Annotated in this window: 112 protein-coding genes and 2 pseudogenes (2 of these 114 running past the window's edge); 58 read left to right on the top strand and 56 right to left on the bottom strand. The window is 62.8% G+C overall.

What is annotated here, in order from left to right; all coding sequences use genetic code 11:
- Together CIT31_RS21740 and CIT31_RS21735 are read right to left on the bottom strand one after the other, a co-directional pair.
- Positions 1-216 carry the start of an ABC transporter permease gene (locus CIT31_RS21740; protein WP_095520310.1) on the bottom strand. The gene continues 771 nt to the left of window position 1, outside the view, so 216 of the gene's 987 nt are visible here — the first part of the coding sequence; the start codon lies at positions 214-216; its stop codon lies beyond the left edge, outside the window.
- 159 nt (positions 217-375) lie between these two features.
- Entirely contained in the window at positions 376-1,986 is a 1,611-nt protein-coding gene (locus CIT31_RS21735) for an ABC transporter substrate-binding protein (protein ID WP_095520309.1), read from the bottom strand.
- Between the two features lie 363 nt (positions 1,987-2,349).
- On the opposite strand from CIT31_RS21735, the gene CIT31_RS21730 reads away from it, so the two are divergent.
- Positions 2,350-3,537: a M24 family metallopeptidase gene (locus CIT31_RS21730; protein ID WP_095520308.1), complete on the top strand. Its 1,188-nt coding sequence runs from the start codon at positions 2,350-2,352 to the stop codon at positions 3,535-3,537.
- A gap of 196 nt (positions 3,538-3,733) precedes the next feature.
- On the opposite strand, the gene CIT31_RS21725 is transcribed toward CIT31_RS21730, so the two are convergent.
- From CIT31_RS21725 to CIT31_RS21715, 3 genes are read right to left on the bottom strand one after another with little or no spacing between them, the layout of a single operon-like run.
- On the bottom strand, positions 3,734-4,153 hold the full coding sequence (locus CIT31_RS21725) for a cupin domain-containing protein (RefSeq protein WP_095520307.1): 420 nt from the start codon (positions 4,151-4,153) through the stop codon (positions 3,734-3,736).
- A 4-nt stretch (positions 4,154-4,157) separates the two neighbouring features.
- Complete coding sequence (locus CIT31_RS21720; RefSeq protein WP_095520306.1) at positions 4,158-5,021, bottom strand: phosphoenolpyruvate hydrolase family protein; 864 nt, start codon at positions 5,019-5,021, stop codon at positions 4,158-4,160.
- A gap of 11 nt (positions 5,022-5,032) precedes the next feature.
- Complete coding sequence (locus tag CIT31_RS21715) at positions 5,033-6,229, bottom strand: Tm-1-like ATP-binding domain-containing protein (RefSeq protein ID WP_095520305.1); 1,197 nt, start codon at positions 6,227-6,229, stop codon at positions 5,033-5,035.
- 111 nt (positions 6,230-6,340) lie between these two features.
- On the opposite strand from CIT31_RS21715, the gene CIT31_RS21710 reads away from it, so the two are divergent.
- The 7 genes from CIT31_RS21710 (at position 6,341) to CIT31_RS21680 (ending at position 13,028) form a co-directional block, all read left to right on the top strand.
- Positions 6,341-7,024, top strand: a complete 684-nt coding sequence (locus CIT31_RS21710) for a TetR/AcrR family transcriptional regulator (RefSeq protein WP_065009766.1) — start codon at positions 6,341-6,343, stop codon at positions 7,022-7,024.
- 356 nt (positions 7,025-7,380) lie between these two features.
- Positions 7,381-8,697 (top strand): ABC transporter substrate-binding protein, encoded by a 1,317-nt coding sequence (locus tag CIT31_RS21705; RefSeq protein ID WP_095520346.1) that lies wholly within the window; start codon positions 7,381-7,383, stop codon positions 8,695-8,697.
- Between the two features lie 67 nt (positions 8,698-8,764).
- On the top strand, positions 8,765-9,670 hold the full coding sequence (locus tag CIT31_RS21700; RefSeq protein WP_095520304.1) for a carbohydrate ABC transporter permease: 906 nt from the start codon (positions 8,765-8,767) through the stop codon (positions 9,668-9,670).
- Between the two features lies 1 nt (position 9,671).
- Positions 9,672-10,631, top strand: coding sequence for a carbohydrate ABC transporter permease (locus CIT31_RS21695; RefSeq protein ID WP_095520303.1), 960 nt, complete (start codon positions 9,672-9,674; stop codon positions 10,629-10,631).
- Positions 10,628-10,837, top strand: a complete 210-nt coding sequence (locus CIT31_RS21690; RefSeq protein ID WP_095520302.1) for a hypothetical protein — start codon at positions 10,628-10,630, stop codon at positions 10,835-10,837. Before CIT31_RS21695 ends, CIT31_RS21690 begins: the two co-directional genes overlap by 4 nt.
- Entirely contained in the window at positions 10,834-11,943 is a 1,110-nt protein-coding gene (locus tag CIT31_RS21685) for an ABC transporter ATP-binding protein (protein WP_095520301.1), read from the top strand. The genes CIT31_RS21690 and CIT31_RS21685 overlap by 4 nt, the downstream gene beginning before the upstream one ends.
- On the top strand, positions 11,943-13,028 hold the full coding sequence (locus tag CIT31_RS21680; protein ID WP_095520300.1) for an ABC transporter ATP-binding protein: 1,086 nt from the start codon (positions 11,943-11,945) through the stop codon (positions 13,026-13,028). The genes CIT31_RS21685 and CIT31_RS21680 overlap by 1 nt, the downstream gene beginning before the upstream one ends.
- Before the next feature lie 54 nt (positions 13,029-13,082).
- On the opposite strand, the gene CIT31_RS21675 is transcribed toward CIT31_RS21680, so the two are convergent.
- Positions 13,083-14,054 (bottom strand): AraC family transcriptional regulator, encoded by a 972-nt coding sequence (locus CIT31_RS21675; protein WP_095520345.1) that lies wholly within the window; start codon positions 14,052-14,054, stop codon positions 13,083-13,085.
- A 92-nt stretch (positions 14,055-14,146) separates the two neighbouring features.
- Between CIT31_RS21675 and CIT31_RS21670 the strand changes: the two genes are divergently transcribed.
- Complete coding sequence (locus CIT31_RS21670; RefSeq protein WP_095520299.1) at positions 14,147-15,358, top strand: MFS transporter; 1,212 nt, start codon at positions 14,147-14,149, stop codon at positions 15,356-15,358.
- Between the two features lie 56 nt (positions 15,359-15,414).
- Here CIT31_RS21670 and CIT31_RS21665 read toward each other — a convergent pair.
- A pseudogene (locus tag CIT31_RS21665) lies at positions 15,415-15,986 on the bottom strand (TetR/AcrR family transcriptional regulator).
- A gap of 102 nt (positions 15,987-16,088) precedes the next feature.
- Here CIT31_RS21665 and CIT31_RS21660 point away from each other — a divergent pair.
- Positions 16,089-16,997, top strand: coding sequence for an SDR family oxidoreductase (locus CIT31_RS21660; RefSeq protein ID WP_095520298.1), 909 nt, complete (start codon positions 16,089-16,091; stop codon positions 16,995-16,997).
- Positions 16,998-17,055: 58 nt separating this feature from the next.
- Positions 17,056-18,258 (top strand): annotated as a pseudogene (locus tag CIT31_RS21655) (amidase).
- 114 nt (positions 18,259-18,372) lie between these two features.
- Here CIT31_RS21655 and CIT31_RS21650 read toward each other — a convergent pair.
- Genes CIT31_RS21650 through CIT31_RS21635 form a run of 4 tightly spaced genes read right to left on the bottom strand, consistent with a single transcriptional unit; the run spans position 18,373 to position 22,187 of the window.
- Positions 18,373-19,353, bottom strand: a complete 981-nt coding sequence (locus tag CIT31_RS21650) for a hydroxyacid dehydrogenase (protein WP_095520297.1) — start codon at positions 19,351-19,353, stop codon at positions 18,373-18,375.
- Position 19,354: 1 nt separating this feature from the next.
- Positions 19,355-20,071, bottom strand: coding sequence for a FadR/GntR family transcriptional regulator (locus tag CIT31_RS21645; RefSeq protein ID WP_029348296.1), 717 nt, complete (start codon positions 20,069-20,071; stop codon positions 19,355-19,357).
- A 2-nt stretch (positions 20,072-20,073) separates the two neighbouring features.
- Positions 20,074-21,243: a mandelate racemase/muconate lactonizing enzyme family protein gene (locus CIT31_RS21640; RefSeq protein WP_095520344.1), complete on the bottom strand. Its 1,170-nt coding sequence runs from the start codon at positions 21,241-21,243 to the stop codon at positions 20,074-20,076.
- Between the two features lie 56 nt (positions 21,244-21,299).
- Positions 21,300-22,187 carry a sugar phosphate isomerase/epimerase family protein gene (locus CIT31_RS21635; RefSeq protein ID WP_095520296.1) on the bottom strand — a complete coding sequence of 296 codons (888 nt, stop codon included), beginning with the start codon at positions 22,185-22,187 and terminating at the stop codon, positions 21,300-21,302.
- 66 nt (positions 22,188-22,253) lie between these two features.
- Between CIT31_RS21635 and CIT31_RS33900 the strand changes: the two genes are divergently transcribed.
- The 4 genes from CIT31_RS33900 to CIT31_RS21620 all read left to right on the top strand — a co-directional run bounded on the left by CIT31_RS33900 (position 22,254) and on the right by CIT31_RS21620 (position 26,015).
- Positions 22,254-22,457, top strand: coding sequence for a hypothetical protein (locus CIT31_RS33900; protein ID WP_133116198.1), 204 nt, complete (start codon positions 22,254-22,256; stop codon positions 22,455-22,457).
- A 128-nt stretch (positions 22,458-22,585) separates the two neighbouring features.
- Positions 22,586-23,641 (top strand): sugar phosphate isomerase/epimerase family protein, encoded by a 1,056-nt coding sequence (locus CIT31_RS21630; protein ID WP_029348292.1) that lies wholly within the window; start codon positions 22,586-22,588, stop codon positions 23,639-23,641.
- 158 nt (positions 23,642-23,799) lie between these two features.
- Positions 23,800-24,987 (top strand): Gfo/Idh/MocA family protein, encoded by a 1,188-nt coding sequence (locus CIT31_RS21625; protein ID WP_036267011.1) that lies wholly within the window; start codon positions 23,800-23,802, stop codon positions 24,985-24,987.
- A gap of 173 nt (positions 24,988-25,160) precedes the next feature.
- Positions 25,161-26,015 (top strand): sugar phosphate isomerase/epimerase family protein, encoded by an 855-nt coding sequence (locus CIT31_RS21620; RefSeq protein WP_095520295.1) that lies wholly within the window; start codon positions 25,161-25,163, stop codon positions 26,013-26,015.
- Between the two features lie 19 nt (positions 26,016-26,034).
- Here the strand turns inward: CIT31_RS21620 and phnE (CIT31_RS21615) are convergent, their stop codons facing one another.
- The 11 genes from phnE (CIT31_RS21615) to phnG form a co-directional block, all read right to left on the bottom strand.
- Positions 26,035-27,594: a phosphonate ABC transporter, permease protein PhnE gene (phnE, locus tag CIT31_RS21615; RefSeq protein WP_095520294.1), complete on the bottom strand. Its 1,560-nt coding sequence runs from the start codon at positions 27,592-27,594 to the stop codon at positions 26,035-26,037.
- 4 nt (positions 27,595-27,598) lie between these two features.
- Positions 27,599-28,570 (bottom strand): phosphonate ABC transporter, permease protein PhnE, encoded by a 972-nt coding sequence (gene phnE / locus CIT31_RS21610; protein WP_095520293.1) that lies wholly within the window; start codon positions 28,568-28,570, stop codon positions 27,599-27,601.
- 73 nt (positions 28,571-28,643) lie between these two features.
- Positions 28,644-29,552, bottom strand: a complete 909-nt coding sequence (gene phnD / locus CIT31_RS21605; RefSeq protein WP_095520292.1) for a phosphonate ABC transporter substrate-binding protein — start codon at positions 29,550-29,552, stop codon at positions 28,644-28,646.
- Positions 29,553-29,694: 142 nt separating this feature from the next.
- Positions 29,695-30,552, bottom strand: a complete 858-nt coding sequence (gene phnC / locus CIT31_RS21600) for a phosphonate ABC transporter ATP-binding protein (protein WP_095520291.1) — start codon at positions 30,550-30,552, stop codon at positions 29,695-29,697.
- 193 nt (positions 30,553-30,745) lie between these two features.
- Positions 30,746-31,363, bottom strand: a complete 618-nt coding sequence (locus CIT31_RS21595; RefSeq protein WP_095520290.1) for a DapH/DapD/GlmU-related protein — start codon at positions 31,361-31,363, stop codon at positions 30,746-30,748.
- Positions 31,360-32,067, bottom strand: coding sequence for a phosphonate C-P lyase system protein PhnL (phnL, locus tag CIT31_RS21590; protein ID WP_095520289.1), 708 nt, complete (start codon positions 32,065-32,067; stop codon positions 31,360-31,362). Before phnL ends, CIT31_RS21595 begins: the two co-directional genes overlap by 4 nt.
- A 2-nt stretch (positions 32,068-32,069) precedes the next feature.
- Positions 32,070-32,846, bottom strand: a complete 777-nt coding sequence (gene phnK, locus CIT31_RS21585) for a phosphonate C-P lyase system protein PhnK (protein WP_095520288.1) — start codon at positions 32,844-32,846, stop codon at positions 32,070-32,072.
- The gene (locus CIT31_RS21580; RefSeq protein WP_095520287.1) at positions 32,843-33,742 is read right to left on the bottom strand and encodes an alpha-D-ribose 1-methylphosphonate 5-phosphate C-P-lyase PhnJ; all 900 of its coding nucleotides are present in this window, start codon (positions 33,740-33,742) and stop codon (positions 32,843-32,845) included. Before CIT31_RS21580 ends, phnK begins: the two co-directional genes overlap by 4 nt.
- 268 nt (positions 33,743-34,010) lie before the next feature.
- A complete protein-coding gene (locus tag CIT31_RS21575; RefSeq protein WP_065009747.1) occupies positions 34,011-35,123 on the bottom strand; it encodes a carbon-phosphorus lyase complex subunit in 1,113 nt (370 codons plus the stop codon).
- Position 35,124: 1 nt separating this feature from the next.
- Positions 35,125-35,736, bottom strand: coding sequence for a phosphonate C-P lyase system protein PhnH (gene phnH, locus CIT31_RS21570; protein WP_095520286.1), 612 nt, complete (start codon positions 35,734-35,736; stop codon positions 35,125-35,127).
- Positions 35,736-36,197 (bottom strand): phosphonate C-P lyase system protein PhnG, encoded by a 462-nt coding sequence (phnG, locus tag CIT31_RS21565; protein ID WP_065009787.1) that lies wholly within the window; start codon positions 36,195-36,197, stop codon positions 35,736-35,738. Before phnG ends, phnH begins: the two co-directional genes overlap by 1 nt.
- A gap of 122 nt (positions 36,198-36,319) precedes the next feature.
- Here phnG and phnF point away from each other — a divergent pair, with 122 nt between their 5' ends.
- Positions 36,320-37,069 carry a phosphonate metabolism transcriptional regulator PhnF gene (gene phnF / locus CIT31_RS21560; RefSeq protein ID WP_095520343.1) on the top strand — a complete coding sequence of 250 codons (750 nt, stop codon included), beginning with the start codon at positions 36,320-36,322 and terminating at the stop codon, positions 37,067-37,069.
- A 23-nt stretch (positions 37,070-37,092) separates the two neighbouring features.
- Here phnF and CIT31_RS21555 read toward each other — a convergent pair whose 3' ends face one another.
- From CIT31_RS21555 to CIT31_RS21530, 6 genes are all read right to left on the bottom strand, one after another.
- The gene (locus tag CIT31_RS21555) at positions 37,093-38,109 is read right to left on the bottom strand and encodes a zinc-binding alcohol dehydrogenase family protein (RefSeq protein WP_095520285.1); all 1,017 of its coding nucleotides are present in this window, start codon (positions 38,107-38,109) and stop codon (positions 37,093-37,095) included.
- 68 nt (positions 38,110-38,177) lie between these two features.
- Positions 38,178-39,143 (bottom strand): ABC transporter permease, encoded by a 966-nt coding sequence (locus CIT31_RS21550; protein WP_095520284.1) that lies wholly within the window; start codon positions 39,141-39,143, stop codon positions 38,178-38,180.
- The gene (locus CIT31_RS21545; RefSeq protein ID WP_095520283.1) at positions 39,140-40,693 is read right to left on the bottom strand and encodes a sugar ABC transporter ATP-binding protein; all 1,554 of its coding nucleotides are present in this window, start codon (positions 40,691-40,693) and stop codon (positions 39,140-39,142) included. Before CIT31_RS21545 ends, CIT31_RS21550 begins: the two co-directional genes overlap by 4 nt.
- A gap of 148 nt (positions 40,694-40,841) precedes the next feature.
- Entirely contained in the window at positions 40,842-41,837 is a 996-nt protein-coding gene (locus tag CIT31_RS21540) for an ABC transporter substrate-binding protein (RefSeq protein WP_065009741.1), read from the bottom strand.
- A 314-nt stretch (positions 41,838-42,151) separates the two neighbouring features.
- Positions 42,152-43,150, bottom strand: a complete 999-nt coding sequence (locus tag CIT31_RS21535; protein WP_095520282.1) for an aldo/keto reductase — start codon at positions 43,148-43,150, stop codon at positions 42,152-42,154.
- A gap of 61 nt (positions 43,151-43,211) precedes the next feature.
- Positions 43,212-44,717 carry a UxaA family hydrolase gene (locus CIT31_RS21530; RefSeq protein ID WP_095520281.1) on the bottom strand — a complete coding sequence of 502 codons (1,506 nt, stop codon included), beginning with the start codon at positions 44,715-44,717 and terminating at the stop codon, positions 43,212-43,214.
- 271 nt (positions 44,718-44,988) lie between these two features.
- On the opposite strand from CIT31_RS21530, the gene CIT31_RS21525 reads away from it, so the two are divergent.
- The 6 genes from CIT31_RS21525 (at position 44,989) to gndA (ending at position 51,110) form a co-directional block, all read left to right on the top strand.
- Positions 44,989-45,882, top strand: coding sequence for a GntR family transcriptional regulator (locus tag CIT31_RS21525; RefSeq protein WP_095520280.1), 894 nt, complete (start codon positions 44,989-44,991; stop codon positions 45,880-45,882).
- A gap of 257 nt (positions 45,883-46,139) precedes the next feature.
- Entirely contained in the window at positions 46,140-46,496 is a 357-nt protein-coding gene (locus CIT31_RS21520; protein ID WP_095520279.1) for a DUF2946 family protein, read from the top strand.
- Positions 46,497-46,600: 104 nt separating this feature from the next.
- Positions 46,601-47,140, top strand: a complete 540-nt coding sequence (locus tag CIT31_RS21515; protein ID WP_095520278.1) for a copper chaperone PCu(A)C — start codon at positions 46,601-46,603, stop codon at positions 47,138-47,140.
- 39 nt (positions 47,141-47,179) lie between these two features.
- Complete coding sequence (locus tag CIT31_RS21510; RefSeq protein ID WP_095520277.1) at positions 47,180-47,698, top strand: YcnI family copper-binding membrane protein; 519 nt, start codon at positions 47,180-47,182, stop codon at positions 47,696-47,698.
- A 56-nt stretch (positions 47,699-47,754) separates the two neighbouring features.
- Positions 47,755-49,380, top strand: coding sequence for a copper resistance CopC/CopD family protein (locus CIT31_RS21505; RefSeq protein WP_095520342.1), 1,626 nt, complete (start codon positions 47,755-47,757; stop codon positions 49,378-49,380).
- A gap of 281 nt (positions 49,381-49,661) precedes the next feature.
- On the top strand, positions 49,662-51,110 hold the full coding sequence (gndA, locus tag CIT31_RS21500) for an NADP-dependent phosphogluconate dehydrogenase (RefSeq protein WP_280950351.1): 1,449 nt from the start codon (positions 49,662-49,664) through the stop codon (positions 51,108-51,110).
- Here the strand turns inward: gndA and CIT31_RS21495 are convergent.
- Positions 51,107-52,153 carry a LacI family transcriptional regulator gene (locus tag CIT31_RS21495; RefSeq protein WP_095520275.1) on the bottom strand — a complete coding sequence of 349 codons (1,047 nt, stop codon included), beginning with the start codon at positions 52,151-52,153 and terminating at the stop codon, positions 51,107-51,109. The genes gndA and CIT31_RS21495 overlap by 4 nt on opposite strands.
- 405 nt (positions 52,154-52,558) lie before the next feature.
- On the opposite strand from CIT31_RS21495, the gene CIT31_RS21490 reads away from it, so the two are divergent.
- From CIT31_RS21490 to CIT31_RS21455, 8 genes are all read left to right on the top strand, one after another.
- Positions 52,559-53,797, top strand: a complete 1,239-nt coding sequence (locus tag CIT31_RS21490; protein WP_095520274.1) for an ABC transporter substrate-binding protein — start codon at positions 52,559-52,561, stop codon at positions 53,795-53,797.
- An 88-nt stretch (positions 53,798-53,885) separates the two neighbouring features.
- On the top strand, positions 53,886-54,779 hold the full coding sequence (locus CIT31_RS21485; RefSeq protein WP_095520273.1) for a carbohydrate ABC transporter permease: 894 nt from the start codon (positions 53,886-53,888) through the stop codon (positions 54,777-54,779).
- Entirely contained in the window at positions 54,772-55,707 is a 936-nt protein-coding gene (locus CIT31_RS21480; RefSeq protein ID WP_095520272.1) for a carbohydrate ABC transporter permease, read from the top strand. The genes CIT31_RS21485 and CIT31_RS21480 overlap by 8 nt, the downstream gene beginning before the upstream one ends.
- Positions 55,708-55,709: 2 nt before the next feature.
- Positions 55,710-56,807 (top strand): ABC transporter ATP-binding protein, encoded by a 1,098-nt coding sequence (locus tag CIT31_RS21475; RefSeq protein ID WP_095520341.1) that lies wholly within the window; start codon positions 55,710-55,712, stop codon positions 56,805-56,807.
- 54 nt (positions 56,808-56,861) lie between these two features.
- Positions 56,862-57,608, top strand: a complete 747-nt coding sequence (locus CIT31_RS21470) for a sugar phosphate isomerase/epimerase family protein (protein WP_095520271.1) — start codon at positions 56,862-56,864, stop codon at positions 57,606-57,608.
- Positions 57,609-57,620: 12 nt separating this feature from the next.
- Positions 57,621-58,763 (top strand): Gfo/Idh/MocA family protein, encoded by a 1,143-nt coding sequence (locus CIT31_RS21465; protein ID WP_095520270.1) that lies wholly within the window; start codon positions 57,621-57,623, stop codon positions 58,761-58,763.
- Positions 58,764-58,893: 130 nt separating this feature from the next.
- Entirely contained in the window at positions 58,894-59,940 is a 1,047-nt protein-coding gene (gene mgrA, locus CIT31_RS21460) for an L-glyceraldehyde 3-phosphate reductase (protein WP_095520269.1), read from the top strand.
- Positions 59,941-60,256: 316 nt separating this feature from the next.
- Positions 60,257-60,661 carry a Fur family transcriptional regulator gene (locus tag CIT31_RS21455; RefSeq protein ID WP_095520340.1) on the top strand — a complete coding sequence of 135 codons (405 nt, stop codon included), beginning with the start codon at positions 60,257-60,259 and terminating at the stop codon, positions 60,659-60,661.
- A 261-nt stretch (positions 60,662-60,922) separates the two neighbouring features.
- Here the strand turns inward: CIT31_RS21455 and polA are convergent, their stop codons facing one another.
- Complete coding sequence (polA, locus tag CIT31_RS21450) at positions 60,923-63,865, bottom strand: DNA polymerase I (protein WP_095520268.1); 2,943 nt, start codon at positions 63,863-63,865, stop codon at positions 60,923-60,925.
- A 402-nt stretch (positions 63,866-64,267) separates the two neighbouring features.
- On the opposite strand from polA, the gene CIT31_RS21445 reads away from it, so the two are divergent.
- The 8 genes from CIT31_RS21445 to CIT31_RS21410 all read left to right on the top strand — a co-directional run bounded on the left by CIT31_RS21445 (position 64,268) and on the right by CIT31_RS21410 (position 71,293).
- Positions 64,268-65,653 (top strand): M20/M25/M40 family metallo-hydrolase, encoded by a 1,386-nt coding sequence (locus tag CIT31_RS21445; protein ID WP_095520267.1) that lies wholly within the window; start codon positions 64,268-64,270, stop codon positions 65,651-65,653.
- A 93-nt stretch (positions 65,654-65,746) separates the two neighbouring features.
- Complete coding sequence (locus tag CIT31_RS21440; protein WP_029348220.1) at positions 65,747-66,367, top strand: ribonuclease D; 621 nt, start codon at positions 65,747-65,749, stop codon at positions 66,365-66,367.
- 51 nt (positions 66,368-66,418) lie between these two features.
- Complete coding sequence (locus CIT31_RS21435) at positions 66,419-66,667, top strand: hypothetical protein (protein ID WP_095520266.1); 249 nt, start codon at positions 66,419-66,421, stop codon at positions 66,665-66,667.
- Positions 66,668-66,772: 105 nt separating this feature from the next.
- Positions 66,773-67,027: a GlsB/YeaQ/YmgE family stress response membrane protein gene (locus CIT31_RS21430; protein WP_095520265.1), complete on the top strand. Its 255-nt coding sequence runs from the start codon at positions 66,773-66,775 to the stop codon at positions 67,025-67,027.
- Between the two features lie 26 nt (positions 67,028-67,053).
- Positions 67,054-67,200 (top strand): hypothetical protein, encoded by a 147-nt coding sequence (locus CIT31_RS21425; RefSeq protein ID WP_029348215.1) that lies wholly within the window; start codon positions 67,054-67,056, stop codon positions 67,198-67,200.
- A gap of 206 nt (positions 67,201-67,406) precedes the next feature.
- Positions 67,407-67,796 (top strand): hypothetical protein, encoded by a 390-nt coding sequence (locus CIT31_RS21420; protein WP_065010152.1) that lies wholly within the window; start codon positions 67,407-67,409, stop codon positions 67,794-67,796.
- 385 nt (positions 67,797-68,181) lie between these two features.
- Positions 68,182-70,437 carry a transglycosylase domain-containing protein gene (locus tag CIT31_RS21415; protein ID WP_095520264.1) on the top strand — a complete coding sequence of 752 codons (2,256 nt, stop codon included), beginning with the start codon at positions 68,182-68,184 and terminating at the stop codon, positions 70,435-70,437.
- 103 nt (positions 70,438-70,540) lie between these two features.
- A complete protein-coding gene (locus CIT31_RS21410; RefSeq protein WP_027153080.1) occupies positions 70,541-71,293 on the top strand; it encodes an SDR family NAD(P)-dependent oxidoreductase in 753 nt (250 codons plus the stop codon).
- Positions 71,294-71,314: 21 nt separating this feature from the next.
- Here the strand turns inward: CIT31_RS21410 and ybaL are convergent, their stop codons facing one another.
- The gene (ybaL, locus tag CIT31_RS21405) at positions 71,315-73,102 is read right to left on the bottom strand and encodes a YbaL family putative K(+) efflux transporter (RefSeq protein WP_095520263.1); all 1,788 of its coding nucleotides are present in this window, start codon (positions 73,100-73,102) and stop codon (positions 71,315-71,317) included.
- Between the two features lie 223 nt (positions 73,103-73,325).
- Positions 73,326-73,775: a baeRF12 domain-containing protein gene (locus CIT31_RS21400; RefSeq protein ID WP_029348209.1), complete on the bottom strand. Its 450-nt coding sequence runs from the start codon at positions 73,773-73,775 to the stop codon at positions 73,326-73,328.
- A gap of 390 nt (positions 73,776-74,165) precedes the next feature.
- On the opposite strand from CIT31_RS21400, the gene cysG reads away from it, so the two are divergent.
- The 6 genes from cysG (at position 74,166) to CIT31_RS21365 (ending at position 79,831) form a co-directional block, all read left to right on the top strand.
- Positions 74,166-75,617, top strand: coding sequence for a siroheme synthase CysG (gene cysG / locus CIT31_RS21390; protein ID WP_095520261.1), 1,452 nt, complete (start codon positions 74,166-74,168; stop codon positions 75,615-75,617).
- Positions 75,614-75,919: a DUF2849 domain-containing protein gene (locus CIT31_RS21385; RefSeq protein WP_095496873.1), complete on the top strand. Its 306-nt coding sequence runs from the start codon at positions 75,614-75,616 to the stop codon at positions 75,917-75,919. The genes cysG and CIT31_RS21385 overlap by 4 nt, the downstream gene beginning before the upstream one ends.
- Positions 75,920-75,963: 44 nt before the next feature.
- Positions 75,964-77,634, top strand: a complete 1,671-nt coding sequence (locus CIT31_RS21380) for a nitrite/sulfite reductase (protein WP_095520260.1) — start codon at positions 75,964-75,966, stop codon at positions 77,632-77,634.
- Positions 77,609-78,373 carry a phosphoadenylyl-sulfate reductase gene (locus tag CIT31_RS21375; protein ID WP_095520259.1) on the top strand — a complete coding sequence of 255 codons (765 nt, stop codon included), beginning with the start codon at positions 77,609-77,611 and terminating at the stop codon, positions 78,371-78,373. Before CIT31_RS21380 ends, CIT31_RS21375 begins: the two co-directional genes overlap by 26 nt.
- Positions 78,374-78,541: 168 nt before the next feature.
- Entirely contained in the window at positions 78,542-79,075 is a 534-nt protein-coding gene (locus CIT31_RS21370; RefSeq protein ID WP_095520258.1) for a DUF934 domain-containing protein, read from the top strand.
- A 135-nt stretch (positions 79,076-79,210) separates the two neighbouring features.
- On the top strand, positions 79,211-79,831 hold the full coding sequence (locus CIT31_RS21365; RefSeq protein ID WP_029348200.1) for a DJ-1/PfpI family protein: 621 nt from the start codon (positions 79,211-79,213) through the stop codon (positions 79,829-79,831).
- Between the two features lie 142 nt (positions 79,832-79,973).
- Here CIT31_RS21365 and CIT31_RS21360 read toward each other — a convergent pair whose 3' ends face one another.
- Positions 79,974-80,996: a fatty acid desaturase gene (locus CIT31_RS21360; protein ID WP_065010144.1), complete on the bottom strand. Its 1,023-nt coding sequence runs from the start codon at positions 80,994-80,996 to the stop codon at positions 79,974-79,976.
- Between the two features lie 144 nt (positions 80,997-81,140).
- Positions 81,141-81,377, bottom strand: coding sequence for a hypothetical protein (locus tag CIT31_RS21355; RefSeq protein ID WP_095520257.1), 237 nt, complete (start codon positions 81,375-81,377; stop codon positions 81,141-81,143).
- A gap of 238 nt (positions 81,378-81,615) precedes the next feature.
- On the opposite strand from CIT31_RS21355, the gene grpE reads away from it, so the two are divergent.
- Together grpE and CIT31_RS21345 are read left to right on the top strand one after the other, a co-directional pair.
- Positions 81,616-82,251, top strand: coding sequence for a nucleotide exchange factor GrpE (gene grpE, locus CIT31_RS21350; RefSeq protein WP_029348194.1), 636 nt, complete (start codon positions 81,616-81,618; stop codon positions 82,249-82,251).
- Between the two features lie 109 nt (positions 82,252-82,360).
- Positions 82,361-82,993 (top strand): trimeric intracellular cation channel family protein, encoded by a 633-nt coding sequence (locus CIT31_RS21345; RefSeq protein WP_095520339.1) that lies wholly within the window; start codon positions 82,361-82,363, stop codon positions 82,991-82,993.
- Positions 82,994-83,065: 72 nt separating this feature from the next.
- Here CIT31_RS21345 and olsB read toward each other — a convergent pair whose 3' ends face one another.
- The 11 genes from olsB to sppA form a co-directional block, all read right to left on the bottom strand.
- The gene (olsB, locus tag CIT31_RS21340) at positions 83,066-83,941 is read right to left on the bottom strand and encodes a l-ornithine N(alpha)-acyltransferase (protein WP_164784066.1); all 876 of its coding nucleotides are present in this window, start codon (positions 83,939-83,941) and stop codon (positions 83,066-83,068) included.
- A 177-nt stretch (positions 83,942-84,118) separates the two neighbouring features.
- Positions 84,119-86,407 (bottom strand): PAS domain-containing hybrid sensor histidine kinase/response regulator, encoded by a 2,289-nt coding sequence (locus CIT31_RS21335; protein WP_095520255.1) that lies wholly within the window; start codon positions 86,405-86,407, stop codon positions 84,119-84,121.
- A 111-nt stretch (positions 86,408-86,518) separates the two neighbouring features.
- Complete coding sequence (gene acuI / locus CIT31_RS21330) at positions 86,519-87,508, bottom strand: acrylyl-CoA reductase (NADPH) (RefSeq protein ID WP_095520254.1); 990 nt, start codon at positions 87,506-87,508, stop codon at positions 86,519-86,521.
- 52 nt (positions 87,509-87,560) lie between these two features.
- Complete coding sequence (gene lspA / locus CIT31_RS21325; protein ID WP_095520253.1) at positions 87,561-88,061, bottom strand: signal peptidase II; 501 nt, start codon at positions 88,059-88,061, stop codon at positions 87,561-87,563.
- 8 nt (positions 88,062-88,069) lie between these two features.
- Complete coding sequence (locus CIT31_RS21320; RefSeq protein ID WP_095520252.1) at positions 88,070-88,927, bottom strand: TrmH family RNA methyltransferase; 858 nt, start codon at positions 88,925-88,927, stop codon at positions 88,070-88,072.
- The gene (locus tag CIT31_RS21315) at positions 88,927-89,961 is read right to left on the bottom strand and encodes an RsmD family RNA methyltransferase (RefSeq protein WP_095520338.1); all 1,035 of its coding nucleotides are present in this window, start codon (positions 89,959-89,961) and stop codon (positions 88,927-88,929) included. Before CIT31_RS21315 ends, CIT31_RS21320 begins: the two co-directional genes overlap by 1 nt.
- Before the next feature lie 122 nt (positions 89,962-90,083).
- Positions 90,084-90,515 carry a DUF1772 domain-containing protein gene (locus CIT31_RS21310; protein WP_245316424.1) on the bottom strand — a complete coding sequence of 144 codons (432 nt, stop codon included), beginning with the start codon at positions 90,513-90,515 and terminating at the stop codon, positions 90,084-90,086.
- 339 nt (positions 90,516-90,854) lie between these two features.
- The gene (lhpI, locus tag CIT31_RS21300) at positions 90,855-91,835 is read right to left on the bottom strand and encodes a bifunctional Delta(1)-pyrroline-2-carboxylate/Delta(1)-piperideine-2-carboxylate reductase (protein ID WP_095520337.1); all 981 of its coding nucleotides are present in this window, start codon (positions 91,833-91,835) and stop codon (positions 90,855-90,857) included.
- A gap of 94 nt (positions 91,836-91,929) precedes the next feature.
- Positions 91,930-92,262, bottom strand: a complete 333-nt coding sequence (locus tag CIT31_RS21295) for a LapA family protein (RefSeq protein WP_029348180.1) — start codon at positions 92,260-92,262, stop codon at positions 91,930-91,932.
- Between the two features lie 76 nt (positions 92,263-92,338).
- Complete coding sequence (locus CIT31_RS21290) at positions 92,339-92,623, bottom strand: integration host factor subunit beta (RefSeq protein ID WP_006200394.1); 285 nt, start codon at positions 92,621-92,623, stop codon at positions 92,339-92,341.
- Between the two features lie 70 nt (positions 92,624-92,693).
- Positions 92,694-93,647 (bottom strand): signal peptide peptidase SppA, encoded by a 954-nt coding sequence (sppA, locus tag CIT31_RS21285; RefSeq protein WP_095520336.1) that lies wholly within the window; start codon positions 93,645-93,647, stop codon positions 92,694-92,696.
- Positions 93,648-93,965: 318 nt separating this feature from the next.
- On the opposite strand from sppA, the gene lptC reads away from it, so the two are divergent.
- From lptC to ptsN, 6 genes are all read left to right on the top strand, one after another.
- Positions 93,966-94,679 (top strand): LPS export ABC transporter periplasmic protein LptC, encoded by a 714-nt coding sequence (lptC, locus tag CIT31_RS21280; protein ID WP_095520250.1) that lies wholly within the window; start codon positions 93,966-93,968, stop codon positions 94,677-94,679.
- Positions 94,666-95,283 carry an LptA/OstA family protein gene (locus CIT31_RS21275; RefSeq protein ID WP_095520249.1) on the top strand — a complete coding sequence of 206 codons (618 nt, stop codon included), beginning with the start codon at positions 94,666-94,668 and terminating at the stop codon, positions 95,281-95,283. Before lptC ends, CIT31_RS21275 begins: the two co-directional genes overlap by 14 nt.
- On the top strand, positions 95,283-96,101 hold the full coding sequence (gene lptB, locus CIT31_RS21270; RefSeq protein ID WP_095520248.1) for an LPS export ABC transporter ATP-binding protein: 819 nt from the start codon (positions 95,283-95,285) through the stop codon (positions 96,099-96,101). The genes CIT31_RS21275 and lptB overlap by 1 nt, the downstream gene beginning before the upstream one ends.
- Before the next feature lie 191 nt (positions 96,102-96,292).
- Positions 96,293-97,819, top strand: coding sequence for an RNA polymerase factor sigma-54 (gene rpoN, locus CIT31_RS21265; RefSeq protein WP_095520247.1), 1,527 nt, complete (start codon positions 96,293-96,295; stop codon positions 97,817-97,819).
- Positions 97,820-98,087: 268 nt separating this feature from the next.
- Positions 98,088-98,672 (top strand): ribosome hibernation-promoting factor, HPF/YfiA family, encoded by a 585-nt coding sequence (gene hpf / locus CIT31_RS21260; RefSeq protein WP_065010135.1) that lies wholly within the window; start codon positions 98,088-98,090, stop codon positions 98,670-98,672.
- Between the two features lie 84 nt (positions 98,673-98,756).
- On the top strand, positions 98,757-99,221 hold the full coding sequence (gene ptsN, locus CIT31_RS21255; RefSeq protein WP_023797448.1) for a PTS IIA-like nitrogen regulatory protein PtsN: 465 nt from the start codon (positions 98,757-98,759) through the stop codon (positions 99,219-99,221).
- A 77-nt stretch (positions 99,222-99,298) separates the two neighbouring features.
- On the opposite strand, the gene CIT31_RS21250 is transcribed toward ptsN, so the two are convergent.
- Together CIT31_RS21250 and CIT31_RS21245 are read right to left on the bottom strand one after the other, a co-directional pair.
- On the bottom strand, positions 99,299-99,556 hold the full coding sequence (locus tag CIT31_RS21250; RefSeq protein ID WP_029348168.1) for a BQ00720 family protein: 258 nt from the start codon (positions 99,554-99,556) through the stop codon (positions 99,299-99,301).
- Between the two features lie 167 nt (positions 99,557-99,723).
- Positions 99,724-100,149 (bottom strand): Hsp20 family protein, encoded by a 426-nt coding sequence (locus tag CIT31_RS21245; RefSeq protein ID WP_065010134.1) that lies wholly within the window; start codon positions 100,147-100,149, stop codon positions 99,724-99,726.
- A 143-nt stretch (positions 100,150-100,292) separates the two neighbouring features.
- On the opposite strand from CIT31_RS21245, the gene CIT31_RS21240 reads away from it, so the two are divergent.
- The gene (locus tag CIT31_RS21240) at positions 100,293-101,234 is read left to right on the top strand and encodes a nucleoside hydrolase (RefSeq protein ID WP_065010133.1); all 942 of its coding nucleotides are present in this window, start codon (positions 100,293-100,295) and stop codon (positions 101,232-101,234) included.
- 10 nt (positions 101,235-101,244) lie between these two features.
- On the opposite strand, the gene CIT31_RS21235 is transcribed toward CIT31_RS21240, so the two are convergent.
- The 7 genes from CIT31_RS21235 to CIT31_RS21205 all read right to left on the bottom strand — a co-directional run bounded on the left by CIT31_RS21235 (position 101,245) and on the right by CIT31_RS21205 (position 106,955).
- Complete coding sequence (locus tag CIT31_RS21235; protein WP_095520246.1) at positions 101,245-101,613, bottom strand: hypothetical protein; 369 nt, start codon at positions 101,611-101,613, stop codon at positions 101,245-101,247.
- Between the two features lie 5 nt (positions 101,614-101,618).
- Positions 101,619-101,909 carry a hypothetical protein gene (locus tag CIT31_RS21230; protein ID WP_245316423.1) on the bottom strand — a complete coding sequence of 97 codons (291 nt, stop codon included), beginning with the start codon at positions 101,907-101,909 and terminating at the stop codon, positions 101,619-101,621.
- A gap of 127 nt (positions 101,910-102,036) precedes the next feature.
- Positions 102,037-102,651 carry a LysE family translocator gene (locus CIT31_RS21225; protein WP_095520335.1) on the bottom strand — a complete coding sequence of 205 codons (615 nt, stop codon included), beginning with the start codon at positions 102,649-102,651 and terminating at the stop codon, positions 102,037-102,039.
- Positions 102,652-102,761: 110 nt separating this feature from the next.
- A complete protein-coding gene (locus CIT31_RS21220) occupies positions 102,762-104,210 on the bottom strand; it encodes an amidase (protein ID WP_095520334.1) in 1,449 nt (482 codons plus the stop codon).
- Positions 104,211-104,215: 5 nt separating this feature from the next.
- A complete protein-coding gene (locus tag CIT31_RS21215; protein ID WP_095520244.1) occupies positions 104,216-105,127 on the bottom strand; it encodes a ribokinase in 912 nt (303 codons plus the stop codon).
- A 204-nt stretch (positions 105,128-105,331) separates the two neighbouring features.
- The gene (locus CIT31_RS21210; protein WP_095520333.1) at positions 105,332-106,225 is read right to left on the bottom strand and encodes a methylated-DNA--[protein]-cysteine S-methyltransferase; all 894 of its coding nucleotides are present in this window, start codon (positions 106,223-106,225) and stop codon (positions 105,332-105,334) included.
- A gap of 235 nt (positions 106,226-106,460) precedes the next feature.
- Entirely contained in the window at positions 106,461-106,955 is a 495-nt protein-coding gene (locus CIT31_RS21205) for a DUF2244 domain-containing protein (RefSeq protein WP_095520243.1), read from the bottom strand.
- A gap of 22 nt (positions 106,956-106,977) precedes the next feature.
- Here CIT31_RS21205 and nth point away from each other — a divergent pair, with 22 nt between their 5' ends.
- Positions 106,978-107,775 (top strand): endonuclease III, encoded by a 798-nt coding sequence (gene nth / locus CIT31_RS21200; protein WP_095520242.1) that lies wholly within the window; start codon positions 106,978-106,980, stop codon positions 107,773-107,775.
- Here the strand turns inward: nth and CIT31_RS21195 are convergent.
- The gene (locus tag CIT31_RS21195; protein WP_095520241.1) at positions 107,769-108,224 is read right to left on the bottom strand and encodes a DUF2214 family protein; all 456 of its coding nucleotides are present in this window, start codon (positions 108,222-108,224) and stop codon (positions 107,769-107,771) included. The two genes, nth and CIT31_RS21195, sit on opposite strands and share 7 nt — an antisense overlap.
- A 254-nt stretch (positions 108,225-108,478) precedes the next feature.
- On the opposite strand from CIT31_RS21195, the gene CIT31_RS21190 reads away from it, so the two are divergent.
- Complete coding sequence (locus CIT31_RS21190; protein ID WP_095520240.1) at positions 108,479-109,018, top strand: GNAT family N-acetyltransferase; 540 nt, start codon at positions 108,479-108,481, stop codon at positions 109,016-109,018.
- A 29-nt stretch (positions 109,019-109,047) separates the two neighbouring features.
- On the opposite strand, the gene CIT31_RS21185 is transcribed toward CIT31_RS21190, so the two are convergent.
- Positions 109,048-109,839 (bottom strand): IclR family transcriptional regulator, encoded by a 792-nt coding sequence (locus tag CIT31_RS21185; RefSeq protein ID WP_084831605.1) that lies wholly within the window; start codon positions 109,837-109,839, stop codon positions 109,048-109,050.
- Between the two features lie 192 nt (positions 109,840-110,031).
- Here CIT31_RS21185 and CIT31_RS21180 point away from each other — a divergent pair, with 192 nt between their 5' ends.
- From CIT31_RS21180 to CIT31_RS21170, 3 genes are all read left to right on the top strand, one after another.
- Positions 110,032-111,009, top strand: a complete 978-nt coding sequence (locus CIT31_RS21180; RefSeq protein WP_095520239.1) for a Bug family tripartite tricarboxylate transporter substrate binding protein — start codon at positions 110,032-110,034, stop codon at positions 111,007-111,009.
- Positions 111,010-111,139: 130 nt separating this feature from the next.
- The gene (locus CIT31_RS21175) at positions 111,140-111,676 is read left to right on the top strand and encodes a tripartite tricarboxylate transporter TctB family protein (RefSeq protein ID WP_095520238.1); all 537 of its coding nucleotides are present in this window, start codon (positions 111,140-111,142) and stop codon (positions 111,674-111,676) included.
- 4 nt (positions 111,677-111,680) lie between these two features.
- Positions 111,681-112,153: the beginning of a tripartite tricarboxylate transporter permease gene (locus tag CIT31_RS21170; RefSeq protein WP_095520237.1), read on the top strand. Its footprint extends 1,051 nt past the window's final position; the window shows 473 of its 1,524 coding nt (coding positions 1-473); it begins with the start codon at positions 111,681-111,683; the stop codon falls past the right edge of the window.

The following is a 112,153-nucleotide window of genomic DNA, read 5'->3' as shown; positions in this document are numbered from 1 at the left end:
ATAGTTGGCCAGCCGCGTCAGCGCCGACTGGTCAAGGCCCCAACGATGGCGCAGCAGTTCGATCATGCCGGCATCGCCGCCGGTCGAGGCGATATAGGCGTCGACCGCGTCGCCGGGGGCGGCTTCCAGCAAAAGGAAAGTGCCGATGACGACAATCAGCAGTACGAAGACGCTGCCGACGAGGCGACGGCGAAGGAGGGTGAGGCTGCGGGTCATGCGGCAATCGCGCTGGGGAGGGACCCCAGCCAGTGGCGTCGCGTTCTACGGCGCCCCCCTCGTGGGGGAGATGTCCGGCAGGACAGAGGGGGGCGCGAAGGAACTCTCATCGCCGAAGCTGAGCACCCGATTACGCGATGTGCAAGCCTGGAGAAAACGCTAGCCCGCCAAATAGGTGTCCGCCCAGTTCGACACCGCCCAGCGCGGGTTGTTGGCGACATTCCCCACCGTATCTCTGATAACGCTGATGAAGTTCCATTCGGCGACGTTGATCAGCGGCAGGTCGGCTGCGACCTTTTTCTGAAACTCCTTGTAAAGTTCCGTCCGCGCGGCGGGGTCGAGCGTCTCGGATGCCTTGGCGATCAGGGCGTCGAGTTCGTCGTTCTTGTAGCCGCCCTGGTTGGAGAACGGCACCCCGTCGGGAATGCCGCTCTGCACGAGGATGGTGGTCGAGATCGCAGGGTCGCCGCGGAACACCGGCGGCCCGACCGCGAGGTCGAAAGCGTGGTCGGTGTAGACAGCCTTGATATGCGCGGCCGAGTCGTTGTTGACCAGCTGCGCGTCAATGCCGATGGCGGCGAGCGCCTGGCGCAAATAGTCGCCGAACTGCTTGGTCTCGTTGAAATAGGGTGCCGGCAGTAGCTTCAGCGAAAAGCGCTTGCCGTCGTCGCCTTTGCTGTAACCGGCTTCGTCGAGCAGGGCGTTGGCCTTGGCCACATCGAAGTCATAGGTCGGCACATCGGCCGTATAGAATTGCGGATCGTTCTTCGGCACCGGGCCGGTGGCTGTGGCGGCGTAGCCGAGGAACACTGTCTTGACGACGAAATCCTTGTCGATGGCGTGGGCGATCGCCTGGCGCACCTTCAGGTCGGCCAGTTCCTTGCGGCGATGGTTGATCTCGACGACAAGCTGATAGGTCAGCCCCTCATAACCCTTGGTAATCACCTTGAGACCAGGCACCTTGGAGATGCGGTCGAGATCGGCCAGCGGCACCGCGGAAAAGGCGGCGAGCTGGATCTCCTCCGCCTCGAGCGCGCTTGCGGCCGAGGTGCGGTCGGGCAGCACCTGATAGATGATCTCGTCAAGGTAAGGCTGGTCCTTGCCCCAATAATCGGCATTCTTCTCCAGCCGGTAATATTCGCCTGACTTGTGTTCGGCGAATTTGAACGGGCCGGTACCGACGGGCGCGTTGTTGGCCGGGTTCTCTTCGATCTTTCCGGTCTCGTAGATGTGCTTGGGCACCACGCTGCTCAGCGCCGGCAAGGCATTGCGGATCAGCTGGAACGGTGTCGGCTTGGCGAATTTGAACACAGCCGTCAGTTCGTCCGGCGTGTCGACCGCCTCCAGATCCTTGAACACGGTGCGGCCGAGATTCTGCAGCGGCTTCCAGATCTGCAGCGCCGAGAACGCGACGTCGGCGGAGGTGAAGGGTTTGCCGTCATGCCATTTGACGCCCTCGCGCAATTTGAACGTCACCGACAGGCCATCGGCGGCGCCCTCCCAACCTATCGCCAGGCGCGGGTCGAGCCCGTCCTTGCCCTCGAAGGACGCCTCAGCCAGCGTTTCCACGATCTTGCTCGAAATGAAGAACACGCCGTTGGAAGCCACGATCGCCGGGTTGAGGTTGCGCGGCTCCGAATCGGCGGCGACGACCAGCCGTCCGCCTTTCTTCGGCGTCTGTGCCAGACCGATGGTCGGCAGCGCCGTCGAGGTCAGAAGCAATACCGAACCGGTAAGCACGGTGCGTCTGGAAATCGTGAAATCTGACATGATTGAACTCCGTCCCTCTCAGCCACCCGGCCGGGTGGGCCATCACCCTCGGACGCCAGACAGCCTCCTTGCAAGGGTGATTATGAGCCTTGCCGAGGGTTTCGCCAGAGACGGATTTGGCGCATCCTCATGTGGCTTTGAAAATTTCGTCCGCTGGACCAGTTACAAGAAGCGGTTCAATCCGATCATTCTGGTAGGACCAAATTAGGCTGGACACCGCAGTGTACGACGACGGAGGGTGCCGGAACGGCCGTTCCACCTGTTTCTGGCTGGACCAGGCTGGACAAAATAGTGCAGATTTGACCGACAGCCAGAGCATCAGAACCAAAACAGCCTCGACCAGGGAAATTCAGGGAGAGAGAGATGAACGTCGCCCCGGGCAAGAATGCCGTCAGCACCATCCCGTTCGATCATGCCAGGCTCGATCGGCTGATGGAGGAGGCCGGCATCGATGTGCTGCTCGCTACCTCCAAGCACAACACGCAATATCTGCTTGGCGGCTACAAGTTCATCTTCTTCGCCGCCATGGATGCGATCGGCCACAGCCGCTATCTGCCGATCGTTGTCTACGAGAAGGGCGGGCCGGGCCACGCCGCCTATATCGGCAACCGCATGGAGGGCGGCGAGCACCAGAACAAGCCGTTCTGGACGCCGACCTTGCATGCCGCCTGCTGGGGCACGCTCGACGCCGCCAACCTTGCCGTCGAACACCTGACGAAAATCGGCAGGGGCGATGCCCGCATCGGCATCGAGCCGGCTTTCCTGCCGTCGGATGCCTACACGCTGATCCGCAAGGCTTTGCCCGACGCCAAGCTGATCGACGCGACTGATATGCTGGAGCGGATGCGTGCCATCAAGACGGAAGCCGAGTTGGAGAAGTTGCGCATCGCCTCCGAACTGATCACCGATTCTATGCTGGCGACCATTGCGTGGGCACGCGAAGGCACGACCAAGACTGAGATCGTCGAGCAATTGCGGCGCGAGGAGACCAATCGCGGAGCGCATTTCGAATATTGCCTGCTGACGCTGGGTTCCAGCCACAACCGCGCCGGCTCGCCACAGGCATGGAAGAAGGGCGAGGTGATGTCGATTGACTCAGGCGGCAATTATCACGGCTATATCGGCGACCTCTGCCGCATGGGCATTCTGGGCGAGCCGGATGCCGAACTCGAGGACCTTTTAGCCGAGGTCGAGACGGTGCAGCAGGCGGCCTTTTCCAAGGTATGCGCCGGCACACTGGGCGGTGATATGATTTCCTATGCGGAGGGCGTGCTGAAGAAATCCAAGGTTGCGCCCTATACCGATTTCTTCGCCCACGGCATGGGGTTGATCACGCATGAAGCGCCATTCCTGATGACCAACCATCCGGTGACATATGAAGGCACCTATGCCGAAAAGCCGCTGGAGAAAAACATGGTGCTCTCGGTCGAGACCACGATGCTCCACCCGACGCGCGGCTTCATCAAGCTGGAAGACACCGTGGCGGTCACCGAGACTGGCTACGTCATGTTCGGCGATCGGGGCAGGGGTTGGAACAGAGGTGGAGTTTGACAGCCTTGCAATGAAAGGCGCTGCCCCCTCACCCGATTGCCAACCGAATTGCAAAGGGCAATTCGGGACAATCCGACCTCTCCCCGAAGGGGAGAGGAGGTCGCCAACACTGGCGCCTGTCTCTTCTCCCCAGCGGGGAGAAGGTGGCCGCGAAGCGGCCGGATGAGGGGGCCTCAACTCTGAGGCGGCGGCAAGATCACTTCCCGCCCGGCGGCAGCAGCCTGAAATCCGGCAGGTCGCGCAACGCCAGTTCCGGTCCGGCGGGCGAATAGACGACGAAGAGCTGCATCGGCCCATCGCCGGTATTTAGCGTCGAATGAAAGCGGCTTTCCGGCACATAGATGGTGCAGCCGGGGCCGACCTTCGCAATGACCGGATTGCCCTTGTCGTCCTCAACCATCTGCTCGCCATTACCTGATATGACGAAGATGATTTCCTCGGCGCCCGGGTGGTTGTGGCGCGTGTGGCCCTTGCCGGACGGCAGGTCGATGACGCCGCCGGAAAAGCGCGTCGCGCCGTTCACCTCGGGCGCCACCGTCAACGACAGTCTGCCCCAGTCGAAGCCGAAGGCGCTGACCTCCTTCGGATAGACAAACACCTTGTTCTTGTCGGTCATCGTCTTATCCCTTCTTTTTCTTTGCAACGATTGTGCCGCCAAGCGTGACGGCCTTGAAATCCGCAGTCTGCCTGGCGATCGCCGCTTCCGCCGGCAGCCGCTCCATCGAGCTTGCCCCGTAAAAGCCGTGCAGGCCCTTGCAGCGTTCGAGTATGTACCGGGCGTCGTCCGGCATCGAGATCGGTCCGCCATGGCAAAGCAGGATGACGTCCTTGCGCACGACACGCGCCGCTTCAGCGATGGCGTCGATCTCCGTCACGCAGTCGTCGAGCGACTTGGCCGACGTCGCGCCGATCGAGCCGCCGGTGGTCACCCCCATATGGGCGACGATGATGTCGGCGCCGGCCTTGGTCATGGCGCGGGCCTCATCGGGATTGAAGACATATGGCGTGGTCAGCAGGTCGAGTTCGTGTGCCGCGGCGATCATGTCGACCTCGAGCCCGAAGCCCATACCGGTTTCTTCGAAACTCTGCCGCATCTGGCCGTCGAACAGGCCGATGGTCGGAAAGTTCTGCACGCCGGAAAAACCCATCGTCTTCAGCTCGGCCAGCAGCAGCGGCATGATGACGAAGGGATCGGTGCCGTTGACGCCGGCCAGCACCGGCGTCTTCTTCACCACCGGCAGCACCTCATAAGCCATTTCCTTGACGATCTCGTTGGCGTTGCCATAGGCGAGCAGGCCGGCGGCGGAGCCGCGCCCGGCCATGCGGTAGCGGCCGGAATTGTAGATGATGATCAGGTCGATGCCGCCGGCCTCCTCGGCCTTGGCGGACAGACCGGTGCCGGCGCCGCCGCCGACGATCGGCACGCCGCCGGCAATCATCTTGCGGAATTTTTCCAGGATCTTCTTGCGCGGTATGGCGGCCATGGCTTCGTCTCTCACTGCCTGGCGATGTCGAGAAAAGCCGCAACCGCAGCCTTGGCGAATTCGGGATCGTTGATGTGCATCGGCAGGCGCGTCACGCTTCGCGCGTCATCAGGCTTGATCGTGCGCTCGATGGCCTCGAAGAGTGCTGCATCGGCCTCAGGGTCGAAGAAAGCGCCGCCTTCGATGTCGAGCGCCGAGACGCCTTTTTCGGGAATGAGGAACCGGACCGGGCCATCGCAGAGGCTCAGTTTGGTGCCGATCCATTCGCCGATCTTGCGGCTTTCGTCAGGTGTCGTGCGCATAAGCGTCACGTTAGGATTGTGCTCGTAAAAAAGCCGCCCGCTATAGCGTTCCGGAATGGTCGGCGGCGCCCAGAAATTCACCATGTCGAGCGCGCCGACCGAACCGACATAGGGCAGCCTGGTGCGGGCGATCGCGCCGAAGCGGTCTTCGGTCGCCGGCAGCACGCCGCCGAACAGAAGGTCGCAGACTTCTGTCGTCGTGATGTCGATGACGCCGGACAGCAAGCCGCTGTCGGCAAGCTTCTCCATGGTGCGGCCGCCGGTGCCGGTGGCGTGGAAGACCATGCAGTCATAGATCGATCGGAGCTGTTCGGCGATAGAAGTCACGCACGGCGTGGTCACGCCGAACATGGTGAGGCCGATCGACGGTCTGCCGTCGGGCGGCTCCGCCGGCTTTGCCGCCATGCCTGATATCGCCTGGGCGGCGTTGTGCAGCACGACACGAGACAGCCGGTTCAGGCCGGCCATGTCGGTCACCGACGGCATCATCACGATGTCGGAGACATCGACATAAGGTGCGGTGTCGCCCGAGGCGAGCGTCGAAACCATGATCTTGGGCAGGCCGAGCGGCAGCGCGCGCATGCCTGATGTGATGATCGAAGTGCCGCCACCACCGCCAATGCCGATCACACCTGCTATATCGGTGCGCGATTGAACAAACCGGGTGAAAGCGAGGGCCATTGCCGCCACTGCGGTGCCGCGGTCGTCGATGCTCAGTACGGCACTGCTGCCGCCGGGATGGTGGCCGCCGACCTCTTCGGCCGAGACATCGACCGGCACGGTTGGGTTGCGCGTTCCAACATCGATGCGAGCGACAGCCGCACCGGTAGCAGCGACCGCATCGGCCAGAAAGGCGAGTTCCTCACCCTTGGTGTCGGCGGTGCCCACCACATAGACGCGCTTCATTGCGTTCCCCGGTTCTAGGCGCGCTCGGCGTTGCCGCCTGCCGCTCTTTGCCCGGCCGTTCGGCAACGCGAAGGCCATTGCAATTTTTTGAGACGCGCGTATCATATTGACATGAATGTCTCACGTCAACAAGCGGCGGTTTCCGACGATGCCGGTTCTGGAGCCGCACGCGGACCGCGCGCGCGCACAAGACGGCTGATGCTGGAGACGGCGACAAGGCTGATGCAGGCGGGCGCCACGCCTTCGGTCAGCGAGGTCGCAGAAGCGGCAGAAGTCTCCCGCGCCACCGCCTATCGATATTTTCCAAGCCAGGCGGCCCTGGTGCAGGCGGTGGTCGACGAAGGACTCGGGCCAATCCTCACCTGGAAATCAGCCTCGGCCGATCCCGAGCGCCGCGTCGTTGAACTGTTCGATACGGCCATGCCGCGCATCGAAGCCTTCGAGGCGACCTTCAAGGCGGCGCTGAAACTGTCGCTCGACCAGTGGGCGCGGCGGCAGGCAGGCACGCTGGGCGGCGAGCCGGCCTTCACGCGCGGCCATCGCGTCGACCTGCTCAAGGACGCGATCGCACCGCTCAAGCACCGGCTGCCGCCACGCGAATTCAAGCGCCTGGCGCAGGCCCTGTCGTTGATTTTTGGGGTCGAAGTGCTCATCATACTGAAGGACATATGGGGGCTGGACAGCCGCAAGATGATGTCGGTAGCGCAATGGGCAGCCGGCGCCCTAGTGCGGGCTGCAGTGATGGAATCGGTAACCGAAGGAGGCAGAAGCGCGCCGGCGACAGCCACGGAATAGTATCGATCTGGTTCGACCAGTTTGGGATGCTGATTACCGAGAATAGTCGACGTGCCGCAACGCGAGCAAGGCCCTTGCGTATCAAGGAGTAGGAAAATTTAAGAAAAACAGACAGATGTTGCTGGGATCCGCTTGTCTGAGGGGCTGCCATCGTCCAAGAAAGTGCTTGACGTGTCTCCGAAATTGGTAATACCAGATCAGGACAATATGGCGGATTAAAAGTGAGGGCTGCGATCCATTTCCGGCCGAGCGAGGAGGCTCGAAACCGGAACGCTGCCCACGGGAGGAACTACCAGGGTCGGCCTCGCCGCCGGCTCGTCTGATACGATAGAATGCGCACAAGGGAGGAAATCATCATGCGCAAGACAATGACCAGCATGCTTGCTGGTATCGGCTTAGTGCTCGCCTGCGGAACGTCCGTCCACGCGCAGGATAAGGAACTCACCATCTTCTGGGCTGAGTGGGATCCGGCGAACTATTTGCAGGAACTCGTCAACCTTTACGAGGCCGAGAGCGGCGTTAAGGTCACGGTCGAGACGACGCCGTGGCCGGATTTCCAGACCAAGGCGTTCACTGAATTCAACGCTAAGGGCAGCGCCTACGACATGGTCGTCGGCGATTCGCAGTGGATCGGCGCGGCCTCCGAGGCAGGCCACTATGTCGACCTCACCGACTTCTTCAACAAGCACAATCTGAAGGAAGTGATGGCGCCGGCGACGGTGAAATACTACGCCGAATATCCGTCCAACTCCGGCAAATACTGGTCGATCCCGGCCGAGGGCGACGCGGTCGGCTGGTCCTATCGCAAGGACTGGTTCGAAGACCCGAAGGAGATGGAAGCCTTCAAAGCCAAGTACGGCTACGATCTCGGCGTGCCGAAGGACTGGAAGCAGTTGCGCGACATCGCCGAGTTCTTCCACCGTCCCGACGAGAAGCGCTACGGCGTCGCCATCTACACCGACAACTCGTACGATGCTCTGGTGATGGGCGTGGAGAACGCCATCTTCTCCTTCGGCGGCGAACTTGGCGACTATTCCACTTACAAGGTCGACGGGATCATCAACTCCGAGCAGAACGTCAAGGCGCTCGAGGCCTACAAGGAACTTTATTCCTTCACTCCTCCTGGTTGGGCCAAGGCCTTCTTCATCGAGGACAACCAGGCGATCACCGAAAACCTGGCGGCGATGAGCATGAACTACTTCGCCTTCTTCCCGGCGCTCATCAACGAAGCCTCGAACCCGAACGCCAAGGCCACCGGCTTCTTCGCCAACCCTCCAGGACCGAACGGCGACCAGTTCGCCGCCCTCGGCGGCCAGGGCATCTCCGTCATCTCCTATTCCCAGAATCAGGAAGAGGCGATGAAGTTCCTGGAATGGTTCATCAAGGACGAGACGCAGAAGAAATGGGCGGAACTCGGCGGTTACACGGCAAGCGCCAAGGTGCTCGAGTCGCCTGAATTCCAGAACGCCACGCCTTACAACAAGGCCTTCTACGAAACCATGTTCAAGGTGAAGGACTTCTGGGCGACGCCGGAATATGCCGAGCTGCTCATCCAGATGAACCAACGCGTCTATCCGTACATCACCGGCAATCAGGGCACGGCCAAGGAAGTGCTCGATGCGCTCGCAGCCGACTGGAACGCTACGTTCAAGAAATACAACCGCGTAAAGTAAACGGCACTAACGCTCGGAAGGGGCGGGAGCCCGCCCCTTCCGTTTTCGTTTTCCGGAGGAACGGGCCTTGGCCACTGCAGTCATGACCACGCTGGATCCCAAGTCGCGCTCCGCCGCCCGCGGCATGAGCGACCTCACGATCCGCAATCTCTTCATCGTTCCGACGATCGTTTTCCTGATCGTCTTCAACATCTTTCCATTGCTCTATTCGCTCGGCTATTCGTTCACCGACTTTCGCGCATCGAGCGCGGCACCGGCAACTTTCGTCGGACTGCAGAATTACCGCGAGCTGCTCAACGACCCGTTCATCTGGTCGAATTTCGCCATCACCGCTAAATATGTCATTGTCTCCGTAGTCGGCCAGGTCATCGTCGGCTTCGGCGTGGCGTTGCTGCTCAACCGCGATATCCCGTTGAAGGGCCTGCTGACGACACTGCTTCTGTTGCCGATGATGCTGTCGATGGCTGTCGTCGGCCTGTTCTGGAAACTGCTTTACGATCCGTCCTTCGGCATCATCAACTATACGCTCGGCCTCGGCTCCTTCGAGTGGCTGTCCAACCCCGACATGGCGCTCTACGCAGTTGCCATCACCGACATCTGGATGTGGTCGCCCTTCGTCATGCTGCTGTCGCTCGCCGGCCTGTCGGCGGTGCCGAAGCACCTCTACGAGGCGGCCGCGATCGACCGCGCCGGCTCGTTCTATACCTTCTTTCGCATCACGCTGCCCCTGGTCGCGCCGATCCTGATGATCGCGATCATCTTTCGCACCATGGAGGCGTTCAAGACCTTCGATCTTGCCTACATCCTGACCAGCCAGCCAACCACCGAGGTGATCTCGATCCGGCTCTACAAGATGGCGTTCCAGGAATGGCAGACCGGGCGCTCCTGCGCGCTCGCCTACATCGTGCTGATCATGATCCTGGCGATCACCAACATCTACGTCAAATACCTGAACAAGGTGAAGGAGCGCTAGAATGGCCGCCGTCACCACCTCTACCGAGCGTTCGCTCAACAAGCTCGCCATCGTCGGCGTGCTGATCGTCACGATCATCTTCTTGGCGCCGATCTACTGGATAGCCTCCACGGCGTTCAAGCCGCGCAACCTCGCCACCACCATCCCGCCGACGGTGGTCTTCCAGCCGGAGATATCGCCCTTCGTCAAGCTGTTCACCAAGCGCTCGCAACTGCGCACAGCGCCGACGCCGGAACAATACGCCGCCGCCCCATGGTGGGAGCGGCTGGTCTTTGACGGCGGCGAGAAGGTGGTGCGCTCGGGCAGGGGCGAGGTGCAGTGGTCCGGCTATCCGAACCGCTTCATGAATTCGCTGATCGTAGCTATCACCTCGACGATCCTCGCCGTCGGCATGGGCACTTTCACGGCATACGGGTTCTCGCGCTTCAAGATAAAGGGGGAACAGGACCTGCTCTTCTTCATCCTGTCGACGCGCATGCTGCCGCCGGTGGTGGTGGCGATCCCGATGTTCCTGATGTACCGGGCGGTCGGCCTCAACGACACGCATTGGGGCCTGATCATCCTCTACACCGCCTTCAACCTCAGCTTCTCCGTGTGGCTGATGAAGGGGTTCATGGACGAAATTCCGAAGGAGTACGAGGAGGCAGCGCTCGTCGACGGCTATACGCGAATTGAGGCCTTCTTCAAGATCGTACTGCCGGAGGCGGCCACCGGCATCGCCGCCACCGCCGTGTTCTGCTTCATCACCGCATGGAACGAATATGCCTTCGCGCTGATCATGACCAACCGACGCGCCCAGACGGCACCGCCGTTCATTCCAAGCCAGGTCGGTTCCGGCCTGTCGGATTGGACGGTGATCGCGGCCGGAACCTTCCTGTTCCTGCTGCCTGTCGCCATCTTCACCTTCCTGTTGCGCAACCACCTGCTGCGCGGCATGTCCTTCGGAGCGATTCGCAAATGATCCGCCATTCTACAATCCAGCGCACGGCCGAGATCGTGATGGTGTGCGGCATCATCGCGCTCTGCCAGCCGTGGAACCTCTTCCTGCACCGCTACGGCCTGACGATCATCATCGTCGGGCTACTGACGTTCATGATCACCGGCTGGGTCGGTCCAAGGCAGAAGCCGCAGGCGACCGGCGCGCCGGAAAAAGAAGGTCACGCATGACCCAGATCGAGCTTCGTGGCGTCCAGAAATTCTTTGGCGCCGTTCAGGTCATCAAGGACCTCAATCTCAAGATCGACGACAACGAGTTCATCGTGCTGCTCGGCCAGTCGGGCTGCGGCAAGACCACGACGCTTCGCGCCATCGCCGGGCTGGAGACGATCGACGGCGGCGATGTCCTCATCGACGGAAAGCCGGTCCAGCATCTCAAGGCTGCCGACCGCGACATCGCCATGGTCTTCCAGTCGTTCTCGCTCTATCCGCATATGAGCGTCTACGAGAACATCGCTTTTCCGTTGCGCGCCATGCGCAAGAGCAAGGCGGAGATCGACGGCGAGGTGCGCTCGGTCGCCAAAGTGCTGCAGATCAACGATCTGCTCGGCAAGAAGCCGTCGGCGCTGTCGGGTGGCGACATGCAGCGCGTGGCGATCGGCCGGGCGCTGGTGCGGCGGCCGAAGGCGATGCTGATGGACGAGCCGATCGGCGCGCTCGACGCCAAGCTGCGCGAGGAGATGCGCGCGGAGATCAAGCGGCTGCACATCAAGCAGGGCTCGACCACCATCTACGTCACCCACGACCAGATCGAGGCGATGAGCCTTGCCGACCGCATCGTCATCATGCATGAGGGCGTTCTGCAACAGGTAGGCAGCCCATCGGAAGTGTATACGCGCCCGGCCAATCTGTTCGTCGCGCAATTCGTTGGCTCGCCTGTGATGAACGTCGCCAACGCGGCGGTGACGATGAACGGCTCCGGCGCCAGGGTCACCGTCGACGGGGCCGCGGAAGGTTTCCTTTTCCCGGCCGAACTGGTCGGCCAGCTCGACGCCGCGAACGTCGGGCAGGACCGCCTTGCGCTCGGCATCCGCCCCGAAGGCGTGATGGTTTCGCGCGAGGCGGCGGACGGTTATCTGCCAGTCGAGGCGCACATCATCGAACCGCTTGGCTCCTACGATATCGTCGACCTCAAGGTTGGGGCACAGATGTTGCGCGCCCGCACCCGTTCCGGTTTCGTCGGCAAGCCGGGGGTTCAGGTCTTCGCCAAGCTCGACCCAGCGCAGGCGCACTTCTTCGACACGACAAGCGGCAATTCGCTGGGGGTGAGACTCTGATGGCCCATATCCAGCTCAAGAATATCTCGAAGACATTCGGCAATCACACCGCATTGACCGGGCTCAATCTCGACATTGCCGACGGCGAGTTCTTCGTGCTGCTCGGCGAGACCGGCGCCGGCAAGACGACGACGCTGCGCATGGTTGCCGGCCTGGAAAAGCCGAGCGAAGGCCAGGTTTTCATCGACGGCGTCGATGTCGCCAATTGGGGTGCCGCCGAGCGCGACGTGGCGCTGGTGCTGCAGCAATATTCTCTCTACCCGCGCTATACGGTGCGCGAAAACCTCGAATTTCCGCTGAAGTCAAAAATCCGCCGCATCGAGCCCGACGAAATCAAGACGCGCGTCGACCGCGTTGCCAGGACTTTGCGTATCGAGCATCTGCTCGAGCGCAAGACGGATCGCCTCTCTGGCGGCGAGATGCAGCGCGTCTCGATTGGTCGCGCCATCGTCAGGAAGCCCCGCGTATTCCTGATGGATGAGCCGCTGTCGGCGCTCGATGCCAAGTTGCGCGAGGCGCTGCGCACCGAACTGAAGAACATCCAAATGAACCTTGGTCAGACCTTCCTGTTCGTCACGCACGATCAAATCGAGGCGATGTCGATGGGCGACAAGGTTGGCGTGCTCAACCATGGTCGCATCGTCCAGACCGGCACGCCGTACGAGATCTACAACAATCCGCGCGACACCTATGTGGCGAGCTTCGTCGGCTCGCCGCCGATGAACCTCATCGACGGCAAGCTCGTCAACGGTCGCGCGGTGATGGCACCGCTGAATTTCGAGCTGCCTTTTGCGGGGGGGGCCAAGACGAGCGGTGCGACCGACGGTCGCCCGCTCGTCTTCGGTATTCGTCCCGAGGATGTCTATCTCGAGAGCGGGGCGCCGGTAGAGGCACGCGTCCACGATGTCGAGAATCATGGCGTCGAAAAGATCCTTACGCTGCGGGTCGGCGACGCCATGCTGCGGGCCACGGTGCCGGCCAGAACCGATGTCGAGATCGAACAGCCGGTGCGCTTTGCCTGGGATCCGGACAAGGTGGTGCTGTTCGACAAGGCAAGCGGAATAAGCCTCCGTCACGCGGGCTAAGCGCGCCTATTGGGCGGGAAGGATGTTAAGCGGGCTTGAAGCCTCTGGCCAGGCTTAGCCGGCTTGACGGGTCTCAGCCTGTTCTTCCGCGCGAAAATGGCTGGGAGGCGATCCGATGACGCGCTTGAATGCCCGGCTGAACGACGCGTCGGATTCATAACCCAGGCGAGCGGCGACGACGGAAATCTTCAGCCGGTCGCGGACCAGCCATTGCCGTGCCTGGTGCATTCTCACCTGGGTGACATATCTCGCCGGCGTTTCGCCGACGATCGTCGCGAAGCGCTCGGCGAAGCCCGATCGCGAGGCGCCCATCATCCTGGCCAAGGTCTCCACTGTCCAGTCGCGGTCCGGCTCGAGATGGATCGCGGCCAGCACGCGGCCGATCTCGCGGTCTCTCACCGCCGCAATCCATCCGGACGAGTCGCCGCAGCCGCGCTCGACCCATGACCGGATGACAGTGGCGGCCAGCACATCGGCAAGCCGTGCCAGGATGCCGCCGGAGCCGACGCGCTCCATCGTCACTTCGCGGGCCATGGCCTCCAGCAGATGCGGGATGCCGGGCTCATAGGCTTCCAACTCGTGCGCGCGCATTACGTCCGGCATCATGCCGAGCAATGGGTGCAAACCGTCGAGATTGAAATACATGCTGCCGAAAAACAGCAGGGTCCCCGGCCGGCGGCCTTCGTTCGACAAGCAGTAGACGCCCTTGCAGACCTCTCCGACTTCGTAACCCTGGATCGGCGAAGCCTCGGTGCCTGGTTCGCTGGCCAGGACATGTGCTGCACCGCGCGGCAGCAGCACCGCGTCGCCAGCCTTGAGTTCCACCCATTCGCCGGAGGGCTGCAGCAGCCAACACCCCTTGCGGCCGATGAAATGAAACCGCGCCGCCGTCTGGGCCGGAAACTGGAGACCCCAGGGCTCCTGCATTTCACAGCGGCCGTATTCGACGCCGTCGAGCCTCAACCCGCGCAATATGTCTGTCAGCGGATCGCCGGTAACCGGAACTTTGGACGAATGGTCAAGCATGATGGTGTTTCTAGCATGGAAACGCCAGACGGTCACTTCCTATGTTGCACTGCAGCCAGATGTTGCAGTGCAACCAGATTGGAGATCCCATCATGACCGAACCCGCGACAGGCGTCATGGCCACCGTTCTCGATCCCGCGGAAACCGACGAACGAGCCGAGCCGGCGTGGGGGGCGGTCGTATCTCTCGCGCTCGGTGTGTTTGGGCTGGTGACCGCGGAATTCCTGCCTGCCAGTCTGTTGACGCCGCTGGCGCAGGATCTCGGTGTGACCGAAGGCACTGCCGGCCAAGCGGTGACGGCAACCGCCGTTGTCGGCGCGATAGCCGCTCCGACCATGGCCATCATCACCAGACGGCTGGACCGCAGGCTCGTCATGTGGGGACTGACCGTGCTCCTGATCCTGTCGAACCTCCTGGCGGCGTTTGCGTCCTCGCTTCCCGTTCTTCTGATCGCCCGCATCATGCTCGGGATCAGCCTCGGCGGCTTCTGGTCGATGTCGGCGGCCATGGCGATGCGGCTTGTCCCGATGCGGCTGATGCCGCGCGCCATGTCGATCATTCTCACCGGCGTTTCGGTGGCGACGGTCTGTGCGGCCCCGGTCGGTGCCTATGTCGGTGGCATCTGGGGATGGCGAACGGCCTTCATGATCGCAGCTGTCGTCGGCGCCCTGGCGCTGCTCGTGCAGATCGCCACCCTTCCGAAGCTGCCGCCGGCGGGCGTGGCAAGCTTTCGGACCTTGCTGGAGGTAACAAAGCGGCCGATGATCAGAGTTGCGCTTCTGGTGGTCCTGCTGGTCGCCTCGGGACACTTTGCCGGCTTCACCTATGTCCGCCCGTTTCTTGAGAAGGTGCCCGCGCTGGACATCGAGACGATCTCGCTGGTGCTGCTCGCCTACGGCATCGGTGGCTTCTTCGGCAATTTTGCCGGCGGGTTCATGGCCGAACGCAGCCTCAAGACCGCCGTCGGCCTGGCGCCTCTGCTGATTGCTGTGGCGGCCGCCTTGCTGCTTACTCTCGGAGCCTCGCCAGTCGTTGCGGCGATAGCGGTTGCCGGCTGGGGGTTTGCCTTCGGCGCGGTGCCAGTCGGGCTGCAAACCTGGCTGGTGCGAGCCGCTCCCGACCAGGCTGAAAGCGCCGGCGGGCTGATGGTCGCCACATTCCAGGTGGCCATCGCACTGGGCGCCGTTTTCGGCGGCCTGCTGGTCGACAATGCCGGCGTTGCCAGCGCTTTCGCCTATTGCGGAATCGCAACGTTGCTGGCGGCCTTGGCGGCGCTCTTGCTTGGCCCGAGGAGCGCAACCTAAGCCATCCGTAGGTGCGTCCCACGTGGGACGCCTCCAAGAAATGGCCCGAAAATCGGTTATGGTTTTCGGGCCGTGACTATTGCGGTGACGAATCGACCCAGACTGTCTTCGACGTAGGATGCAACTTCGACTTTCGGGTCGAAACTCCACCAAAGCAGCGAACCTTGCCAGTGCGATGCCATCAGCAGCCCGATGTCCAACGGCGCGTTGCGACCGAAGCAAAGCAAGAGTCGAGGATGTTGCACAGGGATGCCTTCCACGACGCCCCCCGCGCGCGAAGCACCGGATCGCGCAGGTCTTCGCGCAGGACGAGCAGGCCCTCGGCATAGGATTCGATGCCGCCATAGTCACGCGACAGCGCCACCAGCAATTCGATCGCGCCAGCAGGGGTCCTCGGTGTCGCATCTGCGAGCGTTGTCGTCTTCGCGTCCAGCCTGTCCCATGCCTGCAGCAAGGTTCTTTGCCTGAGCGTGGCCTTGTTCTTAAAACGCTGCACCAGGGTCGAGCCGGAAAGCCCGCAATTCTTGGACAGCCGTTCAAATGTGAGTGCCTCCGGGCCATGCCTGTGGATCAGCCGGTGCGCCGCTTCCAGCACGTCCTCGTCGGATTGCGACTTTTGCCGAGGCATCTTGACATCCATTATAAACGAATGATCATTTATATATCATAACATTGACGAAGGCTATCATTTGTTGGTCAGAGGTTGGTTGGTCAGAGTCTGGGGAGTTCAATGACGCTTGAAGGAAAAGTCGCTTTGGTCGCTGGCGCCACGCGCGGTGCGGGGAGAGGCATTGCTGTCGAACTGGGTGCTGCGGGCGCGACGGTCTACGTCACCGGGCGGACGACACGCGCGCATCAGTCCGAATACGCCCGTCCGGAAACCATCGAGGAGACGGCGGAGCTTGTTTCAGCGCAAGGCGGCCATGGCATCGCTGTGCAAGTCGACCATCTGGTTGCCGAAGACGTGCGCAAGCTGGTCGACCGGATACGTGCCGAGCAGGGCCGCCTCGATGTGCTGGTCAACGACATCTGGGGCGGCGAGAAACTGTTCGAATGGAACAAGCCGGTCTGGGAGCATGATCTCACGAATGGTTTGCGTATGTTGCGGCTGGGCGTCGACACGCATCTGATCACCGCGCATTACGCGCTGCCGCTTCTGATCGAGCGCCCGGGCGGCCTGCTGGTCGAAGTCACCGACGGCACCGCGGAGTATAATGCCGAGCATTATCGGCTTTCGCCGTTCTATGACCTCGCCAAAGTATCGGTGACCCGCATGGCCTGGGCCCATGCCAAGGACCTCGCCCCGCACGGCGCCACCTCGATTTCGCTGACACCCGGCTGGCTGCGTTCGGAAATGATGTTGGAAGCTTTTGGGGTGACCGAGGACAACTGGCGTGATGCGACAGCAAAAGTGCCGCATTTCGTCATTTCCGAGACCCCGCGCTTTATCGGTCGCGCAGTGGCGGCGCTTGCGGCGGACCCGGACCGTTCGCGCTGGAACGGACAGTCGCTGTCGAGTGGCGGGCTGGCGCAGGTCTACGGCTTTACCGATCTCGACGGCTCGCGGCCCGACGCGTGGCGCTACGTTCCGGAAGTTGAGAATACCGGCAAGCCAGCAGATGCGACTGGCTATCGCTAGAGCTATCGACGTCAGTGTGCTGGGCTACTCGGGCGACCATAAAAAAGTAGACTGTGCCATGCAATCAGCCCGCGACCGCCTCGAAGCCGTCCTTTCGCGTCTCGCCGTCCGCGCCGATAATGAAGGCGTATTCGTAAACCTCTCCGGAAGCCGCACGAGCAGCAGCCGACGCCGCCGATGCCAGGTGCAGAGCAGGCGTGACGCTCGGGCCGCTCGACGGAACAATTCTGTCGATCAAGGACCTGTTCGATGTTGCCGGCGAGCCGACCACGGCCGGTTGTTGCTCAGCACCGCGGCGCCGGCGCTGCGGGATGCCGTCATCGTGCGGCGGCTGCGGCAGGCCGGTGCGATCATCATCGGCAAGACCAACATGACCGAATTCGCCTTCACCGCGATCGGCGTTAACCCGCATTACGGCACGCCCGGCAATGCAACCGACGCCGGCCGGATTGCGGGCGGCTCATCCTCGGGCGCCGGTGTATCCGTTGCCGAAGGTACGAGCGAGATCTCGATCGGTTCCGACACCGGCGGTTCGGTGCGCATTCCGGCGGCGCTGAACGGTGCCGTCGGGTTCAAGCCGACGGTGCGGCGCGTATCACGCGTTGGCGTCTTCCCGCTGTCCGACACGCTGGACTCCATCGGCCCGCTTGCCCGCACCGTCGCCGAATGTGCCGCAGCCGACGCGGTGATGGCGGGCGAGGAGACTGTGGCTCTGGTTCCGCTTCCGTTTGCCGGACTGCGCATCGGCATTCCGCGCGGCGCGCTCTTCGAGGATACGGAAAAAGAGGTCTCGGCGGCGTTCGAGCGATGTGTTCGCAAGGTAGAGCTTGCGGGTGCATACCTCGCCGATCTGTCCATCGATGACCTCCTTGCCGATTTGCGAGGGGTAACCAAGCGAGCCTCGATCGCGGCAATGGAGGGCGCCGCGGTCCATGCAGATTGGCTGGCGACAGGTGCGACGACGCCGGTCGATCCGTGGGTGGGCGAGCCGTTGTCGCGCGCCGCCGCCGTTCCGGCCACGGCCTATATAAGGGTAATCCGCCGCCGCACGGCGCTTGTCGCCGCCATGGACGAGCGGCTGGCGTCCGTCGAAGGCCTTCTGTTGCGCAACACGCAGGTCGCCAACCAGTTCGACCTCTGCGCGATCTCGCTGCCGATGCCGGGAATGGTGCGCCCGGCCGGGCTGATGCTGGTGGCGCGCCACGGCCACGACCACCGTCTCCTGCGCATCGCGGCGGAAGTCGAGGCACTGCTTATATAGCGCGTCGCGTCTGAACGGGTTCATGCGACGCGCTTTAGGTTCTTGTTTCTATGCATGTCGTTATCGCAAAACCGCTGCGCACTTTTGCGCGACATGCATTAGCCGTTGAGGTGCTCAGATATCGGCCGGAAATCGCCGCCGGTAGTGCTCGACCACTTCGGTATTGCGCAGATTGACCGGCAATTTGTTGGCCAGCACCAGCAAGGCTTCATCAGCCGAACCGACGCCCATGCGCATCATCGATTGCTCGGTGATGCCGGCCATGTGCGGCGTGACGATGACATTGTCGAAGCCGAAATAGGGATGATCTGAAGGCAGCGGCTGCGTCACAAAAACATCGAGCGCGGCACCGCCGATACCGCCCTTTTGCAGCGCTTCGATCAGCGCGTCGTCGTCGATCACCGGCCCGCGCGAAATATTGATCAGCAGCGCATGCGGCTTCATTCGACCGATGCGCTCGCGGTTGATCAGGCCGCGCGTCTCCGGTGTCAGCGGGCAGCACAGAACGATGATATCGCTCTGCTCGATCAGTGCGTCGATCGACAGGAAGCCGATCCTATCGGGCGCCGGCCTCATGCTGCGCGTCGTCGCTACCACGTTCAGGTCGAAACCATGTGCTGCGATATGGCCGACTGCCTGTCCGATGGCGCCGAAGCCGACAATGCCGATCGTCTTGCCGGCGAGCTCGCTGGCGAGAATGGTGTGGTCGCGGCCGGCCAGCCAGCCCTTCGCCCGCAAGTCGCGGTCCACCATGCGGAAACGCCGAAGCAGCGCCAGGGTCGCGAACATCACGTATTCGGCGACCGACCGTGCATTGACCGCCGGCACGTTTGCCACCAGCACGCCGGCTGCAGTGGCCGCTTCCATCGGAACCATGTCGAGCCCGGCGCCATGGCGGATTGCAGCCCGGAGCTTCGTAGCACCTTCGAACAGCGCTGATGGCAGCGGGGCGCGAACGATGATGATATCGGCGTCCCTCGCCTCAGTCGCCAGCGTGTCCGCATCGAGGGCGGAAGCGACAACGAGTTCGCCGGCACCAGTCAACATGGCGGAGGCGCGCGGGTGCAGCGTGTGCGTCGACAGGATTTTGGGCATATCAGACCTGTTCGAGTGCTGGGCTGTGAGGTTCTGCCCCGCCGCCTTCGATCAGGCCTTTCCAGTAACTTTCCGCGCCTTGCAGATGGGCACTCATCAGCGCCTGGGCGAGATTGCCGTCGCGGCGCAGCAGCGCCTCGTAGATCTGGATGTGCTCGGCATGCGAGCGCACGCTGCGTTCGGGATCGTTGAAATAGATGGGCAGGCGTTGCTCGCCCATCATGTAATAGACGCTGCATATGTTGTGAAAAACGCTGTTCTTGGTTGCCCGCACGATTTCAAGGTGAAATTCGCGGTCCTCCTTGGCGAGGCCCTCGCCTGCCGCAATGCGCTCTTCCGACGCCTTCAGGATTTCGCGCAGCCGCTCGAAATTTTCCTCGGTAGCGCGCGAACAGGCAAGCTCGGCGGCCTTGATCTCGTGGATCTTGCGCAACTCGACCGTCTCGTAGATCTGGATCGGATCAAGCGGCAGGCCGGCCCTGGCAAAAAGCGCCATCGCCTCGACGCTGGCCTGCTTGGTGTCGATGTAGATGCCGGACTTGGCCCGGCGCTCGACGATGCGCATGGCTTCGAGGATGGCCAGCGCCTCGCGGATCTGGCCGCGGCTGACGACGAAATGCTCCGCCAGTTCACGCTCCGACGGCGTTCGGCCCGTCGCCTTGTCGGAGTGGGAGAACAGATAGGCAGCGAGTTCCGCGAGAAGGTTCTTTTCTTTCATGATCAGCCGCGTAGCGCGTGCGCCTCCAGGAACCGTTCCGAAAGGGTGAATCCCAGTCCGGGCTTCTCGGGGATCGCCATCATACCGTCCTTTGCTTCGACAGTCTCCTCGATCAGATCGTGGATCATCGGGTTGGCGCCGAGCGAATACTCGATGGTAAAGCTAGCCGGCGAAGCAGCGCAGACATGCAGCCCGGCAAAGAAGCAAGGCGCGCCAGCCCACAGATGCGGCGCAAAGCGCAGATTGAAGGCGCTGGCGATGGTGCCGATCTTTATCGCCTCGCTGATGCCGCCGCAAAAAGCCGGGTCAGGCTGGAAGATATCGGCCGCCTTGAGCGTGGCGAGGTCGCGGAAAGCATAGCGCGTCGCTTCGCCTTCGCCGGTGGCGATAGGGATGGAGCCGGACGCCCGCACTTCGGCCATGCCGGGCTTGTCGTCGGCGATGACCGGCTCCTCGAACCAGGCCAGATCGAGATCGGCGGCGAGATGGATGAAGCGCTTGGCTTCCGCCACCGTATAGGTGCCATGCGCATCGACCATCAGGTCAACCTCGGGGCCGAGCGCCTGTCTTGCGGCGCGCACGCGGGCGGCGGAAAGATGCGGAGCGCCGTCCATCGCGCCGATCCGCATCTTCAGCGCCTTGAAACCGCCCTTGGCGATATAGGATTTTAGCTGGTCGCCGATCGCCTCGGTGGAAGCCCAGCCGCCGGAAGCATAGGCGGGCATGCGGTCGAGCTTGCGGCCGCCGAGCAGCCGCCAGACTGGAACCCCCTGCGACTTGCCCAGAATATCCCACAACGCGATGTCGACGGCGCTGATCGCAGCGACGCTGATGCCGCGCCGCGCCAGTTGCGGCATGGCGTGGCCGTTTTGCGCGGCACTGTCGTGGCGCACGCCATTGTAGAGCATCTCCCAGATCACCCCGATGTCGGCCGGATCGCAGCCGATCAGCTGCGGGCCGACCTCGTGGTTCAGCATGTGGACGAGGGCGCCATAGCTGCCGGTGCTGCCGGCAGCATTCTTGCCTTCGCCCCAGCCGACCAGCCCGTCGTCGGTCTCGATGCGCAGGATGGCGGCGTCAAATGTCGTCACTTGACCGAAGTCGCTGCGGTGCTGCTTCGCGGCTTCGATCGGTATGCGGACCCACCAGGCTTGGACCGTCTTGATGCGCATGTTCATCCCCGGCCTTGCCGCCGGTCAGGGCGGAAGGCTCATTCTCAACGGACCGACTACTTGATCAACGGCAGCAACGTTTCAGCGTTGATGCGCATCTGATCGGTGTAGAACTTTTCCGTCAGCACGCTGGAACCATGGTCCTGAATGAATTTGAGCTGCTCCGGCGAGATGTCGACCGGATTGCGCTCGACCATGTCGGGATAGGGAGCGGCCGGCGTGCGGTCGACGGGGGCGACGAACTCGTTGGTCAGCGCGCCATCGTAACCGACCTCCTTCAGCGTGCCGACGATCTTCGGCCAGTCGATCTGTCCGAGACCGGCGGCGAAGCGGTTGTTGTCGGCGACATGGAAGTCGAACAGGCGCTTGCCGACCTGCCGGATGGCATCATAGACGTTAAATTCTTCCATGTGGATGTGGTAGGCGTCGAGGCAGACGCCGCATTCGGGGCTGACTGCATCGGCCAGCGCCAGCGCCTGGGCGCCACGGTTGAACAGATAGGTCTCGAAACGGTTGAGCGGCTCGACCGCGATCTTGACACCGACCTTCTTGGCATGGGTGAAGCATTCCCTGGTGGCGTCGACCACCCATTTCCATTCTTCTTCTTCGGTGCCGTCCGGCACCACCTTGCCGACGGTGGCGGGAACCAGGGTGATGATCTCGCCGTCGAGTTCGCTCACCATCGTCAGCACATCCTTGACGTACTGTACGGAGCGCTCGCGCTGGCCCTGGTCCTTGGCGGCGAGATTGCGCTCGCCCAGCATCAGCGTCACCGCCCCCCAGCAGCGGATGCCGTGCTCCTTCAGGAGCGCGCGCGTCTCATCGGTGTTGTATTGCTCGGGCTCGCCGGAAATTTCGATCGACTCATAGCCGAATTTCTTGATGCGTTTGAGCGTCGTCTCCAATGGTTCCGCCCGCATCCAGTTGTGCGTCGAAAGATGCATGGTCTGTCCTTCCCAGAATTCGCCTGTAACAGTTCGCCTGCGACGCACTCCACCAGAGTGCGTTGCATGATTCCTCCCCAAGGCGCTCCAGTATTTGTCGTAAACTGGTTCGACCAATTGGGCGTGAAAAGAGGTCTACAGCAATTTCATCTGGACGGCAAGAAATCCTACAAGGCAGCCCCGGCCCATGATTATTTCATTGATAAAACTGGCGTATTAGTCCGCTGCCCGGCAATTTTCGCAGCGCTGGTTGCGAATGGCACCGCTTGACCAAATGACCATATTTGGTAATACCAGAATGGCGGTGCGTACTAGCGCCTGTCGAGAAAAGACCAAAGAGGCTGGCCCTGCTTTCAATCGGCGCTATGCTTGGTCGTGGATAATTAGGAAGGATGCCGATGCCGTCGACAATGAAGGGTCCTGGGCTATTTCTGGCGCAGTTCGCAGGCGATGCCGCACCGTTCAATTCGCTGCCGGCGATAACCAAATGGGCGGCCGGGCTGGGCTACAAGGGCGTGCAGATCCCGACCTGGGACAGCCGGCTGTTCGACCTCGAGAAGGCGGCGTCTTCCCAGGCCTATTGCGACGAAGTGAAGGGCATCTGCACCGAGGCGGGCGTTGAGATCACCGAGCTGTCGACGCATCTGCAGGGACAGTTGGTGGCGGTGCATCCGGCCTATGACGCGCAGTTCGATGGCTTCGCGCCGCCTGCGTTGCACAATAATCCTAAAGCCAGGCAGCAATGGGCGGTCGAACAGATGAAGTTTGGCGCCAAGGCTTCGAAGAATCTCGGGCTTAAGGCGTCGGTGTCGTTTTGCGGAGCGTTGGCTTTCCCCTACCTTTATCCTTGGCCGCAACGGCCGGCGGGATTGATCGAGGAAGCATTTTCCGAACTGGGAAAACGCTGGAAGCCGATCCTCGACGTCTATGAGGACAATGGCGTCGACGTCGGTTACGAAATCCATCCGGGCGAGGACGTCTTCGACGGTGCGACCTTCGAGATGTTCCTCGACGCGGTGGGCGGCCACAAGCGCTGCAACATCAATTACGACCCGTCGCATTTCCTGCTGCAGCAGCTCGACTATCTCGAATTCATCGACATCTATCACGAGCGGATCAAGGCGTTCCACGCCAAGGATGCCGAGTTCAATCCGACCGGCCGGCAAGGCGTCTATTCCGGTTATCAGAGCTGGACGAACCGGGCCGGGCGTTTCCGCTCGCTCGGCGACGGACAGGTGGATTTCGGCGGCATCTTCTCCAAACTCGCCCAATATGACTACGATTCATGGGCGGTGCTGGAATGGGAATGCTGCCTGAAGCACCCCGAGGATGGCGCGGCCGAAGGCGCTCCCTTCATCCAGCATCACATCATCAGGGTGACGGAAAAGGCATTCGACGATTTCGCCGGCGGCGCGACCGACAAAAAGTCGCTGCGCGCCATGATGGGAATCTAGCGCTTTTTCCCCTCCCCCTCGAGGGGAGGGTCGATCCGCGCAGCGGATCGGGGGGTGGGGTCGCTGGGCGTAGAGCTCGGCATGAACCGACCCCTCCCGGCCCTTCGGGCCACCCTCCCCTCAAGGCGGGAGGGGTATTTCAGACGAGGGAGAAAATCATGGTCGGCGCATCGAAATCGGAAACGGGAGGCGGCCCGATCCGCTACGGCATGGTCGGCGGCGGGCAAGGCGCCTTCATCGGTGCCGTGCACCGGATCGCGGCGCGCATGGACAATGAGTTCGTGTTAGTCGCAGGTGCCCTGTCGTCCGACCCGGCGCGTGCCAAGGCATCGGCCGAGGAACTCGGGCTCGATCCGGCGCGCAGCTACAGCTCGTTCGCCGAGATGGCCAAGGCCGAGGCCAAGCGGCCGGACGGCATCGAGGCGGTGGCCATCGTCACGCCCAACAATGTCCATGTGCCGGCGGCGAAGGCTTTTCTCGAGGCAGGCATCCATGTCATCTGCGACAAGCCGCTGGCGACGACACTGGCCGAGGCAAAGAAGCTGGCGGCACTAGTCGAAAAGACCGGCAAAGTGTTCGTGCTGACGCATAACTACACCGCCTATCCGATGGTACGGCAGGCGCGCGAGATGGTAGCCAAGGGGCAGCTCGGCGACATCCGCATCGTGCAGTCTGAATATCCGCAGGACTGGCTAACCGAGGACCTCGCCGCTACCGGCCAGAAGCAGGCGGCCTGGCGCTCCGACCCCAAGCAGGCGGGTGCCGGCGGTGCGCTGGGCGACATCGGCACGCATGCCTACAATCTCGCGCGCTTCGTCTGCGGGCTGGAGCTCGATTCACTTTCCGCCGATCTCGACGCCTTCGTGCCGGGGCGGCAACTCGACGACAATGTCAACGTGATGCTGCGCTTCAAACCGGTCGGCAAGTCGCACCCGGCCAAGGGCATGATCTGGGCGAGCCAGGTGGCGCCCGGCCACGAGAACGGGCTGAAGCTGCGCATCTACGGCTCGAAGGGCGGACTTGAATGGGTGCAGGCCGACCCGAACTATCTCTGGTACACGCCGTTCGGCCAGCCGAAGCAGTTGATCACCCGGAACGGCGCTGGCGCGCTTCCCGTCGCCGGGCGCGTCAGCCGGGTTCCGTCAGGCCATCCGGAAGGCTATCTCGAAGGCTTCGCCAACATCTACCAGGAGGCGGCCCGCGCCATCCGCGCGGCGCGCCGCAAAGGCGGCAAGCCGGCTAAGGAAGTTATCTTCCCGACCATCCAGGACGGGGTCGAAGGCATGGCCTTCATCGAAGCCTGCGTGAAGTCGTCGAGGAAGAACGGGGCCTGGACGAAGCTCTGATCGGGGTGCTGATCTTCAGGTGATGCCGGCCTGCAAACGGCAGTTTCATGCGCTTCCGGTACTCACGTACGAAAAGTACGCTCCGCTCCGGTTCTCGGAAACTACCATTTTCGGCTCGGCCTAACCTGAATCTCAACACCCCTGTGGATTGCGCAATGATGGGAGGGGCGTCGATGAAAATCGGCATGTGCATGTTTTTGTGGACGACGGCCGTGTCGAAGAAACACGAGCCACTGCTTAGGGATATCAAGGCGACCGGCTTCGATGGCGTCGAGATACCGATCTTTGCCGGCACGCCGGACGACTACACAAAACTTGGCGAACTGCTCGACCGCATCGGGCTGGAGCGCACCGCCGTTTCAGCGATGGGCGATCCGGCGCTGAACTTGATCTCGGCCGATGGTTCAACGCGCAAGGCCGGCATCGACTATATGAAGTGGGCGATCGACTGCTCGGCTGCGCTCGGCGCCAAAACGCTGAGCGGCCCGTTGCATTCGACACTGGGCGCCTTCTCCGGCAGTGGGCCGACGGCGGCGGAGAAGAAGCGCTCCGTTGCCTCGCAACGCGCCATCGGCGACCATGCCGGCAAGAGGAACGTCACCATCGGGCTGGAGGCGCTCAACCGCTTCGAGTGCTACCTGCTGAACACGATGGACGATCTGTCCGAGCATATCGACGCTATCGACCGGCCGCATATCAAGGCGATGTACGACACGTTCCACGCCAATATCGAGGAGGCCGACCCGATCGGCGCCTATACGCGCAACCACAAGAATGTCGTCCATATCCATATTTCGGAGAATGATCGCGGCGTACCTGGGCGCGGCCACATTCGGTGGAAGGAGACGTTTTCGGCCATCCGCAAGAGTGGCTATGACGACTGGCTGACGATCGAGGCCTTCGGCCGCTCGCTGAAGGATTTGGCGGCGGCAACCAAGGTCTGGCGCGATTTTTCGGAAAGCCCGGAAGTCGTCTACCGCGACGGTTACAAGCATATCAGGAGTGGCTGGAAAAAGGCTGATGCTTAGGACGCAGCCGAGCTTCCTCTCAGGCGATCTGAGCCGCCGGCGGCAGGCCGGCGGGCGCGCGCTCGCGCCGCTCGTCATTGCCGTTTCCGACTGTCCCCATCAGTTTGCGGCGTAGATAGCTGGAGATGTTGTCGAAGATGAAGACGACGAGCAGAATCAGCACAACCATGTAGAAAACATTGGCCCAATTGGTATTGGTGCGCATGGCCTCCCACAATTTCAGACCGATGCCGCCGGCGCCGACAGCCCCTATGATCGTCGCTGACCGGGTGTTCGATTCCCAGAAATAGAGCGATTGGCTAAGGAATACCGGCAGAACCTGCGGCAGCACGCCGTAGCGCTGCACCATTGCGGGCGTGGCGCCAACCGAGCGGATGCCCTCGCGCTGCTTGTCGTCGATGTTTTCCAGCGCCTCGGAGTAGAGTTTGCCGAGGGTTCCGGTGTCGGTGAAGAAGATGGCCGACATGCCGGCCAGCGGTCCCGGACCGAAGCCGCGGGTGAAGAACAGCGCCCAGATCAGCATGTCGACTGACCGCAGGAAATCGAAGAAGCGTTTTGTCACCTGGTTGGCGATCCGGCTCGGCGTGACGTTGCGTGCAGCCAGGAAGGCGAGCGGAAAGGCGACGATCGAGGCCAGCACCGTGCCGACAAAAGCCATGACGATGGTTTGCAAGAGTTTCAGCCAGACGTCTCCATGCTGCCACTCGGCGTTGTTGAGGATGTTGTCCCAGGCGAGCGCTGCGTTTGACCGTGACGGGTCGATGCGGGCCCCGGAGACGATCAGTGAAGCGACCTCGCCGAACGGCTTTCCCCAGAATGGCGAGTTCGTGTCAAAGACGAAATTGGCCCAGCCGAAGAAACGTCTCCAGGCGACGACTTCGTCATTTTGCACTTCGGCGCGACCGAGAAAGTCGAACGAGACGTAGGCTGTCGAGCCTGGCCTGCGTTGCTCGATCCAGTCGGGCAGCGGTGTGCGGGGCGTGACAGAACTGTCCTTGGCAATATCGAAGATGACGCTTTCGGCGCCGCGCGTCACGGTGACGAGGTTTGGCGTGATGGCGATCCGGCCATTGCCAAGGGTGACAGTCGCCGCCACAACGGCGTTTTCGCGCACCGTTTCAGGTGCAGCCGGAGCGGATTGGCCCAACGGGGCGGCCGGGTTCTCGGCGGTCGGCGCGCCGGGCGCCATGAACGAATCCTGCGATGACTTGTTGGTCGCGATCGCCGGTGCCGGCGCTGCGTCGACCCGCCGCTCGATGACGGCCATCTGCTTGACCACCCAGTCGGGATCTGGATTGGATCCCAGTTTGGAAAAGCGGGAGTAGTCGATCGTCAGATAGTCATCTTTGAACTCGATGTCGGGCCGTATTTCGTAAGACACCCAGTCGGCGAGATAAGCCCCGGCAAGGTTCCAGTTCGCCTTTTCGAGCACGGTGGCGATCGAGAAGAACCACGCGCAATAGAAGGTGTAGAGAATGCAGAGAAGGATGCCGATCGGGACGGCGTAGCGCTTCCACAGGGAGCGTCGGAACGCGTCCGGATGGCGAGCGGCGATGTCGTTGATGGCGGCGGCGTTCATCGCGTTACTCTCCGCCGTATGCGAACGCCTGTCTGCCGACCAGACGGTGTCTCAGCCACGCCGAAAACTGGTCGACGGCGACGATCGTGCAGAACAGCAGAAAGACGATGGCGATGGTCTTGGCCTCATGGCCGCGGCCGATCGAAAGGCGCAGGGATTCGCCGATCCCGCCCGCGCCGACGGCGCCAAGTATGGTCGAAGCGCGCACATTTATCTCGAAACGAAGCAGGAAATAGCTCATGAAGTTGGGCAGAACCTGAGGCACGATGCCGAACCACACCCGCTCGACCCAGTTGGCGCCGACGGCGCGCAAACCTTCTTCAGGCTTCATGTCGGCGTTCTCGACCACTTCGAAGAACATTTTTCCGAGCGCGCCGATGGTATGGATACTGACCGCAATGATCGCCGGAACAGGTCCTAGCGAGAAGATCGCCAGAAAAAAGCCGGCAATGACGATTTCCGGAAAGGCACGGACGATTTCAAGGAAGCGGCGCGTGGCGAACCGGAGCCAGCGGTTGGCCGTGATGTTGCCTGCAGCCAGGAAGCAGAGCAGGAAACCGAATGTGGAGCCCACGAGCGTCGAAAACAGGGCGATGTTCAGCGTCTCGATCATCCGGTGGAAATACTCCGGAATGTAGATGTTTTGGGTCAGGTAGACCCGGCCTTCTGGATAGTCGAACTTGAGGCTGCCATCATCGTAGGGGGATGGCAGGTCGAACAGCGCGCGCACCGGGTCGAACCAGTCGCGCGGCTTCAACTCGCCGAAAAAGTCGGCGACGTGGGGAAGGCGGTCGAAGAACTTTCCGGCGTTGGTCTCGTTGGCGAACCAGAGCGAGCCAGAGAGTGCAAGGAGCAGGAAAACCAGGCCGCCGATCGTGTAAAGGCGCCGGCGGGCGGCGAGATCGCGCCAGTGCCGCTCGACAGTGGCTCCCTCCGGTGAAAGCGCTGGCGCTCGGTATACGTCGGTCGCACTCATCGATAGATCCCCGGCCCCTGATGCGGAAACGCCGCCGGTGCACATGGCCCCGGCGGCGTTGTGGCAGTTTGCTTTACGAGCCGATCTTCGCCTTACGCGCGTCGATGATCGGCTGATAGAACGCTGGGGTGACCGGTGAATAGCCCTTGTAATCGCCGCCTTGGATCGCCGAGAAACAGGCCGGATCGGTTTCCGGAAGCTTGGTCAGAAAATCGGTGATCTTCTGCTTGGCGCCGGCGTCGATCGACGTACGCAATACCAGCGGGCCGTTCGGGATCAGGGGCGACTGCCACAATTCAACGAGGTCATCCATCTTGAGGACGCCCTTGTCGACCATCTTGCGCAGATTGCCCGAGCTGTAGCCGTCCTTGAAGTCGCCGACGCCGGAGGCCCAGGTGGTGCCGGCATCGAAGGTGCCCTTCAGAACTTCAAGGACAAGCTGTTCATGGCCGCCGCCGAACCCGGTCGACGCGAAGTAGCTCTTCACATCCATGCCGATGTCCTTGGGCAATGACGTGACCGGGATCAGGTAACCGGAAGTCGAATCGGGATCGGCGAAACCGAGTTTCTTGCCCTTCATGTCGGCGAGCGTCTTGATGCCGGAATCAGCACGGGCGACCATGACCGCACGGTAGCCGGTCGAACCGTCGGTCTGGATTGTCGTCAGGATCGGTTCGACCGCGTCCTTGTTTTCGAGATAGACCTTGGCGTAGGCGGAAGCGCCGAGTTCGGCAAAGTCAAGTGTGCCGCCGAGCAAGCCCTGAATGACGCCGTCGTAGTCGGCGGCCGGGAACAGCGAAACTTTCTCGACGCCGAGGACGTCCTTGATGTGATCGGCGAAGCACTGGTAATTGCGCAGACGGTCAGCTTCGTTCTCGCCGCCGAGAATACCGACGCGGAATTCCTTCAGGTCCTGTGCCTGGACCGCGCCCATCGCCATGGCGAGGATGGAAACCGCACCGAAAAGTATCTTTCTAAACATGTGGCATCTCTCCTGTTGGTTCCGGCATCGCGCCGGTAGCGTTCGAATTTTGACGGCGCCTTTGACGCGGGCTGGCGATCCAGGCGCTCTTTTGCTGCCCATGGTTCCCGGATACCGGTATCCACTCGTCGGGATCATGGAACTAGTAGCCGGGAAATGCGGGCTCGAGCGGTCCGGCGGATGCGGCGATTTTTTGCTTGATGGTCACGCTGGTCGAGGTGATGGCCTCGGAGATTTCGCCGCCATTGCTGTCGGCGCCATAGACCATGCGCACAGCCTCGCGGTTGAGGTCTTCGGGCGGGCCGTCGAACACGACCTTGCCGGCGGCCATGCCGATGATGCGGTTGCAATAGGTGCGCGCGGTGTCCAGCGTGTGCAGATTGGTGACGACGGTGATGCCCTCGCGCAGATTGATGTCCTGCAGCGAATCCATCACCACCTGGGCATTGAGCGGGTCGAGCGAGGCGATCGGCTCGTCGGCGAGGATAACTTTCGGCTGCTGCATCATGGCGCGGGCGATCGCGACGCGCTGCTGCTGGCCGCCGGACAAGGTGCCGGCCGGCTGCAGCGCCGTGCGGGCAATGTCGAGACGCTCGAGCGCCGCTATCGCCTCGGCCCGTTCCTCGCGAGAGAAGACACCGAGCAGATTGACAATCGTCGAGCGGTGATTGAGCCGGCCGAGCAGCACATTGGTCAGCACGTCGAGACGCGGCACCAGGTTGAATTGCTGAAAGATCATGGCGCAATCGCGCTGCCAGCGCCTGAGCAGCGAGCCGCGCAGGCTGGAGACTTCGGCACCTTCAAAGAAAATCGACCCTTGGCTCGGATCGATGAGGCGGTTGATCATGCGCAAAAGGGTCGACTTGCCGGCGCCGGAGCGGCCGATGATGCCGACCATCTGACCGTGCGGGATCGAGATATCGACATTGCTGACGGCGGTGTTCTTGCCAAACCGGCGGGTGACGCCGCGGATTTCGAGCGTGGCTGAGGTTGCTGACATAGGCAAGTTCCAGTCCAGTCGCGTTTCGAAGGTCTGTTAACCATCGCTAGCGCAAGGCCATGAACCTGCGGTGTCGGATTGATGTCAGTTTTGTTACCGCCCACAGGCTTGGGCGGCGCGCCGTGAATGGTGAATGGTGACGGTGGCAGCCAGAAGAGGCTGGTGAAGGCCTCGCTATTCACCATTCCCCCCTTCAGCTGCCGTATTTTTCCAGAAACGCTTCCGCCGAAAGCGCGCGAAAATCCTCAAGTGCGGCGCGCAGGCGGGCATGGTCCCAATCCCACCAGGCGAGTGCCTGATAACGTTCCGCCGTGTGGCGGTCGAAGCGTTCGCGGATTGGTTTCGCCGGCACGCCGCCGACGATGGTGTAGGGCTCAACGTCTTTCGACACCACCGCACCGGCGCCGACCGCCGCACCGTCGCCCACGGTGACGCCGGGCAGGATGGTCGAGCCGTGGCCAAGCCAGGTGTCATGGCCGATGGTGACGCGCTTGGCGCGACGTTGAGCGAAGAATTCGCTCTCGTGTTCGGCGTCGTCCCAATAGTCCGAGGCGCGATAGGTGAAATGATGCAGCGTCGGCCGCCAGGTCGGGTGGTTGGTGGCGTTGATGCGCACGCTGGCGGCGATGTTGGCGAATTTGCCGACCGTCGCGCACCAGACGCCACAGTCCTGCATCATGTAGGAATAGTCGCCGATCGTGCTCTCCGAAACCCGGCATCGTTCGGCGATTTCGGTCCAGCGGCCAAGCGTCGAATTCTCGACTTCCGCTGTCTCGTGGACCAGCGGCGTTTCCGACAATTTTCGCGTCATGCGGCGATTTTCCCGGCGGCAAAGGCGGTCACGTCGATGACGCGGTCGGCGACCGCCTCGCGCACGTCGCGGTCATGGAAGATGCCAAGCAAGGCGACGCCGGCCGCCTTCTTGGCCGCGATCAGCGCAATCACCACGTCGCGGTTCCTGGCGTCGAGCGAAGCGGTCGGCTCGTCGAGCAGCAGGATCGGGTGTTCAGTGATGAAGCCGCGCGCGATGTTGACGCGCTGCTGTTCGCCGCCGGAAAACGTCGCCGGCGGCAGCGCCCACAGCTTCTCCGGCAGGTTGAGCTGCGCCAGCAAGGCGCGTGCCTTGTTACGCGCAACCTCACGGTCCGCGCCGCGCTCGACCAGCGGTTCGGCGACGACGTCGAGAGCGGAGACGCGCGGCACTGTACGCAGGAACTGGCTGACATAGCCGATCGTGAGCCGGCGCACGGCAAGCACGGTGCGTGGGCTGGCCGTCGCGAGATCGATGAGCCCGTCCTCGTGCTGGACGATGATCTGGCCTTCGTCGACGGCATAGTTGCCGTAGAGCATCTTCAGGATCGAACTCTTGCCGGCGCCGGAAGGACCGCCGAGCACTGCGCATTCGCCGCTCCTGATCGAGAACGACACGCCGGCGACGACAGGCAGTTTGATGCCGTCGCGCAGATGCATGGTGAAGCTCTTGGCGACGTCGGAGACGACGAGCGGGGTTGCCATGGTCACACCTGCAGAATGGAAGAAACGAGAAGCTGGGTGTAGGGCGCGCGCGGATCGTCGAGCACGCGGTCGGTGAGGCCGCTTTCAACGACGCGACCATCCTTCATCACCATCATGCGTTGCGACAAAAGCCGCGCCACGGCGAGGTCGTGGGTGACGACGATGGCGGCCAGGCCGAGATCGGTGACCAGGCCGCGCAGCAGGTCGAGCAGGCGCGCCTGCACGGAAACGTCGAGGCCGCCAGTCGGCTCGTCCATGAATACCAGACGCGGCCCGGTGACGAGATTGCGAGCGATCTGCAGGCGCTGGCGCATGCCGCCGGAAAAGGCGCGCGGCTCGTCGTCGATGCGGTCCTCGTCGATTTCGACACGCGACAGCCAGTCGACGGCAGTGGCGCGGATTTTTCCATAGTGGCGGTCGCCGACCGCCATCAACCGCTCGCCGACATTGGCGCCGGCTGAAACCGTCATGCGCAGGCCGTCGGCCGGGTTCTGGTGGACGAAGCCCCAGTCGGTGCGCATCAGAAAGCGGCGCTCGGCCTCGCTCATCCGATAGAGCTCGCGGAACTGACTGTCGCGCATGCGGTAGCTGGCGGTGCCGGAGCTCGGCAGCAGCCGCGTCGACAGACAGTTGAGCAGCGTCGTCTTACCGGAACCGGATTCGCCGACCACCGCCAGCACCTCGCCCGGCCACAGGTCAAAGGTGACGTTTTCGCAGCCGACGCGCGAGCCGTAGAATTTGGAAAGCGCGCTGACGCGCAACAGCGGTTCGTCGGTCATTGCGCCGGCTCCGTTCTTTCCAGGGCAAGAGGGGTTTCAGGCGCAAGGTGGCCGCGATGGCCTTGTTCGCACCGCTTCTCGCAATGGTCGGTATCAGAACAGACGAACATGTGGCCGCCATGGTCGTCTAGGATGACCTCGTCGAGATAGACGTTCTCGGCCGCGCACAGCGCGCAGGGCTGGTCGAAGGTCTGCACCTCGAACGGATGGTCCTCGAAATCGAGGCTGACCACCTCGGTGAAGGGCGGCACTGCATAAATACGCTTTTCGCGGCCGGCGCCGAACAGTTGCAGAGCCGGCGAACGGTGCATCTTTGGGTTGTCGAATTTCGGCGTTGGCGAGGGATCCATCACATAGCGGCCCTCGACCTTGACCGGGTAGGCATAGGAAGTGGCAATGCGGCCGTGCCTGGCAATGTCCTCGTAGAGCTTCACATGCATGAGGCCGTATTCCTCCAGCGCATGCATCTTGCGCGTTTCCGTTTCGCGCGGTTCGAGGAAGCGCAACGGTTCGGGAATTGGCACCTGATAGACCAGCACCTGGCCCGCGCTCAGTGGATGTTCGGGAATGCGGTGGCGGGTCTGTATGATGGTCGCCTTGGCCGTCTCGGTGGTGACGGCGACATTGGCGACCTTCTTGAAGAACGCACGGATTGAAACCGCGTTGGTGGTGTCGTCGGCGCCCTGGTCGATGACCTTGAGCACGTCTTCCGGGCCGATGATCGAAGCCGTGACCTGGACGCCGCCGGTGCCCCAGCCATAAGGCATCGGCATTTCGCGCGAGGCGAACGGCACCTGATAGCCGGGAACGGCTATGCCCTTGAGGATCGCGCGGCGGATCATCCGCTTGGTCTGCTCGTCGAGATAGGCGAAGTTGTAAGTGGCGATGTCGGTCATGGCGATCGCTTCCGCTGTGTGCTACCGAATTGACTTCCAAGACACGGAAGAAGGGCCAGGCTCAGATGACTCCAACCGGATGGATGCACATCGGAATCCTGTTGCTGGTGTTTGTCGGCGTGGTTGCCTTTGTCCTTCGAAGAATGGTTCTTCCTGCGCCGAAGGAAGGCGCGAATGGCGAAACCGTTGGCGGCAGTAGCGGCTACGGCGGATCCGGAGGGGTGTAGCGGCCATTCCCACGAGATCATGGCGGTGGAGCTAACTGAAGTCATTCCGCAGCCTGCCTCTTCTCTTCGACTTTGCCTGCGTTTTCGCGGGCGTCATGCTCGGCGCGCATGCGGCGCACGAGGTCGAGCTCGGCCTGGAAGTCGACATAGTGCGGCAGCTTCAGATGCTCGACGAAGCCGGTCGCCTGGACATTGTCGGAATGCGAGATGACGAACTCCTCGTCCTGGGCAGCGGCGACGACGTCTTCGCCGAATTCCGAAGCGCGTAACGCCCGGTCGCACAGTGCCATGGCCATCGCCTTGCGCTCGCTCTGACCGAAGACGAGGCCGTAGCCGCGGGTGAATTGCGGCGGCGCCTTGGCCGAGCCCTTGAACTGGTTGACCATCTGGCACTCGGTGACGCGCACGGAGCCGAGCGGTACCGCGAAGGGCAGCTCCGGCACATCGAGTTCCAGCTCGACCTCACCGATGCGAACTTCGCCGACGAAGGGATGGTTGCGGGCATAGCCGCGCTGGGTGGAATAGCCGAGCGCCAGCAGAAAACCCTCATCGCCGCGTGACAGCGCCTGCAGGCGGATGTCGCGCGCCATCGGGAATTCCAGCGGCTCGCGGGTGATGTCGCCGGGGACATGATCCTGCGGCATGTCGCCATCAGGCTCGATCAGGCCTTCGCGGGCGAGGATCGCGGAGACGCGCGGCATGGCTTCCGCCTCGCTGGCACGCTGCAGCGGCTCGGCGACATCGCCGCCCGCGGCGAGCTCGGGATCGAGCAGCCGGTGAGTGTAGTCGAAAGTCGGGCCGAGCAGCTGGCCGCCAGGAAGATCCTTGTAGGTCGCCGAAACGCGCCGCTCGACCAGCATCGCGCCGGTGTCGATCGCCTTGGTATAGCCGAAGCGTGGCAGCGTGGTGCGATAGGCGCGAACCAGGAAGATCGCCTCGATCATGTCGCCGCGCGCCTGAACGATGGCGAGGGCCGCCAGCTCGCGGTCGTAGAGCGAACCCTCGCTCATCACCCGGTCGACGCCGAGCGCCAGCTGCTCGACGATCTGGTCGAGGCGCAGCGCCGGCACGGAACGGTCGCCGCGCCGGCGGTCGGCGAGCAGGGAGTGGGCGTTGGCAATGGCCGCTTCGCCGCCTTTTACCGCGACATACATATCACGCCTCCATCGTCTTGATGCGCGTCGTGCGTGGCAGGCAGGCAACGCCGTCGGGGGTGGCAAGGATGATGTCGACGCCACGCGGAAAGCGCTGGTTGTTCTGCTTCCATTGCTCGACGAAATGGCGCGGCATCTGCGCCGGCGCGATGGTTGCAGTCATTTCGATGCCGGGACCTTCGAGCAGCAGAGGGGCGCCTGAAACGATATCGCTCACCTGCAGGATCAGCGTTGTGGAGCGGTCGGGATAGTCCTGGGTGCCCTGCGAAAAGCCATCGAGCGACATCATCTCGGCCGGCGTGGCGATCAGCGCGAAATGCGCGTCGGCCGGCGTATTGGCCAGCGGCGCGCCGGTGTGGAAGCCGAGCCAGGATTTCACCGCTGCTGGGGCCTGCAAAACGGGGTCGAGCCAGAGCGGCGTGTCGTTGTCGCACAGCGCCAGCGCGATGGCGCCGGCGGTGGCCGACAGTGGCGCCGGCGGGCGGGCAAAGATCGGCAGGGGCTGCAGGGTGCCTGGCCGCGCCATCGCATCCATCACGGCGCGGAACACCGTCTGGGCGTCGAACACCGGATCGGCAAAGCCGCCCTCGATCGCTTGCGTTGCGATGTCCATCAGTCTTCTCCGCGTACCATGGTGAAGAAATCGACCTTCGTTGCCGCCGTCTCGGCGCGCCGCCGTTCACGTGCGCCGGCAAGTGCGGCCTGCAGCGGCGCAATGAGTTTTGTCTCGACCTCGCGGCGCAGGGCAGGATCCTGCCAGAGCGCGTCGGCGATCGCCGCCAGTTTTGCTTTCTGCTTGTCACGGCCGAGCGCGTAGCAGTGGCCGACCTGTCCGGATGCGAGCCGGACGGTAGCGCGGGTGACCGTCGCCTCGCCGACATTGAATGGTGCGCCGCCGCCGCCGATGCGGCCACGCACGGTGACCAGGCCGGTTTCGGGACCGCGCAGGAGTTCTGCTTCCGAAGGCAGGCCGGCTGCGTTCCAAAGGCGGACGATATCGTCGCCGGTCGATTGCGCCAGCGTCGCCATGACGGCCTTGCGCTCAGCCTGATCGCGCGCTTCCTGTCCTCGCATGGCAGCCATTCCTTCTCGTTCCGAATTTGTATAATGATGTAGACAATTATACAAATTATACCTATTCTCTAAAGCGTGTCCATGACGGATGGATGACAGGCGAAAAAAGATCGGGGCAAGAGATGATCGGGCAACAGATTGCCAGCAGCATAGAGCGGCGCAGCGGCGTCTCGCTGTGGCGGCAGATCGCCGACCAGATCCTGCATTCGATCGCCATCGGCGACTTTGCCGAGAATGCCGCACTGCCACCGGAGATTGCACTGGCGGAGCGTTATGGCGTCAACCGCCATACGGTGCGCAGCGCCATCGCAGCACTGGTGCAGGATGGCGTGCTGAGGGCCGAACAGGGGCGCGGCACTTTCGTGCTTTCGCGCAAGCGGCTGTCCTATCCGATCGGCGCCCGCACCCGTTTTTCGGAGGGCTTGCAAGGGCAGGCCACGGAGCGCCGCAGCGTGCTGCTCGAATCGGCGGTCGAGCCGGCCAGCCGGCGCGTCGCCGAAGGGCTGGGGCTTGCCAAGGGTTCGAATGTCATACGCCTTGAGACGCGCGGCGAGGCCGACGGACAGCCGGTCTCGCGTGCCTCCGGCTGGTTCGATGCGAAACGCTTCGAAGGCATCGAGGCCGCTATCGCGGAAACTGGATCGGTGACCGCCTCGCTCCAGCGTTTCGGCATTAGTGACTATCTCAGGCAATCGACAGTGCTGTCGGCGCGCCACGCAGATGCCGCCGATCTCGCCGATCTCGATCTGCAGTCCGGCGCCATCGTGCTGGTCACGGTCGCGGTCAATGTCACGCCGGACGGCCAGCCAATCCAGTTCGCCGAAACGCGTTTTCCGGCTGAGCGCGTCGAGCTCAAATTGTCGGCGCGGTAGGTAGGGGCGCGTCTATCCCGGTCTCATCCGACCTGAATGACCGCCTTGATCAGGCCGGATTTCTCATGCGCCCAGCGGCCGAGGTCGCGCGGTGTGTCGCCAAGCGTCGTGCGATGGGTGACGAGCTTTGCCAGCGGCACCGCGCCGTCGCGGATCGAGGCGGCGACGTGGTCGAAGTCGGCGCGCAGCGCGTTGCGGCTGCCGATCAGCGTCATCTCGCGCTTGTGGAATTCGGGGTCGGAAAAGACGATGTCGTCCTTGACGACGCTGACCAGGACCAGCGTTCCGCCATGCGCGACATGGGCGAAAGCCGACTGGACTGACTGGGTGTTGCCAGTGGCGTCGAAAACCACGTCAAAGCCTTCGCCGTCAGTCGCCTCCCGCGCCAGATCGGTTGCCGATCCCTTCGAGCCGTCGAGGGTGGCAAAGTCGAGTTCGCTTGCGGCGAAACCCAGCCTCTCGGCACTCATGTCGAGCAGCTTCACGTCGAGACCGGCGATGCGGGCAAACAGCGCCGTGCCGAGCCCTATCGGCCCGGCGCCGATGACCAGCGTGCGCGCGCCGGGCTGCGCCAGCGAGCGCCGAACGGCATGCGCCCCGATCGCCAGGAACTCGACGGCGGCGGCGTCGGCCAGCGACAGGCCGTTGGCCGGGTAGAGGTTCTGCGCCGGCACCAGGATCCGTTCGCACATGGCGCCGTCGCGGTGGACGCCGAGCACCTCGATCCTGACGCAGCAATTAGGCTTGCCTTGCCGGCAGGCGATGCATTTGCCGCAAGCGAGATAGGGATTGATGATCACCGGTTCGCCAACGGCCAGATCGACGCCTTCGCCGGCCTCGATCACAGTGCCGGAAACCTCGTGGCCCATGATGCGGGGATAAGCGAGGAACGGATGCTTGCCCTCAAAGATATGATAGTCGGTGCCGCAGATGCCGACATGACTAACCGCGACCAGCGCCCAGCCAGAGGGCGGAGTGCCTGGCGCCGGGCGGTCTTCCAGAACAAGCTCACCGGGCGAGCGGCAGACGACGGCTTTCATAGTTCAATCCAGTCTGTTCATGAAACCGCCGGCCCCGCTAGCGCCGGGCCGGCGGTTGTTAATATGGTCTACTTGCCGCGGCGGCGCAGGCCGTCGAAATAGACGATGACGATAATTAGCACGCCGGTAATGATGCGCTGCCAGAAGGCATTGACGTTCAAGAGATTGGCGCCGTTGTTGATGGTGGCGAGGATGAAGGCGCCGAGCAGCGGTCCGTGCACCGAGCCGACGGCGCCGAACAGCGAGGTGCCGCCAATCACCGACGAGGCGATCGCCTGCAACTCCCAGCCCTCGGCCTGCGTCGGATTGCCGATGCCGATGCGCGAGGCAAGCAGCACGCCGACAAAAGCCGCACAGAGGCCCGACAGCGTATAGGCCATGTAGATGGTGCGCTGGACGTTGACACCGGACAGACGCGATGCCTCGGCGTTGGAGCCGACCGAGAACAGATACCGGCCCCAGCGGCTGTGATGCAGGAAGATGTAGGCGGGGATGCCGACGAGGATCACCATCCAGAACAGATTGGGGACGCCGAGAAACGAGCTGCGCGAAAACATTTGGAAGGCATCGTTGTTGATCGAGATCGAGTTGCCGTTGGTCATCAAGAGGCCGATGCCGCGCAAGGATGTCAGCGTCGCCAGCGTGATGATGAAGGGCGGCAGGCCCATTCTGACGATGCCAAAGCCATGGAACATGCCGATGGCGACGCCAACCAGCAAGGTGATCAGGATGGCGAGGAAAATCGGCACGCCGGCATTGATCAACATCGCCACGATGACGGTGGCGAAGCCGACGACGGCGCCGACGGAAAGGTCGATGCCTCCGGTGATGATGACGAAGGTCTGGCCGACTGCCAGGATGGCGATCATCGAACCTTGCCGCAGCAGATTCGAGATGTTGTTGGCGGAGGCGAAGCTCGGCGTCGCCACCGACAGGATGACCCACAACAATACCAGCAGCGCCAGCAGTGTCAGCCCGAACAGGGCGTTGTAGTTGCGTTTCGGCCTTTCGGCCGGGATCGCCTCGGTGCTCATATCTGTCCTCCCGGTTTTTCTTGTTTCTCGGCCAGCGCTTGGGTGAGGATCTCCTCATGGTCGGCAGTGCGGAAACCATGAGTGGCCACCAGTTTGCCGCGCCGGAACACATGCAGTGTGTCGGCCAGTTCATAGACCTCGGGCAGATAGGACGAGATCAGGATGATGCCGGCGCCATTGGACAAAAGCGCGCTGAACAGGCGGTAGATCTCGGCCTTGGTGCCGACATCGACGCCGACTGTCGGCTCGTCGAAGATGAACAGCTTGGCGCCGTGCGCCAGCCACTTGCCGATGACGATCTTCTGCTGGTTGCCGCCGGACAGGCTGGAGGCGAGCGCGTTGCGCGTCGGTGTCTTGATCCTGAGATTGGCGATCTGGCGATCCGCCTCGGTCTTCTCCTGTGCGCTGGAGATCAGCAGATTGCTGGAGATGCGCTTGTAGATCGGCAGATTGAGATTGAGGCCGACCGGCAGGTTGAGGCAGAGGCCCTGGTCGCGGCGGCTTTCCGGCGCCAGCGCCATGCCGAGCCTGATAGCCTCATGCTCGGAATTGACCTGAACCGCCTTGCCCTCCCAGAGGATCTGGCCGGCCGACTTGCGACGACGGCCGTAAAGCGTGGTGACGAACTCGCTGCGCCCGGCACCGATCAGGCCGTAGAGCCCGACGATTTCGCCGGCACGGACCGTCATCGAGACATTTTCGAAGCCCTTGCCGGAGAGATTTCTGGCTTCGAGCAGCGTCGCGCCCGGGGTAAAATGCTCCTTGTGATAGACTTGCTCGATCGAGCGGTTGATCATCATCTTGACCAGCTCGGCGTCGTTGGTTTCGGCGATGTTCCTGGTGCCGACAAGCGTGCCGTCGCGCAGCACCGAGACGCGGTCGGCGAGCTCGAACACCTCTTCCATGCGGTGGCTGATGTAGATGATGGTGACGCCTTCGCCCTTCAGCCGGCGGATCAGCGTGAACAGCTGGTCGGCTTCCTTCCGGGTGAGATAGGCAGTCGGCTCGTCGAAGATCAGGAACTTGGTGCCGCGCACGGTGGCGCGGGCGGCGGCGATCAGCTGCTGCTGGCCTATGGTCAGGTCACCCAGCACGACATGCGCCGGCAGATCAAAGCCGAGATCGTCGATGATCTTCTGCGCTTCCCTGACCATGGCCCGCTGCTGCAGGATGCCGAAGCGGGAATCCTCCTCGCCGAGGAACATGTTGGCTGCGACAGTGAGATGGCGGCACAGAACGACCTCCTGATGCACAGCATTGATGCCCAGCGCCATCGCCTCATGCGGCGTCGCCAGCGCTGCCGGCTTGCCCTCCCAGATGACGTCGCCGGAGGTGCGCGGCATGACGCCGGTCAGCAGCTTGATCAGGGTGGATTTGCCGGCACCGTTCTCGCCGACAATGGCGTGGATTTCGCTGGCCTTGAAGGCGAGGTTAACCGGCTTCAGCGCGTGCGTGCCGGGATATCGCTTCTCCAAGCCCTTGAGTTCGAGGATCGTCCTGCCCGGTTCCAGCGTTGGGGCCGGATGCAGTTCCTGCGCCGTTGATGTCATGACAATCCTCCCAGATTGGCCTCACGATTGGCACGTAGCGATGCTGGCCGGGTCGCATCGTCAAGGGTATTGAAGCCGGCTGATTTCGAACCACTTTCAGGGTGTTTCCGGGGCAACGAGGCCCCGGAAACGGTGCACCTGCCGGTGCTCAGTCGAGCTTCGGATTGAGCAGCGCGTCGATCTTCGGATCCTTCATATTGGCCTTGGTGACGAGGTTGGCGCCGGTGTCGACATTGGCCTCGACCTTCTCGCCTTTCGAGGCCGCGAGCGCCGTCTTGATGCCGTCATAGCCCATCCGGTACGGATCCTGGACGACGAGAGCCGAAATGACGCCGTCGTTGAGGAACTTGATCAGCTTCTCGTCGCTGTCGAAGCCGACGAGTCCGACCTTGCCGGCCAGGCTGTTCTCGGCGATCGCCTGACCGACGCCCTGCGCCATGATCAGGTTGGAGGCGAAGATGCCCTTGAGGTTCGGATTGGCGGTTATCAGGTCGGTCGCGATGTTGAGGCCGGTAGTGGCTTGGCCGTCGGCGTACTTGTCGGCAACAAGCTTCAGGCCGGGATATTTGGCGGCAAGCTGCTCCTTGAAGCCCTGGGCGCGCTGTTCGAGCGAACCAGCGCCCGGAAGTGCGGTGATCAGGGCGACGTCGCCCTCGATTTTGCCGCCATTGGCTTCGCCGATCGCGGCCGCCAGCCCGTCGGCGGCGACGCGGCCGCCCTGGATATTGTCTGTGGTCAGGAACGAGGTGAAGGCCTTGGAGTCGGCGCCGGAGTCGATGCCGATGATCTTGACCTTGGTGGCTGCCTCATCGATCGGCTTGCCGAGCGCCTTGGCTTCGGTCGGCGCGATGACGACGGCAGCAGGGGTGCCGGCGACGGCATTCTCGAGGATCGAGATCTGGCCGTTGACGTCGGTCTCTGCCTGGGCGCCGAGTTCCGGCACATTGACGCCGAGGTCCTTGCCGGCCTTGCGGGCGCCGGCCAGGACGATCTGCCAGTAGAAAGAGGTGGTGTCCTTGACGATGATCGGAATGGTTACGTCCGCCGCCGAAGCTGGCGCCGAATGCAACACGCCGGCAAGCATCGAGGCGGCGGCGAGCGCCACGAATGCGCGGCGGTTGAGAATGCTGGTCACGAATTTCATAAGGCTTCCTCCCTAAGTCGCCCGGTGAACGTTGCTGAAGCTCGGTTTGGATAGGCGCTGTCCAAACAGAACTTTATCAATAAAAAACATTTACCGCATTTTGATAGTGCATAGGTTGGGTCGACGCAAGCGGTGTTTCGCATCGGTCCCCTCTAGACCGATCTCATGCCAAACCTACAGATCCTCTCCGAAAGGTATGGAATATTAATTCCACCAACCAGTCAAGTTGGAATATTTATTCTTTTAGGGGCGTACGATTGTTACGCCTCCTGATCGCGCCGTCCCGTTTAACCGAGGGCGAAGGCCGCAGCGCGTCAGCCGAGTTTCTGTACGACCGTGTAAGGATCATATTTGGCGAATTCGGTATCGGGCACCTGGATGTCGAGCAGTTGGAGATTTCGCGCCAGATTGGTCGGTTTGGCGGTGCCCGTCAGCACAGAAGCGACAACAGGCTCGTGCAGCGGGAACTGAAACGCCGCCGCGGCAAGCGGATAACCGCCCTTGGCGGCGATTTTTTCCATGGCGCCGACGCGGTCGAGAATATCCGGGCTGGCCGGCAGGTAGTCGAAGTGCGCGCCCGGCACCGGGCCGGTCGCCAAAATACCGGAGTTGAAGACGCCGCCGATGATCAGCGAGGTCTGCCGTTGCCGGCAAAGCGGCAGCAATTCGGCTTCGGCGGTGCGGTCGAGCAGCGAGTAGCGGCTGGCGAGCAGGATGCAGTCGAGCGGCGCCTGGCGCAGCACATCGAGACAGATCTGAACCTCGTTGACGCCAAGGCCGTAGGCGCAAATGACCCTGGACGACTTCAGCTCTTCCAGCGCCTTCAGCCCGCCATCCATAAACTGGCGGAAATGCAGCTTCGTTTTCTCGACGCCATGCGTATAGACGCCGATGTCGTGAACGAACAGGACGTCGATTCGATTGAGGCCAAGCCGCGCATAGCTGAACTCGACCGAGCGCATGATGCCGTCGTAGGAATAGTCGTAGTCGAGCGCAAAGGGCAGAGGATCGACATAGGAATGGTCCGGAATCTGGTCTTCCGGCACCGGCCGGAACAGGCGCCCAACCTTGGTCGACAGCACGTAGGAGTCCCGCGGCTTGTCGCGCAGGAAATCGCCGAAGCGGCGTTCCGAGAGGCCGAAGCCGTAGAAGGGCGCCGTATCGAAATAGCGCAGGCCGGCTTCCCAGGCGACCCGTAGCGTCTGCATCGCCGTCTCGCGCGGGCAGGCTCGGTAGAGGCCGCCGACCGCCGCGCCGCCGAAGCTGACCTCGGTTATTTCCAGCGCGGTGCTGCCGACACGGCGTTTCTTCATGCAAAGCCTCCCACCGGCCGTTGTTCCGGCCTGTCCGTTGTCGTTGTCGGTTAGCGTCGGGCTAGAGGGTCGCTCCGAGGTGCCAGGGCACGAACTCGTTGTCGCCGTAGCCGAACTCCTCGCTCTTTGTCTTGCGGCCGGAAGCCGTCTCGACGATCAGCTCGAAAATCTCGCGACCCATGCCGGCGATGGTCTTTTCGCCCGAGGCGATGACGCCGCAATTCACGTCCATGTCCTCTTCCATGGTGTGGTACATGGTCGAGTTGCTGGCGACCTTGATCGACGGCGTCGGCCGGCAGCCGAAGCAGGAACCGCGGCCGGTGGTGAAGACGATGACATTGGCGCCGCCTGCCACTTGGCCGGTGGCGGAAACCGGGTCGTAGCCGGGCGTGTCCATGAACACCAAGCCGTGTCCGGTGACCTTTTCGGCATAGCCGAAGACGCCGTTGAGCGGCGTCTGTCCGCCCTTGGCGACCGCGCCAAGCGACTTCTCCAGGATGGTGGTCAGGCCGCCGCGCTTGTTGCCGGGCGACGGATTGTTGTCGATGGAGGCGCCATGCTTGGCGACATGATCTTCCCACCACTTCACATAGCCATCGAGCTTGGCTGCGATCTCCGGGGTCGCCGCACGGTAGGCAAGCAGATGCTCGGCGCCGTAGATTTCCGTCGTCTCGGAGAGGATGCCGATGCCACCAACACCGGCCAGGATGTCGACGGCGGCGCCCAGCGCCGGATTGGCGGTGATGCCGGACATGCCGTCCGAGCCGCCGCATTGCAGGCCGACGACGATCTCGCTGACCGGGATCGGCTCACGCTCAAGCTTGCCGACCTCCTCGGCGATCTCGGCCAGCACCAGCATCGCCTTCTCGACCGATTTGCGCGAGCCGCCGGCTTCCTGGATGTTGAAATGGCGTTTTCCCGCAGCGACACCCTTCTGGCCATAGAGGGTGAGCTGGTTGACCTCGCAGCCGAGCCCGACCATCAGCACGCCGCCGAAATTCGGATGGCGGGCGTAGCCGGCCAGCGTGCGGTGCAGCACCATCATGCCGTCGCCGGTGGCGCTCATCCCGCAGCCTTGGCCGTGGACGATCGGAACGAAGCCGTCGATGCCGGGATATCTAGGCAGGAGCGTGCGGTTCGCCTCGTCGGCGATGGCATGGCAAACGGTGGCCGAGCAATTGACGCTGGCGAGAATGCCGACGAAGTTGCGCGTGCCGGCACGGCCGTCGGCGCGACGGTATCCCATGAAGGTGCGGGCGCGGTCGGCCTCGGTGGCGTGCACGGCTTCGCTCGGCGGCACCACCGGCAAACGCCCGGACTCGAAGACCAGATTGTGCGAATGGACATGCTCGCCGGGTACGATGTCCTGGGTGGCGCGGCCGATCGCCTGAGCGTATTTGACCACGGCCTCGCCGGCGGCGATCGGCTTGATCGCTACCTTGTGGCCGGGTTCGATCAACGCGGTGGCGACGGCACCGCCCGGCAGTACCGCGCCGATCTCGATGCGGCCGTTGGCGACCGCGACATTGTCGGCGGGGGACAGAAGAATGCTGTTTGCGGCGTTCACGGGCAGTTTCCTGGGTGTTCCTGGGATCGGCAAGCGGATTGACACGCGCCTGTTAACAGTTAATGTCTTTTATCGTGAAAAAACAGTTTTGCGTCAATTGTTTTTTCGTGACAGGCCGCGCGTTCTAGATGGATGTGCAGAGGATCGGACACTGGAACCAGGGCTGACTTTCGAAAAGCGATTCTCGCTTTTTGGGGGCCTTTGCGTTTGGAACATTTGTCATATCGCGCTTCAAACCGCCGCCGCAAGCGCCGGCGTAACGGGGCAGGGGATGTCGAAGAGCAACAACGTCTACAAAGACGCCTACAATCGGGGTTTGCGGCTGCTCGACGAAACGAAAAGCCTGCCGTCCGAGCCCGAGCTTGGCACGCTGCTCGGCGTCAGCCGCACGACGATCCGCACCATCCTTACGCGCATGGAAGAGACGGGGCTGATTGCCTGGAACAAGCGCAGCAAGACGGTTTTGCGCGTGCCGCGGCCGGACGATTTTTTCCCCGAGGAAGAGACCGACACGCTGTCGCAGATCATCGAGCGCTCCTTCATGCGGCGGCTGCTTGCCGGCGGTGCTGAGCCCGGCATGCAGATCAACGAACTCGAGTTGGCGCGCGAGATCGGCGTCGGCACCACCAGCGTGCGCGAGTTCCTGATCCGCTTTTCTCGCTTCGGGCTGATCGAGAAGCGCCGCAACAGCCACTGGGTGCTGAAAGGTTTTACCCGCGCCTTCGCACTGGAACTGACCGAAATCCGCGAGATGTTCGAACTGCGCTCGGCCGCCGCCTTCGCCGCGCTGCCGGAAGACAGCCCGGTATGGGCCGACCTTGACCTGCTGGAGGACGAGCATCGCCTGCTGGCGCGCGAGATCGCCACGCGCTTCAACGAATTCTCGGAGCTCGACGAGCGCTTTCACCGGCTGATACACCGCGCGTCGCACAATCGCTTCATCGTCGATTTCTACGACGTCATCGCCATGATCTTCCACTACCACTATCAGTGGAACAAGGCGCAGGAGCGCGAGCGCAACGAAGTGGCGGTCGCGGAACACCTGGCCTATATAGCGGCGCTCAAATCGCGCGACCTCGGCAAGGTCGACACTGCCTGCCGCAAGCATCTGAAGTCCGCGCGGCACACGCTGCTGACGTCGATTCCAGAAGGCCAGCAACCGTAGCGAGCTTAAAAGCGCGTGGGATTGACCGGCCTCATGCGACGCGCTTTTAGGTTGTTGTTTTATGCATGTCGTTATCGCAAAACCGCTGCACACCCTTGGGTCAGGCCCGAGGGCATGCTTTTGCGCGACATGCATTAAAGCGCCGCGTTGCCGCAGAGGTACTTTGGCGATTTTCCGACCGCCGGCCGCATGCTAGATATCTGGCCGTTGCTGCGTGAGGAGGCAGGCCTTTGAACATCCGGCGGAGACAATGGAGCATGTCGGCGGCAATCGCCGCGGCCTATTTGCTCGTGCTCCAGTCGATGCTCAGCGCATTCGCCTTCGGCATCGGGCCGGACGCCTCGCAACGCGACGCTTTCGGCAACGTCATCTGCACCCAGCAGGGCGCTGCCCAGCTTCCCGGTGGCGACCCGCACCAGCAGCACATCCCGGCCTGCTGCGTGCTCGGCTGCGGCATGGCCTCCGCTGTCTACGCGCCGCCGCCTGCCGCCGCCACGCTGTCCGGCAATTTTTCCGTTGAAACCGTCGCTTTTTTGCTGCCGGCGTTCAGGCATCTCGACTTTGCCCGCGACCGCTCGCCGTCGAATCCGCGCGCGCCTCCGGTGACGGCCTGATCCGTCCCAGTTCGCCTTGCGGAATTTTTCGCGGGCGAATTCGTTCAACATCGAAACTGTTCGCGACCGGCCGACGGCGCGATTTCTCAGTTCCTGGAGCTATCATGTCTCACACTTTTGGCGCGCGGCGTGGCCGCACCAGCCGCTTCCTGCGCAGCTTCGAGGAGCGACTCGGCGTCACCGTACTCCTCCTCGCCCTGCTGTTCGTCAGCGCCCAGGCCGTTTTCGCGCATGAGTTCAGGGTTGGCGACATCGAGATCGTGCATCCCTGGTCGCGCGCCACGCCACCGGGCGCCAAAGTGGCCGGCGGCTACTTCACCGTGACCAACACCGGCAGTTCGCCGGATCGGCTGCTGTCGATCTCCTCCGATGTGTCGGACAGGACCGAACTGCACGAAATGGGCGTCAAGGACGGCGTCATGACCATGCGGCCGGTCAGCGGCGGCCTCGAAATCCCGGCCGGCGGCAAGGTCGCGCTGGCTCCCGGCGGCTATCATCTGATGTTTATCGGCCTCAAGCGCCAGCCCAAGCAAGGCGAGACGTTTTCCGCTGCGCTGACCTTCGAGAAAGCCGGCGCCGTCACCGTCGAGTTCGCGGTGGAAGGCATGGGCGAAATGGGCGGCATGCACGACCATGCCAATTGATCCGGCCAGATCCGCACAATTCAAACTCGAGGAACCATCATGAACAGTTATCTTCTCTCGGCCGGCGCGTTTTTCGTCCTGGGGACAAGTGCCGCTTTTTCTCACGTTACGCTGGAAACGCAGGAGGCGGCGATCGGCTCGACCTACAAGGCCGTCCTGCGCGTCCCGCATGGCTGTGAAGGCAAGGCGACGACCGCCGTGCGCGTGCAGATCCCGGAAGGGGTGATTTCGGTGAAGCCGATGCCGAAGCCGGGCTGGACGCTGCAGGTCAAGAAGGGCAGATACGAGAAATCCTACCAGCTCCATGGTCAAGCGGTGACATCAGGTGCCAAGCAAATCGACTGGAGCGGCGGCAGCCTGCCGGACGAATTCTACGACGAATTCGTCTTCCGCGGGACACTGGCGGCGGATCTGCCGGCAGGCCAAACGCTCTACTTCCCGGTGGTGCAGGAATGCGAAGGCGCCGCCGAACGCTGGATCGAGATACCAGCGGCTGGCCAGGATGAGGACGCGCTGGAATATCCGGCGCCCGGCCTCAAGCTTGCGCCGAAGCAATGATCTTTTGGCGGCGCGCTTTGTTCGAAAGAGCGCGTCGCTGTTTTTGTGGCCGTGACATGAGTGCTGCATCCCTCCTGCGAACGGGCTGCACAACCGGCCGTGCGATCTGCCTGCTGGCTGCGATCGTGCTGTTTGCCGCCATTGCCGCGCCAGGTCAGGCCTTCGCCCACGCGGCGCTGGTCACAACCGAGCCGACGGACGGCGCCGTGCTGGCGCAGAGCCCCGCGCAGTTCTCGCTGACCTTCAGCGAGCCGGTATCACCGCTGGTGCTGGCCTTGGTGCGGCCTGACGGGACGCCGGTTCCGCTGACGTCGTTTCGGCTCAACGCCCAGACGGTCAACATCGATAATCCGCACAGGCTCGGATCCGGCACGCATGTGCTGAGCTGGCGGGTGATTTCCGCCGATGGCCATCCGGTCGGCGGCTCGGTGTTGTTTTCCATCGGCGCGCCTGGTGCTGCGCCGGCCGTGTCCGAAGCTGTCGACCGGGGTCTGAGGTCGGCGATCTGGGTCGGCAAGGTCTTCCTCTACGTCGGGCTGTTTCTCGGCGTCGGCGGCGCCTTTGCCATCGCCTGGCTGGCGCAAGGCGGGCGTGCCGGCCAGCTCATCGTCATCGCCGCGATCCTGTGCGGCCTCGTCGCGGCGCCGTTGTCGCTCGGCTTGCAGGGACTCGACGCGCTCGGTGCACCGCTCGCCCGGCTGGCGCAGCCGGACATCTGGAAGGCCGGGCTCGCCACCAGCTTCGGCCGGACGGTGCTGGTCGCGCTGGTGGCGCTCGGGCTGGGCCTGCTGTCGCTGGTCGGGCCGCGCGGCGGCGCAAAGCTGTTTGCCCTTGCCGGCCTGGCCGGTGTCGGCGCCGCCCTTGCCGCCAGCGGGCATGCAAGTGCTGCCGAACCGCAATGGCTGACGCGGCCGATGGTGTTCCTGCACGGCGCCGGAATCGCGTTCTGGGCCGGGGCGCTGGCGCCGCTCGGTCTCGCCATGCGGCGGAAGCCGGTCGAAGCCGCGCCTTTCCTGCGCCGGTTTTCCCAGGCGATCCTGCCTGTCGTGGCCGTGCTTGCCGCCGCCGGCATCGTGCTGGCTGTCGTCCAGGTGCAGGCGTCGGCAGCTTTGCTCGAGACCGCCTATGGCCGGCTGCTGCTGGTCAAGCTGGCGTTGCTGTTGTTTCTGTTCACTCTGGCCGCCATCAACCGCTGGAAGCTGACCGGTCCGGCGGAAGCGGGAGAGACGGAGGTACAAAAGAAGCTGGTCCGCTCGATCGGCATTGAGATGCTGATCGTTCTGGCGATCTTCGGCGTTGCCGCCGGCTGGCGCTTCACGCCGCCGCCTCGCGCCCTGGCGATCGCAGCGGCGCAGCCGGCGTCGGTGCATATCCACACGGCGAAAGCGATGGCCGACCTCAGCATCACGCCCGGTCATGTTGGGCCGGTCGCCGCCTCGATCGTCATCATGACCGGGGATTTCGGCCCGCTCGACGCTGAGCAAGTGACGCTGGTGCTGTCAAAACCCGACTCCGGTATCGAGCCGATCAAGCGCGCGGCGACAAAGCCAGGCGACGGCAGCTGGCGCGTCGACGATCTCGTCGTCCCGGTTCCCGGCCGATGGACGGCACGGCTCGATATTCTCGTCTCGGACTTCGAGATGGTGAAGATAGAGGCGCCGATTGAGATCAGGCCGAAGTGACGTGCTGATATTCAGGTGATGCCGGCCTGCAAATGGCGGTATCCTGCGCTTCCGGTGCTCACGTATTTAAGTACGCTCCGCTCCGGTTCTCGGAAACCACCTGTTTGGTCGCTTCGCGCCCGTCTTCGACTCCGGCTCGGCCTGACCTGAATCTCAACACGCCCCAACTGTAGCACAATTCGGCGAGGCGGTTGACGCGGCCCCGAAGGCCCGTCAAACATCACGGCAAGAATGGCATCCCGACAGAATGATAATCGCCGCAAATCGCGGCCAGGCAAAAAATCCAACGCAGGGAAGAAACGATGGACAAAGCCGAAATCGGCCTGATCGGCCTTGGCACGATGGGCTCCAATCTGGCGCTCAACATCGCCGAGAAGGGGCACCGCATAGCCGTTTTCAACCGCACCGCCGCACGCACCGACGCCTTTGTCGCGAATGCCGGGACGCTCAGGGATATGGTCGTGCCCTGCTACAGCCTGGAGGAACTCGCCGCCGCCATCCGGCCGCCGCGGCCGATCATCATCATGGTGCTGGCCGGCAAGCCGGTCGACGAGCAGATCGCGGCAATGCGCGGCGTGCTGTCGGCCAACGACATCGTCATCGATGCCGGCAACGCCAATTTCCGCGACACGATGCGGCGCTTCTCCGAGCTTTCCGATTCGGGTCTCACCTTCATCGGCATGGGCGTGTCCGGCGGCGAGGAGGGGGCGCGCCATGGACCGTCGATCATGGTCGGCGGCACGGAACAGTCGTGGAAACGCGTCGAAAAGGTGCTGACCGCCATTTCGGCCAAGTTCAGGGATGAGCCCTGTGCGGCATGGCTTGGCACCGATGGCGCCGGGCATTTCGTCAAGACCATCCATAACGGCATCGAATATGCCGACATGCAGATGATCGCCGAGATCTACGGCATTTTGCGCGACGGCTTAAGCATGGGGCCAAAGCAGATCGCACAAATGTTTGCCGGCTGGAACAAGGGCCGGCTCAACTCCTATCTGATCGAGATCACCGCCAAGGTGCTGGCCGCCGATGATCCGAAGACAGGCAAGCCGGTGGTCGACGTCATCCTCGACCGCGCCGGCCAGAAGGGCACTGGCAAATGGTCGGTGATCGAGGCGCAGCAGCTCGGCATTCCGGCCACCGCGATCGAGGCGGCGGTGGCGGCGCGCGTCCTGTCATCGATCAAGGACGAGCGCTTGGCCGCCGAAAAGGCCTATGGCAATGGCGGCGTGACCAAGATTTCCGGAGACAAGGACGCGCTTCTGGGCGATGTCGAGCTGGCGCTGTTCGCCGGCAAGATATCAGCCTATGCGCAAGGCTTCGCGGTGATGAGCGGCGCCTCAAAGGAATTCAACTGGAACCTGCCGATGCCGACCATCGCCAAGATCTGGCGGGCCGGCTGCATCATCCGCTCGCAATTGCTGGATACGATAGCGGAAGCCTTCGGCAAGGGTGGGGCGGCTACCAATCTGCTGATGGCACCGGCTTTCATCGCAATGATGCAGGAGGCGCATCCATCGCTCCGGCGCATCGTGGCAAGAGCGTCGGAGGCTGGCTCGCCGGTGCCGGCGCTGTCGTCCGCGCTCGCCTATTTCGATAGCTACCGCCAGGGCCGCGGCACCTCGAACCTGATCCAGGCGCAGCGCGATTTCTTCGGCGCGCACGGCTTCGAGCGTATCGACGGGCAGGGCGCGTTCCATGGCCCGTGGGGGAGCGGAGCGGCAGGCTAGTCGCGGCGATAGGCCAGAACCTCGGTCGGCATGCTCAGGCTCTGCAAGGAGCCAGGTGCTGCGCCGCCGATCCAGCCCAACACTGAGCGGGCGAGCTCGGCGCCGGCCAGCCGGAAGTTCTCGTTGACCACCAGCAATTCCCTACGGAACAGGTGGAGCAGGTCGGACGACTGCTTGGACACCACGTCGACGTCCCGGCCGAGCTTGAGGCCGGCGTCCTCGATGCCGGCGACGATGGCGAGGGTAGCGGCGGCGGCACTGCTGACGAAACCGTCGGGCCTGGCCTCGCGGCGCATCAGCTGTGCGGTCCTCATTCTGATCTGCTCGATTGAATGGTCGATCGAAACGGTGTTGAACGGGATTTCGCTGGCGCCGACATCGCTCAGCGCATCGGTGAAGCCGTTCAGCGTATGACTGTGGTAGGTCAGCTCGACCGGAGGCGCCAGCAGAGCCAGCCGGCGGCGGCCGATGCCGGCCAGATGGCGTACAGCCTCGGCCGCGAATGCGTAGTTGTCGAAATCATGGTAGGGGTGGATCAGCCCCATATCGGTGCGGCCATGCGTGGCAAAGGGGATACCACGCTCCAGCATGTAACGGGCCCTGGGGTCATTCGGCTGAGTGCGCGAAATGATGACGCCGTCGGCGGAGCCGGTTTCCACCAGATAACGTATCGGGTCCAGAGGATCCTGCGAGCGTGAATAAGGCGTGACGATCAGGTGATAAGGTGTGTCGGCGATGACTTCCGAGACGCCGTAGATGATATCAGAGACAAAGCTCATGATCTCGCGCTCGGTGTTGAGCACGAGACTGATGACGTTGGTCTTGCCGGTCCGCAGGCGCACACCGGCACGATTGGGGCGATAGCCGATCTGTTTGGCGACGAGCTGGACGCGCCGCCTAGTCTCGGCGCCGATCTCGGGCGCGTCCTTCAGCGCCCGCGATACGGTGGTGACGCCCAGCCCGGTCATGAAGGCAAGCGTCTTCAGCGTCGGCCGGCCTTGTCCCGACGCCTCGTCGTCCTTTTCCGTCTGTTGTCTGTCCATTCATCCCGCCCGTCAGGCGCATAGCAGTTGCCGTGCAGGCCGGCAATCGGCGGATTGCGGCTCGCCCACGACTCCGCCTGATCAACACTCTATATACTGAAACGTTACAGATTGTCACTTGCCATCACGCGGGTGTTGGTGGGCAGGTTCTTTGCACGGAGCAACGCTCTGTTCGACGTAAGCCACTGGACGTCGGCTATGACGTGCTCGCGCAACAGGATACGCCTAATTTCATGCGTGCGACACCATTATTGCAGCTCAACCTACCTGTTGCAGTGCAGCAGCTAACAGAATTTGTTCGCGCCTCAAAAAAATATTGGGACCGGTTCCTATTCCGGGGTTGCGCACCCCAAGCAATTGCCGTATCGAAAATCTGTAACGTTTCAGATTCTGGGAGGAGCCGAAATGCGATACCAATTCATGACCGCTGCGTTGGCAGTGACAACCGCGCTGCCTTTCGCCGGCCCGGCGGCAGCAACGGATCTGGAAGTCACCCATTGGTGGACTTCGGGCGGCGAGGCGGCGGCGGTCGCCGAATTCGCCAAGGCGTTCGACGCGACAGGCAATCATTGGGTCGACGGCGCTATCGCCGGTTCCGGCGGCACGGCGCGGCCGATCATGATCAGCCGCATCACTGGCGGCGACCCTATGGGCGCCACCCAATTCAACCACGGCCGGCAAGCGGAAGAACTGGTGCAGGCCGGTCTGATGCGCGACTTGACCGATCTCGCCGCCAGGGACAAGTGGGCGGAAATCGTACAGCCGAAGAGCCTGCTCGACGGCTGTACCCTAGACGGCAAGATCTATTGCGTGCCGGTCAACATTCACTCATGGCAGTGGCTGTGGCTGTCGAACGCGGCCTTCGAAAAGGCCGGTGTGCCGGTACCGAAGAATTGGAATGAGTATGTTGCAGCCGCCCCTGCGCTGGAGAAGGCAGGCATCATACCGCTGGCGGTCGGCGGGCAGCCCTGGCAATCCTCCGGGGCTTTCGACGTGCTGCTTACGGCGGTCGGCGGCACGGACACTTTCTTGAAGGTCTATCGCGACAAGGACGCGGAATTCGCCGCCGGACCCGAGGTCGCCAAGGTATTCAAGGCCGCGGACGATGCCCGCAAGATGGCGAAGAACACCAATGTGCAGGACTGGAACCAGGCCACCAATCTCGTCATCTCCGGCAAGGCCGGCGGCCAGATCATGGGCGACTGGGCGCAGGGCGAGTTCCAGGTTGCCGGCCAGACCGCCGGAAAGGACTATACGTGTCTTCCCGGTCTTGGCCTGAACGAGGTCATCGCCACCGGGGGCGATGCCTTCTACTTCCCGCTGCTGCAGGACGCTGAAAAGTCCAAGGCGCAGGAAGCGCTGGCCGAAGCGCTGCTCGATCCCAAGACGCAGGTCGCCTTCAACCTCAAGAAGGGTTCGCTGCCGGTGCGCGGCGATATCGACCTCAAGGCGGCGAACGACTGCATGAAGAAAGGGCTCGACATCCTGGCCAAGGGCAGCGTCATGCCCTGGACGGACCAGCTGCTGTCACAGGACACCCAAAAGCAGAAGGAGGACCTTTTCTCCGAGTTCTTCGCCAAGCCTGACATGACCGTGGAAGAGGCACAGAAGCGCTTCGCCGACATCGTCGCCTCAGCGGACTGACGGTCGACGAACCGCTCGCTCCCGGCCCGCGACCGCGGGGCCGGGAGCTCCGGGTCAAGTCTTCCGCCCTTACCCGACGGCTGTGCAGATGAGCAAGAGCGAACGCCCCAATCAACTCTTCCGCAACCTCAACGCCAAGGTCGCCTCTATTCCGATGGTCCTCACCGCACTGGTGATCTTCGTCGGCGGCAGCGCGTGGACGGTGCTCTATTCCTTCACCAATTCGAAGCTCCTGCCGCGGCTGAACTTCGTCGGGCTCGATCAGTATTATCGGCTGTGGTCGACGCCGCGTTGGCTGGTCTCGGTTGAGAACCTCCTGGTCTACGGCGTGCTGTCGCTGGTGTTCTCTCTCGTCATCGGCTTCATGCTGGCGGCGTTGCTCGATCAGAAGATCCGCTTCGAAGACACGTTCCGCACTATCTTCCTCTACCCCTTCGCGCTTTCCTTCATCGTCACCGGTCTTGTCTGGCAATGGCTGCTCAACCCGGAGTTCGGAATCCAGGGGGTGGTGCGCGGCCTGGGCTGGGAAAGCTTCAATTTCGATCCGCTCTACAATTCCAACATCGTCATCTACGGCATATTGATCGCCGCGCTTTGGCAAGGCACCGGGCTCATCATGTGCCTGATGCTGGCGGGCCTGCGCGGCATCGACGAGGATATCTGGAAGGCCGCGCGGGTGGATGGGATACCCACGTTGAAGACCTATCTCTTCATCATCATCCCGATGATGCGACCGGTCTTCATCACCTCGCTCGTCATCATCGCCGCCGGCATCGTCAAGGTCTATGACCTGGTTGTCGCGCAGACCAGCGGCGGTCCCGGCATCGCCTCCGAAGTGCCGGCCAAATATGTCTATGACTACATGTTTTTCGCCCAGAACCTCGGCCAGGGTTTTGCTGCCTCGACCATGATGCTGCTGTCGGTGGTGGTCGTCATCGTTCCCTGGGCCTATCTCGAATTCGGAGGCAAGAAGCGTGGCTGACCTTGCCGTTCCCCTGCCTGCCGCTACGGGCTCTATCGGGCTTGACGCATCCGGGCCGCGAGGGCCCAAGCCGCGGCATGTGTTCTCGCGCCGCAACATATTCCTCTACGGCACGCTCATCGTGGTGGCGCTGTATTATCTGCTGCCGCTCTATGTGATGGTGGTGACCTCGCTCAAGGGCATGCCGGAGATACGCCTCGGCAACATCTTCTCGCCGCCGCTCGAGATCACCTTCGAGCCTTGGGTGAAGGCCTGGTCCAGCGCCTGCACCGGCCTCAACTGCGACGGGCTCTCGCGCGGCTTCTGGAACTCGGTGCGCATCACCGTTCCGTCGGTCGTCCTGTCGATCGCCATCGCATCGGTGAACGGCTACGCGCTTGCCAACTGGCGCTTCAAGGGCGCCGATACTTTCTTCGTCATCCTGATCGTCGGCGCCTTCATCCCCTATCAGGTGATGATCTATCCGATCGTCATCATCCTGCGCGAGATCGGCCTCTACGGCAGCCTGAGCGGCCTGGTGATCGTCCATTCCATTTTCGGCATGCCGATCCTGACGCTGTTGTTCCGCAATTACTTCTCTTCGATGCCGGAGGAACTGTTCCGCGCGGCGCGCGTCGACGGCGCCGGCTTCTGGGGCATCTATTTCCGCATCATGCTGCCGATGTCGCTGCCGATCTTCGTCGTCGCCATCATCCTGCAGGTGACCGGCATCTGGAACGACTTCCTGTTCGGCGTCGTCTACACCCGCCCCGACACCTATCCGATGACGGTGCAGCTCAACAACATCGTCAACTCGGTGCAAGGCGTGAAGGAATACAACGTCAATATGGCCGCCACCATCCTGACCGGCCTCGTACCGCTCGTCGTCTACTTCATTTCCGGCAAGCTTTTCGTGCGTGGCATCGCCGCCGGCGCGGTGAAAGGATGATGATGACACGACTCGAAAATCCCAGCGTTTCGATCCAGGACCTGTCGCTGAATTTCGGCGCAATTTCGGTGCTGGAAACCCTCAACATCGATGTCGCCGAGGGCGAGTTCATCGTGCTGCTCGGGCCGTCCGGCTGCGGCAAGTCGACCTTGCTCAACTGCATCGCCGGCCTGCTCGACGTTTCGGACGGCCGCATCTTCATCAAGGGCAAGAACGTCACCTGGGAGGAGCCCAAGGACCGTGGCATCGGCATGGTGTTCCAGTCCTACGCGCTCTACCCGCAGATGACGGTGGAGAAGAACCTGTCCTTCGGGCTGCGCGTCGCCGGCATTCCCAAGGACGAGATCGCCAGGCGCATCGCGCGGGCCGCCGAGATCCTGCAGATCGAGCCATTGCTGCAACGCAAGCCGTCGGCGCTTTCGGGCGGCCAGCGCCAGCGTGTGGCGATCGGGCGGGCGCTGGTGCGCGACGTCGACGTCTTCCTGTTCGATGAGCCGCTCTCCAATCTCGACGCCAAGCTGCGCGCCGAGCTGCGTGTCGAAATCAAACTGCTGCACAGCAAGCTGCAGAACACCATGATCTATGTCACCCACGACCAGATCGAGGCGATGACGCTGGCCGACCGCATCGCGGTGATGAAGGGCGGCGTCATCCAGCAGCTCGACGCCCCGCAGACCATCTACAATCGCCCGGTCAACCGTTTCGTCGCCGGCTTCCTCGGCTCGCCGGCGATGAATTTCCTCGACGGCCGGCTCGAGAAGGACGATGGCAACTGGCACTTCGCCGCCGAGGATGTGCGGATCCCGCTTGCCACCTACGCTTTCGAAAAGGAGCCGGTGCCGGGAGCGGCGGTGTTCGGTATCCGGCCCGAGCATGTCGCGTTCAACAGCGGCTCCGGATGGCCGTTCACAGCCACGGCAAATGTCGTGGTCGTCGAACCCATGGGTTCCGACACGCTGGTCTGGCTGAAGCTCGCAAATCAGAATTTCACCGTGCGGGTGACATCCGAGCGCACGCCAAACAACGCCGACACGGTGAGCATCGGTTTTGACCCGATGCGCGCTTCGCTGTTCGACGCTGCCAGCGGCACCCGCCTGTAATACCCCGAGATTTTCACCCTCAAGCCCATCCATCCCAGAGAACGGACAGAGACGATGAATTGGTCATTCCAACTTTACAGCGCCCGCAACTTCCAACCTTGGGAAGCGGTGCTCAAGATGCTGGGCGAGCTCGGCTACGCGCAAGTCGAAGGGTTCGGCGGCGTCTATGACGACCCCGGGGCATTTCGTGCCGAACTCGACAAGAACGGCCTCGCCATGCCGACCGGCCATTTCTCGATCGATGCGCTCGAGAACGATTTTGACGGCGTGCGCAAAATCGCCGACGCGCTCGGCATCACGCTGCTCATCTGCCCCTATCTGGTCGCCGAGAGCAGGCCGACCGACACGGCCGGCTGGCGCGGCTTCGGCGAACGCCTGGCCAAGGTCGGCGAGACGGCCGAAAAGGCCGGCTACGGCTTTGCCTGGCACAACCATGATTTCGAGTTCAAGAAGCTTGCCGACGGTTCGGTGCCGCAGGACCATGTCCTGGCGGCAGCGCCCGACATCGGCTGGGAGATGGACGTCGCCTGGGTGGTGCGCGGCGGCGACGATCCGCTGTCCTGGATCGAGAAGCATGGCAAACGCATCGCCGCCGTCCATGTCAAGGACATCGCCAAGCCCGGCGAGGGCCTCAACGAGGACGGCTGGTCGGATGTCGGCCATGGCACGATCGACTGGGCCGGTCTGATCCAGGCGCTGCGCGCCGAGAGCGTCGCCAAATACTACGTCGTGGAACACGACAACCCCAACGACATCGAGCGCTTCGCCCGCCGCTCGATCGCCGCCGCCAAGACCTATTAGGAGCAGACCAGCATGGCAAAAAAACTTGGGGTCGGCGTCATCGGCTGCGGCAACATCTCGAAGGCGTATTTTTCCCTGGCGCCGCTGTTTCGCGGCATGGAGATGCGCGCCTGCGCGGATATCGACATGGATGCAGCCAAGGCGCGGGCGAAGGAGTTCAAGCTGCGCGCCGCGACAGTCGAAGGGCTGCTCAAGGCGGGCGACATCGACATCATCGTCAACCTCACCGTTCCGGCGGTGCACTATGAGGTGTCGAAACAGATCCTCGATGCCGGCAAGCACGTCTATTCGGAAAAGCCGTTCGTGCTGTCGGTCAAGGAAGGGCTGGACCTGAAGAAACTGGCGGAGAAAGACGGACTGCGCATAGGCTCGGCGCCGGACACTTTCCTCGGTGGCGCGCACCAGCTTGTCCGCAACCTGATCGACACCGGCAAGCTCGGCAAGATCACCAGCGGCACATGCCACGTGATGAACCATGGGATGGAGCATTGGCACCCCAATCCGGACTTCTTCTTCCAGCCTGGCGCTGGTCCGGTGCTCGACATCGGACCCTACTATATCACCAATCTGATCCAGCTGATCGGGCCGGTGAAGCAGGTGGCGGCGTTCGCGTCGATCCCCTCGACCGAACGCACGATCAGTTCGAAGCCGCGCGCGGGCGAAAAAGTCCTGGTCGCCACGCCGACGACGATCCACGGCGTGATGGAGTTCGAGAATGGCGCCGTGGTGACGCTCAATACCAGCTGGGACGTGTGGAGCCATGGCCATGCGCCGATGGAACTCTACGGCGAATTGGGGACGGTGTTTTTGCCGGATCCGAATTTCTTCGGCGGCGACGTTCGCTTCACCAACGGCGCCAAGCCGGTCAAGAAGCTGCCAAAGTGGAAGCATCCGTTCGGCGTGGCCAACCAGATGCATTCGCACGGCATGATGGCCAATTACCGCACCGCCGGTCTCGCCGACATGGCGCTGGCGATCGTGGAAGGCCGGCCGCATCGCTGCTCGATGGAACTGGCGCTGCATGCCGTCGATGTGATGACCGGCATGCTGCGGTCGGGCGCGAGCGGAAAGTTTGTTGCCATGCAGACCACCTGCGAACGGCCTGCGGCACTGGGCGTCAAAGACGCCGAAGGGCTGTTGGCGAAGAAGAAATAGGTGCGGGCTTCAGTGACACGTCGAACCCTCTCCTCATAGAAACCGAGAGAGGCTAAGGGTGAGAGGCAGGGCCGACTCACCCTTTTCGCGGTGGCAGCTGCCTGGCTCGCTTTTGATTTGAGGATCTCCCATGCCCTATGTGCCCGCCGAAAACCGCTACGAGAACATGGTCTACAATCGCTGCGGGCGATCCGGCCTGAAATTGCCGGCAATCTCGCTCGGGCTCTGGCACAATTTCGGTGACGACACGCCGCACCGGACCAAGCAGGCGATCGCGCGCAAGGCTTTCGATCTCGGCATCACACATTTCGACCTCGCCAACAATTACGGCCCGCCGCCCGGTTCGGCGGAGACGGCTTTTGGCGAAATCCTGCGGACGGATTTTTCGGCCTATCGCGACGAGCTGATCATCTCGACCAAGGCCGGCTACGAGATGTGGGCCGGACCGTATGGCGAATGGGGCGGGCGCAAATATGTGCTGGCCAGTCTCGACCAGAGCCTGAAGCGGATGCGGCTCGACTATGTCGACATCTTCTATTCGCACCGCTTCGATCCCGAAACGCCGCTGGAAGAAACGATGGGTGCGCTCGATCACGCGGTGCGCTCGGGCAAGGCGCTTTATGCCGGCATCTCCTCCTACAATTCGCAGCGCACGCGCGAGGCCGCCGACATATTGAAGCAGCTCGGCACGCCTTGCGTCATCCATCAGCCGAGCTATTCGATGCTCAACCGCTGGGTCGAGGACGATGGTCTGCTCGACACGCTGGAGGGGCTCGGCGTCGGCTCGATCGTGTTCACGCCGCTGGCGCAAGGCATGCTGACCGACAAATATCTCGGCGGCATCCCTGACGGCAGCCGCGCCAGCCAGGGCAAGTCGCTGCGGCCGGCCTTCATCAACGACAAGACCATCGCCAACATCAAGGCGCTGAACGCCATAGCCGGCCGACGCGGCCAGACGCTGGCGCAGATGGCGCTGGCCTGGGTGCTGCGCAAGGGCCGGGTGACCTCGGCGCTGATCGGCGCCAGCCGGCCGGAACAGGTCGAGGATTGCGTCGGCGCGCTGAAGGCGCTCGATTTCAGCGATGCCGAGCTCGCCGAAATCGACGCCTACGCACGCGAGGCCGACATCAATCTGTGGGCCGCCTCCGCCGAGCGCAACGGTCCGCCTCGCAAGTGACTCAGGGCAACCGCGTCAGGTTGGCGCTGCCCCTCATCGCTTGCCGGGCACTTCTCTCCGTTTAGAGACGGGGAGAAGGACGTCTCCACAAAGGATTTCGCCAATCACAGGCGGCTGTAGAAAGGGGAGCCAAGGTTGCGGCCAAGCCCTTTCTCCCCGTCACTATACGGGGAGAAATGCCCGGCAGGGCAATGAGGGGCAGCGCAGGCATTGAAACAGTAGCAAAAAGACCCGTTCGTCGCTATCTGGAGAGGATTGAAGCCGCTTGCATGCGGAAATGATGTGCGGGCGGCGCAAGACGGGTTGGAACAGGACCATGGCGGCAAGGGATGTGCTGACGAAAAACCAGCTGTGCGTGCTCGAGAAACTCGAGGCCGCCAGCGGGCCGCTCAGCGCCTATACGCTGCTCGACCAGCTGCGCGAGCGGGGTTTTCGCGCCCCGCTGCAGGTCTATCGCGCGCTCGACACGCTGGTGAAGTCCGGCTTCGTGCACCGGCTCGAAAGCCTCAATTCCTTCGTCGCCTGCGCCGAGCCGCACGACCACAGCCATTCGATGGCTGCCTTTGCCATCTGCGATACATGCGGGCAGGTGACCGAATTTTCCGACCATGAAGTCGGACACCGGCTCGACGAATGGGTGCGCTCGACCGGCTTCGCCGCCAAGAAGGCGGTGATCGAGTTTCGTGGTACCTGCGCGAAATGCCGAGCTGAGGCGGCTTAAAGGCCTGTTATGCCGCGACATAACGGTGGATGCCGGAGGGAAGCGCCCCCATCTGTCCTGCCGGACATCTCCCCCACGAGGGGGAGATTGGCAGCTTCGGCGCTGCAACCATCTTGCTCCGTTGGAGATTGGCGAAAGCCGGGATAACGGCCGATCTCCCCCATGTGGGGGAGATGTCAAGTTTTGGCAAAGAGGGCAGGACAGAGGGGGGCGCGAAGGATCGCTACAGATCGCAATTGGTCGGCCGCGGACGTCCGGACGTTAATGCGCCTCTTCCCAATTGTCGGCGGCGCGGGCGTCGACGTGCAGCGGCACTGACATCGACACCGCTGGCATCGCGGCGTTCTCCATGACATGGCGCACGACGGGGATGGTCGCCTCGACCTCCGCTTCGACCGTCTCGAAGACCAGTTCGTCATGCACTTGCAGCAGCATGCGGGCGGACAGCTTCGCCTTTTCCAGTGCATCGTCCATGCGGATCATGGCGCGGCGGATGATGTCGGCCGCGGTGCCCTGCAGCCGGGCGTTGATCGAGGCGCGCTCGTTGAAGGCACGGACTGACGGGTTTGACGACCGTATCTCCGGGTAATGGATGCGGCGGCCGAAGATGGTTTCGACATAGCCGTATTCGCGGGCATAGGCCTTGGTCGCGTCGATATAATCGCGGATGCCGGGGAAGCGTTCGAAGTATTTCTTGATATAGGCGCCGGCCTCTTCGCGCGGGATCGACAGCTGGTTGGCCAGGCCAAAGGCGGAAATGCCGTAGATGATGCCAAAATTGATCGCCTTGGCGCGGCGGCGTATCTCCGCGGGCATGCCCTCGACCGGCACGTTGAACATCTCCGAGGCGGTGATGGCGTGGATGTCGGCGCCGTCGGCAAACGCCTGCTTGAGCTGTGGGATCTCGGCGACATGGGCGAGCACACGCAGCTCGATCTGGCTGTAGTCGGCGGAAACCAGCTTGTTGCCCTTGTCGGCGATGAAGGCCGTCCGGATCTTTCGCCCCTCGACGGTGCGTACCGGAATGTTCTGCAGATTGGGATCGGAGGACGACAGCCGTCCCGTCGTCGTTGCGGCAAGCGCGTATGAGGTGTGGACGCGCTTGGTATCGGGATGGACGAAACCGGGCAGCGCATCGGTATAGGTCGATTTCAATTTGGTCAGCTGGCGCCAGTCGACGATCTTGCGCGGCAGCTCGTGGCCTTCGGCGGCGAGGTCTTCCAGAAGCTGCGCCGAGGTCGACCATTGGCCGGTCTTGGTCTTGGAGCCGCCGGGCAGGCCCATCCTGCCGAACAGGATGTCGCCGAGCTGCTTTGGCGAGCCGATATTGATGCGCTCGCCGACGAGCTGGTAGATTTCGTCCTCCAGCCGCGCGGCGCCCTGTGCCAGCTCGCCGGACAGCCGCGACAGGATCTGCCGGTCGACGGAGATGCCGCGCTGCTCCATCCTTGCCAGAACCGGCACCAGCGGCCGTTCCAGCCGCTCGTAGACCGAGACGAGGCCCTTGGCGGCAAGCCGTGGCTTCAGCACCCGCCAGAGCCTGAGCGTCACATCGGCGTGCTCCGCGGCATAGGCCGTTGCCTTGTCGATGTCGACCTGGTCGAAGCCGACGAAGCTTCTTCCAGAGCCGGCCAGATCCTTGAGGGCAATGGGAGAGTGGCCGAGCCACTTTTCCGACAGAGCCGCCATGCCGTGGCCGCCGGACGTGCCTGCGTCGAGCACGTAGGAGATCAGCATGGTGTCGTCGAACGGGGCGACATCGATGCCGTGGCGGCTCATGACGACGAGATCGTATTTCAGCTCCTGCACGATCTTGAGAACCGACTTGTCCTCCAGCAACGGCTTCAGGATGCCAAGCGCCTCACGGATCGGGATCTGGTTTTCGACCACTCCGCCGCCGAGCAGGTCGCCGTTGCCGCTTTTGTGGGCGAGCGGCACATAGGCCGCGCGACCGGGCGCGGTGGCCATGGAGAGGCCGATCAGTTCGGCCTGCATCGGATCGGGCGAGGAGGCCTCGATATCGAAGGCGACGATGCCTGTCTCCATCGCCTCGGCGATCCAGGCCCTCAGCGTCGCGGCATCACGGATGGAGACGTATGCGCCGGTGTCGATCTTGCGGGCGGTCGCAGCCTCCAGGCGAAGCGCCGAAAGCAAAGAAGGCGTATCGCCTTGCTTGGCGGCTTCGGCGGGAGCCTCGTCGGACGGCGCAGGTATGTTCTCGGCAGCCGCCGGCGCGCCAAAGCCCATGTCGGGGCCATGTGCCGTATCGGCCCGCTCTATCGTAACGGCGGTGGCCGCGACGTCGCCTGGATCGGTTCCCGTCGCTTCGGCCACACGGCGGGTCAGCGAGGTGAATTCCATGGTCTTGAGGAAGCCGATCAGCCTGGGACCGTCGGGCGCCTGCAAAACGAATTGGTCGAGCCCCTCGCTCACCGGAACGTCGTTCTTCAGCGTCACCAGCTCACGCGAAATGCGCGCCTTGTCGGCATTGGCGATGATCGATTCGCGCCGCTTGTCCTGCTTGATCTCGCCGGCGCGGGCGAGCAGCGCGTCGAGATCGCCGAACTGTTCGAGCAACTGCGCCGCCGTCTTCGGACCGATGCCGGGCACGCCCGGCACATTGTCGACCGAGTCGCCGGTCAGCGCCTGCAGGTCGATCATCTTTTCCGGCGGCACGCCCCATTTTTCGATCACCTCGGGAACGCCGATCTGGCGGTCCTTCATCGGGTCGTACATAGCGACCGTCGGGCCGACCAGTTGCATCAGATCCTTGTCGGAAGAGATGATGGTGGTGTCGGCGCCGGCTTCGCAGGCAAGCCGGCAATAGGTGGCGATCAGGTCGTCGGCTTCGTAGCCTTCTGTCTCGAGGCAGGGCAGGTTGAAGGCCCGGGTTGCCTGGCGGATCAGGCCGAATTGCGGGATCAGGTCTTCCGGCGGGGCCGAGCGGTTGGCCTTGTATTCGGGGTAGAGATCGCTGCGGAAGGTTTTCGACGAATAGTCGAAGATGACGGCGAAATGCGTCGGCACGATGCCGACATCGGTGTTGCGGGCGTCCTGCGTCAGCTTCCAGACCATGTTGCAGAAGCCGAGCACGGCACTAGTCGGCAGCCCGTCGGATTTGCGGGTCAGCGGCGGTAGCGCGTGATAGGCACGGAAGATGTAGCCGGAACCGTCGACAAGGAAGAGATGATCGCCTTTTTTCATGGGACGAAGGGATAGCGCGGCGCAGCGTCGGGGTCCATGCCAAAGGCGGCCTCAACCGCCGGTTCCGGCAACATCCCTGACAGTCGATCCGATCACGGGTATGTTACGAAAGTGTAATCTTCGTGCCCTTGAATCGCCACGTTCGGAGACACAGATAAGCGCCATCGGCATTTTTCGCCGAGGTCCGGAGCAAGGCCCGTCCCCCGCCTATCCCGGACACTTGCGGCAGCCTATCCCCCCTCTCCGGGCTGCCGCATCGTTTCGAGTAAAGGCCGCCGTGGTTCCCCTCCACCACGGCGGCATTTTTTTGCCTTTCGACGCCCGTGGTCCAACGACGGCCGGCTTTTCGTTTCTGCCTTGCGGCTTTAGGGTTGCTGCTCAGAATCGAAAGGCTTGATAAAAATGTCCAGAATTTCTCCCGTCCTCGATCGTCTCGACAAAAACCTCGACGAGAGCCTGGAACGCCTGTTTGGCCTGCTCAGGATCAAGTCGATCTCGACCGATCCGAGCTATGCCGCCGATTGCCGCAAGGCGGCGGAATGGCTGGTGGCGGAGCTCAAGCGGATAGGCTTCGACGCCAGCGTGCGTGACACGGCAGGTCATCCGATGGTGGTGGCGCACCATGACGGGCCGGCGGGCGCACCGCATGTCCTGTTCTATGGCCATTACGACGTGCAGCCGGTCGATCCGATCGAGCTCTGGGAAACCGACCCGTTCGCGCCTTCGGTGAAGGAGATCGAGCCCGGCCACCAGGTGATCACGGGACGTGGTTCGGCCGACGACAAGGGGCAGCTGATGACCTTCGTTGAGGCTTGCCGCGCCTGGAAGCAGGTGCATGGCGGGCTGCCGTGCCGCATCACGATCCTGTTCGAAGGCGAGGAGGAGTCCGGTTCGCCATCGCTGAAGCCGTTCCTCGAGGCAAATGCGGCCGAACTCAAGGCCGACTTTGCGCTTGTCTGCGACACTGGCATGTGGGACCGCGATACGCCGTCCATCTGCGTCGCGCTGCGCGGGCTGGTCGGCGAGGAGATCACGGTGAAGGCCGCCGACCGCGACCTGCATTCCGGTCTCTATGGCGGTGCTGCTGCCAATCCAATCCGCATCCTGGCCAGGATATTGGCCGACATCCACGACGAGGACGGCCATGTCACCATTCCGGGGTTCTATGACGGCGTCGAGGAGACGCCTTCGCAGATCCTGAAGTCATGGGAGGCGCTCGGCGAAACCGCCGAGACATTCCTTGGGCCTGTCGGCCTGTCGATTCCGTCCGGCGAACAGGGGCGCTCGGTGCTCGAACTCACCTGGGCGCGGCCGACGGCCGAGTTCAACGGCATTGTCGGCGGCTATACCGGCAAGGGGTTCAAGACGGTGATCGCGGCGGAAGCCTCGGCAAAAGTGTCCTTCCGCCTCGTTCACAAGCAGCATCCCCAGAAGATTCGCGCCGCTTTCCAGGCCTTCGTCAGGGAGCGCATCCCGGCCGACTGCTCGGTCGATTTCCACCCGCATGGCGGCTCGCCGGCGATCCAGCTTTCCTACGACTCGCCGTTTCTCGCCAAGGCCAAGGACGCGCTGTCCGACGAATGGCCGAAACCGGCAGTGACGACGGGAAGCGGGGGCTCGATCCCGGTGGTCGGCGATTTCCAGACCTATCTCGGTATCGAATCGTTGCTGGTCGGTTTCGGGCTCGACGATGACCGCATCCATTCGCCGAACGAGAAGTACGAGATGAGTTCATTCCACAAGGGCCAGCGCTCCTGGGCGCGCATTCTCGATGCGCTGACACGCTGAGGGGGCGAGAATTCAACTTTCTGTTGATTTTTCATCGGATCGCGGCAAGGACGGGCTAGAGCGACGTGCGTCCAGCCGCGACCGGAGAATACGATGAGCGATATCCGCTTCCATAAGAACGACCTGCCGGGGCTCTTGCACTACGACGTCGGGGCGGTCGCCATCGACACGGAGACGCTGGGGCTCAATCCGCATCGCGACCGGCTTTGCGTGGTGCAGATCTCGCCGGGCGACGGTTCCGCCGACGTCATCCAGATCGCGCCCGGCCAGAAGAAGGCGCCAAACCTCGTCAGCCTGCTCAAGAACCGCAGCATAACCAAGCTGTTCCATTTCGGCCGTTTCGATCTCGCCGTCCTCTACAACGCCTTCGGCGTCATGCCGGAGCCGGTGTTCTGCACCAAGATCGCCTCGCGGCTTACCCGAACCTATACCGACCGGCACGGGCTGAAGGACATCTGCTTTGAGCTTCTCGGCGTCAGCCTGTCGAAAGCGCAGCAGTCATCGGACTGGGCGGCGGAGACGTTATCGCCCGAACAACTCGAATACGCCGCCTCCGACGTGCTCTATCTGCACCAGCTGCGCGATGTGCTGACAGCGCGGCTTGCGCGCGACAACCGGACCAGGGAGGCCGAAGCCTGCTTCCGCTTCCTGCCGACGCGTGCGAAACTCGACCTGATGGGCTGGGATGAGGCAGACATCTTCGCCCATAGCTAAGGCGGAACCTGGTGTTCGCCGCGACGTTCTGTCGGTCCGTGGAGGGATGAAATGGCTGCCAGAAAACCAATCGAAACAGCACCCAAGGATGGCTCCAAGGTCACCGTCTACTGGAAGGACAGCGACGGGGTGATGAACGAATCCATCGCGCAGTACCGGTCGCTCGACCGGCTGAAAGCGGCCGGCGGCGACTGGGACGAGAACGACACCGGCTGGTGGGCCTATACGGACGGTCATACGCAAAGGAAGGTCAAGCCGATCAGCTGGCGGCCTGCATCCGGGGATGGCGACGACGAATGACGCCGCTGGCGGCGCCGGCTCCTTTCCAATAGGTTGGACATGTCGCAATCGGAGGTCGATTCGGAGCTCTCTGCTCCGCGACCATTCGCTCGGGAGGGATCTGCAATGGGTACTGAGGGCCTGCTTGTCTTCATCATCATCGGTGCCATCGCCGGCTGGCTCGCCGGCCTGATCGTCAAGGGTTTCGGCCTCGGCCTGGTCGGCAATATCGTCGTCGGCATCGTTGGTGCCTTAATAGCCGGCTGGCTCTTCCCAAGGATGGGGTTCGCCATAGGCGGCGGTATATTTGCCTCCATCATCCACGCCACGATCGGCGCGGTGATCCTGCTCGTGCTGATCAAACTGGTGAAGCAGGCCTGATCCTCGAAGCACATCAAGGGCGCGCCATGAAGCAGAACATGCTCTATCTCATCATCGGCGCGCTCGTCGTCGTGGTCATCGCGCTCGGCGTCTATGTCTATCGCGAGCAAACCAGGCCGAAGGGCGTGGAACTCAAGATCGACGACAAAGGCATTTCGATCCAGCAGAACTGAGCGGCGTTGGGTTGGCGCGGCAAAGGTGCCGATGACCTGCCCCATCGGGGTCGAAGATTGAGCGCCAAGGCAGGCCGCTCCATCCTTCGATGCACCCGGAGAGAAGCCAACCTGGATACGGAATAAGAGTGACGTATCGACACATCCGCGGTATGATCTTGGTACAGGGAGTTTGGGGCCAACCCACCTACTATTAGGAGGTTGCCATGAGGCACCAAACACTGGACCAACTGCATGCGGTGGCAAAGGTACACAGAGACCCAACACCTCCTAGAATGGACCGAACCCAGCGTCTCGAACGTTGGTCAAAACTTCTAGAACGGCAGCCCAGCCGACTCCTTACCGCGCTTATCGGGACCGAATATCGTTCGTCGCCGGAGCGCGAAATCATGCGTGGCGAAGGCTCGCCAATATCGGTTGCCTTCGAGGATCCGATTCTGCGCGATGAGGGGCTGAAAGACGACACTTATGGCGAAGCAAAGCGTTTCTTCGAACTGACCGACGATCAGCTCCACGAAATTGTCTGCTACTGCCATGTCGGCGAGACGATGCAATCATCCTGGGCAGCGCTTTCCGTTCGTGATGCGATCGACTAACGCATGATCCACCAAGGTGAATGACTTTGGTGGCAAGGTCATGCGCAGATTCAACGGTTTAGAGCAGCGATCGAACGCAAGAGACGGTGGCTGAGCGGTTGATGCTGAAATACGAGAAGGCCGTCTCGCGAGGGACGCCATTGTTGCAAACCCCCAGAAGCAAGGAACGCAGCGGTGACGTCCCGTAACGCATTGAATTAACTTTGAACCATTTAACCCGCCCTTAAATCGCCGCATCTACTCTTCACGCGAACGCCATGGAGCGATGTGCGTCCGTTCGGACGCACAGAGAGTACGCTCTTAGACTTTGAAGCTTCGCATCGTGTTTCCGAAAATCGCGATTTTCGGGCCGATGCGATAGGCATCGGGACATACAGCACAGCGCATGGCGAACCGCAGAGACAGCCGCATCGAACCCAGCTTCGAGGGACCGCCACGGGCGAAATCCTCGGCCGGTTTTTCTGTGAGCGAGGAGGATCGCGTCGTGCCGAGCAACCGCAAGACCTCTGCAAAGCGCCAGCCGGCCCGGGCAAAATCGTCGCGTCGCGGACGTGGCAAAAGCCGGCGCGGCCTGTTCGGCGTGCTCGGCCGGTTGGCCTACTGGTGCTTCGTGCTGGCCATCTGGGGCGGCATCGCCAGCGCAGGCATCGTCGTCTATTACGGTGCGAAAATGCCGGCGGCCACCACCTGGGCCATTCCCGACCGCGCGCCCAATATCAGGATCGTCTCCGTCGAAGGAAAACTGCTCGCCAATCGCGGCATGAGCGGCGGCGAAGCTGTCGGCCTGCATGAAATGTCAGCCTATATTCCCGAGGCCGTCATAGCCATCGAAGATCGCCGCTTCTATTCGCATTTGGGCATCGATCCGATCGGTCTGTCCAGAGCCATGGTCGCCAACGTTCTCGGCGGGCGTTTTTCGCAGGGCGGCTCGACGCTGACCCAGCAATTGGCGAAAAACCTGTTCCTGACGCCTGATCGCACGCTGGAACGCAAGGTGCAGGAAGTGCTTCTGGCGCTGTGGCTCGAGCACAAGCACACCAAGGACCAGATCCTCGAAATGTACCTCAACCGGGTCTATTTCGGCTCCGGCGCCTATGGTGTCGAAGCGGCCTCGCGCCGCTATTTCGGCAAGAGCGCACGCGATGTCACGCTGCCTGAGGCGGCACTCCTCGCTGGCCTGTTGAAAGCGCCGTCGCGTCTGTCTCCGGCGCGTGACCCGAAGGCGGCCGAGCAGCGCTCGCAGCTCGTTCTCGCCGCCATGCGCGACGAAGGCAAGATCAGCGCTAAGGAACTGACCACGGCGATGAGCGCGCCGGCGTCGCGGGTGGCATCCTACTGGACGGGCTCGGAAAACTACGTCGCTGACACCATCGTGGAAGAACTGCCCGACCTGATCGGCGATGTGCGGGGCGACATCATCGTCGACACCACCGTCGACCTCACGCTGCAGAAGCTCGCCGAACAATCGATCCGCCGGCTGATCGACGGGAGCGGCAAGAAGCTCAATGCCAGCCAGGGTGTGCTGGTGTCGATCGACAATTCCGGGGCGGTACGTGCCATGGTCGGCGGCTATGATTATTCGACCAGCCAGTTCGACCGCGCCTCGGAGGCGCGCCGCCAGCCGGGCTCGGCGTTCAAGCCGTTCGTTTACATGGCGGCGCTGGAAGCCGGCCGCACACCAGACAGCGTGCGCAATGACGCGCCGATCAGAATAGGCAAATGGACGCCAACCAATTACGGCGGCAAGTATTTCGGCAAGGTGACGCTGGCGACGGCGCTGGCGAAGTCGCTGAACTCGGTGGCTGCCCAGTTAACCATGGAAGTCGGCCCTGACGCGGTGGTCGAGGCGGCGCATCGCATGGGCATCCAGTCCGACCTCACGGCCAACACCTCGATCGCGCTCGGCACCTCTGAAGTGACGCCGCTGGAACTGACGTCGGCCTATGTCCCCTTCGCCAATGGCGGCTACCGCCCGGACGTCCATCTTATCCGCCGCGTGACGACAGCCGGCGGCAAGGTGCTCTACGACAACAATGGCGGCGGCTCCCCGCGCGTCATCAAGCCCGAGATCGTCGGGATGATGAATTCTATGATGACCGGCACTGTCGAAATCGGCACTGCCAGGAAGGCGGCCTTTGCCTGGCCGGCCGCCGGCAAGACCGGCACCAGCCAGAATTCGCGCGACGCCTGGTTCATCGGCTACACCGCCAATCTCACCACCGGAGTCTGGTTCGGCAATGACGATGGCGGTCCGATGAAGAAGGTCACCGGCGGCGCGCTGCCGGCGCAGGCCTGGCATGAATTCATGGTCGCCGCTCATGAAGGCGTGCCGGTGCGGCCGCTGCCTGGAACATGGAGGTCGACGCCCGCGGACACGATCGTGCAGGACGAAATACCGTCCAACGCGGCGCAACCGGCCCCGGTGCCGTCCGCTTCGGTTGGCCAATCCGCGCCGTCCGCCAAAAAAGCGTCGCCGCCTCGCGCCGTGCGTCCCGCCGAAACGGTCGATGCCGCAGGCTTCGGGATGCCGGGCGGTGGGGGCACCACCGCATCTATCAAGCGCCCGGTGCCGCCCGGCGATGTCGGCGGCCCGGTCAAGAAGCGGCAGACCTCGATCTTCGACATCCTCACCGGCGGCTGACCCCTCGTCATCGCTGCCGTGTTCCGCTACATCTCCGGGTTAAAAGTGCTAGAGCGTACTTTGTGCGCCCAAAGGGACGCACGTCGCCCTAAAGAGATCGCGAATGGCCGAAACCGACACCAGAAAGACAATCGTGCTGACTGGCGCCAGCCGCGGCATCGGCCATGCCACGGTCAAGCGCTTTTCGCGCGAAGGCTGGCGCGTCATCACCTGCTCGCGCCAGGCCTTTGCCGAGGACTGCCCGTGGCCGGCCGGTCCGGAAGACCATATCAAGGTCGATCTCGCCGACCAGGAGGATGTCGGCATCGCGATCTCGGAAATCCGCCATCGGCTGGAGGCGCATGGCGGCCAGCTTCATGCGCTGGTCAACAATGCCGGCATCTCGCCGAAGCTCAAGGACGGCAACAGCCGCATGAATTCGATCGACACACCGATGCATGTCTGGCGCGACGTGTTCCAGGTCAATTTCTTCGCGCCGATCATGCTGGCGCGGGGATTATTTAGGGAATTGGCGTCGGCCAAAGGCTCGATCGTCAATGTCACCTCGATCGCCGGTACCCGCGTGCATCCCTTCGCCGGCACCGCCTATGCGACGTCGAAAGCCGCGCTCGGCTCGCTGACGCGGGAAATGGCGCACGATTTCGGCCCGCACGGCATCCGCGTCAACGCCATCGCACCCGGCGAGATCGATACGGCGATCCTGTCGCCGGGCACGGAAAAGATTGTCGAGACGATCCCGCTGCGGCGGCTGGGGACCACGGCGGAAGTCGCCGACATCATCTTCTTTCTGTGCTCGCAGCAGGCGTCCTATGTGACGGGCTCGGAAATCCACATCAATGGCGGCCAGCACGTGTAAGCGAACGCCGGCGATCGAGGTCTAAGTAATCGGTGCTTTCGGCTCTTCGGCCGCCTCTGTCTTGCCTTCCATCACCTCTTCCACAATCCCACGCGCGATCTCGCGCTCACCCATGATGACCGTGTCGGCTCCGAGCCCCTTGAGATGCTCGACCTCGGCATCGGAATGGGCGCGGGCAATGACGTTGATCTTCGGGTTGGCGGCGCGGGCGCGCAGCACGATCTGTCCCGCCTCGAAGGCGTTGGGGATGGCGAGGATCAGCCGCTTCGCGCCCTCGGGATTGGAAGCAGCGAACACCTCGCTATTCGCGGCGTTGCCGGACACGGTTTCGATGCCGTCGTCCCTGAGCTTCGCCAGCGTCTTGTCGGCATCCTCAATGACGAGGAAGGGCAGGGCGGCCTCCTTCAATGACGCGCCGACGAGACTGCCGACGCGGCCATAGCCGACCAGGATGGAATGGCCGGTAAGCGCTGTCCTGGGCGGCGGGCCGTCCTCTTTCACGGGTGCCGCAACCGAAGCCAGCTGGCCTGGCTCCGTCGCGGGGCCGATCGGCTTTGCCTCGTCGAGCGAAGCCGTCTTGCCGGCGCGCCTTTCCAGCCAGGGTTTCATCCAGTCGACGGCAAGGAACATCAGCGGGTTCAGGACGATCGACAGGATAGCACCGGCGAGGATGAGGTCGCGTCCTTGTTCGGGCAGCAGCTTCAGCCCGACGCCGAGCTCGGCCAGAATGAACGAGAATTCGCCGATCTGGGCAAGGCTTGCCGAAATCATCAACGCGGTCGCGATCGGATAGCGGAAGGCGACGACGATAGCGAAGGCCGCCAGCGATTTGCCGATGACGATGATGGCCAGTGTCGCCAGGATCGGCCAGCCATTGCTGATCAGGCTGAACGGGTCGAACAGCATGCCGACCGAAACGAAGAACAGCACGGAAAAGGCGTCGCGCAGCGGCAGCGATTCCTCGGCCGCTCGATGGCTGAGCGCGGATTCGCTCATGATCATGCCGGCGAAGAAAGCGCCCAGCGCCAGCGAGACGCCGAATAGCTTGGCGGCGCCGAAGGCGACGCCGAGCGCGATGGCCAGCACCGCCAGCCGGAACAATTCACGCGAACCGGTATGGGCGACGTAGTGCAGGATCCAGGGGATGACACGGCGGCCCACCACCAGCATGACGACGACAAAGGCGGTGACCTTGGCCAGCGTGCTGCCGACGACACTCCAGATGCCGTAGCTGGCCGGCAGCGACAGCAGGCTGCTATGGGTCTCCCCTTGCTGCTGGCCGCCCAGCACGCCAGCCAACGCCGGCAAAAGCACCAGCGCCAGCACCATGGCCAGATCCTCGACGATCAGCCAGCCGACGGCGATGCGGCCGCGCTCCGTCTCGATCAGCCGCCGCTCCTGCAAGGCACGCAACAGCACCACGGTCGAGGCGACGGAAAGCGCCAACCCGAAGACCAGCCCCGCGCCCATCGACCAGCCGAGCATCCAGGCAAGGCCGGCGCCGAGCGCCGTCGCGAATCCGATCTGAACTATGGCGCCGGGCACGGCGATGGCGCGGACCGACAACAAATCCTTCAACGAGAAATGCAGGCCGACGCCGAACATCAACAGGATCACGCCGATTTCGGCCAGTTCGTTGGCGAGGCCGGCATCGGCGACGAAGCCCGGCGTGTTAGGCCCGACCAGCACGCCAGCGATGAGGTAACCGACCAGCGGCGGGATGCGGAAGCGATTGGCAATTGCGCCGAAGACGAAAGCCAGCCCCAAACCGGCGACAATGGTGGCGATAAGGGGCGTGTCATGCGGCATGGTCTATGGAGCGCCTTTCAAAAATCACGATGTCGGATATGCACCGCCCGAAGCAGCCGCCTTTGCAATATGGCGGCTCGGATGGTCGAGGCAACCCGCAAATGCCATGAAATCGACGACAGGGATGACAGAAGGCGAGCCGCCTCGGGCTGGCAATGGTTGCTCGAAAAAAGAAGGGGATTGCTGCAAAAAGGAAGGGGCCTGCGCCGCCCGATGCCCGCGATCAGGCCGCCTGCAGCAGGTTTTCGATGTCGACGATGGTGTGGTTGGTCAGCGTCTTCGAAATTTCCACTGTGATTTTCTCGGCGACTTCCTTGTGCAGTTTTCGACGCATGTCGCCCAGCACCTGCGGCGGTGCGATCAGCACCATCTCCTTGAAGGCGCCGCGATGCGCGAGCTTGTACAGCCGCTCGGCAATTTCGTCGGCGAAACGCTCCTTGCCGAGACGATGCCAGTCGGTGTCCTCGACTGCGCTGCGGTGGACGGAAGGGCCGTCGCTGTAGCGGCCGGGGCGGTCCGAACCTTGCTCTCGCGTCGCCGGATTTGCCTGTTCCATTTCCTGCACGACCTGAAGGTCGGGATATTGGGTGTCGCCACGGTTCTCGAGGAACAGCGCCTTCTCGCCGTCGGCCACTACGATCCACAGTCCGCGTTTCAGCTTGAGGTTATTCACGGAGCGCTCCTTTTTTCTGTTTTTCATGGTTTCTAGGCCCGTCTCTGGAGCCATTGCCGCGGCTGAACAGCCAGGCTCGGATTCGCAGGGCAAACACGCGCCGACGCAGGAATGTTCCGGTGTTCAGCGCATCGCAGCTTTAGTCTACTAGACGTAGAATTTAGAAAAAAGTGTTTTGTAATATACCTCGCTTGTCGCTAGAACCGCCACAGATCAAGGCTCGCAACAGCGGCTTGGATCCGCTCCACTCGTGGCTGTGGAATTTTTTTCTCCTGCCTTTGGTGCTTGCGGAAAAGCGATTGCTTCGCACGAAGCGATGCGCGAGTGCGTTCCTTCTGCTTTTTCGCGCCCGCGCGTAGAACTGCCAGCGTATTCAGGATTCCGCTCGCCATGCCGCAGGCCACCGCCAAGCTCAACGCCTTTCCCGTGTTTATGCGGGTCGAGGGCGAAGCCGTGGCCATCGTCGGCGGCGGCGAGGAGGCTCTGGCCAAGGCGCGGCTGATCGGCCAGTCGAGCGCCGTGCTGCGCATCATAGCCGATGCCGCCGGGGCCGAGTTGCTGGCCTTCATCGCCGCGGATGGTGCCATCCACATTGCTGCCGCCTACGATGCCGCGCATCTCGAAGGCGCGGTCATGGCGTTTGCCGCCAGCGGCAATGAGGCGCTCGACCGCCGGGTTGCCGAAGATGCGCGCCGGATGGGCATTCCGGTCAATGCCGTCGACCGGCCGGAGCTGTGCGATTTCTTCACCCCAGCGCTGGTCAACCGCGCGCCGGTCGCCATTGCCATCGGCACGGAAGGGGCCGGCCCGGTGCTTGCCCAGATGCTGCGCAGCCGCATCGACCGCATGCTGTCGCCGTCGGTCGGGCCGCTTGCTTCGCTTGCCGCCTCGTTACGCGGCACCGCTGAGAGATTGCTGCCGAAAGGCAATGCCCGTCGGCGCTTCTGGAGCGACTTTTTCGGCGGCGCGCCGGCCCGCGCCATGGCGGCCGGCCAGCTTTCGCAGGCGCATGATGCCGCCGTTGACATGTTGCTTTCGAACGCGCCGGCATCGGGCCACATTGCCCTGGTTGGCGCGGGTCCCGGCGCCGAAGACCTGCTGACGTTGCGCGCCCACCGCCTGCTGATGGAAGCCGATGTCATCGTCCATGACGCACTCGTGCCGGAGACGATCGTCGCCATGGGCCGCCGCGACGCCGAGCGTCTGCCGGTGGGCAAACGCAAGGGCTGCCATACCAAGAGCCAGGCCGAAATCAACGCGCTGCTGATTGAACTCGGCCGCGACGGCAAGCGCGTCGTGCGGCTGAAATCCGGCGATCCGCTGGTGTTCGGCCGGGCGGGCGAGGAAATGGCGGCGCTGCGCGATGCCGGCATCGCTTATGAGGTGGTTCCTGGCGTCACCGCGGCCTTCGCCGCCGCCGCCGATTTCGAGTTGCCGCTGACGCTGCGCGGCGTGTCGTCATCTATGGTGTTCACTACCGGCCATGACCTCAAGGGAAATTCGCTGCCTGACTGGGCCAAGCTCGCCATCTCCGGCGCAACGGTCGCCGTCTATATGGGCCGCTCAGTCGCGGCCGAGGTTGCCGGCCGGCTGATCGAGGCGGGCCTGTCGCCGGATACGGCGGTCGCCGTGGTCGAGAATGCCAGCCTTGCCAACCGCCGCCGTTTCCACGGCACGCTCGCCGACCTGCCGTCGCTTGAGGTCCGCGCCGACCTTACCGGCCCGGTCATGACGATCATCGGCGATGCAGTCGCCGGCGCCAACTTTGAACGTTCCGAGCCGCTCGCGGCACACAGGCATGAAGGCGCGGCCCAAACAGCCGCCGAAGGAGCTGAACGATGAAAGTTCTGACCGCAAACCGCCTGACCGACGGCGAAGCCGTCTGGTACGCCAACGGCGGCTGGGCCGAGATCATCGACAATGCCGATGTCGCCCATGATAAGGCGGCTGAAGACCGGCTGGAGGCGATCGGCGCCACGGCTTATGCCAACAACGAAGTGGTCGATGTTAATCTGATCGACGTGACCGTCGCCAATGGTGTGGTCGAGCCGGTCCGGCTGCGCGAAAAGATCCGCGCCGCCGGCCCGACCAACCGCAATGACCTGGGCAAGCAGGCCCGCCCGGAAGCCGCCCGGGCGGCGTAAACGACCACATTGATGACGGGCGGACGCGCCCGGAAAGACCAGACATGTACCGTTACGATGAGTTCGATCACGATTTCGTCCAGGCCCGCGTCGCCGAGTTCAGCGATCAGGTCGCGCGGCGGCTTGCTGGCGAGATCACCGAGGATCAGTTCCGGCCGCTGAGGCTGATGAACGGCGTCTACCTGCAATTGCACGCTTACATGCTGCGCATTGCGGTGCCTTACGGCACGCTGAACAGCAAGCAGCTGCGCATGCTCGGCCACATCGCCCGCAAATACGACAAGGGCTACGGCCATTTCACGACGCGCCAGAACATCCAGTTCAACTGGCCGGCGCTGTCGGACATTCCGGCGATCCTGGCCGATCTGGCGAGTGTGGAAATGCACGCCATCCAGACCAGCGGCAATTGCATCCGCAACGTCACCGCCGACCACTTTGCCGGTGCCGCCGCCGACGAGGTCGCCGATCCGCGCCCCTATGCGGAAATCCTGCGCCAATGGTCGTCGGTGCATCCGGAGTTCTCGTTCCTGCCGAGAAAATTCAAGATCGCGGTGACCGGCGCCGAGCGCGACCGCGCCGCCATCCAGACGCATGACATCGGCCTGCATTTGAAGAAGAACGCTGCCGGCGAACTCGGTTTTGCCGTCTATGTCGGCGGCGGTCAGGGCCGTACACCGATGATCGCCAAGAAGATCCGCGACTTCCTGCCCGAGGCGGACCTTCTGTCCTACTGCACGGCGATCCTGCGCGTTTACAACCTCTACGGCCGCCGCGACAACAAATACAAGGCGCGCATCAAGATCCTCGTCCACGAGACCGGCGTCGAGGAGATCACCCGTCAGGTCGAGGCCGAATGGCAGGAGCTGAAAGAGGCGGATCTGAAGCTGCCGGAAGCCGACATCCGCGCCATCGATGCCTATTTCGCGCCGCCGGCGCTGGCCGACCGGCCGGAAGGCGACGAGGTGGTCAAGCTTGCCCGCCTCGATTCCAAGAGCTTTTCGGAATGGCTCGATCAGAACGTGGTGACCCACCGCCATCCTGATTATGCCGCCGTGACCATTTCGCTCAAGGGCATCGGCGAAGCGCCGGGCGATGCCTCCGACAGCCAGATGGAAGCGGTCGCCGACCTTGCCGAGAAATATGCCTTCGACGAGTTGCGCGTCAGCCACGAGCAGAACCTGATCCTGCCGCATGTTGCGCGCGCAGACCTCAAGGCGGTCTATGACGCTCTGGTCGACATCGGACTGGCGACCGCCAATTCCAACCTGATATCAGACATCATCTCCTGCCCCGGCCTCGATTATTGCGCGCTGGCCACGGCGCGTTCCATTCCGGTGGCACAGGAAATCTCGCTTCGTTTCGCTTCGCTTGAGCGGCAGCGCGAGATCGGCGAATTGAAGCTGAAAATTTCCGGCTGCATCAACGCCTGCGGCCATCATCATGTCGGCCATATCGGCATCCTCGGGGTCGAAAAGAAGGGCGCCGAACTCTATCAGGTCACACTCGGCGGCTCGGCCGACGAGAACACCTCGGTCGGCGAGATCATCGGCCGCGGCTTCAGTTCGGAAGAGATCACCGACGCCATCGAGCAGATCGTCGAGACCTATCTCGGCCTCCGGCTCGACAGAAACGAAAAATTCATCGACGCCTACCGCCGTGTCGGTCCCGCGCCGTTCAAGGAGGCGCTCTATGCTGGCGAAGCCAAGGCCGCTTGATCGTATCGTCGACGTCGAGGCCGGCATCGCCGCCGAAGCGGCGGGGCTCGATGCGCTCTATGGTCATCTGAAGCCGCTTGAGATCATCGAGCGGTCGGCCCGGGAGATCTTTCGCGGCGAAACCGCCGCAGTTTCGTCCTTTGGCGCGGATTCGGCGGTGCTGCTGCATATGATCGCCAAAATCGACCGGACGTTGCCGGTGATCTTCCTCGACACCGGCAAGCATTTCGAGGAGACGCTCGGCTATCGCGACGCGCTCGTTGCCGATTTCGGACTGACCGATATCCGGGTGATCACGCCGGACGAAGCAGCGCTCGAACGGATCGATCCGACCGGCAATCTGAACGAGACCGACACCGACGCCTGCTGCGACGTCCGCAAGGTCGAGCCACTGGCGCGCGGCGTCGAGCCGTTCCGCGCCTGGTTCACCGGCCGCAAGCGTTTTCAGGCGACCACGCGGGCAGCACTTCCGGTGTTCGAGGCGGTCGGTTCGCGCATCCGCATCAATCCGCTGGCCCACTGGACGACATCGGACCAGGCCGCCTACATGCGCAAGCATCAGCTGCGCGAGAACCCGCTGGTCGCCTATGGCTATCTGTCGATAGGCTGCTTCCCGTGCACGCAGCCGGTGCAGCCGGGCGAGGACGCGCGCAGCGGCCGCTGGGCAGGGCACGCCAAGACCGAGTGCGGCATCCATTTGTCGGGGCTGGAAAAGTCGCTGACCGACGCATCGCTTTAGGGTATGTTGATATTCAGGTGATGCCGGCCTGCAAACGGTAGCTTCCTGCGCTTCCGGTGCTCACGTACCAAAAGTACGCTCCGCTCCGGTTCTCGGAAGCCACCATTTTCGGCTCGGCCTGACCTGAATCTCGACACACCCTGGACTGTTTGATTTTTAGGAATTTCGATGACCGAACCGACGACACTGGAGACCCGCCTCTGGACCCCGAAGGGTTTTCGCGAGGACGAGTGGACCCATGCCGAAAGTGCAGACGCACTGTCCGGCAATGGCCGCTTCATCCTGCCGCTGCAGGTGTTTCTCGACCTCGACCCGGCGGTGCGCCGGTCGGCGAAGGAACGCCTCGGCGTCCTGCTTCAGCCCGGCGACCAGCTCGAAAAGATCGCCGACCTGCTCGACCAGATATCGCTGGTGGCGTTGGCCTTCCCGGCTTTCAGTGACGGCCGTTCCTTCTCAAAGGGAGAACTGCTGCGCAGCCGCTACCATTTCGAGGGCGCGGTCCGCGCAACCGGGCAAGTTCTGGTCGACCAGCTGCCGCATATGCTGCGCCTCGGCTTCGACGAATTCGAAGTGTCGCATCCGGTGCTTTTGAAACGGCTCGAGGAAGGCCGCACCGGCGGTCTGCCGCTGTATTATCAGCCGACCGAGAGGCCGGAGGCCAAAGGCCCTAAATACTCCTGGCGGCGGGTGCGCGCCGGCTGATCGCCTGCGCCGGGCAGATCGCCGCATCTGGTCGGACCACCTTTTTCAGTCTTTTGTTTTCGGTGTCCTGCCCTTAGGATAGGCTCATTATTTCGCGCTCCGAAATAAATATTGCCACCAAGGGAGGAACCGGAAATGGCTGGTAAGAAGATATTGATGCTCGTTGGCGAGTTCAGCGAGGAATACGAGATTTTCGTCTTTGAACAGACCATGCATGCGGTCGGCCACACGGTTCACGTCGTGTGTCCGGACAAGAAGGCGGGCGACATACTGAAGACGTCGCTGCACGACTTCGAGGGCCACCAGACCTATACGGAAAAGCTTGGTCACGATTACATCCTCAACAAGACCTTTGCCGAGGTGAATCCGGCCGAATACGACGCAGTCTATGCGGCGGGCGGGCGCGGGCCGGAATATATCCGCATCGACAAGCGCGTGCAGGCGCTGGTGCGGCATTTCCATGAAACCGGCAAGCCGATCTTCACCATCTGCCATGGCGCGCAGATCCTGATGGCGGTCGACGGCGTGCTGCGCGGCAGGGAAGTCGCGGCGCTCCAGTATTGCGAGCCAGAAGTCACGCTCGCCGGCGGCACCTACATCGATGTCGCGCCGACCGGCGCCCATGTCGACGGCAATCTGGTATCAGCCAAGGGCTGGCCGGGTCTCGCCGCCTTCATGCGCGAATGCCTGAAGGTGCTCGGCACCGAGATCCGCCACGGCGAGATATTGATGCGCGACGAACGCAAGGCGGCTTAAGCAAGGCTTGGGAACCGCCGCATTTGTCGTGCGGCGGCTCTACAGCGCCGCGCGTCCTTTTGGGGCGCGCAAAGGACGCTGTAGCAATTTGATTCACGCATGATCCTTTCCGAAAATCGATTTCGATTTTCGGGGTCATGCGTTACGCAGTCATCCGCGCTTCGCGAAACGATACCAGCTTGCTGCGGTTCTCATCCCACAGCGCCAGCTTGACGCAGCGCAGGCTCTCCAGAAGCGTGACACGGCCGATTTCGCGCAGTTCCGGATAGTCCCTCAGGACCTCCTGCAATCGATAGCACGGCACCTTGGCGGAGAGGTGGTGCACGTGATGCACGCCGATATTGCCGGTGAACCAGTTCAGCACCGGCGGCAGGTCATAATAGGACGAGCCGTGCAGGGCCGCGTGCTGAAACTCCCATTCGGAGTCCTTTGCCCACTCGGTTTCCTCGAATTGGTGCTGGACGTAAAACAGCCAGATGCCGGCGGAACCGGCCAGAACGACGATGGGTAAGTGGACAACCAGGAACGCTTCGAGGCCGACGAACCAGACGAGGGCGGCGGCGGCGACCGCGATGGCCACGTTGGTTGCCATTGATGACACCCAGGGCGTGAGGCCGCCTCGCATCATGCCGACCGGCAGTCTCTGCTCAAAGATAAAAAGCCAAATCGGGCCGAGGCCGAACATGACGAGCGGATGGCGATAGAGACGATAGGCAAGGCGGCCCCGCCAGGACATTTGCCGATATTCGGCGACAGTCAGCGTCCTGATGTCGCCCGTGCCGCGCTCATCGAGGTTGCCGGCGCTGGCGTGATGGGTTGCGTGGGCACGTCGCCAGCAATCGTAGGGCGTCAAGGTCAGGATGCCCAGGCCGCGGCCGATCCAGTCGTCGGCGGTGCGGTTGGCGAAGAAGGAACCATGGCCGCAATCGTGCTGGATCATGAAGATCCGCACCAGAAAGCCGGCGGCCGGAAGTATGAGGATCAGACCCCACCAATGACCATGGGCATAAGCAACTGAGGACAGTGCCCACAGCGTGGCAAAGGGAATGAGGGTGATGGCAAGTTCGACGGCGCTGCGCCGCCTGTCAGGTTTCTTGTAGCGCGCCAGGATCTTCAACCAGGCACGTTTGCTGTTCGCCACAGCTTCGGGGGAAATCATGTTCATCAGGAAGCATAGACAGACCATTCCGTCGCCGCAAGGCAGGGATCACGCCAAGTTACTGCGGGTAATTGTCGCGCGACGCGTAAGATGCTGCAATGTGGGAGGGCATGCTTCCGGCGGCACGCAACGACAGGCGGATGTGTTGGTCTACCGCCGGGGGCCACGGGCGGCTACGCTGCTCTCGATGCCGTCCAGGCGGTCGAGCAATTCCCTGAAACGATCGGGAATGTCGTTCTCCGTCCGGAACGCCGGCAGCGCACGCAGAAAGCGCATCGTTGCCTCGGTGCCGAACTGGCCCCTGATGCCGGCCGCGAGCCTTTCACGTCTTTCGTCATTGTTGCGGGCGCCATTCTTGTTACGGTCGCCGTCGTTGCGGGTCATCATCTCAAAATCCTGTATCGGCTTCGAAACTCTTCCAGCAGACGAATGGTTCCCCCAACGCAGCATCTTGGCAAGCAAAGGCGGCGGTTACAGTAAAATTTGAATTAATATCGAAAGGTCTTCATGATGCGTCGTCGAACCGCCAGCGGCCCCTCCGGTATCGCTTGCCACTTGATTTTTGGCCGACAAACCTCGATATCGGGCACAAAATCCACACCATTCGAAATGACGGGAAATGGCGATGAGCGACCAGGCAAAAGACGAACGCGCGCCCGATGAAGCCGAGACCACCGGGGCTGCTACCGAACATACGGAAGGCAGCGTCGACGGCGACTACGAGGCGCTTGTGCGGCTGCTGAAGGAAAACGACGAGTTGAAGGACCGCGCGCTCCGCGTCGCAGCCGAGATGGAGAATCTGCGCCGCCGTACCGCCCGCGATGTGCACGACGCGCGTGCCTACGCCGTTGCCAATTTCGCCCGTGACATGCTGTCGGTGTCGGACAATCTGCGCCGCGCGCTGGATGCGATTCCGGCTGAGGCCAAGGCGTCGGGCGACGCCGGCTTCAAGGCGCTGATCGAGGGTGTCGAACTCACCGAACGCGCCATGCTATCGGCGCTGGAGCGGCACGGGGTGAAGAAGCTCGAGCCGGAAGGCGAGAAATTCGACCCGAATTTCCACCAGGCGATGTTCGAGGTGCCTAATCCGGATGTGCCGGCCAACACCGTGGTCCAGGTCGTGCAGCCAGGCTATTCGATCGGCGAGCGGGTGCTGCGGCCGGCCATGGTCGGCGTTGCCAAGGGCGGTCCCAAGCATGTGGCTGGTGAAGCGCCGGTCGAGCCAGGGCCGGTGAATGAGCAAGCTGAGAAGGATGCGTGATTAGGCGGTAAGGGAGTAGGGTAGTAAGGGACTTGATAGAGGAGCCGTAGCAATCGTGCGGCTTCATGCTATTCATACCCCCTATTCACCCACTTACTCCACTATGTCCTTGAACCCAATCGAGCTTCTCGACTATGCCGGCGTCGCCGTCTTTGCGGCGACCGGTGCGCTGGCCGCCTCGCGCAAACAGCTCGACATTATCGGTTACCTGTTCCTGGCCAGCGTCGCCGGCATCGGTGGCGGCACGTTTCGCGACGTCATCCTCAACGTGCCGGTGTTCTGGGTCGGAAACCGCGACTATGTGCTGATCTGCGCGGCGGTGGCGGTCTTGGTCTTCTTCAGCGCACACCGTGTCGAATCCCGCTACAAATTGCTGCTCTGGCTAGACGCCATCGGCCTTGCCGCCTTTTCGGTGATGGGCGCGGCCAAGGGGCTGGCGATCACCGGCTCGCCGGCGGTTTCGATCGTTACCGGCATGCTCACCGCCACCCTTGGCGGCATCCTTCGCGATCTGTTGACCGGGGAGCCTTCAGTGCTGTTGAGACCGGAGATCTACGTTACCGCAGCACTTGCGGGCGCCGCTCTCTACACGCTCGGCGACTTCGCCGGGCTGCCCCCGCTGGCCTCGGGCCTGGCAGGCTTCATGGCTGCTTTCTGCGTGCGTGGCGGCGCGCTCAAATTCGGCTGGGCCTTTCCGTCCTACAAGAGCAGGCCTGGTCGGCGACCGGAAGATATTCCATGAAATGAGAGCGGGTAGCGATAACAATCTGCAGCGAATTGGAGGAACTCCCGCTACTCGCTACTCGCTGGAATCTCAAGCGGCGAAGCGCTGGGCTTCCCCGCCATAATAGTTGACGTAGCGGGCGCCGATCTCTTGGACCGGCATCACCACGAACACGTCGACCGTCGAGAATTCGCGATCGATGACGCAGCCGTCGCCGATGCGCGCGCCGACGCGTAGATAGCCCTTGACCAGCGGCGGCATCGCCGCGATCGCGGCCTTGGCATTGACCGCCTCGATCGGCATCAAATCCATGGAACAATAGCGCCCGGCGACCGCACGCACGTCCCAGGCCGAATTCGTCCGGCAGTGATGGGCGAGATAGGTTAGCGCTTCGGCGTGTGCCGCCGGCACAGTGCCGTGGAACGAAGCGCAACCGGTCATCACGCCGATCCCGTAATGGTTGATATAGGCCCAAATACCTTGCCAAAGCGCCTCGATGGTGCGCTTCGAGCGGTATTCCGGCAAGACGCAGGAGCGGCCGAGCTCGAGGAAACGCTGGCCGGGGTGGCGGGCGATAAGATTGGTCAGCTCGAATTCGCCCTCGGAATAGAAGCCGCCGGCCGCTGCCGCGATTTCCTGCCGCAGCAGGCGGTAGGTGCCAACAATGCGGCGATGCTCGGGACCGGACAGCGAGGTGTCGAAGACGAGCAAATGATCACAAAGCGGATCGAAATGGTCGGCGTCGCGGCGATCCTGCACCTGGAACAGGTTCTTCCTGGCGCCAAGCTCGTCATAGAACACCCGGTAGCGCACTTCCTGCGCGGCGGCGATCTCGGCCTCGTTGCGGGCGAGCCGCACTTCGAGGTTGCCGATACGGCCGAGCGCTTCGCCTTTTGTGACGGCATCGACGTTCCGCCCGGTGAGCAAAGCACCGCTAGCGTTCGGCCGAGCGTCACATTCCGGCATAACTGTATGCACGAGTGATTCTCCTTCGAGCCATCCCTCTTGGCACGGGGATACGGTGTAGGTGCAACAGGATTGTGACAGTACCGTGATACGGTGCTGCGGGCAATACTTCGTCGGCTGGGTAATCCTTCAACCGGCTATGTTACGCGGCGGGAGCCAGGAAGGACAGCCGGCGGATCACGCGGCCACCTGGCCCTCGACCGCATCGACAAGCGCGTCGGGGTCGAGCGGCTTGGTGACGAAGCCGCTGGCGCCGTGGGCAAGCACTGCGTGGCGGGTCTTTTCCTGGCTGTCCGCCGACAGCACCATGATCGGAACCGGCGCCACGGCGGTTTCCTCCTCATGCCGGCGGATGGCGGCGATGGCGTCCAGCCCGTCCATGACAGGCATGTGCAGGTCCATCAGCACCACGTCGAAGCGGTGGTTGTGGCCGGTGCCAGTGACGGCCTCGACGGCGGCCTTGCCGTCGCCGACCACTTTCACGCGATGCCCGGCCTTCAGAAGCGTGGCGCGGGCAAGCATGGCGTTGATGTCGTTATCCTCGGCGATCAGCACCGACAGGCCCTGCTGGCGGTTGCCAATGGCGCGGTCGGATGGTGCGCCGCGCTTTTCCGGCTGTGGCTGGGTGAGGGCGGGTACGCTGCTGGTCAAAAGCACGCGCAACAGCGTCTCGCCACGCACCGGCCTTGCCAGGAAGGTGGCGTAGCCGCTGGCGCGGAACTCGCCCAGCATGCCGCGGTCGGTCGGCGCGATCAGCGTGATCGCCTCGCAGTCGGCAAAGCCGCTCTGGCGAAGGCGCCTTAACAACCTGCCGTCGCCCTCCTCCATGGCCGCATCGACCAGAAGCACGTCGCAGCCTTCTGCGAAGGACGCTGCCTGGGCGTCGGTCGCGGCCAGTTCGACCATGCCGCCATTGGCACGGATGGTGCGGGCGATGGCGTCGGCTTCGATGGCGTTCTTCGACAGTATCACCGCGCGCTGCCCTGACAGCGCATTCTGGCGGGTCTGCGGCGGCTCGGTGGCCGATATTGCAGGGATATCGAAGACGAACTCGGAGCCTTGGCCGAGCCGGCTCGAAACCGAAATCGTGCCGCCCATGGCGATCACCAGGCGCTTGGAAATGGCAAGACCGAGCCCGGCGCCGCCATGCGCGCGGGTCGACGTGCCATCGGCCTGTTCGAATTCCTCGAAGATGCGCTCCATATCGTCCTCGTGTAGGCCGGGACCCGTATCGGCGACGGTGAAGCATATGCGGTCTGTGGTTTCGGTGCAGGCACGAGCGATGCTCACCAATACGCCGCCGCTGTCGGTGAACTTGATCGCGTTGCCGATCAAGTTGAGCAGCACCTGCCTGACCCTTCCTGGATCGGCGGTGATCATCTGCGGCACGTCGGGTTCGACATGGCAGCCAAGGCCGATATTCTTGGCGAAGGCGCGCGCCGCCAAGAGTTCGACGATGTTGTCGGCGATCTCGCGCACCGACATTGGCTGCGGTTCGGGATCGAAGCGGCCGGCCTCAATCTTGGAATAGTCGAGCAGATCTTCGATCAGCGCCAGCAACGCGCTGGCCGAGGTCGAGACGGCGCCCACATAGGTCCGTTGTTCGGGTGAGAGATTGGTGTCCGCCAGCAGCCTGGCCATGCCCATGATGCCGTTCATCGGTGTGCGGATCTCATGGCTGACGGTGGCGAGGAAGCGCGATTTGGCCTGGCTTGCGTATTCGGCTCGCTCACGGGCGGTGATCAGCGACGATTCGGCGTGCTTGCGGGCGGTAATGTCGCGGGCGATGGCGCGATGCGAGACGGCGCCGCTCTCCTTGTCGCGCACGGACAGTTCGATCCATGAGAACCAGCGCGGGCCGATCGGCGTGCTAATGGCGACGTCGGTGGAGCTCAGGCATTCGTGGACGGAAAAAGCGGCATCGGGAACGATGCCGACGTCGATGCCGAGTTCGGCCAGGGTCCTACCGGCAAGATCGCGCTGGTCGGCTCCGACAAGATCGGCGAAAACCTTGTTGGCATAGACGATCTGGCCGTCACGGTCGCGGTGGACGACGAGATCGCCAAGCGCGTCGATCAGCCCGCGAAAGCGTTCCTCGCTCTCCTGCATCTCCCACATGCGGTCGGCCAGGGTCTCGACCTCGGCGCGGCTGCGAGCTGCGGTCTCGCCAAGGATGGCAACCGTGCGACGCACCGTGCGCCTGGCACGCAGATGCACGGCGAGACCGGCCATGCCAGTCGCCAAAAGCCCAACGGTGATGACGATCGGCGCGCCGGTCAGGTGCGACAGCCCTGCAAGCATGACGATGGCGACGAGCGTCAGGAATGGCAGGCCTTCGCGATTGGCGGCGGGCAGTTCGGGCGCCAGTGGCGGCGCTGCGATATGCTGCCGCCTTGGCGCCTCCGGGCCGATCGCGTCGACGCTTTCGGCGCTCTCCGTTTCTCCGATGGCGGATTCCGTGACCATGCGGAAACCCTTGCCAGACAGAGATTATGGAAAATTGCGGCGGATCGTTCGAATTTTATCGGTCGCGCGGTTTTTTGCCTTTCTTTCGTGCAAAACGGCAGACGCCAGAACTCACATATCCACCACTACGCGGCCACGGATCTTGCCCTCGACGATGTTGTGCGCGGCGTCGATGATGCCGTCAAAGCCGATGGTCGTGGACAGGCTGGCGAGCTTCTGGAGGTCGAGGTCCGTGCCGATGCGGCGCCACGCCTCCATGCGGACCGGCTTTGGCGCCATCACCGAATCGATGCCGAGCAGGCAAACGCCGCGCAGGATGAACGGGGCGACGCTCGCTGGCAGATCCATGCCGCCTGCCAGGCCGCAGGCGGCGACGGCGCCGCCATACGTGGTCATCGAAAGGACGTTGGCCAACGTGTGACTGCCGACCGCGTCGACGCCGCCGGCCCAGCGTTCCTTGGCGAGCGGCTTTGCCGGCTGGGCAAGCTCGTCGCGCGAAATCACCTCCGCAGCACCCAGGTCGATCAGGTAGGAACTTTCAGCGCTGCGGCCGGTCGAGGCGATGACATGATAGCCGAGGCTGGACAGGATCGAGACCGCGACCGAGCCGACGCCTCCGGCCGCGCCCGTCACCACCACCGGGCCGCGATCGGGCACGATGCTGTGCCGTTCCAGCGCGATGACGCAAAGCATGGCGGTGTAGCCTGCGGTGCCGATCGCCATGGCATCATGCGGGCTCATGCCCTGAGGCAGCGGCACCAGCCAGTCTCCCTTGACTCGGGCGCGCCCGGCATAGGCGCCAAAATGCGTTTCGCCGACGCCCCAGCCGTTCAATATGACCTTGTCCCCCTTGCGCCAGTCGGCATGGGAAGACGAGATGACGGTGCCGGCGAAATCAATGCCCGGCACCAGCGGCCAGCGGCGGATCACCGGCGCCTTGCCTGATATGGCGAGGCCGTCCTTGTAGTTCACCGTCGTCGCCTCGACGGCGACGGTGACATCGCCTTCCATCAGGTCGGCCTCGGTGAGGTCGGTCACCGCGACCGACTGCTTCTTCTCGGCATCGCGCGAAACGAGGATGGCTTTGAAGGTTTCGGGCATGTCTTCTCCTCGGGCTTTTCGAATGGCCACTGTATGGCGGCAGAAGGCCAGGTCAATCGCTGGAGGGCTTGGCCTCGCGCCGCCAACCGATGAGTTCGTCGAAGACGACCACCACCGCGCCGACCGCGATGAAGGCATCAGCGAGGTTGAAGATGGCAAAGGACCATACCGGGGTGTGGAACAGGATGTAGTCGATCACGTGACCATGGGTAGCGCGGTCGAGCAGATTGCCGAGCGCGCCGCCGACGATCAGCGCAAAGCCGATGCGGGTAAGCACGTGGCCGGGCGGAGTGCGGGCCGCGAGATAGAGCACGAATGCGACGACGAAAGCGGCGATGACCACCAGGCCGGTGTCGCCGAAGGATGAAAACATGGAGAAGGCAATGCCGGTGTTGTAGGTGCGGTACAATGCCAGGAACGGCACAAGATCGACCTTTTCCTGGAAGGCGAGGCCGGTCTCGACCAGAAATTTCACCCACTGGTCGAGCGCTATCGCGGCGGCGACCAGCAGGATGTAGGGTAACCACGATTTTGCCGTTTGGGATTTCACCATTTGGGATGTCACGGTCTGGCGTCCTCCGGGGCAAATCTCAGCGCGCCGCGCCGGATCTCGAACAGCATGATGCCGGTGGCCACCGCGAGATTGAGCGAATCGGCCCGGCCGGCCTGTGGAATCCGCAGCAATCTGTCGCAGCTTTCGGCTAGGCTGTCGGGCAGGCCCTGCTGTTCGTTGCCCATCATCAGCAGCACCGGGCCTTTGGAAAAGTCGACCGAACGGTAGTCGACCGCACCTTTCAGATGTGTGCCGGCAACGAGGCCAGGAAAGCTTTTTCGCCACGCGAGGAAGGCGTCCGGCGTCGCCTTGGCGACCGGCACGGCGAAGATCGAGCCCATGGTGGCGCGCACGGTCTCGACGGAAAAAGGATCGGTGGTCTCGCCGACCAGTATGACGCCCTTGGCGCCAACGGCATCGACGGTGCGGATGACGGTGCCGAGATTGCCTGGGTCGCGCACGCGGTCGAGCGCCACCCAGACGTCGCCGTCTCGAACGCGGATGTTCTTCAGCGGCAGGAACTTCTGCGAAAAGACGCCGACCACCATTTGCGGGTTATCGCGGCGGGTGATGGCGACGAGCACTTTTTCGGAAACTTCGAGCACGGTGCCGCCGGCGGCAACCGTGCGCGCCGCGACCTTTTCGACTGCCGCGTTGCCGCGTCCGGCTTTGGCGAAGACCAGCGTCCGGATCGACCAGCCGAGGTCGAGCGCGTCGATGACCAGCTTCAGCCCCTCGGCCATGAAGGCGTTCTGCTGGTCGCGGAATTTCTTCAGGGCGAGAGCCTTGATGTCCTTGATCAACGGATTGGCGAGGCTGGTGACCTCTTTCACCTGCCCTGGCGCGCCGGCGTGCCGCTCGCTCATCAGGCCACCCAGCGCGAGAACAGCGACGTCGACAGCACCCGGCCGGCGGATTTCTCGCGGATGATCAGTTCGCCGGATTCGACCGTGCCGCCCATGCCCGCGAAAGTGTCGCGCATTAAGGCATGGATGGCGAAGAAGGAGGCGCGGATCGAATAGGCGGTCAGCACGACAGCAAGCGGCTTCGGCGTCAGGATCGAGCGGCAGAGGTCGGTCAGATCAGGCAGGTCCTCGAACAATTGCCAGACCTCGCCCTTGGGGCCACGGCCATAGGCGGGCGGATCGAACAGGATGATGTCGTAGCGGCTGCCGCGGCGCTCCTCGCGCTCGGCGAATTTCATCGCGTCGTCGATGATCCAGCGGATCGGCTTTTGCAACAAGCCCGCCATCTCCTGGTTCTCCCTAGCCCAGCCGATTGCCTTCTTGGACGCATCGACATGGGTGACCTCGGCGCCGGCGCGCGCCGCCACCAGCGAGGCAAGGCCGGTATAGCCGAACAGATTCAGCACCTTGACCGGTCGCTTCGCCGCCGCGATCAGCCCGGCCATGTGGTCCCAGTGCGGGGCCTGCTCGGGGAAGACGCCGACATGGCGAAACGAGGTGAAGCGGCCGAGATAGTCGATGCCGTCATGCTTCAGCGGCCAGGTCTCGCCGAGCGGCGTCCTGGGGAAGCGCCAGCGGCCGATGCCTTCCTCGTCGGTGTCGCCGGTGAAAATGGCGTCGGCGCGGTCCCAGTTTTCGGCCGGCAACGCTTTTTGCCAGATCGCCTGGCCTTCGGGCCGGACGATGCGATAGGGCCCGTACTGCTCGAGCTTTTGGCCGGCGCCGCTGTCGAGCAGCGCATAGTCGGCGTTGGGCGCCACTTCGAGGATCAGCGGCAGGTGTTCGGCGGGCAGGGCGCCGTCGCGGCGGGAAAGGACGCGCGGCGCGGTGCGGTTGCCCGATGCTGTGCCGGTTGCGCGCGGCGCCTGTTCCGCCCCGCCCTTTGCGAGCTGATGCGAGCGGCTGTCGCGGCGTTTGTCGCGAAAAGGTTTCAAGAAGAGCATCTCCGGGGCGACTTGGCCCGCTTCTGCCACAGCACCTTCACCGGTGCAACAAACGCGGTCGCTGGACATTTCCGAAACGGTCAGCCGCGCCTGATCCAAAGCAGGGGCGACAATCAGCGATACGAAACCGACGGCCTTGAAGCCGCGACGATCATATGGCCGGTTTCCCAGCGCAGTCGGATCGCTTCGAAATTTTCCGGGATCGGTCCAGGCACCCAGGTGGCCAGAATATCGTTCGCCGGCTTGACGAGAGCAAACCACATCGCAAGAGACACCGCATAGAGCACGGCAGCGGCCAACGCATACCAGAACGCCGGACGGTCATTGCGCAGCATCCATGCGAGAAGTCCCGGACAGCCGATCGCGGCCACGTCCAGTGGCGCGCCAATGACGGCAAACAGCTGGAACTGGGCCTTGAAGACAGTCGTCTCGCGCCAGAGAGAAGGTGACCACTTCGTCAGCCGAGGAGCCGATTCCAGGACATGGGCGAAGGATGGTCCAAGGCTGAGCGCCGCCATGACGGCGGCCAAGATGGACCAGAACAACAGGAACCCGCGTATCTCCATAACGCCCGAACAACGGTGCGACGCCGGAGACGTTCCCGCCGATCGGGAACAGAGAAGTAGGGGAGTAGGGGAGTAGGGGAGTAGGGGAGTAGCGGAGTAAGGGAGTAAGGGAGTAAGGGAGTAAGGGAGTAAGGGAGTAGGGGAGTAGGGTAAATATGACTGGCACGAANCGGAGTAAGGGAGTAAGGGAGTAAGGGAGTAAGGGAGTAAGGGAGTAGGGGAGTAGGGTAAATATGACTGGCACGAAGCCGCACGATTGGTATGGCTTCCCTACTTCCCTACTTCCCTACTTCCCTACTTCCCTACTTCCCTACTTCCCTACTTCCCTACTTCCCTACTTCCCTGCGCCTTGTACACCGCAATGCCGGCGGCGAGGTCTTCGAGGGCTGCGCCGACCGATTTGAACAGCGTGATCTCACTGGGGCTCTGCCGGCCCTTCTTCTGGCCGCGTGCCAATTCATGCAGGTCGGCGACGATGGCTTGCGGCTTCAGCACGCCCGAGGCCAGCGGCTGGACGATATCGCCCGCCTCCTTGGCGGCGCCTGCCCGGGTATCGACGTAGACGCGAGCACGCGCAATCGCATCGTCGTCGCTTTCGCGCATGACCGGCGTGAAGCCGCCGACCAGATCGACATGGGTGCCCGGCTTCAACAGCGCGCCCTTGATCAGCGGCGTGGTCGTGATGGTCGCCGACGAAACGATGTCGGCCTGGCCGATTTCGGCGTCGAGATCGCTCGCGGCGGTGGCCGCAAAGCCCTCGGCGCGCAATTCCGCCGCAGCCTTTTCGGCATTGGCCGGTGTGCGGTTCCAGATGCGGATTGCGGTGATCGGCCGCACCGCTGAATGCGCCCTGGCGAGGAACGGCGACAGCGCGCCGGCGCCGACCACCAGCAGCCGCTCAGCGTCCTCGCGGGCCAGATAGGAAGCGGCCAGCGCCGAGGCGCAGGCCGTGCGCCACTGCGTCAGCCGCTGGCCATCGATCATGGCTTCAGGCTCGCCGGTCGCGCCGTCGAGCAGGAGGTAAAGCCCCATCACAGCGGGTTTGCCTACGGTGTTGTTGTCGGGCGACACCGTGACGATCTTGACGCCGATATGGCCGCGTGCCGACGTGCCGGCCGCATTGAAGTCGGTCCAGGCAGGCATCAGGAGCAGCGTCGAGGCCGCGCCGTCGGGCCGTTCGACCGTATGGTGATGCCTGACCGGTTGTACCGCGCCATCGCGAAAGGCCGCGCGCAGCGTCTCCACCAGGCCGGGAAAGGTCAGCGCTTGATCGACCTCGGCCGCCGAAATGGTCAGCATGGGAAACTCCATGGAGAGAAATACGCCTAACGCATAACCGAAAATGGTACAGCGTCCTTTGCGCGTCCCAAAGGACGTGCGGCGCTGTGTTGGCTCAGCTGGTCGGCTTGGGCAAGGCGGGGCCTTGTGGCGCAGCCGGTGCGCGGCTGACTGCCTGGCGCAGGTTTTCGGCCTCGACGCCGCGCTGGCGCGCCAGCTTGCGATAGCGGCCCTGCTTGACCCAAGTCGCCAGGCTGCCGACGATCATGCCGATGGCGAGAGCCAGGAACAGGAAGATGAAAAGCGGCAGCGTCATCGTTAGCGCCGGATTGCCGGGGTTGAACGGATCCAGGGTGAAGGCAACCGGATCGCGATTGGCGACCGCCAGCGCGATCAGAATGACGGCCAGCGGTACGAAGACCACGATGAGCATGAGGCGATTGAACATGGAATTTCCTGTCGAAGGCGGGCTCTACCGCAAGCCTACTGAAAAGGCCGGCACGCTGCACGAGCTCGCGCGGCGCCTATTTGCCGCCGTTCAGCCTTTCACGCAATTCCTTGCCGGTCTTGAAGAACGGCACCCATTTCTCCTCGACCTCGACGGATTCGCCGGTGCGCGGGTTGCGGCCGGTGCGGGCGGGGCGGTTTTTCACCGAGAAAGCACCGAAACCGCGCAGTTCGACCCGGTTGCCTTCGGCAAGCGCGTCGGTGATCTCGTCGAAAATCGCGCCGACGATGTTTTCGACGTCGCGCAGAAAAAGGTGCGGGTTGCGTGTGGCGATGATCTGCACAAGTTCGGATTTGATCATGAGAAGGCTCCCCGTGAAAACACAGCAGTCAAAATTATGAGGATGATTTTATTTGCTTTTTTCACTCGTCTCAAGGGTGCCAGACGGAAACGAGACCGTCAAGAAACAAGCGGTCGGCACCAAGTTCGTGAATGATCTCGCCGCCATAGTCGGGCAGGCCGAGCGCACTGCCGATGGTTCGCGCCATCGCTTTCGAGAACAGGAAGCCGCTGCTTTCCGCGTCCTTCCACTCCACCACCTTGAGCTTGGCGTCGACGCCCTTGGTCGCGAGCCAATCGATCGCTTCGGTCTCGCCGCCGACCGCGTCGATCAATTTGTTGGCAACAGCCTGCCGGCCGGTGAAGATCGACCCGTCGGCCAGGGCCAACGCCTCCGGCTTGGTCATGTTGCGGCGCTCGGCGACGACGCCGACGAACCAGTCGTAGCTGTCCAGGATGAGCTTGCGGACCATGGTGCGCTCGTCGTCACTGGTCGGCTTGAAAGGCGATGGCGAGGCTTTCAGCGGCGAGGATTTCACTTCCTCGAGCTTGATGCCGAGCTTGTCCATAAGGCCGCTGACGTCCGGATACTGGATCAGCACGCCTATCGAGCCGACGATCGACGATTTGCGCGCGACAATATGATCGGCCGCGGTGGCGATCATATAGCCCGCCGATGCGGCCAGCGTGCCGACCTCGGCCACCACCGGCTTCTCGGCGGCCAGCTTGCGAACTGCCTCGTAGATCGATTCGCCCCCGACGGTGGTGCCGCCCGGTGAATCGATCGACAGGATCACCGCTTTCACCCTTGAGGATTGACGGATGTTCTCCAGTTGTTTGATCAGGTCTTCGTCTTCGGTAATGGTGCCCTCGATCTTGACCTTGGCGATATGGTCGACCGCCGTGCCGGTGAAGTCGTCACCGTAAATCCAGCTCGAAAAGGCAATCAGCCCGGCTGCTGCGACAACAAGCGCTGCAACGCGCCAGAATGTCAGCTTGCGGCGCAAGCGGCGGCGGTCGATCAGGTCGTCGGCTCTCAGTGCCATGGTCAGCCTCATAGTCGGTGGAAGCAGATGCTTTAAAGCAACCATCCGCGCCCGGCTACCGATTCCTGACGAGCTTGCGCCAAAGACAAGTCTCGACGTTCGCGAACCGGCGTTTCAAGAGATGTTAAGACCAATCCACAGGCCCCTAACGCTGCCCGCCTGTATCTGGTATGACATGCAAGTTGTGCCGGTTTCATTTTCGTTTGTGCAACAGCAACCGTCACACTTTTGCGGTTTTCCTCCGCTTGTGCTTGCTTGAGGGCGCCGGCATCCCACCTATAGGGGTGCTTGGCGGCAGGGGTTTAAAAGAAAGCAGTTATGTTAGCGCGACCGATTGAACCGACCAACACCGAGACGGAGTTGGCTCCCCCGGACGTAGGCCCAGCGCGGGTCGACGCCTTCGGCATTGCCCAGCGCCATTCGCGCCGCGTGCGGATATTGAAGCTGGCGGTGCCGCTGGCCGCTGCCGCGATCGCGGTCGCCTTCCCGGTCTATTCCTATCTCGCGGCGCCTGGCTCAATTCAGGTCCAGGCCGACGGCAGCGCCTTCGCCAATGGCAAGCTGGTGATGGCCAATCCCAAGCTCAACGGGTTCACCAAGCAGAAACTGCCCTATTCCATGACGGCCTTGCGCGCCATACAGGACGTGACCAAGCAAGGAATCATCAACTTGGAGGGCATCGACGCCAAGCTGCCGATATCGACCGACAATGTGGCGGCCATCAATGCCTCGCACGGCACCTATAATCGCGATGGCAACACGATGAGCCTGACCAGCGATGTCACCATAACCACCACCGATGGCTTGGCGGCAAAGTTCAAATCAGTCTTTCTCGATATGGGCAAAGGCACTATGAAGACGAACGATCCGGTCGACGTCAGCCGCGGCGGGTCGCGGATCACCGCAGAGTCGATGTCGATCCATGACAACGGCAAGATCGTGGTTTTCGAGAACAGAGTGCGTGTCAACATCGATCCCGCCAGCTTGAAGGCGGCAGAGGCAATGAGCGGAGAATCCAATGCGGTTCAGTAGTTCGACACGGCTCGTGGCCGCAGCTTCGGCGTTGCCGGCCCTTGGGTTGGCTTTGGGGCTGGTCCTGGGGGTGGGGACGGCGCCGGCTCTGGCGCAGTCCAAGGCCACCAGCCAGCTGTCGGGCCTCAAACTGTCCGGCGACAAGCCCATCCAGATCGAAAGCGATAAGCTCGAGGTCCGCCAGGCGGATAGCGTCGCCGTGTTCACAGGCAATGTAAGCGTCGTCCAGGGTCCGACCTTGCTCAAGGCCGGCAAGATGACGGTCTATTACGTCAAGGATGCCGACGCTGACGCCAAGGATGCGCAGGCCGCAGGTGCCGCGATGACCGGCTCGGCCAACATCGACCGCCTGGAGGTCGCCAACAAGGTCTATATCAAATCGGACGACCAGGTCGCCACCGGCGACAGCGGCACCTTCGACATGAAGACGGAAGTGCTGGTGCTTTCAGGCAGCAAGGTCGTGCTTTCGCAAGGTGACAATGTACTGGTCGGCTGTAAGCTCACCGTGCAGATGAAGAGCGGCCTGGCTCAGGTCGACGCCTGCGGGGGCCGCGTCATGATGTCGATCACGCCGCCGGCGAAGTCGGGAGCGGCGAACCCCTGATGGTCGACGTAGCATCGCTGATGGCGCGTCTTCCAGGACGCGTCGCCAGCAAACTTGCGGCACCGACCACGGTCAGCGTCGACCAGGTAAAGTTCAAGGGAACCTTGATCGCCAAGGGCCTGACCAAGAGCTACAAGGGCCGCAAAGTTGTCAGCGGCGTGACGATCGGCGTGCGCGCCGGTGAGGCGGTCGGACTGCTCGGTCCCAATGGCGCCGGCAAGACGACCTGCTTCTACATGGTCACCGGCCTTGTGCCGGTCGACGAAGGCACAATCGAAATCGACGGCTTCGATGTCACCTCGATGCCGATGTACCGCCGCGCCCGCCTCGGCATCGGCTACCTTCCGCAGGAAGCGTCGATCTTTCGCGGCTTGAGCGTCGAGCAAAACATCCGTGCCGTGCTCGAAGTGGTCGAAAAGAACCGCAAAAAGCGCGAACACAGTCTCGACGAACTGCTCGATGAGTTTCACATCAGCCATCTGCGCAAAGCCCCGTCGCTGTCGCTTTCCGGCGGCGAGCGGCGGCGCCTTGAAATCGCGCGCGCACTGGCGACCCGCCCCGCATACATGCTGCTCGACGAGCCTTTCGCTGGCATAGATCCGATCGCCGTCGCCGATATCCAGCAACTCGTGCGTCATCTGACGGCGCGTGGCATCGGCGTGCTCATCACCGATCACAATGTCCGCGAGACGCTCGGCCTGATCGACCGCGCCTACATCATCCATGCCGGGCAGGTGCTGACCCATGGCCGGGCCGACGAAGTGGTCGCAAACCCGGATGTGCGGCGGCTTTATCTCGGTGAGGGATTTACACTCTAAGCGGGAAAATTCTCCTCGAAACGCGATTTTTGGCGCGAGACCAGCCTTTTTTTCTCCGATTTCTCTTCCAAATAAAGCAGCGACAGGCGAGTTTTGATCGCCGTCGCCTTGACAAGCAAAAGCCGGGCCAGTTTCTATGCCCGACTCCTTCCGGCAGTCGGATGCGTAGACAGGGCGTTTGAAACCGAACCATGGCGTTGGCGGCAAAACTACAGCTACGACAATCCCAGTCGCTGGTGATGACGCCGCAACTCATGCAGTCGATACGGCTGCTGCAGTTCACCCACATCGAGCTGGAACGCTTCATTGACGACGAGATCGAGCGCAATCCTCTGCTCGAGCGCGCCGAGCCGCAGGACGATCCCGTCAGCGACCAGGCGCAGAAGATCGATGCCGCGCCGGAAACGGCCACCGACGGCGATTGGTTCGAGAAGGAAACGGCGTGGAGCGCCGAGGCGATCTCGGAAAAGCTCGATACTTCGCTTGAAAACCTATTTCCCGACGACCCCGGCAGCAGCGAGCGGCTCGGTCCCGACCTGACGGCTCAATGGAAGTCGGCATCCGGCAACGGTTCCGCGTCCTCTTCCGACGGCTTCGACGTCGGAGACATGGCGGCCGCCGCCATCACGCTGCGCGAGCATGTCGGCGAACAGGTCGCGCTTGCCTTCGCCGACCCGGCAGCACGCCTGATCGCCAGCGAACTGGCCGATGGCCTCGACGAGGCCGGCTATATGCGCGCCGACATGGCCGAGATCGCCGCCCGTCTCGGCACCGACCGAGCGGCGGTGGCGAATGCGCTCGCGGTCTGCCAGACATTTGAGCCCGCCGGCATCTTTGCCCGCGACCTCGCCGAATGCCTGTCGCTGCAGCTTGCCGTCCGCGACCGGCTCGATCCGGCGATGAAGGCTTTGATCGCCAATCTCGAACTCTTGGCGCGGCGCGATTTCCAGACCCTGAAACGGATTTGTGGGGTCGACGAGGAGGATCTGCTCGACATGCTGGCCGAGATACGTGCGCTCGATCCGCGCCCGGGCATGGCGTTTTCGGCGGGCGCCAGCGACGCGATCATCGCCGATGTCGAAGTGCGGGCGGCTAATGACGGAAGCTGGGTGATCGAACTCAACCCCGAAACGCTGCCGCGCGTGCTGGTCGACCATATCTATTTCGCCCAGGTTTCACCGCATGCGAAAAACCAGACGGAAAAGGATTTCCTGGCGGAATGCCTGCAAAACGCCAACTGGCTGACGCGCAGCCTCGACCAGCGGGCAAAGACCATTCTTAAGGTTGCCTCAGAAATCGTGCGCCAGCAGGACGCCTTCCTCATCCATGGCGTGCGTCACCTGAAGCCGCTCAACCTGCGCACGGTGGCCGACGCCATCGGCATGCACGAATCGACCGTCAGCCGGGTCACCGCCAACAAATACATGCTGACGCCGCGCGGCGTGTTCGAACTGCGCTATTTCTTCACCGCCTCGATCGCTTCGTCGGGTGGCGGCGATGCGCATTCGTCTGAAGCGGTGCGCGACCGCATCAAGCAGTTGATCGATGAGGAGAAACCTGCCGACGTGCTTTCCGACGACGCGATTGTGGATATGTTGCGGGAAAGTGGCGTCGATATCGCCAGGCGCACGGTCGCCAAGTATCGGGAGGGCATGAATATTCCCTCGTCGGTGCAGCGGCGGCGTGAAAAACGCGCTTTGGCCAGCGCCGGACGTTGATCTCCGACGGAATTTCCACAACTTTCGCGCTTCATTGACAAGCCGCAATGAAGTGGCTAGAAGCCCGCCCGCATGGGACGGGCTACTGCCCGCATGCGGATGGTCCGTCACGACGTTGGCCACGGGACGGTCAAAGAAGGCGGCTTGTGATCAACCGGAAAGTTCGGATTTAAAATCGGCGCAAGTGACGCCGCAAAGCTTGTGCGCACAGACCACGGGTATAAACTCGGGACAGTTTGAAGCCTGAGCAAGGAAGGTCAGTTTTCAGATGACACTGCGCATATCAGGAAAACACATGGACATCGGCGATGCGTTCCGTACGCGCATCAACGACCGTGTCGGAGAAGTGATCGGGAAATATTTCGATCGGGGCTTTTCAGGGCAAATTGTAGTCGTCAAATCGGGGTCGCGCTACACGGCCGATTGCATGATCCGGCTGGATTCCGGCGCTTCGCTGCAGGCGACCGGTGAAGCCCAGGACCCGACGCTCGCTTTCGAGGCGGCGGCGGATCGCCTCGAAACCCGCCTTCGGCGCTACAAGCGTCGGCTGAAGTCACATAATTCAGGCAATGCCAACGGCGAGCTCACCGACATCGCCTATACGGTGATGGCGCCGCTTGCCGACGACGACGAGGAAATACCGGAGAATTTCGCGCCAGCCATCGTCGCCGAATCAACCATGACGCTGCGGACCATGTCGGTGGCGTCAGCCGTGATCGAGCTCGACACCAAGGACAGCCCGGTTCTCGTCTTCCGCAATGCCGGAACCGAGCATCTCAATATCGTCTATCGCCGGCCGGACGGAAATATCGGCTGGATCGACCCGTCTACGACCAAGGTCGCGCAGGGATGACGGCCAAGGCCGCACTGGGATAAAGCACCAAGCCGCACGCGAGAGTGAGGGCTGGCGACGGTAGGCGAACGAGGGATTTCAAGTATGGATCTGAGCGATCTCATCAACGTTCCGGCAATCTTGCCGGCGTTGAAGGCGAACTCCAAGAAGCAACTGCTGCAAATGCTGTCCGAAAGGGCTGCGGCGATTGCCGGCATTCCGGAACGGGAGGTGTTCGACACCATCCTGCAGCGTGAACGGCTGGGCTCGACCGGTGTCGGCAATGGCATTGCCATTCCGCATGGCAAGCTGGCGGGGGTGAAGCGGATCGCCGGGGTTTTCGCCCGGCTGGAGACGCCGGTCGATTTCGAGGCGCTGGACGACCAGCCGGTCGATCTGGTGTTCCTGCTTTTGGCGCCCGAAGGCGCCGGCGCCGACCACCTCAAGGCGCTGTCGCGCATCGCGCGGGTGCTGCGCGACGCCGACACGGTGGCCAAGATAAGGGGCACCCGCGACGCCGCAGCGATCCACGCGCTTTTGTCGGACACGCAGGCCTCGCATGCAGCCTGAGCTTTTTTGATCAGATCCGTTGAAGGGCCGCCGTGAGCGGCCCTGTCCGTTTCCAATCAGATCGCTGCGCCGTATTGTTAGTGGATGGGGACAGGGGTCAGGTCGTTCTCCAGGGCGCCAGCCAGCGCTCTGTCACGAGCGTCTGAAAGCAGGATCGGCTGGCCATTGGCGGCAAACAGGGCCCACAGTTCCAGGCCGGGCGCGATTTCGCCGAGGCCCGGGAAACGGCCGCGCAGATCGTCGCTCGACACTTTCCTGAGATAGGCGACCGAGCCTTCGCCGAGATGGGCGAATTCGCCGCTGGTCATGATGAGGTTTTCGTCAGTTCTGGTCATTTCAAGCCTCCTTGGCGCGAGGACGCCGCTCAAGGCCGCCTCGCATGAGAGCCATTTGAGCGCCGTGTGTCCAATTGCACACACAAAGGACGCTCTAACACTTCAATTTGCTGCATCATGCTTTCCGAAAATCGGTTCCGATTTTCCGGCCGATGCAGTGGTAAGGATCAGTCTTTCACCGATATATTTATTTTCCGTACCATCCGTTCGGATTCGGGCCGATCGAGATCGATCGCCAAAAGGCCGTTCTTCAGCTCCGCCGCGATCACCCGCATGCCGTCGGCCAGCACGAAACAGCGCTGGAACTGGCGTGCGGCAATGCCGCGATGAAGGAATTCGCGCTCGGTGTCATCGTTCTGACGGCCGCGCACGACCAACTGGTTCTCCTCCGTGGTCACATCGAGATCGTTTTCGGCGAAACCGGCGACAGCGAGCGTGATACGCAGCCTTTCGGCCTTCCCGTCGGCACCGCTGAGGCGCTCGATGTTGTAGGGAGGGTAGCTGTCACCCGACTTCGCCAGACGTTCCAGGGTCTTTTCCATGGCGTCGAAACCCAGGAGCAGCGGGCTAGAAAAAGGCGTCATTCGGCTCATGTTACACTGTCCTCTCAAGAGCGACATAAAGTGGAAAAACCCAGATGGCATTTTTCCCGATGGCCTTGATATGGTCCGCCCCGCGGTCAAGTTCAAGCCGTCAAAAGCCCCGCCCAAAAAGACTCCCCAAACAAGGAACTGAAATGCCCGAATCCCGCAAGATCATCATCGACACGGATCCCGGCCAGGATGATGCCGTCGCCATTTTGCTGGCACTCGGCAGCGCCGAGCTGGAGATCGTCGGAATGACCGCCGTTGCCGGCAACGTGCCGCTGAGGCTCACCGAAAAGAACGCACGCAAGATCTGCGAACTGGCCGGCAGGCCAGACATCAAAGTCTATGCCGGCGCCATCCGCCCGCTGGCGCGTGAACTGGTCACCGCCGAGGAGGTGCATGGCGAGACCGGTCTCAATGGACCGCAATTGCCCGAACCGACAATGAAGCTGCAGGACCAGTATGCCGTCGATTTCATCGTCGAGACACTGATGAAGGAAGAGAGCGGCACGATCACGCTCTGCGCGCTCGGGCCGCTCACCAACATAGCGCTGGCGCTGATCCGCGAGCCGAAGATCGCGCCGCGCATCAAGGAAATCGTACTGATGGGCGGCGGCTTCTTCGAAGGCGGCAATGTAACCCCGACCGCCGAATTCAACATTTATGTCGACCCGCATGCCGCCGATGTCGTGTTCAAATCCGGCATCCCAATCGTCATGATGCCGCTCGACGTCACTCACAAGGCGCTGACCACGGCCAAGCGCACCCAGGCCTTCCGCAAGCTCGGCACCAGAGTCGGCACAGCTACGACGGAGATGCTGGAATTCTTCGAGCGCTTCGACGAAGAGAAATACGGCACCGATGGCGGACCGCTGCACGACCCTTGCGTCATCGCCTACCTGTTGAAGCCGGAGCTGTTCAGGGGCCGCAACTGCAACGTTACCGTGGAAACCGCCTCGGAGCTCACCATGGGCATGACCGTGATCGACTGGTGGGGCGTGACCAAGCGACCGAACAACGCCATGGTGATGCGCGACATCGACCACGATGCGTTTTTCGCGCTGCTGCTGGAAAGGCTTGGCCGGCTTTAGAGCCGCTCACTCACTCATCGAGCAATTGGTACGTTTCGGTGCCATTGAGACGGTACCGCCGCTCGATCGCAACTTCTGATCCGATCGCTCGCGGCATTGCTGCGTTACCATATACGAATACCAGGAGGTCATTTTCGTTGAGACGGATTCCGTACTGATAACGGAAACCTCTTCCGATCCACGCTTCGGGGCTCGGAGGAACATTCAGAACGTTGACCACAGTGCCAGTCGTCGACTCCACATCGATGATTGGGCTGCTCCGCCTTGCAATCAGTGCGCCGATTGCCAGAATGCAGACACCGACCACAAGGCTGGTGACGATGCCCCGGAGATTTTCCCGCAGTATTAGCAAGGTGAGGGCCAGCCGCGCTCTTGCCATACGGTTCACTCCGGAAACCCGTAGAAGACGAAGCCGTTGTCGCGCGTGACGCGCTCTATGGCGACACGCGCACCGATAAGATGCGGCCGATCGTCGTCGATGAAGACAGATGAACCGTCCTCGAACAGCATATAGACACTCTGGCCTTTGCCCCAATGCTCACTTTTGACCGTGGCACCGATTGGCTCGACCGAGCGGATCGGGCTGGCGTCATTCGTCCACTTGTGCGGATCCAAGGCAAGCAACGCCAGAAACAACGATGCGATCAGGATCACGCCGATCGCGAGCCTTTTCACATCCGCAAAAGTCCATGGCACCGGCATGAATCCCCAACCATCGGTTCATGTGGTGCACAGAAGGCCGACTTTCAATCGGCCTTCCTGTCCAGGAGATCGCTGGTTGCGTCCCGGCTCTCGGCCGCCGTTACTTCGCCTTAGAAAACGCCAGCCACAGGCCGCCGCCGATCAGGAAACTGCCGCTGATTCTGGACATGAGCTTGATGCGGCCGGCCGAGAGCAGGCGTCCGGCGCGGCCAGCGGCCAGCGCGAAGGTCGAATCCGACACGGCGGCGAAGATCAGTGCGGTGAGACCCATGACGAGGATCTGCAACGCGTAGTTACCTTCAGGGGCGACGAACTGCGGAAAGAAGGCGCCGAAGAACACCAGCGTCTTGGGATTGCTGATCGCCACCAGCAGGCCTTGCAGGAAGAAGCCGCCGCGCGGTGTCTTCGCCGATCCGTCGGCGTTCAGCTTGCCCTTGGAGCGGAACATCTGCACACCCATCCAGATCAGATAGGCAGCGCCGATCAGCCTGACCCATTCGAACCAATGGCCCATGCCCGCGATCAGCGAAGTCAATCCGATGCCGACAATGGCAATCATGATGGCCAGCCCGGCCTGCGTGCCGGCGACGTTGGCGAGGCCGGCGCGGGAGCCATGGCGGATGCTGTTGGCGATGATCAGAGTGACCGTCGGTCCAGGCACCAGGACAATGACGATACAGGCAACGACATAAGTAGCGTAGAGTTCCAGCGACATGGTTTTCCTCGACAGTATGCGGCTTGCGACGCGGCCGACCGTGATCAATGCATGACAGTAACGCAGGTGCAAGCCGGCAGCACATGTCGCTGGGAGCCCTGACCTGGATTTTAGGCTCCGGCCTGCCATGGCAGCGTCGTCTCGTAGGCCGCCGCCGCTCTCAGCACGGCCATGTCGCCGCGCGGCCGTCCGATCAATTGCAAGCCCATCGGCCTGCCTCTGGCATCGAAGCCCGCCGGTACGTTGACCGCAGGGCAGCCGCCCAGCGTGGCGAACGCTGAAACCTGCATCCAGCGGTGATAGCTGTCCATGGCACGCCCGGCCACTTGCGTCGGCCAGTGGGTGGAGACCTCGGAGGGGAAGATCTGCGCAGTCGGCAATGCGACGAGGTCGAAGCGGTCGAAGAGCGATAGTAGGGTTTTGTGCCAGGACGAGCGCCTCACCGTGGCGGCGTGGATCTGCAGCGCCGTGAGCTGAAGCGCGTGTTCCACCTCCCACACGGCCTCCGGCTTCAGAAGACTGCGTTTCAGGGGATCGTCGTAATGGGCCTTGAGCGCACAACCGCTGCTCGCCTGGCGCAGCGTCACAAAGGCCTGCCACAGCGCTTCGAAGTTGAAATCCGGTACCAGCGCTTCGGTCTGAAAGGATACGTCGGCGAATCGGCCGAGCGCGGCCTCGCAAAGCTGTAGAATGCCGGGTTCAACCGGAAGATGGCCGCCAAGATCGCCGAACCAGGCGATGCGGCCGCCGGTCGTCGGCGTTCGAAGCCCTTCGAGGAACGAGCCGAGCTTGTGATGTGAGAGCGGCGCGCGAGGGTCGTAGCCAGCCTGCTCGTCGAGCAGCAGCGCCATGTCGCGCACGTTGCGGCCCATCGGCCCTTCGACTCCCATCTGCGCGTGAAAGACGTCAAGCTCGGGGCCGGCCGGGACAAGTCCCTGCGACGGACGGAAGCCATAGACATTGTTATAGGCGGCCGGGTTGCGCAGCGAGCCGCCAAAGTCGCTGCCGTCGGCGACAGGCACCATGTCGAGCGCCAGTGCGACCGCCGCGCCGCCGCTCGAACCGCCGGCGGTCAGGGCCGGATCGAAAGCGTTGAGCGTCGGACCGAACACGGTGTTGTAGGTGTTGGAACCAAGGCCGAATTCGGGAACGTTGGTCTTGCCGATTATGATGGCGCCGGCCTTGCGGATGCGCTCGACGAAGAAGTCGTCCTCCTGCGGAACGAAATCGGCGAAGATCGGCGACCCGAAAGTGGTCCTGAGGCCTTTTGTCAGCGCAAGATCTTTTATCGCAATCGGCAGGCCGAACAGCGATCCGGCATCTCCTCCTCGCGCTAGATGGCTGTCCGCCGTGTCGGCCTCTTGCAGGGTGTCGGCACGGTCGCGCAGCGAGACGATGGCGTTGACCAGCGGGTTCACGGCGTCGATCCGGTCGAGGAATGCCGTCATCACCTCGCGCACCGACAACTGCCGGCGCCTGATCGCGTCGGCAAGATCCACGGCGGACAGGCGGCAGATGTTGCCGGCGGGCGGCACGGCATGTTTTGTGGCCGGACGCATGGCTTTCACCTAGCTGGCGGAATTTGTAGCGCCGCGTCGACTTCCTTCGCCAGCGGGATCGCCGGCTGGGCGCCGGGTTTCAGGCAAGCCAGCGAACCAGCGGCTGCGGCACGGGCGAGCGCCTGATCGAGCGGCAGGCCGGATGACAGCCCGGCGGCGAAGTAGCCGCAAAACGTGTCGCCGGCGCCGACCGTGTCGACAGGGGTGATCTTCAGCGCCGGAACCATCAGAAGATCGGCTGGCGTGGCAGCCAGAACGCCGTCACCGCCGAGCGTGACTACGATTGTGCGGCCGGTCTTCCCGGCGTAATCGCGCATCCGCGCCGGGCGATCACGGCCGCTCAGCGACAGCGCCTCGCCATAGAGGTCGAATTCGGTTTCATTTGCGACGACATAGTCGGCCTTGCCGAGGAAGGCGGCCGCCTCGCCACGGAATGGTGCCGTGTTAAGCACGGTGACCGTGCCTGCCGCCCGTGCGACGTCCAGTGCTGCTTCGACAGTCTGAAGCGGGATCTCCTGCTGCAACAGGACGACATCGCCCTTTTTCATGAAAGCCTTGGAAAGGTCGCCTGTCACGACCGAATCATTGGCGCCGGGCACCACGGCAATCACGTTCTCGCCGTCGTCGGCGACCATGATCAATGCCGTGCCGGTCGAGGCGAAGGTCTCGCCGACACCGGAAAGGTCGATCTTGCCGTCCCGCAGCAGCGTCAGCGCTTCATTGGCGAAGTTGTCCTTGCCGACCGCGCCGACCATGCGCACTTTGGCGCCGGCGCGCGCCGCGGCCAGCGCCTGGTTGGCGCCCTTGCCGCCGGGTGCGGTGGTGAAGCCGGAGCCCCGAACCGTCTCGCCCGGTGCGGGCAAGCGGTCGACATTGGCGATTAGATCGAGGTTGATCGAGCCGATAACGATTATCAAGTGGTGCCTCCCTGCTGACGCATCGTGCTTTCCGAAAATCGGAGTCGATTTTTGGAAAGCACGATACGTAGAAAGTGCTAGAGCGTACTTTCCGAATGGACGCACGTCGCTCTAATTGCGCGGGAAGCTACTCCGTAAGGCCGCTGCTTGCCAGACCGCGCGAGATGAACTCGTGCGCTGGCGCCCGAATCTATGGGCGTTTCATCAAGAACCAACGTGTCCCGCTTCCCAGCCAAGGATGGCGCGTTTGCGGGTCAGGCCCCAGTGGTAGCCGGTGAGCGCGCCTGATTTGCCGAGAGCCCGGTGGCACGGCACCACGAAGGACATCGGATTGGCGCCGACCGCGGCACCCACCGCCCGGCTGGCACTCGGTGCGCCGATGCGGGCGGCGATCGAGGAATAGGTGCAGGCCTTGCCCATCGGAATGCGCAGCAGAGCCTCCCAGACGCGGACCTGAAAGTCGGTGCCGATCAAGACGATGCGCAGCGGCTGGTCGGCGCGCCAAAGTGCCGGGTCGAAGATGCGCGCGGCATAGGGCGCCGTCGCGGCCATGTCCTCGACATAGGTTGCGTTTGGCCAGCGGGCGGACATGTCGGCAAAGGCCGCGCGCTCGCCGCCGGCATCGCTGAAGGCGAGGCCGGCAAGCCCACGGTCGGTGACCATGATCAGGGCAATGCCGAAGGGCGAGATGTGGTAGCCGTATCGGATCGTCAGCCCGGCGCCGCGGGTCTTGTAGTCACCCGGCGACATCGCCTCGTGAGTGACGAAAAGGTCGTGCAACCGGCCGGGGCCTGACATGCCGACCTCGAAAGAGGTCTCGAGCAGCGGCATGCCGGAATCGAGCAGTTTGCGCGCGTGGTCTAGCGTGACAGCCTGGAGGAAGGCCTTGGGCGACAGGCCGGCCCAGCGGGTGAAGAGCTTCTGCAGGCCGGTCGGCGTCTCGCCGACTTCCTCGGCCAGTATTTCGAGCGACGGCTGGTCACGGTAGTCAAGGCTGATCTTCTCGATCGCGCGCCGAACAACTTCGTAGTCACCCCCTTCGGGTGTGATGTCTTTCTGAAGGACTGCTGTCGTCTTGAGAGGCATTTGGGCGTTCATGGGACTATCTCCTTGGCCGTGAATATCGGCCTTCGCGGCGCCGATCACCACCCGAAACTTGCCTTCTTGCCGCTCTTCCCCAGATGGAATTGGCTTCGGGAAACGAGCCGATGATGGCTGGCTAAAAGGTGATCTCCCCAAGGAGAAGGAGACGCTGCTAATCACCGTCTTGACAAGGCACTGGAGACGGCCTCAATCGCTGCTGAAAGACCATTTCGCGGACGAGGCGGTTTGCTCAGCGCGCTTTCGCGGTCGCCAAGGCGCGCGAAAAGGCTGACGCAAAGCTCTCGCGGTCGTCGGGATTGAGGAAACCGCCGATCGGCACATTCTGCCCTTGTGCTTCTACCGCCATCCTGGTGATGCCGATCTCGGCGTGGCGGGCGACCGAAAAACGCGCCCAGAACGGATTGAAGCGGTGCGCTTCCGATTTGCCTGACGGCGCGGTCTTGCGGATGTCGAGGCTGGTGCGCGAGACCCACACTTCCTCGCGGGCGCGGGCGGCACGATAATTGGCGCGAAAGGCGATGTAGACGGCAATCACGTCGAAACCGAGGAAGCCGAACACCGGCCAGGCACCGCGCGACAGGAAAAACGCTCCGGTCACCAGCGAGCCGAACAGCAGAGCGCCCATCAGGATGGCAAAGCCGGTTTTGCCCAGCGACCGATGCGGTATCAGCAACGCCTGGAAGAATGGCTCGTCGGCCTCAAATGAGGCGTTTGTGTCGCTCATGACGGGATATTATAGGAAGGGAATGACGAGCCCCAAGCCCAAAAATTCCTCTACACCCAAAAATGAACCGCTCCCCGGCCGACGCGACGGCGCGAACGCCAAACCGCGTGCCCGGCCGGTGCGGTCCTCCTACAGCCCGGCCGAGGTGCACGAGATTTTCCGACGCTTTTCCGTTCAGCGGCCCGAGCCGAAGGGCGAGCTCGAACATGTCAACGCCTTCACGCTGCTGGTGGCGGTGGTGCTTTCGGCACAGGCGACCGATGTCGGCGTCAACAAAGCAACGCGGGCGCTGTTCAAGGTCGCCGACACGCCGCAAAAGATGCTGGCGCTCGGCGAGGCCAAGGTCGGCGAGTATATCCGCACCGTCGGGCTTTGGCGCAACAAGGCCAAGAACGTCATTGCGCTGTCGGAAGCGCTGATCCGCGACCATGGCGGCGAGGTGCCTGACGACCGCGACCAACTGGTCAAGCTCCCGGGCGTCGGGCGCAAGACCGCCAATGTCGTGCTCAACATGGCCTTCGGCCAGCACACGATGGCGGTCGACACGCATATCTTCCGCATCGGCAATCGGCTGGAACTGGCGCCCGGCAAAACGCCGGAGCAGGTCGAGCAGGGGCTGTTGAGGATCATTCCGGACGAATATATGCGCCATGCGCATCACTGGCTGATTCTGCATGGGCGCTATGTCTGCAAGGCGCGCAAGCCGGATTGCCCGCTCTGTGTAATCGCCGACATCTGCAAGGCCGAGGAGAAGACGAATAGTGTTCCGGCGCCGCTGGTCGAAATTGCGCCGCTCGAACCCGTAGGCGAAATTCAGTAGCCGTAGCCGCGCGCCATCGCCGCGGCGAAGACCGGGATCAGCAGGAAAATGAAAGCTTCGGCGCGGACATAAGTTCGAACGGATGCAAGTTGCGCCGCCGGCACTTGAAAACCGGGGCTGGCCGAGGCCTGCCTGTTCCAGGAAACAAAGCGGACCGTCGGGATAATCGACAACAGGCCGACGGTGACGAAGGCCGCCATCTTTGCCCAGAACACCCAGTTGTAGACGTAGAATTCCCAGCCCTTCAGGCCGAAGATGACGCGGCCGATGCCGACGACGATGATCAGCATGGCGATGATGCCATAATGGCGATCGATGCCGACAAGCCGCCGGAGCGTCGCGGCGGGCAGATCGCCGCGGATCAAGACAAATTCGGCGCCGATGATGCCCGCCAGCGAAAACACCAGCAGATGATGAAAGATGGCAAGCAGAAGATCGGTGGTATCCATGCCCTTTTCCCTCCGTCGGATGGCACAGCGGACGCTGAATCAGCTGCTGGTAAAAGTAGCACCGCTGGGCAGGATTCACATTGGACTGGAAGATGATCTGCACAGGCTTTGGCTCTTGTCTGGTGCAGGCAATTTGGATCTCTGTCGCATATCGTTTTTCCCAAAACCGCCGAGCATCCTCGGTCAAGCCCAAGTGGGCAGGCTTCCTGGGCGACATGCACTAAGCACAGGCAAACGCAACTGAGGCATGACACATGATCAATCCACAGGCGCTCGTCGCTCCCGTCATTGAAACGCCGCGCACCGTGCTGCGACCACACCAGCTCGACGATTTTGATACCTATGTCGCCATGTGGGCCGATCCGGCCGTCACTCGCTTCATCGGCGGCAAGCCGCGCACTCGGGAGGAAAGCTGGATGCGCTTCCTGCGTCATGCCGGCCTGTGGTCGCTGCTGGGCTACGGCTTTTGGGCGATCGAGGACAAGGCATCCGGCCGCTTCATCGGCGAGGCCGGCTTTCACGATCTGAAGCGCGACATGGTGCCGTCGATCGAAGGCGTTCCGGAAGCCGGTTGGGCATTGGCCCCGAGCGCACATGGCAAAGGGTTCGCCAGCGAAGTCGTCGGACGGGTTCTCGCCTGGGGCGACGAGGCATTCGGGCGCGCAAGGACCGTCTGCATCATCGATCCGGAAAACACCGCGTCATTGAACATCGCGGCAAAATGCGGCTACAGGGAGGTGCTGCGGACCACCTATCACGACGATGCGACGATCCTGCTGGAACGGCAGGCTTGAGGATGCTGCCTGTCATCTTGTGGTTCTTGTCAGGCCGAATCGAGGCTTTTTACGCCTTCCGTCTCGGCACCGGCTTTGCGGGCCGCCTGTTCGAGCATCGAGGCGTCTTCGCCGAAAGCGCGGGTGGCGCGCGCGGCTGCCTCGATCAGCGGGTTTTTCATGCGCTGGAGAAAGGCCGCGTCGACGCGCGTGCTCGGGCCGGACAGCGTCAATGCCCCGAGCAAGGTGGGGCCCGGCCCGAACACCGGTGCCGAGACGCCGGCCGTCTCGGGGTCGCGGTCGCCGACCGACAAACAATGGTAGGTTTTGCGGATCGTCTCGTAAGGCTCGCCCTGCTGACCGGAAAACGCCGCAAGCACGCGGCCGCCCGAACCGGCCAGCAACGGCAGGACGTCGCCTTCCCGTATGGTGTAGCGGATGGGATGCTTGGACTCGACGCGGTAGAGACAGGTGCGCACGTCGCCCGAACGGACATAGAAAGCGACGCTTTCCCAACTTCGCTCGGCCAGATCGCGCATGATCGGCAGCAGAATGTCGATCGCTACAACCGAACGCTGGTATAGGGCACCCAGCCGGAAGGTGGCAGGGCCGACACGGTAGCGGCCATCGTCGAGACGCTCCAGCAACTGCCCGCGCAGCAATGAGTTGGCCAGCCTCAGGATCGTGCTCTTGTAGAGGCCGGTCCGCGCCGCGATTTCGGCCAAGCTAAGCGACCGGTCGGCAGTAGCGAAAGCATCGAGGATGGCAATCGCACGATCGAGCGCGGCAACGCCGTTGGTCGACGCAGGCTCGGATTGTGTTACGGTTATCTGCTTGACCACGTCGTTCCGTTCCCAGTTGGACAGAAGGGCCGATCGGAGCAATTGTGCCGCATGCAGATAGTTCTGTCCAGTAGAATGCCATTCCGGTTGACAGAACGAGGCAAAGACTGCATGAATTTTCGTCGAGCGGGTCTGAATTCAGGCTACGTTGCTGGCAGGCACCAGAGGAGGTGTCGTGATTGGAGGAATCCCATGCTGAACAGACGCAGATTTTTAACGAGCACCGCTGCCGCCGGCGCTGCCGGCTTCGCAGCGTTGCATCTCTCGCCCGCTTTCGCGCAGGACGCACCGCAGATCCAGATCTTCGTGCCGGCAGCGCCCGGCGGCGGCTGGGATCAGACGGCGCGCACGATGGACCAGGTGCTGCGCAGTGAGAAGCTGATCTCCGGTTCGCAGATCACCAATGTCGGCGGCGCCGGCGGCACAGTCGGCCTGCCGCAATTCATCAGCCAGTGGAACGGCAAGGGCAATTCGCTGATGGTTGCCGGCATGGTCATGGTTGGCGCCATCATCGCCAACAAATCCGCCAACAATCTCACGGAAGTCACGCCGATTGCCCGCCTCACCGGCGAATTCGAGGCGCTTGTGGTGCCGGCGGCCTCGCCGTTCAAGACCGCAGCGGATTTCGTCGCCGCCCTGAAGGCCGATCCGACCAAGGTTCCGGTGGCTGGCGGTTCGGCCGGCGGCTCGGACCATATATTGTTCGGCCTTATCGCGAAAACGGCCGGTGTCCCGGCAGCCAACCTCTCCTACGTGCCGTTCGCCGGCGGCGGCGAGGCGCTGTCGGCGCTTCTCGGCAACCAGGTCGCGGCCGGCATTTCCGGCTACGGCGAGTTCTCCGAACAGGTCAAGGCAGGCGCGCTTCGGCTGCTCGCCATTTCCGCGGACAAGCGCCAGGAAGGCATCGACGCACCGACGCTGAAGGAAGCCGGCATCGATGTCGAATTGTTCAACTGGCGCGGCGTCTTCGCACCGCCGGGCGTTTCCGACGCCGACAAGGCGGCGATGATCACGCTGGTCGAGACCATGGCCAAAAGCGATGCCTGGGCCACCGAATGCAAAAACCGGAACTGGACGCAAATCCTGCTCACCGGCGATGCCTATGCGAAATTTCTCGCCGAAGACACGACCCGGATCGCAGCCATCCTCAAGGACCTCGGCCTTGCCTGATGTGCTCGGAGAGGGGCGGTCTGCACTGCCCCTCTCCGAAGTTCGCCAGCCGCATGGACATGCGATCCAGCGCGAGTGAAACTGCGGTAAGGTCGGCTGTGGGAGACCGGCCTATCCAGGGAGGACGATCATGAGCACCACCGACCAGCAGGCGGCGCGGCCGCGCCTTGCCGTGCCCGAATTGCTGATCGGCATCGGGCTTCTCGCCTGCGCCGGCGCAGTTGCCTGGCAAACCCTGTCGATTCCGGTGTCGCCGCTCTACTCGAAGGTCGGCCCCACCGTCTTCCCCTACATCACCATGGTCGGCATGACGATCCTTTCCCTCCTGCTGATCGTCGCTGCCCTGCGGGGCGGCTGGCAACCGGAGGAAGAAAAGGAAACGCCGACCGACTGGAAGGCGATGGGCATCGTCGCCGTCGGATTGGTCGCGAACCTTGTGCTGATCCAGCCGCTTGGCTTCACCGCGGCCTCGGTGATCATGTTCGTTCTCATTTGCCACGGGTTCGGCAGCAGACATCCGCTGCGTGATGTGCTGCTCGGCCTGATCCTGGCGCTTGCCGCCTATTTCGGCTTCGCCAGGGCGCTCGGCGTCAATATCGGCGCCGGCTTCATCGAGAACCAGCTGAACACGGGTCTCGATTCGATTATCCGTATGTTGAGAGGCTGAAGCCATGGAAACGCTCAGCCATCTTGCGCACGGATTTTCGGTCGCTTTTACGCCGGTCAATCTCATGTGGTGCCTGCTCGGCACGACACTGGGGACCGCGATCGGCGTGCTGCCCGGCCTCGGACCGGCGCTGACCATCGCGCTGCTTTTGCCGATCACCTATCAGGTGGCACCGGAAGCATCCTTCATCCTGTTTGCCGGTATCTATTACGGCGCCATGTATGGTGGTTCGACGACATCGATCCTGCTCAACACGCCGGGCGAAAGTGCAACCATCGTCACTGCGCTGGAAGGCAACAGGATGGCCCGTTCCGGCCGCGGCGGCGCGGCACTCGCCACTTCGGCGATCGGCTCGTTCGTCGCCGGCACACTCGGCACGCTGGGTGTCGCTTTCCTTGCCCCGGTCGTGGTCAAATTCGCGCTGTCTTTCGGCCCGGCCGAATATTTTTCGCTGATGGTGCTGGCATTCATCACGGT

Source organism: Mesorhizobium wenxiniae (assembly GCF_002284535.1).
In the GTDB taxonomy this organism is placed as follows: domain Bacteria; phylum Pseudomonadota; class Alphaproteobacteria; order Rhizobiales; family Rhizobiaceae; genus Mesorhizobium; species Mesorhizobium wenxiniae.
This window is presented reverse-complemented; position numbering and strand designations above follow the sequence as displayed.

Excerpts from the sequence above, each read along its gene's own strand:
- CIT31_RS21210 (WP_095520333.1), bottom strand. The coding sequence starts at position 106,225 with ATGAACGCCCAAATGCCTCTCAAGACGACAGCAGTCCTTCAGAAAGAC.
- CIT31_RS21415 (WP_095520264.1), top strand. The coding sequence starts at position 68,182 with ATGGCGAACCGCAGAGACAGCCGCATCGAACCCAGCTTCGAGGGACCG.
- polA (WP_095520268.1), bottom strand. The coding sequence starts at position 63,865 with ATGAAAAAAGGCGATCATCTCTTCCTTGTCGACGGTTCCGGCTACATC.
- CIT31_RS21485 (WP_095520273.1), top strand. The coding sequence starts at position 53,886 with ATGAGCAAGAGCGAACGCCCCAATCAACTCTTCCGCAACCTCAACGCC.
- CIT31_RS21640 (WP_095520344.1), bottom strand. The coding sequence starts at position 21,243 with ATGCGCATCAAGACGGTCCAAGCCTGGTGGGTCCGCATACCGATCGAA.
- CIT31_RS21435 (WP_095520266.1), top strand. The coding sequence starts at position 66,419 with ATGGCTGCCAGAAAACCAATCGAAACAGCACCCAAGGATGGCTCCAAG.
- CIT31_RS21375 (WP_095520259.1), top strand. The coding sequence starts at position 77,609 with ATGCTGGCGAAGCCAAGGCCGCTTGATCGTATCGTCGACGTCGAGGCC.
- CIT31_RS21360 (WP_065010144.1), bottom strand. The coding sequence starts at position 80,996 with ATGAACATGATTTCCCCCGAAGCTGTGGCGAACAGCAAACGTGCCTGG.
- CIT31_RS21430 (WP_095520265.1), top strand. The coding sequence starts at position 66,773 with ATGGGTACTGAGGGCCTGCTTGTCTTCATCATCATCGGTGCCATCGCC.
- CIT31_RS33900 (WP_133116198.1), top strand. The coding sequence starts at position 22,254 with ATGATTCCTCCCCAAGGCGCTCCAGTATTTGTCGTAAACTGGTTCGAC.
- CIT31_RS21220 (WP_095520334.1), bottom strand. The coding sequence starts at position 104,210 with ATGCGTCCGGCCACAAAACATGCCGTGCCGCCCGCCGGCAACATCTGC.
- phnK (WP_095520288.1), bottom strand. The coding sequence starts at position 32,846 with ATGACCGACGAACCGCTGTTGCGCGTCAGCGCGCTTTCCAAATTCTAC.
- CIT31_RS21440 (WP_029348220.1), top strand. The coding sequence starts at position 65,747 with ATGAGCGATATCCGCTTCCATAAGAACGACCTGCCGGGGCTCTTGCAC.
- lspA (WP_095520253.1), bottom strand. The coding sequence starts at position 88,061 with ATGGTGAAATCCCAAACGGCAAAATCGTGGTTACCCTACATCCTGCTG.
- CIT31_RS21195 (WP_095520241.1), bottom strand. The coding sequence starts at position 108,224 with ATGGATACCACCGATCTTCTGCTTGCCATCTTTCATCATCTGCTGGTG.
- CIT31_RS21540 (WP_065009741.1), bottom strand. The coding sequence starts at position 41,837 with ATGAAATTCGTGACCAGCATTCTCAACCGCCGCGCATTCGTGGCGCTC.
- phnC (WP_095520291.1), bottom strand. The coding sequence starts at position 30,552 with ATGTCAGCAACCTCAGCCACGCTCGAAATCCGCGGCGTCACCCGCCGG.
- CIT31_RS21505 (WP_095520342.1), top strand. The coding sequence starts at position 47,755 with ATGAGTGCTGCATCCCTCCTGCGAACGGGCTGCACAACCGGCCGTGCG.
- CIT31_RS21690 (WP_095520302.1), top strand. The coding sequence starts at position 10,628 with ATGATCCGCCATTCTACAATCCAGCGCACGGCCGAGATCGTGATGGTG.
- phnH (WP_095520286.1), bottom strand. The coding sequence starts at position 35,736 with ATGGACATCGCAACGCAAGCGATCGAGGGCGGCTTTGCCGATCCGGTG.
- CIT31_RS21630 (WP_029348292.1), top strand. The coding sequence starts at position 22,586 with ATGCCGTCGACAATGAAGGGTCCTGGGCTATTTCTGGCGCAGTTCGCA.
- CIT31_RS21380 (WP_095520260.1), top strand. The coding sequence starts at position 75,964 with ATGTACCGTTACGATGAGTTCGATCACGATTTCGTCCAGGCCCGCGTC.
- nth (WP_095520242.1), top strand. The coding sequence starts at position 106,978 with ATGACGAGCCCCAAGCCCAAAAATTCCTCTACACCCAAAAATGAACCG.
- CIT31_RS21575 (WP_065009747.1), bottom strand. The coding sequence starts at position 35,123 with ATGTATGTCGCGGTAAAAGGCGGCGAAGCGGCCATTGCCAACGCCCAC.
- phnG (WP_065009787.1), bottom strand. The coding sequence starts at position 36,197 with ATGCGAGGACAGGAAGCGCGCGATCAGGCTGAGCGCAAGGCCGTCATG.
- CIT31_RS21660 (WP_095520298.1), top strand. The coding sequence starts at position 16,089 with ATGACGCTTGAAGGAAAAGTCGCTTTGGTCGCTGGCGCCACGCGCGGT.
- phnL (WP_095520289.1), bottom strand. The coding sequence starts at position 32,067 with ATGGCAACCCCGCTCGTCGTCTCCGACGTCGCCAAGAGCTTCACCATG.
- CIT31_RS21175 (WP_095520238.1), top strand. The coding sequence starts at position 111,140 with ATGAGCACCACCGACCAGCAGGCGGCGCGGCCGCGCCTTGCCGTGCCC.
- CIT31_RS21370 (WP_095520258.1), top strand. The coding sequence starts at position 78,542 with ATGACCGAACCGACGACACTGGAGACCCGCCTCTGGACCCCGAAGGGT.
- mgrA (WP_095520269.1), top strand. The coding sequence starts at position 58,894 with ATGCCCTATGTGCCCGCCGAAAACCGCTACGAGAACATGGTCTACAAT.
- CIT31_RS21240 (WP_065010133.1), top strand. The coding sequence starts at position 100,293 with ATGCCCGAATCCCGCAAGATCATCATCGACACGGATCCCGGCCAGGAT.
- lptB (WP_095520248.1), top strand. The coding sequence starts at position 95,283 with ATGGTCGACGTAGCATCGCTGATGGCGCGTCTTCCAGGACGCGTCGCC.
- CIT31_RS21490 (WP_095520274.1), top strand. The coding sequence starts at position 52,559 with ATGCGATACCAATTCATGACCGCTGCGTTGGCAGTGACAACCGCGCTG.
- phnE (WP_095520293.1), bottom strand. The coding sequence starts at position 28,570 with ATGAGTGCGACCGACGTATACCGAGCGCCAGCGCTTTCACCGGAGGGA.
- CIT31_RS21550 (WP_095520284.1), bottom strand. The coding sequence starts at position 39,143 with ATGAGCACCGAGGCGATCCCGGCCGAAAGGCCGAAACGCAACTACAAC.
- CIT31_RS21495 (WP_095520275.1), bottom strand. The coding sequence starts at position 52,153 with ATGGACAGACAACAGACGGAAAAGGACGACGAGGCGTCGGGACAAGGC.
- CIT31_RS21650 (WP_095520297.1), bottom strand. The coding sequence starts at position 19,353 with ATGCCCAAAATCCTGTCGACGCACACGCTGCACCCGCGCGCCTCCGCC.
- CIT31_RS21595 (WP_095520290.1), bottom strand. The coding sequence starts at position 31,363 with ATGACGCGAAAATTGTCGGAAACGCCGCTGGTCCACGAGACAGCGGAA.
- CIT31_RS21525 (WP_095520280.1), top strand. The coding sequence starts at position 44,989 with ATGTCGAAGAGCAACAACGTCTACAAAGACGCCTACAATCGGGGTTTG.
- CIT31_RS21410 (WP_027153080.1), top strand. The coding sequence starts at position 70,541 with ATGGCCGAAACCGACACCAGAAAGACAATCGTGCTGACTGGCGCCAGC.
- CIT31_RS21515 (WP_095520278.1), top strand. The coding sequence starts at position 46,601 with ATGTCTCACACTTTTGGCGCGCGGCGTGGCCGCACCAGCCGCTTCCTG.
- phnE (WP_095520294.1), bottom strand. The coding sequence starts at position 27,594 with ATGAACGCCGCCGCCATCAACGACATCGCCGCTCGCCATCCGGACGCG.
- CIT31_RS21445 (WP_095520267.1), top strand. The coding sequence starts at position 64,268 with ATGTCCAGAATTTCTCCCGTCCTCGATCGTCTCGACAAAAACCTCGAC.
- CIT31_RS21275 (WP_095520249.1), top strand. The coding sequence starts at position 94,666 with ATGCGGTTCAGTAGTTCGACACGGCTCGTGGCCGCAGCTTCGGCGTTG.
- rpoN (WP_095520247.1), top strand. The coding sequence starts at position 96,293 with ATGGCGTTGGCGGCAAAACTACAGCTACGACAATCCCAGTCGCTGGTG.
- CIT31_RS21320 (WP_095520252.1), bottom strand. The coding sequence starts at position 88,927 with ATGAGCGAGCGGCACGCCGGCGCGCCAGGGCAGGTGAAAGAGGTCACC.
- CIT31_RS21635 (WP_095520296.1), bottom strand. The coding sequence starts at position 22,187 with ATGCATCTTTCGACGCACAACTGGATGCGGGCGGAACCATTGGAGACG.
- CIT31_RS21250 (WP_029348168.1), bottom strand. The coding sequence starts at position 99,556 with ATGACCAGAACTGACGAAAACCTCATCATGACCAGCGGCGAATTCGCC.
- lhpI (WP_095520337.1), bottom strand. The coding sequence starts at position 91,835 with ATGCTGACCATTTCGGCGGCCGAGGTCGATCAAGCGCTGACCTTTCCC.
- CIT31_RS21180 (WP_095520239.1), top strand. The coding sequence starts at position 110,032 with ATGCTGAACAGACGCAGATTTTTAACGAGCACCGCTGCCGCCGGCGCT.
- CIT31_RS21245 (WP_065010134.1), bottom strand. The coding sequence starts at position 100,149 with ATGAGCCGAATGACGCCTTTTTCTAGCCCGCTGCTCCTGGGTTTCGAC.
- CIT31_RS21235 (WP_095520246.1), bottom strand. The coding sequence starts at position 101,613 with ATGGCAAGAGCGCGGCTGGCCCTCACCTTGCTAATACTGCGGGAAAAT.
- CIT31_RS21455 (WP_095520340.1), top strand. The coding sequence starts at position 60,257 with ATGGCGGCAAGGGATGTGCTGACGAAAAACCAGCTGTGCGTGCTCGAG.
- CIT31_RS21425 (WP_029348215.1), top strand. The coding sequence starts at position 67,054 with ATGAAGCAGAACATGCTCTATCTCATCATCGGCGCGCTCGTCGTCGTG.
- CIT31_RS21420 (WP_065010152.1), top strand. The coding sequence starts at position 67,407 with ATGAGGCACCAAACACTGGACCAACTGCATGCGGTGGCAAAGGTACAC.
- phnF (WP_095520343.1), top strand. The coding sequence starts at position 36,320 with ATGATCGGGCAACAGATTGCCAGCAGCATAGAGCGGCGCAGCGGCGTC.
- olsB (WP_164784066.1), bottom strand. The coding sequence starts at position 83,941 with ATGCCGGAATGTGACGCTCGGCCGAACGCTAGCGGTGCTTTGCTCACC.
- CIT31_RS21730 (WP_095520308.1), top strand. The coding sequence starts at position 2,350 with ATGAACGTCGCCCCGGGCAAGAATGCCGTCAGCACCATCCCGTTCGAT.
- CIT31_RS21295 (WP_029348180.1), bottom strand. The coding sequence starts at position 92,262 with ATGTTCAATCGCCTCATGCTCATCGTGGTCTTCGTACCGCTGGCCGTC.
- phnD (WP_095520292.1), bottom strand. The coding sequence starts at position 29,552 with ATGTTTAGAAAGATACTTTTCGGTGCGGTTTCCATCCTCGCCATGGCG.
- CIT31_RS21675 (WP_095520345.1), bottom strand. The coding sequence starts at position 14,054 with ATGCTTGACCATTCGTCCAAAGTTCCGGTTACCGGCGATCCGCTGACA.
- acuI (WP_095520254.1), bottom strand. The coding sequence starts at position 87,508 with ATGCCCGAAACCTTCAAAGCCATCCTCGTTTCGCGCGATGCCGAGAAG.
- CIT31_RS21355 (WP_095520257.1), bottom strand. The coding sequence starts at position 81,377 with ATGATGACCCGCAACGACGGCGACCGTAACAAGAATGGCGCCCGCAAC.
- CIT31_RS21705 (WP_095520346.1), top strand. The coding sequence starts at position 7,381 with ATGCGCAAGACAATGACCAGCATGCTTGCTGGTATCGGCTTAGTGCTC.
- hpf (WP_065010135.1), top strand. The coding sequence starts at position 98,088 with ATGACACTGCGCATATCAGGAAAACACATGGACATCGGCGATGCGTTC.
- CIT31_RS21670 (WP_095520299.1), top strand. The coding sequence starts at position 14,147 with ATGACCGAACCCGCGACAGGCGTCATGGCCACCGTTCTCGATCCCGCG.
- CIT31_RS21710 (WP_065009766.1), top strand. The coding sequence starts at position 6,341 with ATGAATGTCTCACGTCAACAAGCGGCGGTTTCCGACGATGCCGGTTCT.
- CIT31_RS21545 (WP_095520283.1), bottom strand. The coding sequence starts at position 40,693 with ATGACATCAACGGCGCAGGAACTGCATCCGGCCCCAACGCTGGAACCG.
- CIT31_RS21225 (WP_095520335.1), bottom strand. The coding sequence starts at position 102,651 with ATGTCGCTGGAACTCTACGCTACTTATGTCGTTGCCTGTATCGTCATT.
- CIT31_RS21290 (WP_006200394.1), bottom strand. The coding sequence starts at position 92,623 with ATGATCAAATCCGAACTTGTGCAGATCATCGCCACACGCAACCCGCAC.
- CIT31_RS21555 (WP_095520285.1), bottom strand. The coding sequence starts at position 38,109 with ATGAAAGCCGTCGTCTGCCGCTCGCCCGGTGAGCTTGTTCTGGAAGAC.
- CIT31_RS21685 (WP_095520301.1), top strand. The coding sequence starts at position 10,834 with ATGACCCAGATCGAGCTTCGTGGCGTCCAGAAATTCTTTGGCGCCGTT.
- CIT31_RS21465 (WP_095520270.1), top strand. The coding sequence starts at position 57,621 with ATGGCAAAAAAACTTGGGGTCGGCGTCATCGGCTGCGGCAACATCTCG.
- CIT31_RS21510 (WP_095520277.1), top strand. The coding sequence starts at position 47,180 with ATGAACAGTTATCTTCTCTCGGCCGGCGCGTTTTTCGTCCTGGGGACA.
- CIT31_RS21580 (WP_095520287.1), bottom strand. The coding sequence starts at position 33,742 with ATGACCGACATCGCCACTTACAACTTCGCCTATCTCGACGAGCAGACC.
- CIT31_RS21695 (WP_095520303.1), top strand. The coding sequence starts at position 9,672 with ATGGCCGCCGTCACCACCTCTACCGAGCGTTCGCTCAACAAGCTCGCC.
- CIT31_RS21645 (WP_029348296.1), bottom strand. The coding sequence starts at position 20,071 with ATGAAAGAAAAGAACCTTCTCGCGGAACTCGCTGCCTATCTGTTCTCC.
- lptC (WP_095520250.1), top strand. The coding sequence starts at position 93,966 with ATGTTAGCGCGACCGATTGAACCGACCAACACCGAGACGGAGTTGGCT.
- CIT31_RS21620 (WP_095520295.1), top strand. The coding sequence starts at position 25,161 with ATGAAAATCGGCATGTGCATGTTTTTGTGGACGACGGCCGTGTCGAAG.
- ybaL (WP_095520263.1), bottom strand. The coding sequence starts at position 73,102 with ATGCCGCATGACACGCCCCTTATCGCCACCATTGTCGCCGGTTTGGGG.
- CIT31_RS21720 (WP_095520306.1), bottom strand. The coding sequence starts at position 5,021 with ATGGCCGCCATACCGCGCAAGAAGATCCTGGAAAAATTCCGCAAGATG.
- CIT31_RS21735 (WP_095520309.1), bottom strand. The coding sequence starts at position 1,986 with ATGTCAGATTTCACGATTTCCAGACGCACCGTGCTTACCGGTTCGGTA.
- cysG (WP_095520261.1), top strand. The coding sequence starts at position 74,166 with ATGCCGCAGGCCACCGCCAAGCTCAACGCCTTTCCCGTGTTTATGCGG.
- CIT31_RS21725 (WP_095520307.1), bottom strand. The coding sequence starts at position 4,153 with ATGACCGACAAGAACAAGGTGTTTGTCTATCCGAAGGAGGTCAGCGCC.
- CIT31_RS21680 (WP_095520300.1), top strand. The coding sequence starts at position 11,943 with ATGGCCCATATCCAGCTCAAGAATATCTCGAAGACATTCGGCAATCAC.
- CIT31_RS21520 (WP_095520279.1), top strand. The coding sequence starts at position 46,140 with ATGTCGGCGGCAATCGCCGCGGCCTATTTGCTCGTGCTCCAGTCGATG.
- CIT31_RS21205 (WP_095520243.1), bottom strand. The coding sequence starts at position 106,955 with ATGAGCGACACAAACGCCTCATTTGAGGCCGACGAGCCATTCTTCCAG.
- sppA (WP_095520336.1), bottom strand. The coding sequence starts at position 93,647 with ATGGCACTGAGAGCCGACGACCTGATCGACCGCCGCCGCTTGCGCCGC.
- CIT31_RS21470 (WP_095520271.1), top strand. The coding sequence starts at position 56,862 with ATGAATTGGTCATTCCAACTTTACAGCGCCCGCAACTTCCAACCTTGG.
- CIT31_RS21190 (WP_095520240.1), top strand. The coding sequence starts at position 108,479 with ATGATCAATCCACAGGCGCTCGTCGCTCCCGTCATTGAAACGCCGCGC.
- CIT31_RS21385 (WP_095496873.1), top strand. The coding sequence starts at position 75,614 with ATGAAAGTTCTGACCGCAAACCGCCTGACCGACGGCGAAGCCGTCTGG.
- CIT31_RS21335 (WP_095520255.1), bottom strand. The coding sequence starts at position 86,407 with ATGGTCACGGAATCCGCCATCGGAGAAACGGAGAGCGCCGAAAGCGTC.
- CIT31_RS21625 (WP_036267011.1), top strand. The coding sequence starts at position 23,800 with ATGGTCGGCGCATCGAAATCGGAAACGGGAGGCGGCCCGATCCGCTAC.
- ptsN (WP_023797448.1), top strand. The coding sequence starts at position 98,757 with ATGGATCTGAGCGATCTCATCAACGTTCCGGCAATCTTGCCGGCGTTG.
- grpE (WP_029348194.1), top strand. The coding sequence starts at position 81,616 with ATGAGCGACCAGGCAAAAGACGAACGCGCGCCCGATGAAGCCGAGACC.
- CIT31_RS21365 (WP_029348200.1), top strand. The coding sequence starts at position 79,211 with ATGGCTGGTAAGAAGATATTGATGCTCGTTGGCGAGTTCAGCGAGGAA.
- CIT31_RS21535 (WP_095520282.1), bottom strand. The coding sequence starts at position 43,150 with ATGAAGAAACGCCGTGTCGGCAGCACCGCGCTGGAAATAACCGAGGTC.
- CIT31_RS21475 (WP_095520341.1), top strand. The coding sequence starts at position 55,710 with ATGACACGACTCGAAAATCCCAGCGTTTCGATCCAGGACCTGTCGCTG.
- CIT31_RS21715 (WP_095520305.1), bottom strand. The coding sequence starts at position 6,229 with ATGAAGCGCGTCTATGTGGTGGGCACCGCCGACACCAAGGGTGAGGAA.